At 56.9% G+C, this 110723-nt stretch carries 122 protein-coding genes and 1 riboswitch (2 of these 123 only partly in view); of the genes, 57 read left to right on the forward strand and 65 right to left on the reverse strand.

Going from position 1 to position 110723, the window contains the following annotated elements:
* The 9 genes from ACXWTF_RS03990 to ACXWTF_RS04030 all read right to left on the reverse strand — a co-directional run.
* On the reverse strand, positions 1–68 hold the start of the coding sequence (locus tag ACXWTF_RS03990; RefSeq protein WP_461713716.1) for an OprD family outer membrane porin. Its footprint begins 1483 nt before the window's first position; only the first 68 of its 1551 coding nucleotides appear in the window; the start codon lies at positions 66–68; the stop codon falls past the left edge of the window.
* 161 nt (positions 69–229) lie between these two features.
* Entirely contained in the window at positions 230–1996 is a 1767-nt protein-coding gene (gene soxB, locus ACXWTF_RS03995; RefSeq protein ID WP_461713717.1) for a thiosulfohydrolase SoxB, read from the reverse strand.
* A gap of 12 nt (positions 1997–2008) precedes the next feature.
* Positions 2009–2779, reverse strand: coding sequence for a sulfur oxidation c-type cytochrome SoxA (gene soxA, locus ACXWTF_RS04000; RefSeq protein ID WP_461713718.1), 771 nt, complete (start codon positions 2777–2779; stop codon positions 2009–2011).
* 3 nt (positions 2780–2782) lie between these two features.
* Entirely contained in the window at positions 2783–3118 is a 336-nt protein-coding gene (soxZ, locus tag ACXWTF_RS04005) for a thiosulfate oxidation carrier complex protein SoxZ (RefSeq protein ID WP_231020494.1), read from the reverse strand.
* A gap of 41 nt (positions 3119–3159) precedes the next feature.
* On the reverse strand, positions 3160–3636 hold the full coding sequence (gene soxY, locus ACXWTF_RS04010) for a thiosulfate oxidation carrier protein SoxY (RefSeq protein WP_461713719.1): 477 nt from the start codon (positions 3634–3636) through the stop codon (positions 3160–3162).
* 10 nt (positions 3637–3646) lie between these two features.
* Positions 3647–4177, reverse strand: coding sequence for a sulfur oxidation c-type cytochrome SoxX (soxX, locus tag ACXWTF_RS04015; protein ID WP_461713720.1), 531 nt, complete (start codon positions 4175–4177; stop codon positions 3647–3649).
* A gap of 134 nt (positions 4178–4311) precedes the next feature.
* On the reverse strand, positions 4312–5487 hold the full coding sequence (locus tag ACXWTF_RS04020) for a sensor histidine kinase (protein ID WP_461713721.1): 1176 nt from the start codon (positions 5485–5487) through the stop codon (positions 4312–4314).
* Positions 5477–6130, reverse strand: a complete 654-nt coding sequence (locus ACXWTF_RS04025) for a response regulator transcription factor (RefSeq protein ID WP_461713722.1) — start codon at positions 6128–6130, stop codon at positions 5477–5479. Before ACXWTF_RS04025 ends, ACXWTF_RS04020 begins: the two co-directional genes overlap by 11 nt.
* Entirely contained in the window at positions 6127–7260 is a 1134-nt protein-coding gene (locus ACXWTF_RS04030; protein ID WP_461713723.1) for a cache domain-containing protein, read from the reverse strand. The genes ACXWTF_RS04025 and ACXWTF_RS04030 overlap by 4 nt, the downstream gene beginning before the upstream one ends.
* 235 nt (positions 7261–7495) lie before the next feature.
* Between ACXWTF_RS04030 and ACXWTF_RS04035 the strand changes: the two genes are divergently transcribed.
* Entirely contained in the window at positions 7496–8335 is an 840-nt protein-coding gene (locus tag ACXWTF_RS04035; RefSeq protein ID WP_461713724.1) for a hypothetical protein, read from the forward strand.
* A gap of 30 nt (positions 8336–8365) precedes the next feature.
* On the opposite strand, the gene radA is transcribed toward ACXWTF_RS04035, so the two are convergent.
* The 3 genes from radA to ACXWTF_RS04050 form a co-directional block, all read right to left on the reverse strand.
* Positions 8366–9712, reverse strand: a complete 1347-nt coding sequence (radA, locus tag ACXWTF_RS04040) for a DNA repair protein RadA (RefSeq protein WP_461713725.1) — start codon at positions 9710–9712, stop codon at positions 8366–8368.
* A gap of 260 nt (positions 9713–9972) precedes the next feature.
* On the reverse strand, positions 9973–10848 hold the full coding sequence (ftsY, locus tag ACXWTF_RS04045) for a signal recognition particle-docking protein FtsY (RefSeq protein WP_461713726.1): 876 nt from the start codon (positions 10846–10848) through the stop codon (positions 9973–9975).
* 3 nt (positions 10849–10851) lie between these two features.
* On the reverse strand, positions 10852–11421 hold the full coding sequence (locus ACXWTF_RS04050) for a TlpA family protein disulfide reductase (RefSeq protein WP_461713727.1): 570 nt from the start codon (positions 11419–11421) through the stop codon (positions 10852–10854).
* 96 nt (positions 11422–11517) lie between these two features.
* Here ACXWTF_RS04050 and ACXWTF_RS04055 point away from each other — a divergent pair, with 96 nt between their 5' ends.
* From ACXWTF_RS04055 to ACXWTF_RS04065, 3 genes are all read left to right on the forward strand, one after another.
* A complete protein-coding gene (locus ACXWTF_RS04055; protein WP_461713728.1) occupies positions 11518–12117 on the forward strand; it encodes a 5-formyltetrahydrofolate cyclo-ligase in 600 nt (199 codons plus the stop codon).
* A complete protein-coding gene (gene rny, locus ACXWTF_RS04060; protein WP_461713729.1) occupies positions 12074–13642 on the forward strand; it encodes a ribonuclease Y in 1569 nt (522 codons plus the stop codon). The genes ACXWTF_RS04055 and rny overlap by 44 nt, the downstream gene beginning before the upstream one ends.
* A gap of 114 nt (positions 13643–13756) precedes the next feature.
* Positions 13757–14212, forward strand: coding sequence for a CZB domain-containing protein (locus ACXWTF_RS04065; protein ID WP_461713730.1), 456 nt, complete (start codon positions 13757–13759; stop codon positions 14210–14212).
* Between the two features lie 8 nt (positions 14213–14220).
* Here ACXWTF_RS04065 and ACXWTF_RS04070 read toward each other — a convergent pair whose 3' ends face one another.
* Positions 14221–14796: a Tll0287-like domain-containing protein gene (locus ACXWTF_RS04070; RefSeq protein WP_461713731.1), complete on the reverse strand. Its 576-nt coding sequence runs from the start codon at positions 14794–14796 to the stop codon at positions 14221–14223.
* A 72-nt stretch (positions 14797–14868) separates the two neighbouring features.
* Positions 14869–15774 (reverse strand): cation diffusion facilitator family transporter, encoded by a 906-nt coding sequence (locus ACXWTF_RS04075; RefSeq protein WP_461713732.1) that lies wholly within the window; start codon positions 15772–15774, stop codon positions 14869–14871.
* 67 nt (positions 15775–15841) lie between these two features.
* Between ACXWTF_RS04075 and ACXWTF_RS04080 the strand changes: the two genes are divergently transcribed.
* The 8 genes from ACXWTF_RS04080 (at position 15842) to dapE (ending at position 23517) form a co-directional block, all read left to right on the forward strand.
* Positions 15842–16588, forward strand: coding sequence for a DUF2231 domain-containing protein (locus tag ACXWTF_RS04080; protein WP_461713733.1), 747 nt, complete (start codon positions 15842–15844; stop codon positions 16586–16588).
* A gap of 50 nt (positions 16589–16638) precedes the next feature.
* Positions 16639–17502: a tRNA 5-methoxyuridine(34)/uridine 5-oxyacetic acid(34) synthase CmoB gene (cmoB, locus tag ACXWTF_RS04085; RefSeq protein ID WP_461714567.1), complete on the forward strand. Its 864-nt coding sequence runs from the start codon at positions 16639–16641 to the stop codon at positions 17500–17502.
* Positions 17499–17882: a hotdog domain-containing protein gene (locus ACXWTF_RS04090; protein ID WP_461713734.1), complete on the forward strand. Its 384-nt coding sequence runs from the start codon at positions 17499–17501 to the stop codon at positions 17880–17882. Before cmoB ends, ACXWTF_RS04090 begins: the two co-directional genes overlap by 4 nt.
* Positions 17883–17994: 112 nt before the next feature.
* Complete coding sequence (locus ACXWTF_RS04095; RefSeq protein ID WP_461713735.1) at positions 17995–18579, forward strand: DUF302 domain-containing protein; 585 nt, start codon at positions 17995–17997, stop codon at positions 18577–18579.
* 120 nt (positions 18580–18699) lie between these two features.
* Complete coding sequence (locus ACXWTF_RS04100) at positions 18700–21774, forward strand: MutS-related protein (RefSeq protein WP_461713736.1); 3075 nt, start codon at positions 18700–18702, stop codon at positions 21772–21774.
* Positions 21775–21778: 4 nt separating this feature from the next.
* The gene (locus ACXWTF_RS04105; protein ID WP_461713737.1) at positions 21779–22009 is read left to right on the forward strand and encodes a hypothetical protein; all 231 of its coding nucleotides are present in this window, start codon (positions 21779–21781) and stop codon (positions 22007–22009) included.
* Between the two features lie 69 nt (positions 22010–22078).
* Positions 22079–22420, forward strand: a complete 342-nt coding sequence (locus ACXWTF_RS04110; RefSeq protein ID WP_461713738.1) for a hypothetical protein — start codon at positions 22079–22081, stop codon at positions 22418–22420.
* Positions 22421–22422: 2 nt separating this feature from the next.
* The gene (dapE, locus tag ACXWTF_RS04115; RefSeq protein WP_461713739.1) at positions 22423–23517 is read left to right on the forward strand and encodes a succinyl-diaminopimelate desuccinylase; all 1095 of its coding nucleotides are present in this window, start codon (positions 22423–22425) and stop codon (positions 23515–23517) included.
* Here dapE and ACXWTF_RS04120 read toward each other — a convergent pair.
* Both ACXWTF_RS04120 and ACXWTF_RS04125 read right to left on the reverse strand, forming a co-directional pair.
* Positions 23511–24959, reverse strand: coding sequence for a GNAT family N-acetyltransferase (locus ACXWTF_RS04120; RefSeq protein ID WP_461713740.1), 1449 nt, complete (start codon positions 24957–24959; stop codon positions 23511–23513). The two genes, dapE and ACXWTF_RS04120, sit on opposite strands and share 7 nt — an antisense overlap.
* On the reverse strand, positions 24952–26142 hold the full coding sequence (locus ACXWTF_RS04125) for an amidohydrolase (protein WP_461713741.1): 1191 nt from the start codon (positions 26140–26142) through the stop codon (positions 24952–24954). Before ACXWTF_RS04125 ends, ACXWTF_RS04120 begins: the two co-directional genes overlap by 8 nt.
* 106 nt (positions 26143–26248) lie before the next feature.
* Between ACXWTF_RS04125 and ACXWTF_RS04130 the strand changes: the two genes are divergently transcribed.
* The 27 genes from ACXWTF_RS04130 (at position 26249) to ACXWTF_RS04260 (ending at position 46494) form a co-directional block, all read left to right on the forward strand.
* Complete coding sequence (locus ACXWTF_RS04130) at positions 26249–26641, forward strand: thioredoxin family protein (RefSeq protein WP_461713742.1); 393 nt, start codon at positions 26249–26251, stop codon at positions 26639–26641.
* Entirely contained in the window at positions 26641–27015 is a 375-nt protein-coding gene (locus ACXWTF_RS04135; protein WP_461713743.1) for a RidA family protein, read from the forward strand. The genes ACXWTF_RS04130 and ACXWTF_RS04135 overlap by 1 nt, the downstream gene beginning before the upstream one ends.
* Positions 27016–27240: 225 nt before the next feature.
* A complete protein-coding gene (rplU, locus tag ACXWTF_RS04140) occupies positions 27241–27549 on the forward strand; it encodes a 50S ribosomal protein L21 (protein WP_231020522.1) in 309 nt (102 codons plus the stop codon).
* A 17-nt stretch (positions 27550–27566) separates the two neighbouring features.
* Positions 27567–27824, forward strand: a complete 258-nt coding sequence (gene rpmA, locus ACXWTF_RS04145) for a 50S ribosomal protein L27 (RefSeq protein ID WP_461713744.1) — start codon at positions 27567–27569, stop codon at positions 27822–27824.
* A gap of 137 nt (positions 27825–27961) precedes the next feature.
* Positions 27962–29062, forward strand: coding sequence for a GTPase ObgE (gene obgE, locus ACXWTF_RS04150; protein ID WP_461713745.1), 1101 nt, complete (start codon positions 27962–27964; stop codon positions 29060–29062).
* Positions 29059–29829 carry a glutamate 5-kinase gene (gene proB / locus ACXWTF_RS04155; RefSeq protein ID WP_461713746.1) on the forward strand — a complete coding sequence of 257 codons (771 nt, stop codon included), beginning with the start codon at positions 29059–29061 and terminating at the stop codon, positions 29827–29829. Before obgE ends, proB begins: the two co-directional genes overlap by 4 nt.
* Positions 29826–30734, forward strand: coding sequence for a methionyl-tRNA formyltransferase (gene fmt, locus ACXWTF_RS04160; RefSeq protein WP_461713747.1), 909 nt, complete (start codon positions 29826–29828; stop codon positions 30732–30734). Before proB ends, fmt begins: the two co-directional genes overlap by 4 nt.
* Positions 30715–31350, forward strand: coding sequence for a biotin--[acetyl-CoA-carboxylase] ligase (locus ACXWTF_RS04165; RefSeq protein ID WP_461713748.1), 636 nt, complete (start codon positions 30715–30717; stop codon positions 31348–31350). The genes fmt and ACXWTF_RS04165 overlap by 20 nt, the downstream gene beginning before the upstream one ends.
* Positions 31347–32129: a ParA family protein gene (locus ACXWTF_RS04170; RefSeq protein WP_461713749.1), complete on the forward strand. Its 783-nt coding sequence runs from the start codon at positions 31347–31349 to the stop codon at positions 32127–32129. Before ACXWTF_RS04165 ends, ACXWTF_RS04170 begins: the two co-directional genes overlap by 4 nt.
* A 9-nt stretch (positions 32130–32138) precedes the next feature.
* Positions 32139–32990, forward strand: a complete 852-nt coding sequence (locus tag ACXWTF_RS04175) for a ParB/RepB/Spo0J family partition protein (RefSeq protein ID WP_461713750.1) — start codon at positions 32139–32141, stop codon at positions 32988–32990.
* Positions 32991–33121: 131 nt separating this feature from the next.
* The gene (locus ACXWTF_RS04180; protein ID WP_461713751.1) at positions 33122–33544 is read left to right on the forward strand and encodes a F0F1 ATP synthase subunit B family protein; all 423 of its coding nucleotides are present in this window, start codon (positions 33122–33124) and stop codon (positions 33542–33544) included.
* A gap of 9 nt (positions 33545–33553) precedes the next feature.
* Positions 33554–34069 carry a F0F1 ATP synthase subunit B gene (locus ACXWTF_RS04185; RefSeq protein ID WP_461713752.1) on the forward strand — a complete coding sequence of 172 codons (516 nt, stop codon included), beginning with the start codon at positions 33554–33556 and terminating at the stop codon, positions 34067–34069.
* On the forward strand, positions 34069–34602 hold the full coding sequence (locus ACXWTF_RS04190; protein WP_461713753.1) for a F0F1 ATP synthase subunit delta: 534 nt from the start codon (positions 34069–34071) through the stop codon (positions 34600–34602). The genes ACXWTF_RS04185 and ACXWTF_RS04190 overlap by 1 nt, the downstream gene beginning before the upstream one ends.
* Positions 34603–34623: 21 nt before the next feature.
* A complete protein-coding gene (atpA, locus tag ACXWTF_RS04195; RefSeq protein WP_461713754.1) occupies positions 34624–36141 on the forward strand; it encodes a F0F1 ATP synthase subunit alpha in 1518 nt (505 codons plus the stop codon).
* A gap of 8 nt (positions 36142–36149) precedes the next feature.
* Positions 36150–37040: an ATP synthase F1 subunit gamma gene (gene atpG / locus ACXWTF_RS04200; protein WP_461713755.1), complete on the forward strand. Its 891-nt coding sequence runs from the start codon at positions 36150–36152 to the stop codon at positions 37038–37040.
* A gap of 10 nt (positions 37041–37050) precedes the next feature.
* Positions 37051–38448: a F0F1 ATP synthase subunit beta gene (gene atpD, locus ACXWTF_RS04205; protein WP_461713756.1), complete on the forward strand. Its 1398-nt coding sequence runs from the start codon at positions 37051–37053 to the stop codon at positions 38446–38448.
* Between the two features lie 27 nt (positions 38449–38475).
* Positions 38476–38868 (forward strand): ATP synthase F1 subunit epsilon, encoded by a 393-nt coding sequence (atpC, locus tag ACXWTF_RS04210; RefSeq protein WP_461713757.1) that lies wholly within the window; start codon positions 38476–38478, stop codon positions 38866–38868.
* A 9-nt stretch (positions 38869–38877) separates the two neighbouring features.
* On the forward strand, positions 38878–39453 hold the full coding sequence (locus ACXWTF_RS04215) for a MotA/TolQ/ExbB proton channel family protein (protein WP_461713758.1): 576 nt from the start codon (positions 38878–38880) through the stop codon (positions 39451–39453).
* A 56-nt stretch (positions 39454–39509) separates the two neighbouring features.
* A complete protein-coding gene (locus ACXWTF_RS04220) occupies positions 39510–39848 on the forward strand; it encodes an ExbD/TolR family protein (protein WP_461714568.1) in 339 nt (112 codons plus the stop codon).
* The gene (locus ACXWTF_RS04225) at positions 39820–40599 is read left to right on the forward strand and encodes a TonB C-terminal domain-containing protein (RefSeq protein ID WP_461713759.1); all 780 of its coding nucleotides are present in this window, start codon (positions 39820–39822) and stop codon (positions 40597–40599) included. The genes ACXWTF_RS04220 and ACXWTF_RS04225 overlap by 29 nt, the downstream gene beginning before the upstream one ends.
* A gap of 2 nt (positions 40600–40601) precedes the next feature.
* Positions 40602–41843 carry a Tol-Pal system protein TolB gene (gene tolB, locus ACXWTF_RS04230; RefSeq protein ID WP_461713760.1) on the forward strand — a complete coding sequence of 414 codons (1242 nt, stop codon included), beginning with the start codon at positions 40602–40604 and terminating at the stop codon, positions 41841–41843.
* Positions 41844–41959: 116 nt separating this feature from the next.
* Positions 41960–42505: an OmpA family protein gene (locus tag ACXWTF_RS04235; protein WP_461713761.1), complete on the forward strand. Its 546-nt coding sequence runs from the start codon at positions 41960–41962 to the stop codon at positions 42503–42505.
* A gap of 9 nt (positions 42506–42514) precedes the next feature.
* A complete protein-coding gene (locus ACXWTF_RS04240; RefSeq protein WP_461713762.1) occupies positions 42515–43426 on the forward strand; it encodes a tetratricopeptide repeat protein in 912 nt (303 codons plus the stop codon).
* 78 nt (positions 43427–43504) lie between these two features.
* A complete protein-coding gene (locus tag ACXWTF_RS04245; protein ID WP_461713763.1) occupies positions 43505–44032 on the forward strand; it encodes an FKBP-type peptidyl-prolyl cis-trans isomerase in 528 nt (175 codons plus the stop codon).
* The gene (locus tag ACXWTF_RS04250) at positions 44019–44783 is read left to right on the forward strand and encodes a helix-turn-helix domain-containing protein (RefSeq protein ID WP_416768795.1); all 765 of its coding nucleotides are present in this window, start codon (positions 44019–44021) and stop codon (positions 44781–44783) included. Before ACXWTF_RS04245 ends, ACXWTF_RS04250 begins: the two co-directional genes overlap by 14 nt.
* 14 nt (positions 44784–44797) lie before the next feature.
* Positions 44798–45736, forward strand: a complete 939-nt coding sequence (gene fabD / locus ACXWTF_RS04255) for an ACP S-malonyltransferase (protein WP_461713764.1) — start codon at positions 44798–44800, stop codon at positions 45734–45736.
* On the forward strand, positions 45733–46494 hold the full coding sequence (locus tag ACXWTF_RS04260) for a nitrilase-related carbon-nitrogen hydrolase (protein ID WP_461713765.1): 762 nt from the start codon (positions 45733–45735) through the stop codon (positions 46492–46494). Before fabD ends, ACXWTF_RS04260 begins: the two co-directional genes overlap by 4 nt.
* Positions 46495–46569: 75 nt before the next feature.
* Here the strand turns inward: ACXWTF_RS04260 and ACXWTF_RS04265 are convergent, their stop codons facing one another.
* Both ACXWTF_RS04265 and dbpA read right to left on the reverse strand, forming a co-directional pair.
* Positions 46570–47022, reverse strand: coding sequence for a YaiI/YqxD family protein (locus ACXWTF_RS04265; protein WP_461713766.1), 453 nt, complete (start codon positions 47020–47022; stop codon positions 46570–46572).
* Positions 47019–48398 carry an ATP-dependent RNA helicase DbpA gene (dbpA, locus tag ACXWTF_RS04270; RefSeq protein WP_461713767.1) on the reverse strand — a complete coding sequence of 460 codons (1380 nt, stop codon included), beginning with the start codon at positions 48396–48398 and terminating at the stop codon, positions 47019–47021. The genes ACXWTF_RS04265 and dbpA overlap by 4 nt, the downstream gene beginning before the upstream one ends.
* A 139-nt stretch (positions 48399–48537) precedes the next feature.
* Between dbpA and ACXWTF_RS04275 the strand changes: the two genes are divergently transcribed.
* Both ACXWTF_RS04275 and ACXWTF_RS04280 read left to right on the forward strand, forming a co-directional pair.
* Positions 48538–49272, forward strand: coding sequence for a 5'-methylthioadenosine/adenosylhomocysteine nucleosidase (locus tag ACXWTF_RS04275; protein WP_461713768.1), 735 nt, complete (start codon positions 48538–48540; stop codon positions 49270–49272).
* Positions 49262–50011, forward strand: a complete 750-nt coding sequence (locus ACXWTF_RS04280; protein ID WP_461713769.1) for an ATP-binding protein — start codon at positions 49262–49264, stop codon at positions 50009–50011. Before ACXWTF_RS04275 ends, ACXWTF_RS04280 begins: the two co-directional genes overlap by 11 nt.
* Here the strand turns inward: ACXWTF_RS04280 and ACXWTF_RS04285 are convergent.
* Positions 50008–50493, reverse strand: a complete 486-nt coding sequence (locus ACXWTF_RS04285; protein WP_461713770.1) for a DUF2062 domain-containing protein — start codon at positions 50491–50493, stop codon at positions 50008–50010. The genes ACXWTF_RS04280 and ACXWTF_RS04285 overlap by 4 nt on opposite strands.
* Before the next feature lie 140 nt (positions 50494–50633).
* On the opposite strand from ACXWTF_RS04285, the gene ACXWTF_RS04290 reads away from it, so the two are divergent.
* Positions 50634–50981 (forward strand): rhodanese-like domain-containing protein, encoded by a 348-nt coding sequence (locus ACXWTF_RS04290; RefSeq protein WP_345970985.1) that lies wholly within the window; start codon positions 50634–50636, stop codon positions 50979–50981.
* Here ACXWTF_RS04290 and ACXWTF_RS04295 read toward each other — a convergent pair.
* Complete coding sequence (locus tag ACXWTF_RS04295) at positions 50969–51472, reverse strand: hypothetical protein (RefSeq protein WP_461713771.1); 504 nt, start codon at positions 51470–51472, stop codon at positions 50969–50971. The two genes, ACXWTF_RS04290 and ACXWTF_RS04295, sit on opposite strands and share 13 nt — an antisense overlap.
* On the opposite strand from ACXWTF_RS04295, the gene ACXWTF_RS04300 reads away from it, so the two are divergent.
* Both ACXWTF_RS04300 and ACXWTF_RS04305 read left to right on the forward strand, forming a co-directional pair.
* Positions 51471–52385, forward strand: a complete 915-nt coding sequence (locus ACXWTF_RS04300; RefSeq protein ID WP_461713772.1) for a ChaN family lipoprotein — start codon at positions 51471–51473, stop codon at positions 52383–52385. The genes ACXWTF_RS04295 and ACXWTF_RS04300 overlap by 2 nt on opposite strands.
* Entirely contained in the window at positions 52382–53656 is a 1275-nt protein-coding gene (locus ACXWTF_RS04305; RefSeq protein WP_461713773.1) for an MFS transporter, read from the forward strand. The genes ACXWTF_RS04300 and ACXWTF_RS04305 overlap by 4 nt, the downstream gene beginning before the upstream one ends.
* Here ACXWTF_RS04305 and mutY read toward each other — a convergent pair.
* The gene (mutY, locus tag ACXWTF_RS04310) at positions 53637–54593 is read right to left on the reverse strand and encodes an A/G-specific adenine glycosylase (RefSeq protein WP_461713774.1); all 957 of its coding nucleotides are present in this window, start codon (positions 54591–54593) and stop codon (positions 53637–53639) included. The genes ACXWTF_RS04305 and mutY overlap by 20 nt on opposite strands.
* A gap of 195 nt (positions 54594–54788) precedes the next feature.
* Positions 54789–54864: riboswitch (cyclic di-GMP riboswitch) on the forward strand.
* Between the two features lie 144 nt (positions 54865–55008).
* On the opposite strand from mutY, the gene ACXWTF_RS04315 reads away from it, so the two are divergent.
* The 3 genes from ACXWTF_RS04315 to ACXWTF_RS04325 all read left to right on the forward strand — a co-directional run bounded on the left by ACXWTF_RS04315 (position 55009) and on the right by ACXWTF_RS04325 (position 59336).
* A complete protein-coding gene (locus tag ACXWTF_RS04315; RefSeq protein ID WP_461713775.1) occupies positions 55009–58251 on the forward strand; it encodes a prealbumin-like fold domain-containing protein in 3243 nt (1080 codons plus the stop codon).
* 151 nt (positions 58252–58402) lie between these two features.
* Positions 58403–58726 carry a hypothetical protein gene (locus tag ACXWTF_RS04320; protein WP_461713776.1) on the forward strand — a complete coding sequence of 108 codons (324 nt, stop codon included), beginning with the start codon at positions 58403–58405 and terminating at the stop codon, positions 58724–58726.
* A 31-nt stretch (positions 58727–58757) separates the two neighbouring features.
* A complete protein-coding gene (locus tag ACXWTF_RS04325) occupies positions 58758–59336 on the forward strand; it encodes an IMPACT family protein (protein ID WP_461713777.1) in 579 nt (192 codons plus the stop codon).
* A 13-nt stretch (positions 59337–59349) separates the two neighbouring features.
* On the opposite strand, the gene ACXWTF_RS04330 is transcribed toward ACXWTF_RS04325, so the two are convergent.
* The 31 genes from ACXWTF_RS04330 to ACXWTF_RS04480 form a co-directional block, all read right to left on the reverse strand.
* A complete protein-coding gene (locus tag ACXWTF_RS04330) occupies positions 59350–62037 on the reverse strand; it encodes a cation-transporting P-type ATPase (RefSeq protein ID WP_461713778.1) in 2688 nt (895 codons plus the stop codon).
* Positions 62038–62139: 102 nt separating this feature from the next.
* Complete coding sequence (locus tag ACXWTF_RS04335; protein ID WP_461713779.1) at positions 62140–62841, reverse strand: P-loop NTPase family protein; 702 nt, start codon at positions 62839–62841, stop codon at positions 62140–62142.
* A 187-nt stretch (positions 62842–63028) separates the two neighbouring features.
* Positions 63029–63517, reverse strand: coding sequence for a DUF6197 family protein (locus tag ACXWTF_RS04340; protein WP_461713780.1), 489 nt, complete (start codon positions 63515–63517; stop codon positions 63029–63031).
* A gap of 89 nt (positions 63518–63606) precedes the next feature.
* On the reverse strand, positions 63607–63891 hold the full coding sequence (locus ACXWTF_RS04345; RefSeq protein WP_461713781.1) for a hypothetical protein: 285 nt from the start codon (positions 63889–63891) through the stop codon (positions 63607–63609).
* 71 nt (positions 63892–63962) lie between these two features.
* Positions 63963–65459, reverse strand: coding sequence for an ATP-binding cassette domain-containing protein (locus tag ACXWTF_RS04350; protein WP_461713782.1), 1497 nt, complete (start codon positions 65457–65459; stop codon positions 63963–63965).
* A gap of 173 nt (positions 65460–65632) precedes the next feature.
* A complete protein-coding gene (locus tag ACXWTF_RS04355; protein WP_461713783.1) occupies positions 65633–67219 on the reverse strand; it encodes a sodium:solute symporter family transporter in 1587 nt (528 codons plus the stop codon).
* 70 nt (positions 67220–67289) lie between these two features.
* The gene (locus tag ACXWTF_RS04360; RefSeq protein WP_461713784.1) at positions 67290–68009 is read right to left on the reverse strand and encodes a methyltransferase family protein; all 720 of its coding nucleotides are present in this window, start codon (positions 68007–68009) and stop codon (positions 67290–67292) included.
* A gap of 183 nt (positions 68010–68192) precedes the next feature.
* Positions 68193–68633 (reverse strand): GNAT family N-acetyltransferase, encoded by a 441-nt coding sequence (locus tag ACXWTF_RS04365; RefSeq protein ID WP_461713785.1) that lies wholly within the window; start codon positions 68631–68633, stop codon positions 68193–68195.
* Between the two features lie 11 nt (positions 68634–68644).
* Positions 68645–69262, reverse strand: coding sequence for an NAD(P)H-dependent oxidoreductase (locus ACXWTF_RS04370; RefSeq protein WP_461713786.1), 618 nt, complete (start codon positions 69260–69262; stop codon positions 68645–68647).
* A gap of 9 nt (positions 69263–69271) precedes the next feature.
* Entirely contained in the window at positions 69272–69724 is a 453-nt protein-coding gene (locus ACXWTF_RS04375; protein WP_461713787.1) for a DMT family transporter, read from the reverse strand.
* A 214-nt stretch (positions 69725–69938) separates the two neighbouring features.
* Positions 69939–70538 (reverse strand): Crp/Fnr family transcriptional regulator, encoded by a 600-nt coding sequence (locus tag ACXWTF_RS04380; RefSeq protein ID WP_461713788.1) that lies wholly within the window; start codon positions 70536–70538, stop codon positions 69939–69941.
* Between the two features lie 55 nt (positions 70539–70593).
* Positions 70594–71091 carry an AAA family ATPase gene (locus ACXWTF_RS04385; RefSeq protein WP_461713789.1) on the reverse strand — a complete coding sequence of 166 codons (498 nt, stop codon included), beginning with the start codon at positions 71089–71091 and terminating at the stop codon, positions 70594–70596.
* Positions 71092–71196: 105 nt separating this feature from the next.
* Positions 71197–71424, reverse strand: a complete 228-nt coding sequence (locus ACXWTF_RS04390) for a hypothetical protein (RefSeq protein WP_461713790.1) — start codon at positions 71422–71424, stop codon at positions 71197–71199.
* A gap of 137 nt (positions 71425–71561) precedes the next feature.
* Positions 71562–71816, reverse strand: coding sequence for a hypothetical protein (locus tag ACXWTF_RS04395; RefSeq protein ID WP_461713791.1), 255 nt, complete (start codon positions 71814–71816; stop codon positions 71562–71564).
* Positions 71817–71904: 88 nt separating this feature from the next.
* Complete coding sequence (locus ACXWTF_RS04400) at positions 71905–72711, reverse strand: sulfite exporter TauE/SafE family protein (RefSeq protein WP_461713792.1); 807 nt, start codon at positions 72709–72711, stop codon at positions 71905–71907.
* A gap of 130 nt (positions 72712–72841) precedes the next feature.
* Positions 72842–73147 (reverse strand): hypothetical protein, encoded by a 306-nt coding sequence (locus tag ACXWTF_RS04405; RefSeq protein WP_461713793.1) that lies wholly within the window; start codon positions 73145–73147, stop codon positions 72842–72844.
* A gap of 93 nt (positions 73148–73240) precedes the next feature.
* Complete coding sequence (locus ACXWTF_RS04410) at positions 73241–74227, reverse strand: NAD(P)-dependent alcohol dehydrogenase (protein WP_461713794.1); 987 nt, start codon at positions 74225–74227, stop codon at positions 73241–73243.
* A gap of 128 nt (positions 74228–74355) precedes the next feature.
* Entirely contained in the window at positions 74356–74682 is a 327-nt protein-coding gene (locus ACXWTF_RS04415) for a type II toxin-antitoxin system PemK/MazF family toxin (RefSeq protein WP_461713795.1), read from the reverse strand.
* Positions 74676–74936, reverse strand: coding sequence for an AbrB/MazE/SpoVT family DNA-binding domain-containing protein (locus tag ACXWTF_RS04420; protein WP_416768822.1), 261 nt, complete (start codon positions 74934–74936; stop codon positions 74676–74678). Before ACXWTF_RS04420 ends, ACXWTF_RS04415 begins: the two co-directional genes overlap by 7 nt.
* Before the next feature lie 315 nt (positions 74937–75251).
* The gene (locus ACXWTF_RS04425) at positions 75252–76751 is read right to left on the reverse strand and encodes an LA2681 family HEPN domain-containing protein (protein ID WP_461713796.1); all 1500 of its coding nucleotides are present in this window, start codon (positions 76749–76751) and stop codon (positions 75252–75254) included.
* A 278-nt stretch (positions 76752–77029) separates the two neighbouring features.
* Complete coding sequence (locus ACXWTF_RS04430; protein WP_461713797.1) at positions 77030–77263, reverse strand: hypothetical protein; 234 nt, start codon at positions 77261–77263, stop codon at positions 77030–77032.
* 332 nt (positions 77264–77595) lie between these two features.
* The gene (locus ACXWTF_RS04435) at positions 77596–77805 is read right to left on the reverse strand and encodes a hypothetical protein (RefSeq protein WP_461713798.1); all 210 of its coding nucleotides are present in this window, start codon (positions 77803–77805) and stop codon (positions 77596–77598) included.
* A gap of 80 nt (positions 77806–77885) precedes the next feature.
* Positions 77886–78488, reverse strand: a complete 603-nt coding sequence (locus tag ACXWTF_RS04440) for a LysE family translocator (protein WP_461713799.1) — start codon at positions 78486–78488, stop codon at positions 77886–77888.
* 17 nt (positions 78489–78505) lie between these two features.
* Positions 78506–78847 (reverse strand): cupin domain-containing protein, encoded by a 342-nt coding sequence (locus ACXWTF_RS04445; RefSeq protein ID WP_461713800.1) that lies wholly within the window; start codon positions 78845–78847, stop codon positions 78506–78508.
* Positions 78848–78892: 45 nt separating this feature from the next.
* Positions 78893–79366 carry a hypothetical protein gene (locus tag ACXWTF_RS04450; RefSeq protein WP_461713801.1) on the reverse strand — a complete coding sequence of 158 codons (474 nt, stop codon included), beginning with the start codon at positions 79364–79366 and terminating at the stop codon, positions 78893–78895.
* 274 nt (positions 79367–79640) lie between these two features.
* On the reverse strand, positions 79641–80381 hold the full coding sequence (locus ACXWTF_RS04455; protein ID WP_461713802.1) for a class I SAM-dependent methyltransferase: 741 nt from the start codon (positions 80379–80381) through the stop codon (positions 79641–79643).
* Positions 80382–80649: 268 nt separating this feature from the next.
* Entirely contained in the window at positions 80650–81033 is a 384-nt protein-coding gene (locus tag ACXWTF_RS04460) for a hypothetical protein (protein ID WP_461713803.1), read from the reverse strand.
* Between the two features lie 410 nt (positions 81034–81443).
* Positions 81444–82301: an EI24 domain-containing protein gene (locus tag ACXWTF_RS04465; RefSeq protein WP_461713804.1), complete on the reverse strand. Its 858-nt coding sequence runs from the start codon at positions 82299–82301 to the stop codon at positions 81444–81446.
* On the reverse strand, positions 82298–82807 hold the full coding sequence (locus tag ACXWTF_RS04470; protein ID WP_461713805.1) for a YtfJ family protein: 510 nt from the start codon (positions 82805–82807) through the stop codon (positions 82298–82300). Before ACXWTF_RS04470 ends, ACXWTF_RS04465 begins: the two co-directional genes overlap by 4 nt.
* Positions 82808–82870: 63 nt before the next feature.
* Positions 82871–83836 (reverse strand): DUF3137 domain-containing protein, encoded by a 966-nt coding sequence (locus ACXWTF_RS04475; RefSeq protein ID WP_461713806.1) that lies wholly within the window; start codon positions 83834–83836, stop codon positions 82871–82873.
* Positions 83837–83842: 6 nt separating this feature from the next.
* On the reverse strand, positions 83843–84397 hold the full coding sequence (locus ACXWTF_RS04480) for a LemA family protein (RefSeq protein ID WP_461713807.1): 555 nt from the start codon (positions 84395–84397) through the stop codon (positions 83843–83845).
* Positions 84398–84518: 121 nt separating this feature from the next.
* Between ACXWTF_RS04480 and ACXWTF_RS04485 the strand changes: the two genes are divergently transcribed.
* Positions 84519–84788: an acylphosphatase gene (locus ACXWTF_RS04485; RefSeq protein WP_461713808.1), complete on the forward strand. Its 270-nt coding sequence runs from the start codon at positions 84519–84521 to the stop codon at positions 84786–84788.
* 100 nt (positions 84789–84888) lie between these two features.
* Here the strand turns inward: ACXWTF_RS04485 and ACXWTF_RS04490 are convergent, their stop codons facing one another.
* The 10 genes from ACXWTF_RS04490 to mgtE all read right to left on the reverse strand — a co-directional run bounded on the left by ACXWTF_RS04490 (position 84889) and on the right by mgtE (position 96572).
* Positions 84889–86121 (reverse strand): BaiN/RdsA family NAD(P)/FAD-dependent oxidoreductase, encoded by a 1233-nt coding sequence (locus ACXWTF_RS04490; RefSeq protein ID WP_461713809.1) that lies wholly within the window; start codon positions 86119–86121, stop codon positions 84889–84891.
* Between the two features lie 103 nt (positions 86122–86224).
* Positions 86225–88615, reverse strand: a complete 2391-nt coding sequence (locus ACXWTF_RS04495) for a hypothetical protein (protein WP_461713810.1) — start codon at positions 88613–88615, stop codon at positions 86225–86227.
* A 251-nt stretch (positions 88616–88866) separates the two neighbouring features.
* Entirely contained in the window at positions 88867–89544 is a 678-nt protein-coding gene (locus tag ACXWTF_RS04500; protein ID WP_461713811.1) for a YggS family pyridoxal phosphate-dependent enzyme, read from the reverse strand.
* Complete coding sequence (gene rseP / locus ACXWTF_RS04505; RefSeq protein ID WP_461713812.1) at positions 89541–90593, reverse strand: RIP metalloprotease RseP; 1053 nt, start codon at positions 90591–90593, stop codon at positions 89541–89543. The genes ACXWTF_RS04500 and rseP overlap by 4 nt, the downstream gene beginning before the upstream one ends.
* A complete protein-coding gene (gene pgsA, locus ACXWTF_RS04510; protein WP_461713813.1) occupies positions 90590–91144 on the reverse strand; it encodes a CDP-diacylglycerol--glycerol-3-phosphate 3-phosphatidyltransferase in 555 nt (184 codons plus the stop codon). Before pgsA ends, rseP begins: the two co-directional genes overlap by 4 nt.
* The gene (locus ACXWTF_RS04515; protein WP_461713814.1) at positions 91144–91920 is read right to left on the reverse strand and encodes an enoyl-ACP reductase; all 777 of its coding nucleotides are present in this window, start codon (positions 91918–91920) and stop codon (positions 91144–91146) included. Before ACXWTF_RS04515 ends, pgsA begins: the two co-directional genes overlap by 1 nt.
* Positions 91921–92817, reverse strand: coding sequence for a 4-hydroxy-tetrahydrodipicolinate synthase (gene dapA / locus ACXWTF_RS04520; RefSeq protein WP_461713815.1), 897 nt, complete (start codon positions 92815–92817; stop codon positions 91921–91923).
* Entirely contained in the window at positions 92814–94118 is a 1305-nt protein-coding gene (locus ACXWTF_RS04525) for a M16 family metallopeptidase (protein ID WP_461713816.1), read from the reverse strand. Before ACXWTF_RS04525 ends, dapA begins: the two co-directional genes overlap by 4 nt.
* Positions 94115–95173: a quinone-dependent dihydroorotate dehydrogenase gene (locus ACXWTF_RS04530; protein ID WP_461713817.1), complete on the reverse strand. Its 1059-nt coding sequence runs from the start codon at positions 95171–95173 to the stop codon at positions 94115–94117. The genes ACXWTF_RS04525 and ACXWTF_RS04530 overlap by 4 nt, the downstream gene beginning before the upstream one ends.
* Positions 95174–95222: 49 nt before the next feature.
* Positions 95223–96572, reverse strand: coding sequence for a magnesium transporter (gene mgtE / locus ACXWTF_RS04535; protein WP_461713818.1), 1350 nt, complete (start codon positions 96570–96572; stop codon positions 95223–95225).
* 149 nt (positions 96573–96721) lie between these two features.
* Here mgtE and ACXWTF_RS04540 point away from each other — a divergent pair, with 149 nt between their 5' ends.
* Positions 96722–98284, forward strand: coding sequence for an inorganic phosphate transporter (locus ACXWTF_RS04540; protein ID WP_461713819.1), 1563 nt, complete (start codon positions 96722–96724; stop codon positions 98282–98284).
* Positions 98285–98381: 97 nt separating this feature from the next.
* On the opposite strand, the gene ACXWTF_RS04545 is transcribed toward ACXWTF_RS04540, so the two are convergent.
* Positions 98382–98939 carry a PAS domain-containing protein gene (locus ACXWTF_RS04545; RefSeq protein ID WP_461713820.1) on the reverse strand — a complete coding sequence of 186 codons (558 nt, stop codon included), beginning with the start codon at positions 98937–98939 and terminating at the stop codon, positions 98382–98384.
* Positions 98940–99132: 193 nt separating this feature from the next.
* On the opposite strand from ACXWTF_RS04545, the gene ACXWTF_RS04550 reads away from it, so the two are divergent.
* Entirely contained in the window at positions 99133–99504 is a 372-nt protein-coding gene (locus ACXWTF_RS04550) for a hypothetical protein (RefSeq protein WP_461713821.1), read from the forward strand.
* Positions 99505–99535: 31 nt separating this feature from the next.
* On the opposite strand, the gene cysS is transcribed toward ACXWTF_RS04550, so the two are convergent.
* Both cysS and murJ read right to left on the reverse strand, forming a co-directional pair.
* Complete coding sequence (gene cysS / locus ACXWTF_RS04555; RefSeq protein ID WP_461713822.1) at positions 99536–100936, reverse strand: cysteine--tRNA ligase; 1401 nt, start codon at positions 100934–100936, stop codon at positions 99536–99538.
* Positions 100923–102329 (reverse strand): murein biosynthesis integral membrane protein MurJ, encoded by a 1407-nt coding sequence (gene murJ, locus ACXWTF_RS04560; protein WP_461713823.1) that lies wholly within the window; start codon positions 102327–102329, stop codon positions 100923–100925. Before murJ ends, cysS begins: the two co-directional genes overlap by 14 nt.
* 210 nt (positions 102330–102539) lie before the next feature.
* On the opposite strand from murJ, the gene ACXWTF_RS04565 reads away from it, so the two are divergent.
* The 7 genes from ACXWTF_RS04565 to ACXWTF_RS04595 form a co-directional block, all read left to right on the forward strand.
* Entirely contained in the window at positions 102540–104405 is a 1866-nt protein-coding gene (locus ACXWTF_RS04565; RefSeq protein ID WP_461713824.1) for a hypothetical protein, read from the forward strand.
* A gap of 127 nt (positions 104406–104532) precedes the next feature.
* Positions 104533–105096 (forward strand): Holliday junction branch migration protein RuvA, encoded by a 564-nt coding sequence (gene ruvA / locus ACXWTF_RS04570; RefSeq protein ID WP_461713825.1) that lies wholly within the window; start codon positions 104533–104535, stop codon positions 105094–105096.
* An 8-nt stretch (positions 105097–105104) separates the two neighbouring features.
* Entirely contained in the window at positions 105105–106142 is a 1038-nt protein-coding gene (locus ACXWTF_RS04575) for a D-alanine--D-alanine ligase (protein WP_461713826.1), read from the forward strand.
* A complete protein-coding gene (locus tag ACXWTF_RS04580) occupies positions 106142–106876 on the forward strand; it encodes an alpha/beta fold hydrolase (RefSeq protein WP_461713827.1) in 735 nt (244 codons plus the stop codon). Before ACXWTF_RS04575 ends, ACXWTF_RS04580 begins: the two co-directional genes overlap by 1 nt.
* Positions 106873–108315 (forward strand): Mur ligase family protein, encoded by a 1443-nt coding sequence (locus ACXWTF_RS04585; RefSeq protein WP_461713828.1) that lies wholly within the window; start codon positions 106873–106875, stop codon positions 108313–108315. Before ACXWTF_RS04580 ends, ACXWTF_RS04585 begins: the two co-directional genes overlap by 4 nt.
* 83 nt (positions 108316–108398) lie before the next feature.
* Positions 108399–110630: a TIGR03545 family protein gene (locus ACXWTF_RS04590; RefSeq protein WP_461713829.1), complete on the forward strand. Its 2232-nt coding sequence runs from the start codon at positions 108399–108401 to the stop codon at positions 110628–110630.
* Positions 110631–110676: 46 nt separating this feature from the next.
* Positions 110677–110723 carry the 5' portion of a TlpA family protein disulfide reductase gene (locus tag ACXWTF_RS04595; protein WP_461713830.1) on the forward strand. Its footprint extends 466 nt past the window's final position, so only the first 47 of its 513 coding nucleotides appear in the window; its start codon is at positions 110677–110679; the stop codon falls past the right edge of the window.

Below are 110723 nucleotides of genomic sequence, written 5' to 3' on the forward strand. Positions count from 1 at the left end.
GCCAATGTACAGGCCAGCGCAGCCGCTGCAGCAGTCGAAATGAATTTCATTGATTTAATATTAGCCATTTACTCATCCTTTTTTCAACGTAAAAGAGAGATAATGTCACCGGTGATGAACGAATGTCCCCGTGACACTATCACTGGCTGGCGGCAGGTACCAGCTGCCGCCGTCTTGTCCTTAGACACCTACTCCTATGACACCGTGACGGTGCCAACCACGCAATCTCTTAACAACCGCCCCCTTTCGAAGGGCAGCCACAATCGTAATCCAACAGTCTGACATTGCCCGCGTTGCTGACATCCACCACTTTTTTGCGGCGGATATAGTCGCGGACGACGTCATAGACGGGACGGATCTTCGCCTGCTGGAGATTTTCGCCCGCATTTTGCAGGTTGCCTCCCCAGGACGAAACGGTATAGGTCCGTTTCGGGTCGATCGGTTTGCCCCCCACAAGAAGATTGCTGATACGCTTGCCGCGGGCGTTGCCGACACTGATGTCGTAGGTCACCCCGCCCAGGCGGCTCATGTCGCCGCCCTGCTGGTAGAGTGGGTTGGCGTTGAAAACGTTGTCAGCGATATCTTCAAGCAGGTTGGCGATACGTTCGCCCTTCAGCTCGAAGGTGTAGACGTTGGGATAGGTGATCCCGCACATCTCGTAGACGTTATCCATGAGGATGTCGTCTCCCGGAAGGACCGTCGTCCCCCAGCGGTAGCCCGGCGTGAAGGAGATGTCACACTTCATCTCGTCCATGATCGCATCGTTGATGAGCTGGTCGAAGGTCGAGAAGAAGGTGTCGCGCTTGTAGAGCAGCCCCTTCGTCTTCCCGAGCACTTCGTTGAGCTCTTTGTCAAACGGCGCGTAGAGCTCCGCGACGAGCTTTTCGCCCGCCGGGTCCGCCGGAATGATGTTCGACGCGACCGGGATGAGCTTGTACTCGTACCCTTTGACCTTGTGATCCGTGATATCGATGTCGAGGCGGCCGACGTATTTGCCGTGGCTGCCCGCGATGACGATGACCGTGCCGTCGATGACAATCGGTTTCGGGGAGGGGTCGTGCGTATGACCGCTGAGGATAAAGTCGATCCCGTGGACCTTGCGTGCCACCTCCTGGTCGACGCTGAAGCCGTCGTGCGACAGCACGACGACACAGTCGACCTTGTGCTCTTCACGCAGCTCGTCGACATACTCCTGCAGGGTGTCAAGCCGCAGCCCGAAGCTCCACCCCTCGGTGAACTCTTTGGGGTTCGCCGTGGAAGTGAACGGGAAAGACTGGCCGATGATGCCGATCTTCGCCCCGTTGCGCTCTTCAATCGTATAGGGCTCGAAAATGAGCTCTTCGTATTCTTCGGAGAAGGGATCGTCCCCGATGATGTTCTGGGAGACGAACTTCGCGTCGAGCATCCCGATGAGCTCTTTGACCCGCTCTTTGCCGTAGGTGAACTCCCAGTGGCCGACCATGACGTCGACGCCGAGGTAGTTTTGCGCCTTGACGATTGCTTCGCCTTCGGTCTTGAGCGCGACGCCGGTGCCCTGCCAGGTATCGCCCGAGTCGAGCAGCAGGACCTTCTCCTTGCCGCGCTGGCGTTTGACCTCGTTGATGAGCGTCTTCATGTGGGCGATGCCGCCCATCTTCCCGAACTTGCGCGCCAGGGCGGCAAAATCCATATGGGTGTCAAAGTAGGCGTCGAGGGAGCTCGGCTCCAGTCCGTAGTGCTTGGCAAAGGCTTCGCCGCAGAGGAAACCGGGCGTGCCGACGAGGTTCGGTGCCGAGATCAGCGTCGAAGGCTCGCGCCAGTAGAGCGGCTTGATGTGCGCATGCAGGTCACAGATGTGCAGCAGGGTCACATTGCCCGTTGCTTTGAAGTCATACAGATCGGCGAGCGAAATATCCGCGGGGCTTTTCCCCCCGACGGTCGTCGCGTAGCCGTTGGAAACCGTCACCAGTCCCAGCGCTGCGGCGATCTGCAGAAAGTCTCTTCTTGAAATATCCATAGCTGCTGTCCTTTAGCGTTTCAGGCCGGGGATGGCGATCGATTTGTTCTTCGCTTTGGCCAGGCTGGTGACGTAGACTTCCAGCCCCACCATCTCATCCGAACCGATCGGCAGTACCGCCAGCAGGGCGTTTTTCATACACCCCTGGAAACGGCGCTGCAGGGTGCGCAGGGAGGACTTCGTCATCCGGTAGGCCGGCCAGGTGGCGCCGGCGCCCGCTTCGCCGAGATCCGGCAGCGGCTGCGTCCGCAGCACGGAGCCGACGATATCGGCGGAGTGGCAGCTGTTGCACGAAAGCCCGCGGCCGCCGCGTGCGGTCATAAAGACCTCTTCGCCCAGTTTGTAGGCCGCCTTCATCTGCGGGTTGGCATTGATATCCAGGCTGACGGGCTCCTCGTTGGCCAGCGATTTGGCGTAGGCCAGCATCGCGAACATCTCGTTGCTTTTGAGCTTGAACGGTTTATGGCCGTTCTGGGCCATCAGCGCCTGCATCACCTGGTCGATGCCGAGGACGGCGTCAAACTGTTTGATATAGCGGGGAAAGCCGGCGATGTATGCCGGGAGTTTCGCTTCGGAAACGCCCAGGAACTTTGCCAGGCCGGCGTCGCCGCCGCAGTTCTCTTCGACGAGCTCGCCGCCCCATTCGACGTCCATCTCCGCCGGGTTGTTCTCCAGCAGTTCCGCATAGAGCGCGCGGTCCGCGTCGCTCATGGCGAACTGCTCGCCGCCCATGGCCAGCGTCCCGCAAAGCAGGGTGGCCGCAATGATTGATGTAACTTTCATGGCTCAGCCCTTCGGTTTGAGTTTTTTCGACTTCTCTTGGACTTCGCCGGTGTTGGTCTTGTAGACGACTTTCAGTGTCCCTGCTGCGGGCACTTTGAAGTTGATCGTGAAGACCGGGTTCGTCGAGACGGATTCCCAGACCTGCATCGTCGTGAACGGGGTGTCGTTGAAGAAGAACTTCACCTCGGTGATGTAATCGGCGGGCACGATCTTGCCGCTCTTCTTGTCCTTGCGCATCCCGGTTTCCATCGGGTGCATGACCATGAAGTTGACCTTGACGACGTCGCCGCTTTTAAACTTTTTCGGTTTGATTTTGATCAGTGATTTTCTTTCTGCCATTGTCTATCCTTTTTTGATGATACTCGGGTCTGAAGCGGCGATCAGCCGCAGCCGCCGATCGTAACTTTGACGCTCTGTTTCGCGCTGAGGAATTCGCCGGTGCTGGTTTCGGCGACGACGAGGACATCCTGGGAGCTGCCGAGCTTGATCCGTGTCGCGAACATCGCCGCGCCGTTGGCCGGTGTCAGCATGATGTCGGCGCAGCGGACGTTGCTGTTTTTCGTGGCGAAGACGTGGATCGCCTTGACGTAGTCGTCCGGTGTCATCGGGGAGTCGACTTCGACCGTGACGGGAACGACGGCACCGTTTTCCGCGATCTCCGGCGCTTTGAGGTGCACCTTTTTCGACGGTGTGACGGCCTTGCCGCCGGTAATGGCCTTGAGGGCCGCGTCGATATCCATCGTGTTGGGCCCTTTGGGCGCTTCCGCCGCGAGCAGGCTCTGCGGGGTGAGGGTTGCTGTTGCTGCCGTGGCCGCTGCGGCCAGTCCGATACGTTGTAAGAAACTTCTTCTTTGCATGGGTTCTCCTTTAGTGCTTGATGGAAACGATATACGATGTGATGTCGCAGATCTCACGTTCGGTAAAAAGACCGGTTGTGAGGTTGATCGTCATATGGGTGTTGGGATTGTCGACGCGTGCGTCGGCGATCTTCTGATAGACGAACTGGTTGTCCCGCGTACCCGTTTCAATGAAAAACGCGTGATAGTTGGTCAGGTCCGGTCCGATATTGCCGGCACCTTTGGCCCCTTCGATATTGTGGCAGGCCACACAGTTGCCGTACTGTTTCGGCGAGCCGTCGGCATTCTTCTTCGCCAGTCCCGCGGGCAGTTTGCCTTTGGCTTTGCTGCCGTTGAGGTTATGGAAAATAAAGGCACCGCGTGCGATTGCATCCTTATCGTCCGTGATACACCCTGCAGGCATCGTGTAGGCCTTGGCCGGCCCGAGCAGATCCTTCTGGATGATCGAGGCCGCTTCGGGCCGTTCGATGGCATCGGACAGGTTGGACGCGAACGCCACACCCAGACCGATGGTTGTACTGAGTAACAGCCATCTCTTCATCGTGTTTCTCCTTTTGGGGCGCCTCTAAGAGGTGCCCTTGACTTGGTTTCGAAAATTGTAACGGTGGAATGTAAAAACAATGTAAAAAAATATAAAGATTTTTGATGCGGGGTAAAAAAGTTCCTATTAGCGGATCAAATAGCAGGGGTTTGGCACAGATGGGGCGGGAAAACGTAGGTAAATGTGCTTCCTTGTTGCGGGACGGAAGAGACTTCCAGGGCGATGCCGGCCTCCTCCATAATCGCCTTGACGATGTTGAGCCCGATGCCGAAACCGCCCTTGCCCGTCTCTTCACGGTAGTAGCGTTCAAAGATCTTTTCGGTGTTCTCGATGCCGAGGCCGTAATCCTTGAAGGTGAGTTCGCAGCGGTGGTCGTACCGTTTCAGGGCGACCTCGACGATGCTGTTCTCATGGGAGTACTTGATGGCGTTGGAGATGTTGTTGTCGATGATGCGCTGCAGCTGGGTCTGGTTGAAGTGCAGGATCACCCCTTCATCGATCTCGGAGGCGATGGTGATCCCTTTCATCGCGGCGACCTCGTTGAAGTAGAGAATACGCTCGCGTACAAAAGCGCTGACGTCGATCTCCTCGTACTCGAACACGATCTGGCGGTTCTTGATGAGGTATTCCATATCGTTGTAGATGTTCGAGAGCGTCTTGGCCGCCGCTTTGATACGCTGCAGGTATTTGCTCTGCGGGTGCTTTCGGTTGTACAGATCGATATTGATGTTGATGATGGAGAGGGGGGTGTTGATCTCGTGGACGGTGTCTTTGATGAAGTTGTCCAGCTTCTGGTTGACCCGCTTGAAGGGGAGGGCGAAGCGCTGCAGGAAGAGCAGCGAAAGGAAAAAGACGAGCACGACGATGGCGATCAGGATCGTCGCGACGCGCTCGTAGACGGGGGCGTAGTTGAGATGGTTGGCGACGATGAGGTACTCCGCACCGAAATAGCGTTCGCGGGGGAGAGGGATGATGAGGTAGGCGCTGTGGCTTTCGTCGATGTGGTAGCCGGCGGCAAAGTGCTCTATCGGGAAGTCGATGAGGGTGAAGACCGGTTTGAAATGCAGGTCGTAAAGCCCCGAGACGATCCGTTTGAAACGGGGGTACTCGAAGTAGTTCTCGCGGTTCTCGTCATACTCCTCCATCGCGCTGATGATGCGCGATGCGTGTTGTTTGAGCATCAGTTCGTTCTGGATCCCGTGGATCTGCTTCATATAGACCGTGTAGACGTAGAGCGGTGCCAGCAGGATGACGGCGATCAGCCCCGTGTAGAGCGCGGCGTTCTTGAGGGCGTACTGGCTATCTTTCAATGATATATCCTATCCCGCGGCGGTTCTTGATGATGTCGGCGGGGAGCTTCTTGCGCAGGTTGTTGATCTGGACGCGGATGTTGGCGGGGTCGACGTATTCGCCCCACACCTCGTCCTGGAACATCGCCATGGAGACGGCCTGGTTCGTGTGGCGCAGCAGGACTTCCAGGATGTCATTCTCCGTCTTGCTCAGGGTGATGGGCTCCTCTTTGTAGCTCAGCTGCATCCGTTTCGTGTCGTAACGGAGGTCGGGGGCGAGCTCGATCGCTTCGCTGTGCTTGTAGTAGTAGCTGCGCAGGGCATGCTCGATGCGCAGCTGCAGCTCGGTGAGGTCGAAGGGTTTGCGGATGTAGTCGCAGCAGCCGCGCTTGTACCCCTCCTCGAGGTCTTTGGTCTGGGTCCGGGCGGTGATAAAGATGGCCGGGGTCTCGTTGCCTTCGGCGCGCAGGGTTTTGAGCAGTTCAAAGCCGCTGAGGCCGGGGACGTTGACATCGAAGAGGAAGAGGTCGAAGTGGGTGGCGCAGGCGGCGTCAAAAGCGTCGTCGCCGTTGGCGTAGGTCTCGACGGTGAAGTCAAGGTCTTCGAGAAACTCCTCGATACTGACGCGCAGGGCGTACTCATCTTCGAGCAGCAGAATTTTCATCGTATCTCTCCTTGGATCTTGCGGGCGAGTTTGTAGTGGAGCATCAGCGCGATCAGCTCCTCCTTGGTGTAGGTGGAGAGCACGTCGCGCGCCTCCTCCATAAAGAGTTCGCGGTCCTCTTCGGGCACCGTGTCCTTGAGCGAGAGCAGGGCCTTGTCGTAACCGCTGTGGTAGACCTTGTTGTCGTACTGCTCTTTCTTGACGATGTCGTAGAGGTTGTTGCGCGAAAACGCGAGCAGGAAAGAGAGGTTCTCCCCGCTGCGGGCGAAGTGCTCTATCCCTTTTTTGGGCATGATGAAGACAAAGGCGCCGATGGTCTCGCCGTCGCCGTTGTGCATCGGCTCGAAGAAGATGTATTTGTTCTCCCGGAGCATGACGCGCTCTTTGCGCAGCTGCTTCATGTCCAGGCGCTGCAGGACCTTGAGGTTGACGTTGTTGTAGCGGCGGTTGCCGACGAGGTACCAGGCGACGGAGGGGTTGTTCTGCATCAGGACGGCGGTGTTGTAGTAGCTGTCGTCAAGCAGGGCGTAGAGGTCGATGCCGAATTTGTGGAAGAAGTCGGTGCTGGCGTCGAAGAACTTCAGCACCTCGACGAAACCGAGCAGTTCGCCGTCCTCGTACATCGGCACGGTCGCCTTGATCCCCAGACGGCGTCCGACCTCGATGGAGGAGCGCGGCTTTTTGTGGAGGATGATCCCTTCGAGGTCGCGGCGGTAGGTGTCGAGCGGCATGCCTGAAAAGAGGTTGTCCGCATCCCAGCTGCGGGCGAAGAGCGTTGAATCCGCCGTGATGACCTGGGCGCGTACGAGCTCGGAAGTGTTTTGCTGGACTGTCTTGATCATTCGCTTGAGCAGGGCGAATCCGGCCTCGTCGTCGTCCTCTTTGAGGGCATTGCGCAGCACGTCGTTTTCGGAGAGGATGAGCGCAAAGCGCAGGGCATCCTCTTTCTCGTTACGCAGCTCCGTGCGCAGGGAGAGGCTGAGCTGGTCGCTGACCTCGTCGACGACTTGCCAGGAGACTTCTTTGTTCAGGGAGTAGACGACCCACGAGAGCAGGGCAAGCATCGCGGCAAAGGGGAAAATAAACCAGAACCGCCTCGTGGTGATGATCGTCAACGTTTTCTTTGTCATAAGGGAGTGATGATAGCCGGATAATATAAATATTGTATAAATATTTTAAATCTGATACATGGTTTTTCAGTACGCGGTTCGGCGCTATGTCAAATTGTTGATTTGCATACGCAAAAGGGGCCGGGGAATGTATTTTAAAAAACTGTCTCTTATCGTTAAAGATGGTTTGAGTACAATGGCCGCAACGGTTTCGGACGCGGGAAGCGCCGAAAATTACGAGACAAAGGATGGCGGGATGCTGAGAACGATTTTGGGAACGGTGATACTTCTGGCGGCGCTGCAGGCAGCGGCGGCACCGAGTGTGACATTGAAGGTGCAACAGCAGGAGCAGCGGCTCTACAAGACGGAGACGAAGACGGTCACATCCAACCTGTTCGATATCAAGGGGTCGAAGGAGACGATGGCGCAGATCGCGGCGGCGGGTGTGACGCTTCCGATGGAAGTCAACCAGACCCAGGCGATGGTGAAAACGCTCAAGACGGGCCGTGCGGCGAAGGGCGGTAAACTCCCCTTCAGCGGAAGTCTGGACAATGCGGCCAGTGTCGTCAGCAGCCGGGGCAACCAGGCGACGCAGAAACATTTCGAGGTGACGGGAAGCTTTGACGGTGCCAAACCTGTCATTGAAACCGTCAAGGGGGAGGGGATCACCCCGGAGCTTGAAGGCCGGGTGAAGCAGGCCCTGGCCAATGCCATGGCTTCGCCCGTCTACCCGGAAAAACCGATCAAGGTCGGAGAGCACTTTACGCAGCAGGTGCCGGTCACCCTCCCGATGCAGGGGGCCGCGCCGATCCAGATGGTTCTGACGACCACCTATACGCTCAAAAAGATCGACGGTGCCAAGGCCCACTTTGACATTGCACAGCATTACGCCCTTGCCCCCGGCGCGGACCAGAAGACGTTAACGCTCGGCGGAGAGGGGCACGGGGCGATGACCTATGACAGCACGCTGTCGCAGGTGACGGCGCTGAAGACGGAGGGGATGATGGACCTGAGCGTCACAAACGGCGACAAGGTCTCCATGATCAAAACGACGACGGTCAGTACTGTCACGACGACGGTCACGCCGGTCAAATAACTTCCCTCTTTTGGCAGCCTGAGCGGCTGCTCACATCCAGTCAATTAATTTGGTAACTTCGTCGACGGCGTAGCATTTCACGCCGTGGCTCTGCTGCGGCTTCTTGGCGACGAGGGCTTTCGCGATGCCGTGCATGGAAAGTTCGCGCAGGCGGGTGTCGAGCTGGAAGACTTCGCGCACGTCACCCACCAGGGAGACTTCGCCGATGAAGACGGTCTCCTTGGAGACGGTGCGGTCGCGGAAGCTGCTGATGATGGCGGCAAGCACGGCGAGGTCGGCAGCGGTCTCGTTGATCTTGATACCGCCGGTAATATTGATGAAGACGTCGTAGGAGTTCAGCGGCAGCTCCAGTTTCCGCTCCAGCAGGGCCAGGAGCATGCCCAGGCGGTTGGTCTCAAAGCCCGTCGCCTGGCGCTTGGGGTTGGAGGCGTGTGACTCGCTCACCAGCGCCTGGACTTCGAGGATGATCGGACGCGATCCCTCCATGATGACGGTGAGCGCCGAACCGCTCTGCGCACGGTTTTTGTCGAAGAAGCGCGACCCGATGTCCTTGGCACTGACGAGCCCCTCGTTGCGCATCTCGAAAACGCCGATCTCGCTGGTGGGGCCGAAGCGGTTTTTGAACCCGCGCAGGATCCGCAGCTCCTGGGCGCTGTCCCCTTCGAAGTAGAGCACGGTGTCGACCATGTGCTCCAGCACCCTCGGCCCGGCGATGGAGCCCTCTTTGGTGATGTGGCCGATGATAAAGATGGCGATGCGCCGCTCTTTGGCGATGCGCATCAGCTCGAAGGTGATCTGGCGCACCTGGGTGACGGAGCCGGGCGCGGAGGTGACGGCCTCGCTGTAGAGGGTCTGGATGGAGTCGACGATGAGGCATTCGTAGTCGCGGTGGGCCAGTTCGGAGAGCACCTGCTCCAGGCGGATCTCGCTGAGGAGGTAGAGGTTGTCGGCGTTGGCGTCGAGGCGGTTGGCGCGCAGTTTGACCTGCCCTTCGCTCTCTTCGCCGGTGACATAGAGGGTGTTGCGGCCGCCCTGGGCAATGTTGGCGCCGATCTTGAGCAGCAGGGTCGATTTGCCCACGCCCGGGCTGCCGCCGATCAGCGTCAGCGAACCGGGGACAACCCCGCCGCCGAGGACCATGTCGAGTTCCACGTCGTCGGAGCTGAAACGCTCCACCTCGGTGTGGGCGATCTCGTTGATGGGCTGGGCCTTGGCCTTGCCGGTGACGGCGGCAGAGGTCTGTTTTAAGACCTCCTGCTGCTGTTCGCTAAGCTCAACGAGGGAGTCCCATGCCCCGCAGTTGGGACACTTGCCCATCCATTTGGCCGAGGTGAAGCCGCAATGCTGGCATTCGAACACTGTTTTTTTCTTGGCCACGATGCCTCCGTATATCCGTATTGTGTGGGAAAGCATAGCATACCGCCCGTTGCGGCGGTCATACTATGACGCAGTGACAGCTGATCTTTTAAATCGTTCCATTGAGGAAAAATAAAGTGCGGTCGAACTGCACGCGCCCTGCAAGAAGTACCCGCGGAGTGCGGGCCCGCTGCCGAAGCGAACCTAGTGTTAACGTAGGTATCCGGGCTTGCAGGAAACATCGCTTTGCGAGCGGTACCCTTGTTTTGCTCGGATGCCGTTTACTCTGCCTCAAATATGGGGTCGAGAAAGCCGTCGATGAACTCGAACTTGTTGAACGGCACGAGGTCGTCGGGCTGCTCGCCGACGCCGACGAAGAAGATCGGCAGCCGCAGCGCGTAGGCGATGGAGAAGATCGATCCCCCCTTGGCCGTGCCGTCGAGCTTGGTGATGATGATGCCGTCGACATCGACCATGTCGTTGAACGCCTTGGCCTGGGCAATGGCGGAGTTGCCCTGGGTGCCGTCGATGATGAGGATCTTGCGGTGGGGGGCGCCGGCGTGGGCCTTGTCGCAGATGCGGACGATCTTTTTGAGCTCCTCGGAGAGGTTCGTCTGGGTGTGGAGCCGCCCGGCGGTATCGATGATGACATGTTCGAAACCGCGGGCTTTGGCCGACTCGATGGCGTCGTAGGCGACGGCGGAGGGGTCGTGCCCCTGGCGCGAGGAGACGATGGGCACGCCCAGGCGGTCGGCCCAGCGGGTCAGCTGTTCGATGGCCGCGGCGCGGAAGGTGTCGGAGGCCCCCAGAAGCACCCGCTCCCCCGCATTCATGTAGTGCTGGGTCAGCTTGGCGATCGTCGTAGTCTTGCCCGCGCCGTTGACCCCGATGATGAGATCGACGAAGGGTTTTTCGTGCTCGGGTTGCTCGTAGTTTGCCCAGGCGAGGGTCGCCATCAGTTTCGATTCGAGCTGTTCGCGCGTCACATCGTCGGTGTAAAGCTCGCGCATGATGATCTCGATGAGATCGTATTCGACATCCGCCTCAAGCAGAATATCTTCCAGTTCATCCTTGGGGATGCGTTTGCGTTTTTTCGGGGCGACGCTTTTCATCGCCTCCGCGGTCTTTTGAAGCCCTTTTTTGAAGAAACCGAGCATGGTCTATTGTGCCTCCGCCAGCGCTTTCAGGTCGGATTCGAGCATCTCCTCGGGAATGAGCCCCGAGTAGTATTTGACGAAACGGCCGTTTTTATAGACCACCATCAGCGGGATGGGGAAGTCCTGGCCTACGCCGATGGCGCCGGCGACGGCGCGGGAGAACTTCTGGTTATCAGGCGAGTTTACGAGAGTGTACTCCACGCCGATATCTTCCGCGAAACGCTTATAGTAGGCGTTGTCGTTCCCCTCTTCGATGGTGACACCGATGATGCGGACCTTGCCCGCCAGTTTTTTCTGGAGGCTGCTCAGGTGCGGCGCCTCGGCACGGCAGGGCGGGCACCAGGTGGCGAAGATGTCGTAGACGACGACCGGTTCGGGGATCCCGCTGATACGGAAGTCCGTCCCGGATTTGGTCACTTCATAAGCGGATCCGTTGATATCGTTGAGTGTATAAACGGTTTTGGCGATCAGCGCTTCGGCGTCGCCGCCCTGGGCGCCGTTTTTGCTGTCGCTGCAGCCGCCGAGCATCAGCAGCGCCGCCAGTGCGGCAATCGTGAACTGTTTTACCATCATTTTTATACCTGTTTGTTAAAATGGCCGATATTATAACCCATCTCCGGTAAAGCCCCATTACCCGGGCCGCGCAGGTGGTTTCAAGCGAGGTGCCTCATGACGAAAGCTGCATTCCGCGACATCTGCCTGGACAAGCAGCGGTCGGTCTGGGAACACAACCGGCTCGAGCGGGACAAACGGCTCTGTGACGCGCTGTATGCGGAAGTGCGTGCCGGAGGCGGGAAAGATATCCTGCTCTTCTGGCCGCTGGGCAGCGAGCCGGACCTGCGTCCGCTGCTGCACCGGCTGCGCCGGGAGGGGTGGAATGTCTATCTGCCTTTTATGGTCGGTGCAAGCTTCCGGATGGTACCATTTAGATACCCGATGTTCCGTAAAAAATTTGGGATTTACGAGCCGGGATTCAGTAATAGAAACATTAAAAAGATTGATATAGCTGTGGTGCCAGCCGTTGGGGTTGACGCACAGGCACGCCGCATCGGATTCGGCAAGGGGATGTACGACCGTTTCTTTGCCCGATTGAACAGAAAACCAAAAACGATCTTTGTTCAACTCGAAGAGTGTATGACAAACGAGAAAATTTGCGATGATTACGATGTTTCGGCTGATGTGCTGTTGACACCGTCGGCCCGCTATGAAGCAGCGGGGACGATACATGATAAACGAAATACTCTCAGGAGGCGCGATCGCCACTATTAGCGGCGTGGTGGGCTTTTTCATTTCGAAAAAGATCACGAGCGCTCACCTCGATTTTTATACGGAACAGGCGAAGGCCAAAGCCAAAACCATCGAAAAAGAGGCGGAGGCCCTGCTGGTAGGCGCCTCGGAAAGAGCGCGCAAAACCGAAGAGCGGGCGGAGCACCGCTACGAGGATGCCGTGCGCCGCGCCGAACACGACCTTGCCGAGCGCGAATCGACGATGACCCGCCGCGAAAAAGACCTGGAGCGCTTTGTCCGCCAGGAGCGCGAGGCGGTCGAACACGAACTCAAAGTGGCCGGCAGCAAGCGTCTGGCCGTCGAGCGCCGCGAGAAGGCGCTGATCCAGCTGCAAAACGATTTCGAGCGCCGAACGGACGAGGCGATCCGTGCCGTCGAACGCAGCGCCGGTATGACCAAGGAAGAGGCGCGCCAGCTGCTGCTGTCACAGGTGGAGGCGCGTTCGCGCGACGAGATCGCCCATATCGTGCGCCGCTACGAGAACGAGGCGCGGGAACAGGCCGAGCGGCATGCGAACTTCCTGCTGGCCCAGGCGACCAGCCGCTTTGCGGGCACCTTTGCTTCGGAGCGGCTGATCAGCGTGGTGCACCTGGACGACGATGAGCTCAAAGGGCGCATCATCGGCAAGGAGGGGCGCAACATCAAGGCCCTGGAGATGGTGCTCGGCGTCGATATCATCATTGACGAGACCCCCAAAGAGATCGTGGTGAGCAGCTTCAACCTCTATCGCCGCGCCATTGCGACGCGGACCCTGGAGCTGCTGATCGAGGACGGGCGCATCCAGCCCGCACGGATCGAGGAGATCCATGCGAAGGTCACGGCCGAGTACGAGGAGAAGGTCCTGCATGAAGGCGAAGAGGTCGTCTTCGAGACCGGCGTGGGGCCGATGCATCCGGAGCTGATGAAACTGATCGGACGGCTGCGCTACCGTGCCAGCTACGGGCAGAACGCCCTGGCGCACACCCTCGAAGTCGCCAACATGGCGGGGATCATCGCCGCGGAACTCGGCGGGGACCCGAAGATGGCCAAACGGGCCGGGCTGCTGCATGACATCGGCAAGGCTCTGACCCACGAGCACGAGGGGAGCCACGTCGACCTGGGGGCCGAGGTGTGTCGACGGTATGATGAGGACACCATCGTGATCAACGCGATCTTCGCCCACCACGGCCAGCAGGAGATGGACTCCATCGAGTGTGCCGCCGTCTGTGCCGCCGACGCCCTTTCCGCCGCCCGCCCGGGTGCGCGCCGCGAGGTGCTCGAGAGCTTTCTGAAACGGGTGACGGAGATCGAGGAGATCGCGTCGCGCCACCCCGGCGTCCGGCAGGCCTACGCCATCAACGCCGGCCGCGAGGTCCGCGTGATCGTCAATGCCGAAGTCGTCAGCGACGACGAAACGGCGCTGCTGGCCAAGGAGATCGCCGATGAGATCGCCCAGAGCGTCAGCTACCCGGGCGAGATCAAGGTAAACGTCATCCGCGAACTGCGCAGTGTGGAGTACGCACGCTGAAACACGATAACTGTGTCTGTTTCTTAAACAGGATACGTTAGTAAACAGTGCTAGAATGCCCGCTGCATTTTAAGATCGGTTTTAGAGAACCGAATGACGCCAAGGAACGTATCGATGGATAAAGCACAGACGCTTGAACAGCTCAGCGCGGCTAAAAAAGCGCATATCAAATGGGTCAACCGTGCGAAGGCCCTTGTCGGGGGGCTCCCGGTTGAAAAGGACGCCATCCCCGTCGACAGTACGGACTGCCAGTTCGGCCAGTGGTTTTACGGCGAGGGGCAGAAGCTGCATGCGATACCCGGCATGGACCGGCTCAGTACGATCGAAACCCTGCATTTTACGCTGCACGACACCTACCTGAAGATTTTCGAACTCTATTTCGGAGAGATGAACCGCTCGTTTTTCAGCAAGCTGTTCAATATGAAGCCCAAGGTCTCCGACAGTGACAAAGTGTTGGCAAAGGAGCATTTCCAGCAGCTCGAAGCGGTTTCGAAGGAGCTGCTCGACGAGATCGGTCGGCTGGAGCGTCGGCTCAACGCGATGAGCGCGGAGAGCTTCGAGGAGAAGTAGCTGGGGGGCTAGTGCTTGACGGTGACGACGACGGCGCCGCGCAGGTCGTTCATACGGTAGCCCGTCGCTTTGTCCTCGGGGTAGCGTTCGCGGATTGCTTTGGCAAGCTCCGGCAGTTTGTCGATATCGCCATGGCATTTGAGGCAGGCCGCTTTGTTGATCAGCAGCGGCTTGTAGTATTTGTAGACACCGTCTCCGACGACTTCGACGACTTCATCGGGCAGAACGACCCCGTTGGCCTGCAGGGTTTCGAGGGATTCGAGGATCGCTTTTTCACTTCCCTGCGGCGCATTGGCCGGGTTGCGGTACTGGAGACTGATCCGCTTGACGCCCACCTCGGAGCCCATGGACTGGTCGACGACCTCCGTCAGGGTATAGGCGTGGTCGCTGCAGAATCCGAAGGCCTCCATCGGGCCGCCGGATTTGAGATGCTTCTGAAGATTGCCGCCGAGGCTTTTAAGCAGCGCGGATGAGGCTTTCTGGCCGATCGTCTTGACCGCTTCGATCTCTTCGGGTTTGCTTTCATAGGGGTTGGCCAGCAGGGCCGCCGCCAACAAAGTCGTGGACAACAAAATCTTTTTCATCAATCAATCCTTCAAAATGTGTGTGGTGCCATTCTAACGTTTTTTCAGGAAAACGGGTACGGCTGTGTACTGTCAGGTGGCGTAGAGCTGTTCGACTTCCATCTCATTGATATCGGAATCGTCATAGGGGTCGGTGTGGATAAAGGGGTGGACCCTGTCGTTGGGGAAGAGCATCCGCATCATGCTCTCCACCTGGTCGCTCACCTTATGGGCATCGAGCAGGGAAGTAGCGTCGTCAAAGACGAGATGCACGGAGACAAAGATGTCACTGCCCGCCCGCCGGGTCTGGAGGTGGTGGTGGCCGTTGATCTTCTGCAGCCGGTTGAGCATGGTCGTGATGCGGGCGGTCTCCTCCTTGGTGAGGGAGATGTCCAGCAGCATCATCAGTCCCTCTTTGAGGATAGGGAAGGCGGAGTAGATCATGTAGATCGCGATGCCGATCCCCAGCAGCGGGTCGATCAGCTCGAAACCGCTGTAGTGGATGATGCCCAAAGAGAGCAGGATCGCCCCGTTGGTAAAGAGGTCGGTCTTGTAGTGCAGGGCGTCGGCACGGATGACGAGGTTGTTGTTCTTCTTCGCGACGTGGTTGAGAAAGAGGACCAGGGCACCGGTGAGGATGATGGAGAAGAGCATGACCCCCATGGAGGCTTCCATATACTCGATCGCCCGCGGGGTGATGATCTTGTCGATGGCGCTGTACAGGATAAAGAGCCCGGAGATGGAGATGATGGTCCCCTCGATGACCGAGGCGACCGCTTCGAGTTTGCCCAGCCCGAAGTTGAAGTTTTCATCGGGCTTGCGTTCGGACTGGTGCAGTGCGAAGAAGTTGAAGATCGAGACCGAAAGGTCCAGCAGGGAGTCGATCGCAGACGCCAGGACGGCCACGGAGCCGCTGATGATCCCGATGGCAAGTTTGAACAGTACGAGGATGCCCGCCGTCGTACTGGAAATTAAGGTCGCTTTTTTCTCGATACGCATGAGGCCGATTTTAGCGAAAGATGGCTAAAATGCGTCTCATAAGGGCCAAAGCGAGCAAGGAGTTACAATGCAGTTACCCCAGATTTCAATCCCCCTCACACTGCCGTTCGAGGTGCCGGCGATGCTGCACCCGGTCATCATCCATTTCGCGCTGGTGCTGCCGATCGTCGTTTTGCTGATCGAGCTGGCGAACCTGGGCTTTAAGCGCCGGGCCCTCAGCCTGACGTCGCTGGGGCTGCTGCTGCTCTCCCTGCTCTTCTTCGTGGCCGCCTATTACACCGGTAAAGCGGACGGGAGCGAAGCCTTTGAGCTGCTTGGTGCGGAAGCACGCGAAGCGCTGGCGGCGCATAAAATGCTCGGGACCTACCTCGTCTACGCGCTGCTGATCCCGCTGGTGTTCAAACTGACGGCGATGCTCCTGGCGCAGAAGTGGGCCCGTGGTGCGCTGATCGTGACGCTGATCATGGTGATCAGTTTTATGGTTAAACAGGGGTACGACGGCGGCGAACTTGTCTACCGTTACGGCGTCAACGTGGCGGCGGTCACCGAGGCGCACGAAGCCGCCTCCGATGCGCGCGATGCGCTGGAGGATATGAACGAGACGGTCACGGAACAGTCCGCGGAGATCGAAACCCTCAAGGCGCAGATCGCGGCGATGCAGCAGCAGGTCGGCGAGAGTTTCGGACAGAAGGTCGACAAGGCGGTGACGGACGCCGTATCCAAAGTCAAAGAGATCTTCAGCGACGACAACGCCAGCAAAGCGGCGCCGCAGGAAGAGCGCACGCCGTCAACCGAGGCGAACGGAACCATTTGAACGTGACGTCTTCCCCCCTTGATGCCGTCCGCCGCGAGCGCGAAGCGTGGATGGGATGGAAAAACATCGCCCCGCTGCGTGAAGCCCTCGCAGCCCTTCCCGAGATCGAGACCGCCTGCAGTTACGGGGATACGGTCGCTCTGACGACGGCGGCCGATGTCGATCATGCGCAGATCGAAAAGGTCGCCCGGTTGCTGATGCCGTGGCGCAAAGGGCCTTTCGAGCTGTTCGGGCTCTTCATCGATACCGAGTGGCAGAGCTTTATGAAATACAACCTGCTGCGTCCCCACTTCAATCTGCAGGGGAAACGGGTCGCGGATATCGGCTGCAATAACGGCTACTACCTCTTCCGGATGCAGGAGGATGCCCCGGCAAAGCTGGTCGGGTTCGATCCCTCGGCGCTCTACAAAACCCAGTTCGATTTCATCAACCATTTTGCAAAGACGGAGATCGTCTACGAACTGTTGGGAGTCGAACATCTGCCGCAGTACGAGGAGAAGTTCGACACGATCTTCTGCCTGGGAGTGCTTTACCACCGCAGCGACCCTGTCGCCATGCTTAAGCAGCTCTTTAAAGGGCTGGACCGCAGCGGGGAGGTCTATCTCGATACCTTTATGATCGACGGCGAGGAAGAGATCTGCCTGACCCCGGCGGGCGCCTACTCGAAGATCCCCAACATCTACTTTGTCCCGACGGTCCCGGCGCTGCGTAACTGGTGCCTCCGCGCGGGCTTCTCCGGCTTCGAGGTACTGGAGACCTCGGTGACGACACCGCAGGAGCAGCGTAAAACAGAGTGGATAGAGGGGCAGAGCCTGGAGGATTTCCTGGACCCAGACGATCCGTCAAAGACCGTTGAGGGTTACCCCGCTCCCAAGCGGGTCTATGTACGACTGACAAAGGAGCCCAAAGCATGATAGTGAACACCCATCTGAAGATAGACAACGGCCTTTGCGGTACGGTTATCACCCTGGAAAAGGGACGTGCGGCCGTGGAGCTGGAGACGACGCCGGTCATGGCGGCGGATGAAAAAGGGCTGGTGCACGGCGGATTCATTTTCGGGGCGGCGGACTACGCGGCGATGGCCTGTGTGAATGAACCGACCGTCGTGCTGGCGGGGAGCAGCTGCCGTTTTCTGGCCCCCTCAAAAGTCGGGGATACGCTCCTTTTTAAAGCCGAATCTCTTGAGGATGACGGCAAAAAATATCAGATAACGGTTAATGCATATTGCGGCGAAACCAAGGTGTTTACCGGGGAGTTTACGGCTGTCGTACTGCCGAAACACGTGCTGGGATGAGCGGTTTTTACACAGTTTTTGTATAAAAAATTCAAAAAAGTTCGATTTCCTCTAAGTTATTTAATTTTTTGATAGTACAATTTTATCACATTGACAACTAAGGAGTAGTAAGTTGAAAAACGTAATGACAGTGATCGCAGCCTTCTTCATCGCGATGATGGTAAGCGGATGTGCGACAATGCATATGGGTTGGACTGCGGTAACGCAGCAGTATAAACTGGATGACGGCGCGATGGAAGCGTACGACAAGATGTTCACCAAAGTCACCGAGTACGGCGACCCGGCAAGAGCAATGATGCAGGAGTGGAAAGTCAACGCCGACATTCCGAACGACGATGTTGCCGAGACGATCAAGTCCCTCGCGGAAGAGTACAACATGCGTGTCACGGGTGACATCAAGATGTATACAAAAGACGATGCCGCACCGGACGAAGTCAAGCACGCGCGTATCTTCTCCCTTTGTAGCCTCCCGATCGCGAAAGTATTCCTGAACTACTCCCGCTACTACGGCGGTTTCATGCCGTGCCGCATCATGCTGGTTGAATACGGTAACGGTGACCGCTGGCTCGTCAGCATGGATATGACCCTCGCGATCCACGGTGGATATGAACTCCCGGCTGATATGCTCAAAATGGCACTCAGCGTCAAAAAAGCGATGGATGAAGTTCCGGCGCGCGCAGCGATCGGCGATTTCTAAGAAGCCGTTGCTTTACCGGGACGCGCCCGTGCGCGTCTCACCCCCTCTGTAACTCCCCCTAAGCCGTTTTGGCTATAATCTTTCCTTACAAAAACAACGTTATCGCAAGGGTTTTATGTCGTGCTACACAGCGAGATTGATGCAGTTCTCAACAGCAAAGACCGCCTGCTGACCGAGGTCTATTTCGACCTGCAGCGCCGTTTCGAGGAGAAGTACGGCAGCGATACGGTCGTCTTCATGGAGATAGGCACCTTCTACGAGGTCTACGAGGTCAACAACGACGAGCTCCAGGTGGGCAAGGCCAAGGAGATGGCGGAGCTGCTCAATATCCAGCTGACCAAGAAGAACAAGAACATCCCCGAAAACAGCATCAAGAACCCTTTCCTCGCCGGCGTGCCCTCCGTCTCTTTCGAGCGTTACCTTAACCGCCTGATCCAGGAACAGCGCTATACGATCATCGTCATACGCCAAAAAGGGGTGCCGCCGAAGCTCAGCCGTTACATCGGCCAGATCATCTCCCCGGGCACGAACTTCGACCATACCGTCGACAACGACGACAACTACATCGTTTCCCTGCTGATCGACCGCCATAAAGAGATCTACACCGTCGGTTACGCGGCCATCGACGTGACGACGGGCAAGACCTGGCTCTACGAGACCTACGGCACGAGCGAAGACCCCACCTACGCCCTGGATGAGATCTTCAACCTGCTCAATATCTACCGCACAACGGAGGTGGTGCTGACCTTCCTGGAGGGGGTCGAGAACCAAAAAGAGGTGATCCGCTACCTCGAGATCAGCGAACACTACGCCTACAGCGTCAACCACGAGCGCCCGAAGATCGACTACCAGAACGAGCTGTTCCAGAACGTCTACCAGATCCAGTCACTGCTGTCGCCCATCGAGCACCTCGACCTGGAACGCCACCCCTTCGTTTCCGAAGCACTGGCGACGCTGGTCCACTTCGTCATCGAACACGATTACCACATCATCCAGAAGCTCGCCCGCCCGAAGATGATCGACAACACGCGCTACATGTACCTCGGCAACAATGCCCTGGAGCAGCTGGCGGTCCTCTCCAAAGACCGCAGCGACATGACGCTGCTCAAACTCATCGACAAGAGTGTCACCGCCATCGGCAAGCGGCTGCTGAAAGAGCGCCTGCTCAACCCCATCCAGGAGCGGACAGAGCTTGAACGCCGCTACGGACTGATCGACCGGGTGATGCCGCATGTGCGGATGCTCGGCGACGCTCTTCGGGGGGTCTACGACCTCGAGCGCCTGCACCGCAGGATCGCGCTGGCGCGCCTGCACCCCTTTGAGATGAACTACGTCCACGCCTCGCTCGTCGGTATCCGCGAACTGATGGAGTTCGTCAAACGGCACAAGCTGATCAAAACCCCCTTCAGCGAGCAGGAGGTCGACACTTTTATCCGCGACATCGAGCAGAGCATCGACCTGGAGGTATCGCGCCGTTTCACCGTCAGCACGGTCGACGACAACTTCCTGCGCCGGGGCGTCGATGTGCAGGTGGATGCACTGGTGGATGAGAACGCCCGGATGCTGCAGAACTTTGCGATCATCATGGACGCGATGGAGCGGATGCTCGGCGAGCAGGGGGCGGCGGCAGGCAGCGGCGGTTATGTCTCCCTGGGGGTCCTGGACAAAGAGGGGCACTACATCTCCATGAGCCGGACCCGCTGGGCGATGATTGAAAAGGAGTTCGCCTCGGGCAGCGTCGACCTGGGGGGCGAGACGGTCTGTTTCAGCGACTTCAGCGTCAAGCGGCTCACCAACAGCGTCAAGATCACTTCGGAGCTGACCGAACAGCTCTCCGACAAGATCATGCGCAACCAGGCGAAGATCGTCGCCCTGGTCAAGGAGCGTTTCATCGCGCTGCAGCGTACCTTCGAGCGGCGCTATACGCTCCTGTTCGAACGGATCATCGGCTACGTGGCCGACCTCGACGTCGCCGTCGCCTCCGCGCGGGCGGCGCAGCAATACAACTTCGCCTGCCCGACGATCGTCGACGTGCATGAGGATGAGAACTTTCTGCAGCTCATGGCGCTGCGCCACCCGCTCATCGAGATCCAGGAGCGGCAGGGGGTCTACGTGCCCAACGACATCGTCATGGGCAACCGCAGCTACATGGACCTTCCCTATCCGGAAACCGTGATGCTCGACCCCGCGGTACATGACGGGCATGAGGTCAACGGGGTGCTGCTCTACGGCATCAACTCCAGTGGGAAATCCTCGCTGATGAAGAGCATCGGGCTGGCCGTGCTGATGGCCCAGGCGGGATTCTACGTCCCGGCGTCGTCGATGAAGTTCTCCCTTTTCGAGTCGCTCTTTACCCGGATCGTCTCCCGCGACAACCTGCAAAAGGGGCTCTCGACCTTTGCGGTGGAGATGATGGAACTCAAGAACATCTTCAACCGCGCCGGAACACGGTCGCTCATCCTCGGCGACGAGATCTCCCACGGCACCGAAACGCTTTCCGGCGTTGCCATCGTCGCCAGCGCCATCATGAAACTGGCGAAGCTGCGCTCCATCTTCCTCTTTGCCACGCACCTGCACCAACTGGCGTCGATGGAGGAGATGCGGCGGCTGGAGAACGTCGTCGACCTGCACCTGAGCGTGGAGTACGACGAGGCGCTTGACCGGCTCATCTTCAACCGGGTGCTGCAGCCGGGCAGCGGTTCGAGCGTCTATGGCCTGGAATTCGCCCGCTCATTGCATATGGACCAGGAGTTCCTGGAGGCGGCGAACCGCATCCGCAAGCGCCTCTCCAACGACTTCGACGAACTGGAGCTGCTGGTCAAAAAACGCACGAGCAAGTACAACAAGGACCTCTTTGTTACCACCTGCGTTATCTGCGGGGCGAAGGCGGAGGATGTCCACCATATCGCCCACCAGTCCAGCGCGGACAGCCGCGGTTTCATCGGCCATATGCCCGTCAACCACCGCCACAACCTTATCCCGCTTTGCCGGGAACACCACCGGGAGATTCATGAGGGCAAGCTGGTCGTGAAGGGGTTCGTCATGACCTCCAGCGGCCTCGAGCTTGACGTCGAGGAGCAGTTGGCCAAACCGCAGGTTGTCCGCGAAGAGGTTCCCGAGATCAACGAAGCCGAGGTCGCAGAACCGCAACCCGAAGCTCCGGGGAAAGCTTCCATCGATATGGACGATTTTTAAGAGGATGATGGAGTTCAAGCCCCATTCGCAGGCACAGCTCAAAGCCCTCCGGGTGACGGCGGGAGAGGCCTACATGATCGAGTACCTGAACAAGGATTACTTCAACGGCGAGGAGACCGTCGAGCAGGGGAAAGGAACGGCCGTCGTGACGGAGCAGGGGATCTTCTTCAGCGTCGAGGACCCCTACGGCATGGAAAAAATGATTATGCAGGCACGGGTGGTGGCCCGCGGTTGAGCCTCTCTGCGGGGTTTGAAACGAAAACGTTATAATCCGGTAAGTGATTTGCCGGACAAGGAGACCCAAATGAAAAAAGTATGGATGATTTTGACCTTTATGCTGCTGATGCTCGGCGGTTGTACCCAGGAGACACAGAACAAGTTCGGCCACGGGCTGCAGAACTGGACGGGGACCAACGGGGTGCTCGACATCTACAGCGGCGGCAAGCTCGTGATGCGGTTTATCAAGATCGGCAAGATGAGTACGGGCAAAGGGACCGATGACGGTTCTCCGCGCCCCTTCCGCTACAGCTACGGCGTACTGGACAGCAACTTCAACTACAAAGTCGACAGCGGCGAGAAGAAGATCTATTTCGAGGTCAGCGACTACTCGACGGCGTATGTCTTTTATGAGAACCCGAAGGGCTGAGTTTGGACGTTATTGCACTCTTTAAACACCTGCTCGAACGCAAGAGCGAGACGCCCGACGACGGGGGGATCCTCGATTTCGTCGAGGGGTATCTTGACGGCTACACCGCCGTACGCCTCGATGTCGCGGAGGTGAAAAACCTCTTTATCTACAAACGTTTCGGCGACGGGGAGCATCTGTGTTTCGCGGGCCACGTCGATGTCGTCCCGGCGGGGGAGGGGTGGGACACCGATCCCTACACGGCCGTCGAGAAAGAGGGGAAGATCTACGGCCGCGGCGCGCAGGACATGAAAGCCGGCGTATCGGCGTTCCTGCAGGCGGTCAAAGAGGCCGAAACCTTCCGGGGCACGCTTTCTCTGCTGCTGACCTCCGACGAGGAGGGGCCGGCGAAGCACGGTACCGTGGAGGTACTCAAATGGCTGGAGGCGGAGGGGATGCTCCCCGATGCCTGCATTGTCGCCGAGCCGACATGCGAAGCGCAGTTCGGCGACGCCATCAAGGTCGGACGCCGCGGCTCCATCAACGGGGTGATCGAAAAGCGGGGCAAACAGGGGCATGCCGCCTACCCGGAAAAGGCGAAGAACCCCATCCACAAAGTCGCCCAGGTGCTGCACCATATGGCGGGGGTCAACCTGGATGAAGGGGATGAATACTTCAGCCCCAGCCAGTTCGTCGTGACCGACATCCGTGCGGGGATGGAGGTGACCAACGTCACGCCGGGCAAATTGAAGATGATGTTCAACGTCCGCAACTCCACGAAAACGGCCAAAGAGGACATCGCCGACTTCGTTCACAGTTATTTCAAGGAGATGGATTACACCCTGACCCTCGACCAGAGCGCCAAGCCCTTCGTCACCGATGCGAATACCCACATTGTCCGGACGATCGACGCGGCGATCGAGTCGGTGACGGGGCTGAGCCCCAAGCACTCTACGGCAGGTGGCACCTCCGATGCCCGTTTCATCGCCGAATACGGAATCGACGTCATCGAGTTCGGGGTGCGCAACGACACGATCCACGCGCCGAACGAATGCACGACGCCGGAGCAGGTCCGCGGGCTCTGCGACGTCTTCAAGCAGGTGATCGCCACCTACTGAGCCTCCGATCCCGCGGAGGTCACCCTCGCTTCGTCTGCCTGGATATACTCCAGCAGCCTCTTGGCGTTCTGTGAGTAGCACACCAGCTGCTCCTCATCCACAAACCGGCTGTTTTTCCGCTGCAGCCGCAGATAATCCTCATTATGGTAGAAACTGAAGAAGACGCCGCTGTAGAAGAAACGGCGGCGGTTCAGCATGGTGACGACCTCGTCGATATCCTCGATATGGTGCAGGTTCAGATCGGCGTAGACCATTTCGCAGTGGTCGGTATGCATCAGGTCGATCAGCTCATCCAGCGCTTCGGGGTCCGGCAGCCCCTCGATAATAATAAAACCGACGTTGATGTGGGGATTGAAGTGGTGGGAGAGGACCTGCCGGTTGGGGTTGGCCGGGCGGCTTTCCGAGGCTTCCACCCCGGCACAGCGGTAGACGGCTTCGATCTGATCCGCATACCGCCGGGGCAGGATGCGGTAGCGCTTGTGGTGGTCGAAGACGAGGAAGCTGATCATCGCCCCGCTGCGCAGGGAGGCCTTGATCTGCCGTTCGATCTCCGTCTGGGAAGGGACTTCGCCCAGCACGATCGCCGTTTCGCACATGCCGTGGGAGAGATTGGCCCGCTGGCTGTAGGGGTGCAGCATCAGCGCCTCGCCGTAGATGGCGTTGAGGCGCATCGCCCTGGCGGTCGCGATGATCGCATCGAACATCCGGTTCATGATCCCCATCTTCTTGAACTCCGGGTCGACGGCGGCAATGGCGATCTCGGCAATGTCGGCGTGGCGGGAGAGCACCAGGGCGAAATGCCCGACGACACGCACCCCGTAGACGGCGACGATGGAGACGACTTCGCGCGCTTCGTTGAGCTGCCGGATCTTGACGGGGTCGTAGAACTGGCTCTTGTAGTAGGTGTAGTGGTAGTTTTTATAGATCAGCTGGGCGATCCCCTCGGCGTCGGACGCCTCGAAACGGCGGACATCGAGCCGCTCCAGGATCGTCTTTTTATCCGGCAGGATCGTCGAGGTCTTCCCGGTACGGATGTCATAGTTGTGTTCGAAGGCCTGGATGACGCTGAAGCGTTTCCCCCGGTTTTCAAGCATCGTGAACCAGAAGCGGTCGACGAGATCGTAGATGCGGTAGAACCCCTTTTCATGCTGGGTCGTATGGTCGACCGCCTCGCTCATGAAGGGGGTGAAATCGAAGGGGAGCCCGCTGTCCTCCACGTCGATCTGCAGCTGCCGCGGGGTGATGGTGAAACGGACCGTAACATCCATGTTCTCCAGTTTTTCATAGGCGTGTTCGACGACGTTCTCGAGCAGCTGCTCGATCGCTTCGGAAAGCTGTTCGGGGCGGTGCAGCGGCAGCAGCTGCCGCAGATGCTTGCAGGTGTAGCGCAGGAGGCTGAAATGGGTCCGGCTGGTGAGTCTTATTTCGATGAGGTCACGCATCGTCCATCGCCTTGAGCGCCGCAAGGGCCATGATCTTCATGCCGTAGCGCAGGGCCTCGTCATCGACGTCGAAGCGGGCATTGTGCTGGGCAACGCAGGTCCCTTTGTCCGGATCGCAGCTTCCCAGCCGGAAAAAGGCGCCGGGTACGATCTCGAGGTAGCGTCCGAAATCCTCCCCGCCCATGACGGGGTCGGTAAGGTCGATGACGTTCGCTTCCCCCAGGACCGTCCCGGCCGCGGCACGGACGATATCGACCATTGCATCATGGTTCTGCACCTCCGGGGAGCCGTACGTGTAGGAGAAGTTATAAGTGGCGTGCATGGAGTCGCAGATCCCTTTGATGGAGACCTCCATCATCTCGGGGATGGCGTGGCGCACGTCGTGGTTGACGGTCCGCACCGTGCCGCACACCTTGACATGGTCGCAGATGACGTTGGGGGCCTTGCCCCCCTCGACGGTCCCCAGGGAGATGACGGCGGGGTGCAGCGGATCGATCCGCCGGGAGACGATGTGGTTGAGGGAGTTCACCGCCATCGACATGACGAGGATGGCGTCCACCCCTTCGTGGGGACGGGCGCCGTGCGCGCTCTTGCCGAAGATCTCGATCTCGAAGGTATCGGCGGAGGCGAGCATGACCCCGTATTTGTACCCGATCTGTCCCGTGTGGAGATAGGGGTAGGCGTGCAGCCCGAAGATCGCTTTGACGTTCTCAAGGGCGCCGTGGGCGATCATCTGTGAACTCCCCCCGTCGGTGATCTCCTCGGCGGGCTGGAAAATGAAACGGAGGTTTTGGCGGAGGCGGCCCTCGATGCGCTTGAGGGCCAGGGCGGCCCCCAGCAGTACGGCGGTATGGGCGTCGTGCCCGCAGGCGTGCATGATGCCCCGGGCCTGAGAGGCGTAGGCGGCTTCCGTGCGCTCCTGGATCGGCAGGGCGTCGATGTCCGCGCGCAGGGCGACGAAGGGGGCGTCCGCGTCCACGACGATCTCGGCGATCAGCCCGTAATGCTCCTTGAAAGAGCGGACCTGCAGCCCCTCCGCTTCGAGGATAGCCTTGATCATCAGGGTCGTATGCTCCTCCGCACCTGAGAGCTCGGGGTGGGCGTGCAGTTCGTGCCGCAGGGTCACGATCCGCTCCTCGATGGCATCAATCGTTTCGAACAGTGTGGCTTGCCGTGTGTCCATGCGTCACCTCCCCGTTAGATTTGATTATAGTGCACACACATTAAAAGCAATCTTTGGCGCGCCGCGCGCTTCTTGTGCTAAAATGGAACTACTAAAGAGGGGGCACATGCGCTATCTGCTGAACATGATTTTTTTGACCGCACTGCTCGGTGCCGCCCCGTCGGAGTGGGGGAAGAGCTTCGATGACGCCAAACGGATGGCCGCGGCGGAGGGGAAGCTGGTCTATGTGCTGATCACCGAACCCGGTTGCCGCTGGTGCAAGCGTTTCAAACGCACGACGCTGCGTGACGACGGGGTTCGCCGCCGGCTCGACGGGATGGCCGTCGGCGTGGAGGTTGCGCGGGGCAGCGGCAGCTACCCCGACACGCTCAAGGCGCCGATGATTCCCATGCACTATTTTTTAAGTGCCGATGAGAGGGTTTTGGTTAAAATGCCGGGCTACTGGAACATAGAGGATTTTATGTCCATACTCGACGATGTGGAAAGGAAACGAAAATAATGCAATTTGTTCAGACAGAAAACGCCCCGGCGGCTATCGGACCCTACTCGCAGGCGGTCAAGGTAAACGGAATGGTCTACACCTCCGGGCAGATCGCGCTGACCCCGGCGGGCGAAATGCTTGAAAACGATATCACGGTGCAGACGAAGCAGGTGCTTGCCAACCTGACGGCGGTGCTTGAAGCGGCGGGCAGCGGCCTGGACAAGGTGATCAAAACAACGATCTTCCTGGACAGCATGGACGATTTCGCAACGGTCAACGCGATCTACGCCGATGCCTTCGGCGATCATAAGCCGGCGCGTTCGACGGTGGCGGTCAAAACCCTGCCCAAAAATGCCCTTGTGGAGATCGACGCGATCGCCCTTGCGGATTAAAGCCTTTTTGGCTATAATTCGCCCACTAAAAGAACAGGGACCTCTCTTGAAGACTGAGAGTGTAACCAGAGGAGCGCGCTGAAGTCGCGGCATGCGTGTCGTTGAAAGCGCTCCTCCATCCAGGCGCTAAAAGGCCTGATCGAACTGATTGTCACGTTTTGATGAGTCGGATACACTCTGAGTCTTTAAGTAGAGATTCTTTTCTATACATTACAAGGAAATGCTATGTACGCAATCATCAAAAACGGTGGCAAGCAGTATAAAGTAGAAGAGGGCGATATCCTCCTGCTTGACAAAATGAGCCTTGAGCCGAAAGCAACGCTCGAGATCAAAGAAGTACTCGCGGTCAACGCCGGTGAGCTGAAAGTCGGTGCTCCTTTTGTTGACGGTGCGGTTGTGACTGCAGAAGTTATCAACGAAGGCCGCGACAAGAAAGTCACGATCTACAAGAAACGTCGTCGTAAAGACAGCAAGCTCAAGCGCGGTTTCCGCCGCAGTTTCACACGCGTTCGCATCACGAAGATCGCGGCGTAATCTAGGAGGAGTTCGATATGGCACACAAGAAAGGTCAAGGTAGTACACAGAATAACCGCGATTCCGCGGGACGTAGACTTGGTGTGAAGAAATTCGGCGGCGAAACTGTCAAAGCCGGAAACATCATCGTTCGCCAGCGTGGTACGAAAGTCCACCCGGGCCAGAACATCGGTATGGGCAAAGACCACACGCTTTACGCGCTGGTCGACGGCATCGTCCAGTTCGAGCGCAAAGATAAGACCCGCAAGCAGGTCTCTATCGTTCCGGCTTCCTAAGCCGCTTTTTAAACTACACGCCGCCCGAGCACCGCTCGGCGCCGCTGCCTTCTATAAGATTCACCTTTATTTAACAGTATACTTCTAAACGGATGTCCAAGTCTTCTGTTGAGTGAAGCCCTACAAGGATTTAATGCATGTTTGTCGATCAGATCGAATTGGAATTGTCATCAGGGAAAGGCGGCGCCGGATGTGTAGCGTTCCGTCGCGAGAAGTTCGTCGTCAACGGCGGCCCGAACGGCGGGGATGGCGGACGGGGCGGGGATGTCTGGTTCCGCGTTGATAACAATACCCACACCCTGGCCCATTATCACGGTAAGCATAAGCTGGTGGCGGAAAACGGCCGTCCCGGCCTCGGCTCCAATATGACGGGCAAGTCTGCATCGAAGCTTTTTGTTATCGTCCCCCCGGGTACCCAGGTGTTCGATGCCGAGACCGGCGAACTCCTGATGGACCTGGTTCATGAGGGCCAGGAGCAGAAACTGCTGCAGGGCGGTAAAGGCGGCCTGGGAAACACCCACTTCAAATCCTCGACGAACCAGCGGCCGACCTATGCGCAGCCGGGTGAACCCGGGGAAACGCGCCGGGTCCGGCTGGAACTGAAGCTGATCGCGGATGTCGGCCTGGTCGGATTCCCCAACGTCGGGAAATCGACGCTCATCTCGACGGTCTCCAATGCGACCCCGGAGATCGCGAACTATGAGTTTACGACCCTGACGCCGAAACTGGGGCAGGTGAAAGTCAGCGATTACGAATCCTTCGTCATGGCCGACATCCCGGGAATCATCGACGGCGCCAGCGAAGGACGCGGTCTCGGACTGCAGTTCCTTCGCCACATCGAGCGGACCAAGACCCTGCTCTTCATGATCGACCTGGCGTCGTACATGACGATGACCTACCAGTATGAGACGCTGCAGCAGGAGCTGGAACGTTTCAGCGAACTGCTCGCCACGCGCGCCTTCGCGATCGCCCTGACCCGCGTCGATGCCCTCTCCAAAGAGGAGGCCGAGGAGAAGATTGCGGAGATGATGAAGCTGGTGGGCGTATCCCCGTCACAGAAGAGCCGCTACGGATTTGATGACGCTCTGCCGTTTTACGAGCAGGATCTCTCCGATGAATCCCAGAGTTTTGACCGGGAAAAACCCTTCTTCATGGTCCCGATCTCCTCGGTCGCCCATGAGAACATCAAACCGCTCAACTTTGCGCTGCATACACTGGTGGAGATGGAGCGCGCGTGAAACGGATTGTCCTCAAGGTCGGCAGTGCCGTCCTGACCGAGAACAACCGCATTGCCCGCGACCGGATGCAAAACCTTGTCGATCTCATCGCCCGCCTCAAAGCGCGTTACGAGGTGATCCTTGTCTCCAGCGGCGCCGTGGCGGCGGGATATACGGAGCTTAAACTCGACAAGAGCGTCCTGGCGAACAAGCAGGCCCTCGCCTCCATCGGCCAGCCCCTTCTGCTCAACCGCTATAAGAAGAAGTTTGAAAAACACGGGATCCTGCCGGCACAGGTCCTGGTGACGGCGGCCAACTTCTATACGCAGAGCCAGGCGGAGAAGGCCCGCAACACGATCGATACCCTGATCGAGAACGGTGTACTGCCGATTATCAACGAAAACGACGCCACTGCCGTCGAGGAGCTTGTGCTGGGGGACAATGACCAACTCTCCGCCTATACGGCGTACCACTTTAACGCCGATCTGCTGGTGATCCTTTCCGATATCAATGCCTATTACGATAAAGACCCGCACTGTCACGAGGATGCCTGCGTCCGGCCGCTGGTGCATGCCATCAACCCCGAGGAACTCTCCAGGGAGGTGACGCCGCACAACAGTTTCGCAACCGGCGGGATCGTGACCAAACTCAAAGCGGCACACTTCCTCCTTGAACGCGGCCGGAGCATGTTCCTGGCCAGCGGGTTTGAGCTGGAAGATGTTGAGAACTTCCTGCTGCATGACACCCAGAGCGGCGGGACGCTCTTTACTCCGGAGGCAGCGGTATGAAAGTGATCTTTATGGGCACTCCCGATTACGCGTCGCGGATCCTTGAAACGCTGATTGCGCAGGATGACATCGAGGTCGTCGCTGCCTACACCCAGCCGGACAAACCTGTGGGGCGGAAAAAAGTGATGACACCGCCGCCCGTCAAAACGGTGGCACTGGAAGCGGGCATCCCGGTTTACCAACCCGATCGTCTCCGCGACGAGGCGACGGTTGAGACGCTGCGGACGATCCCCTGCGACTACATTGTCGTTGCCGCCTACGGACAGATCCTGCCCAAAGCGGTGCTGGAGCATGCCCCCTGTATCAACCTGCACGCCTCCATCCTGCCGCAGTACCGCGGTGCGAGCCCTATTCAGCAGAGCCTGCTCAACGGCGATCAAGAGACCGGTGTGACGGCAATGCTGATGGAAGAGGGGCTCGATACGGGCCCCATACTTACGATCGAGCGTATCGCCATCGGAGACGATGAAACGGTCGGGTCCCTTTTCGAACGGCTGACCGACCTTGCCGCGGAGATGACGCCGGAGGTGCTGCGTTCTTACCCGGCCCTGACGGCGGTGCCGCAGAACGACGCCGAGGCGAGCCTCTGCAAGAAGATCAGCAAGGCAGACGGCGAAGTCGTATTTGACGATGCCCGTTCCCTCTATAACAAGTACCGCGCCTTCACCCCCTGGCCGGGGGTCTATCTCTCCGGCGGCCTCAAACTGACGAAGATGCATCTGGCACAAGAAGATGGCAGTTTTGCACCGGGGCGTATCCTTGCCGTTGAGAAATCGCGGGTGAAAGTAGGTTGCAGCATAGGTGCGCTCTGGATCGAGACGGTCCAGCCGCCGTCGAAAAAAGCGATGGCCGTCATCGACTACCTCAACGGGAAACGGCTCGGTCTTGACGATACGCTGGCTTGAACGGGTCGATTCCACCCAGCGCTACCTCGTCGATCTGCTCAAAACGGGTGATGCGGCACTGCCGCAAGCGGTAGTCGCGGACGTTCAGGATGCCGGGCGGGGGAGCCGGGGCAACAGCTGGACAGGGATTGAAGGGAATCTTTTCGTCTCCTTTGCCGTGGAACGCAGCATGCTGCCTGATGATCTGAAGCTCGAATCCTCCTCCATCTATTTCGCATATCTGCTCAAATCCGTTCTGGAAGAGGCCGGTTCGAAGGTGTGGCTGAAGTGGCCGAACGATTTTTATGTCGGAGGGCAAAAAATCGGCGGAACGATCACGACACTGCGTCAAAACACCCTGGTTTGCGGCATTGGGCTCAACCTGGAAAATGCCCCGGAGGGGTTCGGCGTTCTGGATATTAAAATTTCACGAGAAAAGTTATTAAATGACTATTTTTCAAGGGTGGAAGGATTTCCAAAATGGAAGCAAATCTTCAGACTTTACGCGCTAGAATTTGACAAAAGCAGACGGTTCCAAACGCATAATAATCATCATAAATTTTCCTTAGAAAATGCGGTGTTGTGCGACGATGGATCAGTGATGTGTGACGGGCAAAGGATATACAGCCAGCGATGAGTGAAGTAATTGTAATCGCCAATCAAAAAGGCGGGGTAGGCAAGACGACGACTGCGGTAAATCTCGCGGCATCCCTTGCCGTTGAAGGGAAGAAGGTGCTGCTGATCGATGCCGATCCGCAGGCCAACGCCACGACATCGCTGGGATATACCCGTAACGACTACGAGTTCAATATCTACCACGTGCTGATCGGGGCAAAAAAGCTCGGCGACATCATTCTGACGACCGAACTGCCGATGCTGGATCTCGCACCGTCGAATATCGGTCTCGTCGGGGTGGAAAAAGAGTACTACGACTCGAGCCAGAGCAAAGGGCGCGAGCTGATCATGAAAAAGGCGATCGCGCAGGTCAAAGAGCACTACGATTACGTCATCATCGATTCCCCTCCGGCCCTGGGCCCGATGACGATCAACGCCCTGAGCGCTTCGAATTCGGTCATCATCCCGATCCAGTGCGAGTTCTTCGCCCTGGAGGGTCTGGCGCAGCTGCTCAACACCGTGCGTCTGATCCGCAAGACGATCAACCCGTCGCTTGCCATCAAGGGGTTCCTGCCGACGATGTACAGTTCGCAGAACAACCTCTCCAAGCAGGTCCTCGCGGATCTGCGCCAGCACTTCAAAGAGAAGCTCTTCACCGACGAGACGGACGACTGCATCGTCATCCCGCGTAACGTGAAACTGGCCGAGAGCCCCAGCTTCGGCAAACCGGCCGTCCTGTACGACGGGCGTTCCAGCGGTTCCATGGCCTACCAGAATCTCGCCCAGGCGATCCTGGCCTAACGGATGGGTATGGCAAAAGCGAAATCCCTCGGTCGCGGTCTGGGCGAACTGCTCGGTGAGATTGAAGAGGCCTACGACCACGAGATCCCCAAAAATGCCCAGGTCGTAGAGGTTCCCCTCTCGCAGATACGTCCGAACCCCTTCCAGCCCCGGAAACATTTTGATGAAAAAGCGCTGGGTGAACTGGCCGCATCCATCAAAGCCCACGGACTGATCCAGCCCATCGTCCTCGTCGAGGATGTCGACGGTTACATCCTCGTCGCGGGCGAACGGCGCTGGCGCGCGAGTAAGCTGGCGAAACTCAAAACGATCCGAGCCGTCATCGCCTCGCTGGATGAGGCGCAGATGCGGCAGCATGCCCTGATCGAGAATATCCAGCGCGAACAGCTCAACATCGTTGAACTGGCCCAGGCCTACGAAGAGTTGATCAACCTCCACGGCCTGACGCAGGAGGAGCTCTCATCGATCGTGCACAAGAGCCGGAGCCACATTACCAATACGCTCCGTCTGCTGCAGCTCTCCAAGAAAAGCCTTGCCGCCCTCGTCGAGGGAACGATCAGTGCTGGGCACGCCAAGGTGCTCGTCGGCCTCTCGGACAAAGAGCAGAAGGTGATGGTCGATTCCATTCACGGCCAGAAGCTCAGCGTCCGGGAGACAGAGCAGATGGTCAAACGGCTGAAGAGCCGCGGCGAGAGCGATCAGGGGGCGGAACCGAAGCCGCAGGCAGCCGGTTACGACCTCGGCGGGGTGCGCAGCGCCCTCGCGAACAGCGGTTTCGCCGTGGCCTCGGGAAGCAACAAAATCACCATCACTTTCCGCGATGAGCAGGAGATTGCCCGTTTTCTGGACATCCTCGGCTGATTGCTGCACTATTTTGTAACCAAAAAATTTCCCCTCTTTGTAATTTTTCTCCTTTTTCGCTTTTTCACCTTTCAACTTAACAGGGTTTTTAATTTATAAGTTGTATAATCACGCAACTTTTAGGAGGTGATATGTTAGATATTAGTCCACTGCTGCTCATCAGTACAGCTGTAGTCTTCCTTATCCTTATCGCCGTTCTAAACGGTATGCTCTACAAACCTCTCTTCGCTTTCATGGAAAAACGTGACCAAGACATTCAGAACGACCTGGCAGAAATCGGCTCTAACGACGCCGAAGTCAGCGCACTGAACGAAACGGCCGATTCCATTATCAGCGAAGCACGTTTGCAAGCGGCTGCGGAACGGGAAAAAGTGATTGCGGATGCAAAAAAAGCGGCGGAAGCCGCCATCGGTGCCAAGCGTGCTGAGCTGGCCAAAGCTTATGAAGCCTTTGAGGCGGAACTTGCGACAGAGCGCGATAACCTCCGCTCAGCGCTTGCTGCAGAGGTCCCGGCTTACGTCGAGGCTGTTAACGCCAAGATCAGCAAGATATAAGGAGAAATGATGAAAAAACTGTTGGTAATGACCCTGTTCGTTTCAGCATCGCTCTTTGCTTCGTCCGGTGCCGAGCACGGTGCGACAGATATTCTTCCGCGTACGGTCAACTTCCTGATCTTCGCCGGAATCCTGTGGTATTTGCTGGCGAAGCCGGTCAAGGGATTCTTTACCGGCCGTGCCGGTGAAATCGCCGACCGTCTGAACAGCATCCAGGAGAAACTGCGTGCCTCCGAAGCGGAAAAAGTCGCTGCGGAAGCACGGGTTGAAGAGGCGAAAACCTTTGCGGCCGAGTTGACGGCAACAACGGAAAAAGAGAAAGAGGTTCTCAAGAAGCAGATTGAAGTCCAGTCTGCCAACGAGATCACCGTTCTCGAAAAACAGATGAAAGACAAAGAGAGCTTCGCAGAGCGCCAGATGGTTCGCGGCGTGGTCGAAACCGTCCTTTCGGATGTCACAGCTCAGAGTACAGCTTCCCTTGATAAAGAGAAGATGGCTGACATCATTATGAAGAAGGTGGCTTAATGGAAGCGATGATCGCACAACGTTACGTCAAAGCCCTTATTTCCATGATGGATGCCGAGGCTCTGGCCAATACGAAAATCCTTTTTGATGCCCTCGCGGACGCTTATAAAGAGAAAGCGTTTGCCGATATCATCAACGATCCCCAGATCGGGGACGCTGCGAAAGAGGAGCTCCTGCTCGCGATTGTAGCGGGTGCGAACAGCAGCGCGGTGAACAACCTGATCAAACTGCTGGTCGAGAAAAAGCGCCTGACGGTTATCCCGGCGATTGCGGAGTCCCTCCGCCTCACCCTGGCCGGGATGAACAAAACCTTTGAAGGCAAGGTCTACAGCAACACGGCGGTCGAAGCTTCGACTCTCGCGGCGCTGAGCAGCGACCTGGGTAAAAAGATGGATGCGACGATTACGCTCGCTTTCGTCGCATCGGATTATGACGGTATCAAAGTCGAAGTGGAGGACCTCGGTGTCGAAGTCAGCCTCTCGAAGAGCCGCATGAACGCTCAACTCGTTGAGCACATCTTAAAAGCAATTTGATCTTGGAAAGGAGATAGCATAGTGGTAGCAAAAGTACAAGCAGATGAAATCAGTTCAATCATCAAAGAACGTATTGAAAACTTTGAACTGAACGTCGATATTAATGAAACAGGGAAGATCGTCTCTTACGGAGACGGTGTTGCTCAGGTCTATGGCCTGTCCAATGCAATGGCCGGTGAAATGGTCGAATTCGAAGACGGGACTCAGGGTCTCATCCTCAACCTCGAAGAGAGCAGCGTCGGTGTTGTTATCCTCGGTAAAAGCGGTGCACTGCGCGAAGGCATGAGCGTCAAGCGTCTGGGCAAGCTGCTGCGCGTACCGGTCGGTGACGCACTGCTGGGCCGCGTTGTCAACGCCCTCGGTGAGCCGATCGACGGCAAAGGCCCGATCGAAGCAACGGAAAACCGTTTCGTCGAAGAGAAAGCCCCGGGCATCATGGCACGTAAATCCGTCCATGAGCCGATGGCAACGGGTATCAAATCTATCGATGCACTCGTACCGATCGGCCGCGGCCAGCGCGAGCTGATCATCGGTGACCGTCAGACAGGTAAAACGACGGTCGCTCTCGACACGATCATCAACCAGAAGGGCAACGGCGTTGTCTGTATCTACGTTGCTGTCGGTCAGAAAGAGTCTACGGTCGCTCAGGTCGTCCGCCGCCTCGAAGAGCACGGTGCACTCGAGTACACGATTATCGTTTCCGCTACGGCGTCCGAAGCAGCTGCCCTGCAGTTCCTCGCACCGTACACGGGTGTTACGATGGGTGAATACTTCCGTGACAATGCACGCCACGGTCTGATCGTTTACGATGACCTTTCCAAGCATGCGGTCGCTTACCGTGAAATGTCCCTGATCCTCCGCCGCCCTCCGGGCCGCGAAGCGTTCCCGGGTGACGTCTTCTACCTCCACTCCCGCCTCCTCGAGCGTGCTGCAAAGCTCAACGATGAGAAAGGTGCAGGTTCACTGACGGCACTCCCGATCATTGAAACACAGGCGGGTGACGTTGCGGCATACATTCCGACAAACGTTATCTCCATTACCGACGGCCAGATCTTCCTCGAGACAGACCTGTTCAACTCCGGTATCCGCCCGGCGATCAACGTCGGTCTCTCCGTATCACGCGTCGGTGGTGCGGCACAGATCAAAGCAACCAAGCAGGTTGCCGGTACACTGCGCCTCGACCTGGCACAGTACCGCGAGCTCCAGGCGTTCGCCCAGTTCGCTTCCGACCTTGACGAAGTCAGCCGCAAGCAGCTCGAGCGCGGTCAGCGCATGGTCGAAGTGCTCAAGCAGCCGCCGTACTCTCCGCTGACAGCTGAGAAGCAGGCACTGGTCATCTTCGCAGGTAACGAAGGCTACCTCGACGATCTGCCGGCAAGCAGCGTTGTCAAGTTCGAAGCGGAACTCTATCCGTTCGTAGAGGCTTCTTATCCTCAGATTTTCGAGAACATCCGTTCTACGTCCAAAATCGATGATGAGACGAGTGCCCTGATGAAAAAAGCGATCGAAGAGTTCAAAGCGTCTTTCGTCGCTGAGTAAGGACCATCATGGCCAACTTAAAAGATATTCAACGGAAGATCAAGAGTGTCTCTAGCACGCAGAAGACCACGCGTGCGATGAAGCTCGTCTCCACGGCGAAACTCCGCCGTGCGGAAGAGCTCGCAAAGCGCTCACGTCTTTTTGCCGAAAAAACGAATGCCATGATCTCCGAACTGGCCAGCCAGATCGAATGTATGAAGATCGGCGGTATCGAAAACCGTGCGTTCTCCGAGATTGAAGCGCCGAAAATGGTCGATATCATTTTCGTCACGGCCGACAAAGGTCTGTGCGGCGGTTTCAATATGCAGACGATCAAAGCGGTTCGCAAGCTGATGGCCGAGTTTAAAGACGAGAAGGTGAAAGTACGCCTTCGCGGTATCGGCAAAAAAGGGATCGAGTTCTTCACCTACAACCAGGTGGAGATGCTCGACGAAGAGATCGGTCTGAGCTCAGCGCCGGACATGGATCGTGCCGCCGAGTTCATGGATGCATCCATCCAGGACTTCAAAGAGGGCAAGATCGACGGTGTCTATGTCGTCTACAACGGCTACAAGAACGTCATTACGCAGGAACTCCACGTCAACCGCATTATGCCGGTCGATACGGATGAGTTCGACTGCCAGGACGTCAGCAAAGGTTCCCTGCTGGAACTGGAAGCGGAAGACAGCGAGAAAATGCTCGATTCACTGCTGACGAAATACGCAGAGTACAACATGTACTACGCCCTGATCGATTCGGTCGCGGCGGAGCACTCTGCACGGATGCAGGCGATGGATGCGGCAACGAACAATGCCAAAGAGATGGTTAAGAAACTGACAGTCGAATTCAACAAGGCACGTCAGGAAGCAATTACGACCGAGCTGATCGAAATCATCAGCGGTGTCGAGTCGATGAAATAGGAGGAATCGAATGGTTGGAAAAATTATTCAGGTCATGGGACCGGTTGTCGACGTTGAGTTCGACGGGAATCTCCCGGCGATCAATGAAGCGATCGAAGTAAAAGCAAGCGTGGAAGGCAACGAGTTCCGTCTGGTTCTCGAAGTCGCTTCCCACCTCGGTGACGGTCGTGTCCGTACGATCGCCATGGATATGACAGAGGGCCTCGTCCGCGGTACAGAAGCGGTCGCGACCGGCGCTCCGATCAAAGTTCCGGTCGGTGAAAAAGTCCTCGGCCGTATCTTCAACGTTATCGGTGAAACGATCGACGAAGGCGACCAGGTCACTGACGCTGAGATGTGGTCTATCCACCGCGATCCTCCGCCGCTCGTCGAGCAGAGCACGAAGACAGAGATGTTCGAAACGGGCATCAAAGTCGTCGACCTCCTCGCACCGTATGCGAAGGGTGGTAAAGTCGGTCTGTTCGGTGGTGCCGGTGTCGGTAAAACCGTCATTATCATGGAGCTGATCCACAACGTTGCGCATGCGCACAGCGGTTACTCCGTCTTCGCCGGTGTCGGTGAGCGTACCCGTGAAGGTAACGACCTTTACCACGAGATGAAAGACTCGAACGTTCTGGACAAAGTTGCCCTCTGCTACGGCCAGATGAGCGAGCCTCCGGGAGCACGTAACCGTATCGCCCTGACGGGTCTGACCATGGCGGAATACTTCCGTGATGAAAAAGGCCTCGACGTTCTGATGTTCATCGACAACATCTTCCGTTTTGCGCAGTCCGGTTCCGAGATGTCTGCACTGCTCGGCCGTATCCCGTCTGCCGTCGGTTACCAGCCGACACTGGCACGTGAGATGGGTGCGCTTCAGGATCGTATTACCTCTACGACGAAGGGTTCAATCACTTCTGTCCAGGCGGTTTACGTCCCGGCAGATGACCTGACTGACCCGGCGCCGGCGTCTGTCTTTGCCCACCTCGATGCGACGACGGTTCTGAACCGTAAGATCGCCGAAAAAGGTATCTACCCGGCCGTCGACCCGCTGGACTCTACGTCCCGCCTGCTCGACCCGCAGATCATCGGTGAAGAGCACTACAGCGTTGCACGCGGTGTTCAGAAAACACTGCAGAAGTACAAAGACCTGCAAGACATCATCGCGATCCTCGGTATGGACGAGCTCTCCGAAGAGGACAAAGCGACGGTTGAACGTGCACGTAAGATCGAGAAGTTCCTTTCTCAGCCGTTCTTCGTTGCAGAGGTCTTCACGGGTGCTCCGGGTAAATATGTCTCCCTCGAAGACACGATCAAAGGCTTCAAGGGTATTCTCGAAGGTGAATACGACCATATGCCGGAAAACGCATTCTATATGGTCGGTGATATGAAAGAGGCGATCGAAAAAGCTGAAAAAGCCAAAGCGTAATCTTTTTCAGTGCAAAAGGAATAAGTAATGGATACTTTTAAACTGGAAGTGATCACGCCGAACGGTCTCATTTTTGACAATGAGGCCGTCGAAGTCACGCTGCCGGGTGAAGAGGGTGAGTTCGGTGTTCTGCCGCGCCACGCCTCTTTGACTACGCAGCTCAAAGCCGGCGTTATTGACATCGTCACTGCAGACAAGCGGACCGAGTCCATTGTCGTAAACTGGGGTGTGGTTCAGGTGACTGAATCAAAGGTCACGGTCCTGGTTGACGGTGCCGTTGCGATCCGCGGCGAAGGCGAAAGCGAAATCGCCAAAGTCCTCGAGGATGCGAAAAAACTCCTGGCAGACGTCTCCGACTCCAAAATGGCACTGGCTTCGGTCTCTGCCAAGATCGAATCGGCTGCACACAAACTGCTCTAAGCGACGATCATGTTTGATTCGCTCAGCGACTACTATCTCAAAAGCAACAGTGTCACCCTCGCGGTGCTGGCACTGCTTGCCGTCTACTTCATCGTAATAAACTGGACCTTTTTCTACCGCTATCTTTCACTCAACCGCTGGGTCGACAAAGAGACGGATTCCCTTGAATCGCTTCTGATGGGTGCACAGGGGATTGCAGCAAACTCCTACCTGAACCACTTTATCAAAAGCAGCAAACGTCTCTCCGCGGAACTTTTCGACCTGGGTCTTTTCGCCGGTACGAAAGAAGCGACCAAAGGGTTGGCTATCCTCTCCGTGGTGGCCTCCACGGCGCCGTTTATCGGCCTGTTCGGTACGGTTGTCTCGATCCTTGACACCTTCAACAATATCGGTAGCGCCAGCGGAACGATGGCCGTCATCGCCGCCGGCGTCTCTGACGCACTCGTCGCGACGGCGGCGGGTATCTTCGTCGCGATCTTCGCGTACACCTACCACCAGATCCTCAAACGTCGTGCGTACGAGCTGACGGGCCTGCTGCAGATGCAGCGCGACGCCCTGATGGCGAAAGAGACGGACGCCGCGTGAGTGTCTTCGACTGGGATGAGCGCCCGGAACTGAACATTACGCCCCTCGTGGACGTCATGCTTGTGCTTCTGGCGATCCTGATGGTCATTGCTCCGAATATCGTCTATGAAGAGCTGATCAACCTTCCCCAGGGATCGGCGCAACAGCAGATGTCGAAAAAGCCCCCCGTGCATATTGTCATAACGAAAGAGGGTATCATTCTTGTCAACAAAGAGAAGTTTGACCGTCTCGGGTTCATTGACAACTTTTACCGCTTTGCGGAGCAGAATCTCGATGCCAAATCAACGGTCACCATCAGTGCCGACCGTTCCCTTGATTACGGCATGGTGATGTCGGTACTGGCGGCAGTAAAACAGGCAGGTTTTAGTGAAGTCTCTCTCGCTACCAACGGTTGACGACCCCCGGGATTTCTACCTGGGCGGTCTGTATGCCGTTGTCCTTTTTGTCCTGATCGTACTGCTTTTTTTCCAGCTCCTGCGGGGATTGGACAAAATGCACAGTTACGCCATGACCAAGAGTGCGACGGTTTCGGTCTCGCTTGTCGACGTGCCGCTGGTGACCTCCAAGCAGAACAACACCCCCCAGCCCGTGCCCAAACAGGAAGCGGCGCCTGAGCCGACCCCGGAGCCCGAAGAGAGCCCGGCACCGGTCGAGGACATCTCCTCGCTCTTTTCGGATATCCAGACGCAGAAGATCGTGCATACAAAACGGCCTGATCCGCAGAAAAAACTCGATACGAAGCGGCTGGCCAATCTCCAGAAGCGGATCAAAACGACAAAAAAGCGCGAGACGACGGCAACGGCGGAGAAGGTCAAGAATCTGAACCTTGTCAAGCCTATGCAGGAGGCCGGCGGGCAGAGCGCATCGGGCGGCGCGGAAGTCAATGTGTATTACGCTAAAATACAGGCCACTATCTACGAGAACTTCTTCCCGCCGGTCAATTCAGAAGGTTCGGTTTCACTGATCCGCATCTGGATTTCGGCGGGCGGGAAGATGACACGCTTCAAAGTGCTGCGCCCTTCGGGCGAATCCTTCTTCGACCGGGAGGTCGCCCAGCTGGAGAAGCGCCTGCAGCGTGTCAGGTTCGAGAGAAACCCCAAAGGAAATGAGGCCGTGCTGGACGTCAGCCTGGTCTCCAAGGAGTAACGATGCGTTTTTTCATTGCACTGATGATGAGTGTGACGTTGATGTTCGCCGCCGATGCGACCATTGAAGTCGTCAAAGAAGCCGACAGCCTGCCGTCCATTGCCGTGGAGGATGCCTCGGTCGATTTCACGGGTACGCCGGCCAAACGTTTTTACAGACTGCTTTCGAGCGACCTGAACGTTCTGACGCTTTTCAATGTCGATCACCATTACGCCACGACCCATTTTGACAACGCTTCGGTGCTCAACCGCGCCATGGACTACACGCTGCGTTTCCGCCTGCGTGACGACGATGCGGCCTTCGTCGCCGACATCCGCCTGTTCCAGGATGACAAGGTCGTCCTGCAGAAAAGCTACCGTGTGGCCAATACGGGCATGAGTCCCTTCGTCGCCCATGCGATCGCCTACGATATCAACGACTTCTTCGGCCAGGCACCGCTGGAGTGGCTCAAGCGCAAGATCATCTTTGCACGCCTCAAGGGGCGTATGGAGAGCGAAATCGTCATTGCGGACTATACGCTCTCCTATCAGCATGTCATGATCAAGGGCGGGCTCAACGTCTTCCCGAAATGGGCGGACGAAGCGCATACCGCCTTTTACTACACCTCCCTCAGCGGGAACAAACCGACGCTTTTCAAGATCGACGTACGCACCGGTGCCCGCAAAGCGATGCTGAGCTCGGACGGGATGATGGTCTGTTCCGATGTCAGCCGAGACGGGCGTGAACTGCTGCTCACCATGGCGCCGAAGGGGCAGCCGGATATCTATCAGTACAACACGGTGACCAAGACGGCCAAGCGCGTGACAAGCTACGGCGGTATCGATGTCAACGGCCAGTTCATGAACGACGGCCGCGTCGTATTCATCTCGAACCGCCTCGGGTATCCGAATGTTTTTGCCAAGCGTCCGGGTGAAGCGAAGATCGAGCAGCTTGTCTTCTACGGTAAAGACAACTCCGCGTGCAGCGCGCACAACGAATATGTCGTTTACAAGGCCCGTGAAACGAACAATGCCTTCGGGCCCAATACTTTCAACCTCCACCTGATCTCGATGAAGACGGACTTTATCCGCCGCCTGACCGCCACCGGTATCAACGAGTTCCCGCGTTTCTCCAACGACGGCGACGCGATCATCTACATCAAGAACTACAAGCAGCAGAGCGCCATCGGGGTGATCCGCCTGGCGCAGAACAAGAACTTTCTGTTCCCCCTTGCAAGCGGAAAAATCCAGTCTCTGGACTGGTAATCTGCAAACTTAAAGCAGGTTGCTATATCTTGTTAAGTTTTTTTTGCTAAAATCATCTGGATTATTTCGTGGACATCCTCGTAAAAGGCTCTGTTCGGACTTCCCAAAGGATTGTGATGAAAAATGTGTTGGTATACAGCAGTGTAGTTCTGATGTTGTTGGCTGGATGTAGCTCAAAGACACCGGCGATCGATGAGACGCAGACGGGTGCAGAGAGCACTCAGATGGAGAGTGCGGCGGACGCGGATACGGTCGTTGTCGATGAGAACGCAGGTGTCAGCGACAGCACGATCGAGATCGGCGAAGAGACGATGAGCGCACTGGAGAGCCAGATGCAGTCCATCTACTTCGCATTCGACAAATTCGATATCAGCATGGAAGCATCCTCGAAGCTCCAGACAAACGCGGCCCTGATGCAGGGTAAAGCGGCAGCCTTCAACATCAAGATCGAAGGTAACTGTGACGAATGGGGTAGCGACGAGTACAACTTTGCTCTGGGCCTCAAACGTGCAAAAGCAGCCAAGGACGCTCTGGTCGCCGAAGGTGTGAACGCCGAGCGTATCAGTATGGTCAGCTACGGCGAAAGCAACCCGGTCTGTGTCGAGAAAACACAGGAGTGCTGGTCCAAAAACCGCCGCGACGATTTCAAACTCCTTCCGTAATCGGAAAAGATGAAACGTCTTTCCCTCCTTCTGGCGGGCGCCCTGCTGCTTCAGCTGCAGGCGTCTGAGCCTTCCGTTTTCGGTGCCGGCAATCTTGACAGCGACTCGCCATACGGGTTGACGGAGTCTGAAAAAAAGATTGTCGAAAACCGTCAGAACCTCAAAAACACCAAACGTAAATCCCAAGAGAACAGCGCCCAGCTGCAGAGTCTGCGTGAACGCATCGACGGCTTGCAGACGATCATCGAAGGATTGGCGGAAAAAACCCAGGAAAACAAGCTCAAAGTCAGCGAACTGACCACCGGCGAAGATGTCGGTGCGCAGCGCGATGCCAGGATCACGGCGCTTGAAGAGGCGCTCCGGGCGGACGAGGCGAATATCGCGTCGCTCAAGACGCTCCTGGAGAGCATGGCGACGCAGGTGGACAGCATCAACGCCAATTACGTCTCCAAGGATGAGTTCAATGCACTCGTCGGCGAGATCAACGCCTTCAAACGCGATCTGGGAAAAACCCTTAAAAGCGTCAGTGCCCCGGCGGCAGGGCCCTCCCTGGAATCGAAGTCGAGCAAGGAGCTTGCCGCCGAAGCGAAGGCAAGCTACAACAAGCTCTTCTTCAAAGATGCCATCCCGATGTACGAGGAGCTGATCCGTCGGAACTACAAACCGGCCTATGCGCACTTCATGATCGGGGAGATGTGGCACTACCGCAAGTCATGGTCCAAAGCACTCTCGTACTACAAAGAGAGCGCGGCCCGTGCTTCGAAAACGTCATTCATGCCCACGCTGATGCTGCACAGTGCGGAATGTATGATGCATACCGGTGATTCGGCAAACGCGAAAAAGTTTCTCCGGTCACTTATCGCTAAATACCCTGCCTCCGGTGAAGCAGCGGAAGCAGAACGGCTTCTGAATACTTTGTAGGCAGCTATAGCGCCACTTTTTCAGCCGCGCTATAGTTAGATCGGGTTAGAATCCCTAAATTTTTGTAAAGGTTATATTATGGCAATCGAAACGAATCAAGTCGTATCCATTCAGTATGAAGTCCAGGCCGACGGCAAGGTCGTTGACTCCAACATCGGCGGTCAACCGCTCGTTTTTATGTTCGGCAAAGGACAGATCATTCCGGGCCTCGAAGCAGGTATCCAGGCGATGGCAGCCGGCGATAAAGGCGACGTACTCGTCAAAGCGTCTGACGCTTACGGCGATTACAACCCTGAAGCGACTCAGGACGTTCCGAAAGAGCAGTTCGCCGGTATCGATCTGCAAGAGGGCATGACGCTCTACGGCCAGGGTGAAGACGGTGGTACTGTCCAGGTTGTCGTCAAAGAGATCAAAGACGAGAGCGTTGTCGTAGACTTCAACCACCCGATGGCGGGCAAAGATCTGATGTTCAGCGTGACGATCAATGACGTTCGCGACGCAACTGCCGACGAGATCGCCAGCGGCGTTCCGGCAGAAAACAAGGTGGACGACGGCGGTTGCTGCAGCAGTGACAGCGGCAGCGGGCACAGCTGTGGCTGCCACTGAGTTTCTGGCGGCCTCACACGCTTCGACTGAAGCGCTGCGGACGGCGACACTCCTCAAGACCCTGCAGGTCAATGCGCTTATCAGCGGACCGAAGGGCACAGGCAAACAGACGCTTGCACGGGTGATCCTGCCCGGCGCGGTCGTACTGGACGCACGGGATTTTGACAATGTGCTCAATGCGCTTGAAAGCAATGACGAAGTTGTTTTGACGCATATTGAACACTGTCCGAATATTACGCTCCTCTTCGAGCGGGTCAAGACGGAGAAGGTCCGCATGATTGCCACGGCATCGTCCGAATACCTCTCCGACGCCATCTGGGAATTCTTCAGTGTCAAGATCGCCCTGCCGCCGCTGCTGGAGCGTCCCGAAGATGTGGAACTGCTTGTCAGCCATTTCAATGCCGAGGCGGACCGGATCTTCGATCTCACCCCCGATGCCTCCCCTGCGGGCAAAAAGCCGGACCTGAGCGACAACGCCTACTCCCTGCGCAAACAGATCTATTTCGAGCGCCTGATGGGCGGGGTCAACGAAAGCGAGGTGATGCAGGTGATGGAGCGTTTCCTGCAGACGCAGATGGGGTCGCATAACGACTACCGCAAGTTCCTGCACCTCTACGAGGTCCCACTGATCCGCACAGGGCTGCGCAAGTTCAAATCGCAGCTGCAGCTGGCGGAGCGCCTGGGGCTGAACCGCAACACCCTGCGCAAAAAAATTGCGGAAAACGAGCAGTTCGGTCTGCTTGAACCATAAACACAGGAGGAGAAATGAGTCAGAAAATCGCGATGGTGTTCCCGGGACAGGGGAGCCAGAGTGTCGGTATGGGCAAGGCGTTCTACGAGGCGTCGGATTATGCAAAAGAGATGGTCGAGAAGGCCAGTGACCGCATTGGGGTCGACTTTAAAGCGTTGATGTTCGAGGAGAATGCGAAACTCGACCAGACTGCCTATACCCAGCCGGCGATCCTGCTGGTGTCGATGATGGCTTATAAGCTTTTCCAGGAGGCGCGCCCGACGGCGCCGACACTGCTGCTGGGGCACTCCCTCGGCGAAGTGTCCGCCGTCTGTGCGGCCGGGGCGATCGATTACCTCGACGCCGTGGAGCTGGTGCACAAGCGCGGCCAGCTGATGCAGGGTGCCTGCGAAGGTGTCGAGGCGGGAATGATGGTCATCGTCGGTCTTGACGATGCCGCGGTCGAGACGATCTGTACCGACGCCCGCAACAAAGAGAACAAGCAGGTCTGGCCCGCGAACTACAACCAGGATGGCCAGCTGGTCGTCGCCGGTCTGAAGCCGGACCTTCAGAGCCTCGAAGCCACTTTCAAGGAAGCCGGCGCGAAACGTGCCCTGCTGCTGAACATGTCGGTCGCGAGCCACTGCCCGCTGCTCTCCGCCGCGCAGGATCCGCTGCGGGCCGAGCTGGAGAAAGTGCTGCACGACCCCTTCGACGCGCCGATCATTTCCAACGTCACCGCCAAGCCGTACCATACGAAACAGCAGGCGGTGGAACTGCTCAGCGAACAGCTGATCTACCCGGTACGCTACAAGCAGTCCGTCGCCGCGATTGCCCCGGACGTCGATCTTGCTATCGAGTTCGGCAACGGCAAGGTCCTTGCGGGCCTTAACCGCCGTATCGCCAAAGAGATGAAGACCCTCAACGTCTTCGACATGGATTCGCTCCAGGCTACCCTCGACGCACTGCAATGACCGTCACACTTGTCCAGAACGCCCCCCGGCTGAACCGTACGAACCGCGAGACGTGCGAAGCGCTGGCGGCCGCCTATTCCGGACGCAACGACGTCATCGTCTTCCCGGAACTGGCGCTCAACGGCTACCTGCTTCAGGACAAGGTCTATGAGGACGCCTGGACGCTGAGTGAACTGGAACCCCTGGCCAAAGCGAGCCTCGCCTGCGACATTGTCGTCGGAGCGGCCCTCAAAGAGAACGGACGGACCTACAACACCGCGTGCTACTTCAGCGGCGGCGAACTGCGGCACGTGCACCGAAAGCTCCACCTGCCCAATTACGGGATGTTCGAGGAGGCACGCTACTTCTTCAAGGGGGAGCGCATTGATGCCTTCGAGACGACATTCGGCCGCTGCGTCATGCTGGTCTGCGAGGACCTCTGGCGTGCCCAGACGATGGCCGATGTCGCGGCGCTCAAACCGGAGTTCGTCTACGTGATCGCCAACTCCCCGGCACGGGGTTTCGAAGCGGATGGCCTGGCCATCGAGGGGCAGTGGGACGCGCTGCTCAAATCCCTCGCGCAGCTCTCCAACGCCTACGTCATCTTTGTCAACCGCGTCGGTTTCGAAGACGGCCTGGGCTTCTGGGGCGGCAGCCGCGTCATCACGCCGCGCGGCGAAGCGGAAGAGACGCTGCCGCTCTTTGATGAAGCCGTGGTCAGCGTGACCCCGGACCACCGTCTGCACGACGTCGAGAAGTGGCTCGCCAAGATCGACTGAATACCCTCTCCACACCGCGGCGGCAGTGCCGCCGCATTTTTTTCACAATATGTACTTTTGTTCTCTTTCGGTCCGCTATGCCATACCGTTCCCGGTCAGAAACCGGTGCAGGGCGTTGGCGAATGCATGGGCGTCTTTGGGACCGAAGGGTTTCGGTCCCCCGGTGACGACGCCGGTGTCGCGGATCGTCTCCATCAGGTTGCGCATCGCCAGGTACTGCTTGATGTTGTCGGGCGTATAGCGCTCCCCGCGGTGGTCGATGGCATGGGCGGATTTGGCGAGGACCCGGTCGGCGAGGGGGATGTCCGCCGTGATGACGAGGTCGCCGGGGGAGAGCAGCTCGACGATCCTGTCGTCCGCGGCATCGGCACCCGCTTCGACGATGACCGTTTCGATCCACTCAGACTCCCCCAGCCGGACGGGTTTGTTCGACACAAGCACCAGGGGCAGCTTCACCCGTTCGACGGCGCGTACCACGATGGGTTTGAGGAGGTTGGGGAAGGCATCCCCGTCGACGTAAACGGTCACTGCGCGATCCTGACGCGGAACTTTTTGCCCTTGATCTTGCCGCGGTTCAGCTGCTGCAGGGCAGTGTCGGCGACGCCCTGTTCGACGGCGACGTAGGCGAGGGTGTCGTGGACGGCGATGCTGCCGACCGCTTTGCCGTCGATACCGCCGGAGGCACAAAGGGCCCCGAGGAGATCGCCGGGCCGCAGCTTCTGTTTCCGGCCGCCGTCAATCCGCAGGACGGCGAAAGCGGGGAGAAAGTGGACGGGGTCTGCCGGGGAAAACCCGGAAGTGTCTTCGGGGGTGAAGGGGGTCTTGCCGGCGGCCGCAAGACGTTCGGCGGCGGGCTGCTGCCTGGGGGTAAAGAGTGTCAGCGCCATGCCGGTGCTCCCCGCCCGGGCCGTGCGGCCGATGCGGTGAAGGTAGGTCTCGGGTTTTTCGGGCAGGTCGAAATTGATGACGGCACCCAGCGCTTTAATATCGAGCCCCCTGGCAGCGACGTCCGTTGCGATGAGCAGCCGTACGCCGCCGAGGGCGAAACGCGTCAGCACCTCGCTGCGTTCCCCCTGGCGCAGGTCGCCGTGCAGCACGGCCGCGTCGTACCCCTGTCCCGCAAGGTCTTCGGCGAGGGCGTCACACCCTGCCTTCGTATTGCAGAAAACGACAGCGGATTCGGGAGCGTAGCGCCCGAGGAGACGGAGAAAAGTGTCGATCTTTTCTCCTTTGACCCTGAAAAAGTGCTGCGCGAGTGTTGCCTCCGTGCTGACGTGTTCCACCTCCACCGTCACAGGATCACGCAGCAACGCGGTGGCGATGACGGCGATCGTATCGGGGTAGGTGGCCGAAAAGAGCAGGCTTTGGCGGGGGGTGGTCAGATGCGAGGCGATCTGGATGATAGCATCATGAAAGCCCAGGTCAAGCATTTTGTCGGCTTCGTCGAGCACGAGGGTATGGACGGAAGCGAGCGACAGCGTCTGTTTCCCGAGATGATCGAGGATCCGCCCCGGGGTGCCCACGACAATGTGTGCACCGTACTGCAAAGAGTCCCTTTGCGGGGCCAGCGGCACCCCGCCGCAGAGCGTCAGGATCTTGATATTGGGCCGGTGGCGTGCGAGGCGGCGAAGTTCTCCCGCCACCTGCTCCGCCAGCTCCCTGGTCGGGCAGAGGACAAGCCCCTGGACGTTCTTCTCTTCCTCTTTGAGATTCAGGAGCATACCGATCCCGAAGGCGAGGGTTTTGCCGCTGCCGGTCTGTGCGCGGACCACGGCGTCCCGGCCTTCGAGCAACGCCGGAAGGCTCTGTTCCTGTACGGGGGTCATACGGCGGTAACCGAGGGTATCGAGGGTCTCCAGCAGTGCTGCGGGCAGAGGAAGGGTGGTAAAAGGCTTGGAGGTCACGGCGGCTCTTTGTGGCAGGATGCTTCGGGAACGTCTTCCGAAGGCGTGATGCCATTGTAACGTATTGCGGGCCCGCGGCCTTTTACCGCGCTCTGAAGCGCTTTGGCTATAATTGCATCAACTTTACGATGCAGGAAGAATGATGAAAATAGCCATTATGGGGGCCATGATCGAAGAGGTGGAGCCCTTCCTCGACGCCGGGGAGCACGAGCCGCTGCTCCAATACTTCAAGAAGCACAACGACATCGAATATGCCGGCAACATTTACCATGAAGCCCGTTTCAAAGGGCTTGATATCGTGCTGGGCTACAGCAAGATCGGCAAGGTGAACGCAGCATTGACCGCCGCGACAATGCTGGAGAAGTTCGGCTGCGAGATGCTGCTTTTCACCGGGGTGGCGGGTGCCGTGAACCCCGAACTGAAAATCGGCGATCTGATCGCCGCGACGCAGCTGTGCCAGCACGACCTTGATATCACGGCGTTCGGTCATCCGCACGGTTATGTGCCCGAAGGCAAGGTCTACGTCGAACCGTCCCGCGAACTCCTGCATATGGCCAGAAGCGTTGCCGGGGAGAAAGGGATCGAACTCAAAGGGGGGATCATTGCGACCGGCGACCAGTTCATCGCGGACGCAGAGCGTAAAGCGTGGATCGAAAAGACGTTCGAGGCGGACGCCATCGAAATGGAGGGGGCGGCCGTCGCCGTCGTCTGCGATGCGATGCAGGTTCCCTTCTTTGTGCTGCGTGCGATCAGTGATGCCGCGGATATGGACGCGACGTTTGATTTCGACGAATTTCTGAAACATTCGTCACAGGTCAGCAGCAGTTTCGTTATGGGGATGCTGGAGAAGATCGCCGCCAACCATGCTCAGTAAAAAAATCATGCGGCAGCTCGGCCGTACCAACGCCGCGTTCAACCTGGTCGAAGAGGGGGACCGCATCCTCGTCGGCCTCTCCGGCGGCAAGGACTCCCTGACGCTGGTGCATGCCATGAAGGAGCAGCAGCGCCGCGCGCCTTTCAACTTCGAGTTTGTCGCCGTCACCGTTGCTTATGGGATGGGGGAGGATTTTTCCGCACTGATCGAACACTGCCGTTCCCACGGCATCGAGCACCACATCCACGATACCAACATCTACGACACCGCCAAAGAGAAGATCCGCAAAAACTCTTCGTACTGCAGCTTCTTTTCGCGGATGCGCCGCGGGTCGCTCTACAGCGCCGCGGAGAAGTTCGGCTGCAACAAGGTGGCCCTGGGGCATCACCTCGACGATGCGGCCGAAAGCTTTTTCATGAACCTGATCTACAACGGCCATCTGCGTTCGCTCGCCCCGAAATACCGTGCGGACAACGGGCTCGTCGTCATCCGCCCGCTGATCCAGATGCGCGAACGCCAGCTTGCGGCCGCCGCGCACGACAACGACTGGCCGACCATCGGCGACGAGGCGTGCCCCTCCATGCGTTTCGACGTCAAAATGCCCTACGCCCGGGCCGAGATGAAAACGATGCTTTCCGAGATGGAGGGCAAATACCCCGATCTCTTCACGTCGATCAACGCGGCCTTCGGCCATATCTCCGACGACAGTTTCTTCGATCCGGAGCGTTTCGCGCTCTAGCGATGCTTTCGGGTGCGGTGGCGCCGCACGGAGAGGATCCAGAGGCGCTGGACCAGGTAGTAGCCTGACACCGAAAAGAGGGTGGAGTAGAAGAGGGCGCCCGTATAGAGCGGTGCGACGATCTCCTCGAAATGTGCTTCAAACCACTCCAGGCTGACGGCGACGTGGGGCAGATCGTGCATGCCCAGCAGGAAACCGCCGGTCTTATACTCGACATAGTAGATAAAGGGCATCGTCGCGGGGTTGGTGATCCAGACCAGGGCGATGGAAAGCGGCAGGTTGAAGCGGAAAAGCGGCTGCAGCAGCACGATGGCGACCATCTGGGCGGGCATCGGGATAAAGGCGATGAAGAGGCCGACGAGAACGCCTTTTGCAACTGCATGTCTGTTCACGCTGAGAAAAGCACGGGGGATCTTGTACTTCGTAATGATGTCGGCATACTTTTCATTGAAGCGGCTGCGTTTGAAAAACCGTCGGATCATGCCGTCACCCCGTACAAAAGTCGCAGTATTATAACTGCTTTAACGAAATCGGCTATTAAAACTGGAATAAAATTCGTTTAAATGATAGCCGATATAATTTTGCCTAATTTTTATAACCTAATGATTTCAAAGGGATGATAATGTCAAGTCTTAACGTATATCCGGACAAAGAGCTGCTGGAAAACTCCGATATGGTCGTCGTCGACATCCGCACCGAAATGGAGTGGATGCAGACGGGCGTCGTACCGGGATGCAAAACGGTCACTTTTTTCCAGATGGACGGAAGCTACGATGCAGAAGGTTTCATGAAGGCAATGGATGCGCTCGGCGGCAAAGAGAAAGAGATCGGTTTCATCTGCCGTACCGGTTCCCGTACGGCGCAGGTCGCCATGTTCATGAAGCAGCAGGGCTACAACGTCAAGAACCTCGCCGGCGGCGTCATGAAACTGATGAGCGAGGGGTACGAACTCGTTCCCTACAAGGGCTGATCGCCCTCCCTCCCCGTTACAAACTCGCTGCGCAGCTCCCCGAACAGTCTTAAAATACTCTGCTGATAGGCAGTCACGTCGGGATCGTCCTGGCATCCGAGCAGCGGTTCGAGCTGGGACAGATCGATCTTCAGCGCATAGCGCGGGACGGAACGGAGGTCACGGATGATGTCCTCTACCAGTGCATCGATGTCCAGTCCGTTATTCTTCAGGACCTTTTCCACCATCTCCCGTGTTGTCAGCACCAGGGTGTTTGAACGGTCTTCGTCGTTGTAGATCTTCATCCCCGCCTCTTTGACGACATCGAATTCACACTCGTTCGCTTCGTTGTCGGCCGAGATGAGCGCGGCAAAAAGTTTGGCACGGAATTCAAGTGAACTGTGATGATAGAGGAAAATCTCCCTGAACGCGTTGAACAGGAAGTGTTTGAAGCTGAAGCGGACCGCCATCGTGTCGTCACCCCTTAAGGCATTTGGGATATTATACTGCATGCAATATTTCAGGGCACTTTTCCTCGCCGTTTTTTTCGTTCTCTTTTCAGGCTGTAGCCAACCCAAAGCCGCGCTGCAGCACACACTGCCGCAACCGTGCGGTATCTACGATATGAAACAGGCCGCCTGTATCGGCGATGCGGAACTGGCGGCACGCCTCGCGCCCTACCGGGTGCTCTTTGTCGGGGACCATCACGCCAGCGAAGCGATGCACAAACGCCTGGCCGGCGTGCTGCGCCGCCTGGGGGAAAACGGCCGGCGTCTGCTGCTGGCCAACGAATGGTTCACGCCTTCGGACGATGCCCTGCTGTCACGCTATGCGCGCGGCGTATATGACGGGAACTTCACCGCAGATATCGACTGGAAAACGAAGGCAGGCTACCCCTTTTCATCGTATGAACCCATCTATAAAAGTATCCAAAATGCCAGGGGGATGCTGTACGGCATCAATATGACAAAAGCCTTTCAAAAGGCGGTCTCGGATGCCAATCTGAGTGCCATGTCCGGGGATGAACAGGCGTTCTTCAGGGATCTCGATCTGAATTTGAGTGCGCACCGGGCGATGCTCGCACCCTTCTTCGCCCACTGCCATGCCAAACAGGCGGGGGAAGACGCGCGGCAGTGCCGGGAACGGATGTACCGGGTGCAGGTCGCATGGGACAGCTACATGGGAGAGCAGAGTGCACGGCTTGCCGCGGAAGCATTGCATTCGGACAAGGAGCTGCTCGTCGTCTTTGCCGGGGCGTTCCATATGGCCTACGGCCTGGGGATCAACGCCCGCTTCGCCCGCCGCAGCCCAGAGCCTTACGTGACGATCCTTCCCGTACCTGCCGGCAGTACCGATGCCGACGTCGGCGAGGCGGATTACCTGCTCTTCTACACCCCCGATGCACCTCCCAAGGAGAGAGAATGACGCGCGAATCGAAACGAATCTACGGCTGGGCGCTGTATGACTGGGCCAATTCCGCCTATGCCACGACGGTCATGGCCGGCTTTTTCCCGCTCTTTTTCAAGGCGTTTTACAGTGCCGACACCGATGCCACGCTCTCGACGGCCCAGCTGGGGGTCGCCAACGCGGTTTCGAGCATCATCGTCGTGCTGCTGGCACCCCTGCTCGGGGCCATCGCCGATGCCGGCGGCATCCGCAAGCGTTTCTTGCTGATGTTCGCCTTCCTGGGGATCCTGATGAGCGCCGCGCTCGCCCTGGTCGGAAAGGGGCAGTGGGAGCTGGCCGCATTCGTCTATGTCCTGGGGAACATCGGTTTTATGGGCTCGAACATTTTTTACGACGCCTTTCTCCCCTCGGTCACCTCGGAGGAGCGTTTCGACAAGGTCTCCGGGCTCGGGTATGCGCTGGGGTATCTCGGCGGCGGGATCCTGTTCGCGCTGAACGTGGCGATGGTGCAGCAGCCCGGGTGGTTCGGGCTTGCCGACGCTGCGGCAGGGGTGAAGGCCTCTTTTGTCTCGGTGGCGCTGTGGTGGATGCTCTTCGCACTGCCTTTTGTGCTCTGGGTCAAGGAGAAGCGCAATACCCGCAAAATCGGTACAGTGACGCTGACGGTGCTCGGATACCGGCGCCTGATGCGTACCTTTCACAAGATCAAGCATCTTAAAGGCCTCTTTCTTTTCCTTGTCGCCTACTGGTTCTACATCGACGGGGTCGACACGATCATCCGGATGGCCGTCGATTACGGTATGGCAATAGGGTTCGAGGCCGGGGAGCTGATCAAGGCGCTGCTGCTAGTGCAGTTTGTCGGGTTCCCTGCGACGATCCTCGTCGCGAAGCTGGCGCAGATGTGGGATACGAAAAAGGCGATCTACCTGACCCTTGGGTTCTATGTCCTGATCGCCGTGCTGGCGGCCTTCATGCACGACGTCAGCTCCTTCTACCTGCTCGCGGCGATGATCGCGCTGGTGCAGGGCGGTATCCAGGCGATGAGCCGGTCATACTATTCGAAAATGATCCCGGCGGAGTATGCGGCGGAGTTTTTCGGCTTTTACAACTTCCTCGGCAAGTTCGCTACGGTCCTTGGGCCGCTGCTCATCGGTGCGGTCGCCCTGGCGACGGAGAGCTCCCGGCTGGGGATCGCCTCGGTCGCGGTCTTTTTCGTGATCGGTGCGGTACTGCTCTATATGGTCGATGAAAAAGCGGTGGCGGAGGAGGTCAGAGGGGCGATGCGCTAAGCTGGCGCAGCACCTTGTGGTCGGCCCCGCTCAGGGCCAGCGCGTCGATCTCTTCCCTCCCGAAATAGGTGAGCTCCTCGCGGTGTGCTTCGCAGAGCCAGACCTGCGCTTCGAGCCGGAAGTGCGAATAGACCTGCACGATACTTTCGAGCGTTTTCCCCTCTTCGGGAGGCGCCATCTGCTCATGAAATCCCCAAAGCCCGTGCAAGAACCGTCCTTCGCGCTGTTTTAGCCCGTAGCGGCCGTTGTGCCGGTAGACGACAATGTGCCGTTCGCGTACCGGGACGCTTTTACGCTTTTTCGGGGCGGGGTAGCGCAGCGGGTCCCCCGCGGCACCCCTGCAGACACTTTCGAAGGGGCAGGCGTCGCACCGAGCCGTTTTGGGGAGGCAGAGCGTTGCGCCGATATCCATCATCGCCTGGTTGAACTCAAAGGGGTGTGCGGGGTCAAAGAGCTTTTGGGCCAGTCGCCAGAGGGTTTTCTCGTCGGCCTCCCTGCGGCCGTAGAAACGGTAGAGGATCCGTTTGACGTTGGCATCGAGGATGGGCACAGGCGCGCCGTAGGCAAACGCGGCGATGGCGTGGGCCGTGCTTCTGCCGATCCCGGGCAGGCGGTTCAGCCCCTCGACGCTCTCAGGCAGAAAGGGTGCGGCGAGCTGGGCAGCCCTGTGGAGGTTTTTTGCCCGGGTATAGTACCCCAGCCCCTCCCACTGCTTCAGTACGTCATCCAGCGGAGCGCTCGCGAGGGAGGAAAGCGTCGGAAAGCGCTCGAGAAAGGGGAAATAGAAACGTTCGAGCACGGTTCTGACCTGGGTCTGCTGCAGCATGATTTCGCTGACCCAGATACGGTAGGGGTCATCGGTATTGCGCCACGGAAGGGTATGGCGTCCGTGGGTTTCGTACCACTGTAGCAGTCGGGTGTGCAGATCTTCTTTCATGGGGCGGATTATAGCAGACCCCTATCCCGGTTACAATCGGACGGCGTAGTAATTATGTTCACGATTAAATTGATTTTTCTTATATGAAATTAATTTCTGCCGCTCTATACTGAGAGGTAATGAATAGCTGTTTTTCTCACGGCTTTGCACCGAAGGGGAAGGGGAGGCTGTTCAACGTTGTTTGATATTTTGTACTGCAAGAAAAGCCTAACCCGGTGCGAGCCGGGGGCGGAAAGCTACGGATCTTCTCGAAGATGGCCGGGTTGCCAAAAGTGGGGTAACCAGGTCAAAACATTTACTGATTCACCCGGTTGCCCTCCTTTTTGATTTGAGTACTTCGATGCCCGAGCGTGTTAAACGGTTGGGACTTGGAACGTTCTTGGAAGAGACGTTCTATTAACAGGAGACTCTAAAAATGAAAGCTTCATTTCGAGAAAAATGGGGGCTGATCAAGCGCATGGTAGGCGCGGGAGCACTGCTCTTCGCCGTGGCGGCGTCGGCCAACATCAGCTATACGCTCGAAGGGTGCCGATCCACGTCCATTCCCGACGGGTACGATCTGGCCGCGAACGATTACGTCTGCCCCGACGGGGCCTATACGACCGGTAACCTGAAGGGGTGGGCGGAGCTCGACCTCGTCCCGCACCGGGTGACGATCCAAAACAAGGGGAGCGATCCCCAGAAATTCCTCTTTACCGTAGGCGGTGACTTCCAGCAAACCGAAACCGGTGATCTCCGCGGATGGGATTATGTCTCTGTCTTGGTACTAGATGAGGAGCTCTCCAACCAGATCTGTAAAGACTGGGCTTTCGCCAACCAGGATCAGCTGGTGGTCCAGGAGCTTTACATCACGCCTGACAACCAGGGGGCGGGGGGTGTCTTTACGACGATCTACCGCCAGATTTCCGTAGCTGAAGGTACAACAGCGGGCGGTGAATATGCGGCCAACGGTCTGCCGGGCGGTGCGGTCTGTGTCGCGAACTACTTTCAGCGTCTTGCGCTCGGTTCCCACCTCTATCCGGGCTCTTCACTGCAGTCGAATCTGTGGAATGAAGATCTCGATTCGGGCGGGATCGGCGAGAAACGTGTCCAGCTCCCCGACGTCAAAGCGATTGAGACCAGCAAGGACATGACGGCGCGCCAGGCACAGTCATATGGCTGGGCCATCTCCAAAAGCGGCCCGGCGACGGTTGCGTTCGGTGACACCTGTGCAGAGGGTGCCCCCACCAGCAAACTGGTTGATGTCAACGTGACCTGGACGAGACTCCCTTCCACACCGGTCGGAACCGTCGGTGTGCATACGAAGATCTACGTGACCAACGTCTCTTCGCGTGAGATCTACGCCAATGTCTCCGATGTTGTCTACTACAGCGGCGGTATGACCAGTGTGCAGCCCGATGCGTGTACACCTTTCCTGATGCCATCCAACTACTCCGGGGTGGTCTGCGAACACGATATTATCGTTCCCGAAGGGGAGAGCACCGGACTTTATGACATCGCGACGATCGGCTTTGGTGACCCGTACCTTCCGGATGTGCCGATCACGGTTACACTGGGTGCGACAGCGTCCGCTTCGGTCCAACCGGGCGATACCCTGAATGCGACGGCAACGGTGAGAGACCATGAGTGGATCGAAAGTACGAACGGACTGATGCGTTTCGCCAGCGGTGCCTTTGTGCCGGGTGATATCGGTGCATACGATAGTCCGTATGTCTCGGGAACAGAGACCGTCGGTGACGTTAACTGGACCTCCTATACCGTTGAAGACAGCGGTGCGCTTGTCTTCCACAAGACCGTTTATATCACCGGTCCGATGATCGCAACCGGTACACTGAGCGATACCGCAACACTCGTGGCTGACGGCGGCTTCACGCCGGACGCGGCGCATCATGAAGTTGCGCTCTCTGCCGATGCGACCGTCGCACTCACGATCAATAAAACCATGCCGGACGTCCTCGACGGCGCGGACAGTGTCGATGTACTCTTTACCGTCTCGAAAGAGGGGATGGATGACATCAACCGGACCCTGACCTTCACGGCGCTTACACCATTGACACAATCCGTGAAGATCGAAGGGCTGGAACCGGGTGCGTATACCGTGACGGAAACGGCCCCGACCGGGTTTGAACCGGAAATCAGTGCGATCAAACCCGTCACGATTACGCTGCCTTCCTGCGGCGAATCCGTCACCTTCAACAACCAGCTCGCCGGCCAGCCTGCGGTCAAGGTCATCAAGGTGACCAAACCGGCCGAGATCGAGGGCGTGCCGCAAAAAGGCGATTGGAACATGACCCTTTATAAAGAGACCGCTCCGGATGTCTGGACGGTTGTGACCTCTTTGCTCACCGATCCCAACAGCGCGACGAACGTGCTCGTACCGGAAGGTGAACTCGAAGAGGGACACTATAAAGTCGTCGAAATCATGAAAGACGGCTGGTACATGTCCAATCAATCCGGTGACTGCGACTTTACCGTCGACTACCCCGAAGATCTCTATCGTGCGGACTACGAGTGCCAGTTTGAAAATACCAAATATGCGACGGTGATCATCAACAAGCTGACGGTGCCCGCGGGTATGCCGGATTACTTCCACTTCACCCAGGATATTAACGGTTCGTATGATCTGAACCTGACCCATCTGGGATCGCACACCTTCATGGATGTGATTCCGAAAACCTATACGGTGACAGAGGATGATCCGACACCGGAGTATGACCTGATCGGTCTGGCCTGTGTCGAGCTTGACGGCGTGGAGAACAGCTCCACCTCTCTGAGCCAGCGCGAAGCGACCATTGTCGTCGATCCGGGTGAAACGGTCCAGTGTACCTACACCAACCGTAAACGCGGACAGATCGAGCTGATCAAGTATGAGAACGGTACGATGTCCTACACGATGGGATGGTCATTCACCCTCAGCGGCAACGGCGTGAACATCGTCGATACGCCGGATGCGAACGGACTGGTGGACTTCAATGATGTCTGGCTGGTGCCGGGTCTGGAATATACGGTATGTGAAACGGGTATCCCGGTTGCCTGGGAAAACCTCTGGTATGTCGAAGGCTCTCCGGTACCGTATGATAATCCGGCATCCGGGGAAGCGTCGAACGAAAACCACTGTTACGACTTCAGTGTCGAGGCGAATCAGACGATCCACTTCGAAGTACACAACAACTATACGCCTCCGGGAGGCGAACCGCGTACGATCGGCTACTGGAAGAACTGGACGACCTGTGACGGTCACGGTAATCAGCAGGAAAAAGCCGAAGCGGCGAATCTGCTCGCGGGTGAAACCCAGGTCTGGCTGGTCGATTATGTCCTGCCGATCACCCTGGGCGGCTTTGTCGTCGACAGCTGTGAGGATGCGGTATCCATCCTGGATAAACGCGATGTCTCCAGCGGCAAGAAACGCGCCGGCGATGCGGCCTACGGCCTCGCGGCGCAGTTGATGGCGGCCAAGGCCAACTATGCCGCCGGTGCGACACAGTGTAGTGCTGCGACCGATGCCATCAATGCAGGGGATGCCCTGCTGTCATCCATCGGCTTCGACGGCACCGGGGGTTACCTCAAAGGCGGCAAGAACGCCGCGGCCCAGAAAGCGGAAGCGACCTCGATTGCAGGCGCGCTTGACGCTTACAACAATGGTACGCTCTGTCCGTAACCGTTAGGCAAAGGCTTTGTGCCTTTGCCCTGTTATCTTCCCATTCATCACATTTCAATCACGTTGTACTTTATCTTCTCTTTTTTACGTTCGAAATAGAAAACTGTTTATCAACATTTATTATGATATGCCCGCTATTTAAAGGAGAAGTATGAAAAAGGTTACGATTCTCGCGGCTGCCCTGTTGGCGTCGGCCCTCTATGCGGCACCGGCTGCCGATCAGGAGGCGGAAGCCGCCAAGGCGCGCCAGGCGGCGATGCTCAAGCAGATCCAGACGGAGCTGGGGCTCAGCGACAAGCAGACGAAAGAGTGGGGGGAGATCCATGAACGCTACCTCGAGGCGCATATGAAACTGCGGGTCGATCAGAACAATGAGATCCAGGCGCTGCTGAACGATGAACAGCGCAAAAAATTCGAGGAGATGCAGCAGCGTTTCCGCGAACGTCTGAACCAGCGGATGGGTGCACAAAAGTAAGTGCCCCTCCCGCGACCGCTATAATGGCGTTATGCAAATCCTCAAGACGCCCGTTTCCACCACCGTTGAAATCAAACAGTCCAAATTCATCGCCCACCTTGTTCCCCATAAACTCTTCGAGCCGACCCTGCAGCGTCTGAAAGCGGAACACCCGAAAGGACGCCATTTCGTAACGGCCTTCCGCTTCCTGAACGCCCATGCGCAGGTGGTCGAGGGGAGCAGCGACGACGGGGAACCCAAAGGGACTTCCGGCAAACCGAGCCTCGCGGTCCTGGCGGGGCACGACTTGATCGACGTGGCCGTCATTACGGTGCGCTATTTCGGCGGCACGAAACTGGGGACGGGCGGGTTGGTCCGCGCCTATACCCAGGCGGTTTCCGATGCCGTGGCCCTGGCGGAGCTGACCGAGTATATTCCCCAGGAGGAGGCCCTTTTCAGCTGCGGTTACAGCGCGGTGTCGCAGGTGGAGTACCTGCTGGGGGAGTGCGGTGTTTCCGATGTCGAGAAGTCGTTCGGAACCACGGAGGTCCGCTGGAAGGTCAGGGCGGGCAAAGAAGCGCTGGAAAACTTTTTTACGCAGGCGGGCCGTCTCTTGCAGCCGCACCCCTGACGTCGCCTGCGCTTTATACGAAGAGCCGCAGCCGCAGCTGTTTTTCCGCTTCGATAATCACAAACAGCAGAACCCCCAGTCCAACCATCAGCAGCAGGTCCGGCAGCGCAACCGCCTCCGTCCCGAAGACCCCTTGAAGCCAGGGGATGTAGGTGATGCAGAGCTGTCCGAGCACGACAAGGCCGACAGCACTCCAGACGATGGGGGTGCCGCGGAGCGAGCTGAATGAGAGGGACGCATTGCGGAAGTTCCGGATAAAAAGGAGATGGAAGATCTCCAAGACGACAAGGGTGTTCATTGCGAGGGTACGGGCCAGGGCTTCGGAGTCCCCCCGGGTAACGGCATAGTCGTAGATGCCGAAGACGCCCGCGAGAAAGAGGGCCGCAACGAGGACAATGTGCCACAGCAGTCCGCCGCCGAGGAGGGATTCGTCCCGGGAACGGGGCGGGCGACGCATGGCGTTTGGCTCGGTCGGTTCGAACGCGAGGGCGATCCCCAGCGTGACCGCGGTGATCATGTTGACCCACAGGATCTGGACGGGGGTGATGGGCAGGGCCATTTGCAGCAGGAGCGCGGCGATAATGGTCAGTGCTTCGCCCGCATTGGTCGGCAGGGTCCAGCTGATGACCTTCTTGATATTGTCGTAGACCGTTCTCCCTTCGCGGACGGCGGCGACGATCGAGGCGAAATTGTCGTCGGCGAGGACGATCTCCGCCGCCTCTTTGGCGGCTTCGCTGCCGCTCCTCCCCATGGCGATCCCGGCCCCTGCCCGTTTGAGGGCGGGGGCATCGTTGACGCCGTCGCCCGTCATGGCCACGGTCATGCCGTTGGCCTGGAGCGCCATGACCAGCCGCAGTTTGTGTTCCGGGCTGGTGCGCGCAAAAACGCCTGTCTCGGTGACGGCCTTTGCCAGCGCGGCATCGTCGAGGGTTTCGAGCTCCGGTCCCGTCAGCACCGTATCGGCATACTCCAGGCCGAGGGCTTTGCCGATGGCCAGCGCCGTGGAGGCATGGTCGCCGGTGATCATTTTCACCCCGATCCCGGCGCGCCGGCATTCGGCCACGGCGTCGACGGCTTCGGGACGCGGAGGGTCGATAAAACCTGCCAGCCCGAGGAAGATGAGCCTCCTTTTCAGATCGGAGTGCTCCAGTACGGCGTGTTCCGCCGGCATGGGCGCGAGGGCGAAGGCCAACACCCGCTGCCCCCGGGAGGCGACGGCTTCGGCCTGTTCGTGCCAGTACTCCCGATCCAGCGGGGCGGTGGCATCCTCTCCGTCCCTTTGTGCGTCACACAGAGCGAGGAGCGCTTCGGGTGCGCCCTTGACGAAGATGGCGGCACGGTTTTCATGGTCGTGGTTGAGGGTTGCCATGAATTTGTGGGCGCTGTCAAAGGGGATGGCGTCGCTTCGCCCCCACCGATTTCGGGTCTGGGCAAGATCGCCCCCCGCCTTGCCGTAAAAAGCGAGTAGGGCTCCTTCCATCGGGTCGCCCTCGATCTCCCACACCTCCTCCTTTTTCAGCAGTTCGGCGTCGTTACACAATACGGCGGCCTCCCCCAGTTCGAGCAGTGCGGGGGCACTGCCGGGCGGCACCGCCTTCCCCTCTGTTTCGATCGTGCCGACAGGCGCGTAGCCGCTGCCCCCGACCGTAAAACGTTTGCGGGAGGTGACGACCGTGGCGACGTTCATTTCGTTGCGCGTCAGCGTACCGGTCTTGTCGGAGCAGATGACGGAAACGGCGCCCAGCGTCTCGATCGCCGGGAGGCGGCGGACAATGGCATTACGCCGGGCCATCGCCTGTACGCCGACCGCGAGTGTGATGGTCAATACGGCCGGGAGTCCTTCGGGAATCGCTGCAACGAAGATGCCGACGACGGCCATAAAGAGCTCGGCAAAAGGGTGGCCGAGGAAAAAGTGGCCGGCAACGAGAATGAGTGCGGCGATGATCAGAATAAACAGGGTCAGCATTCTGGCAAATCTGTCCATCTGCGCGACCAGGGGGGTGTGGAGGGTCTGTACCTCCGAAAGCAGCCCGCTGATGCGCCCGATCTCGGTCCCGCTGCCGGTGGCGATGACGACGCCGGTACCCTGACCGCGGGTCACGGTCGTGCCGCTGTAGGCCATGCAGACACGGTCACCCAGAGGGGTGTCGGTCCCGACGGGTGCCGTCCGCTTCTCCACGGGGACCGACTCCCCGGTGAGAATCGCCTCCTGGACCTGGAGACTGTTGGCCTTGAGCAGCCGCAGATCGGCCGGGATCTTGTCACCGGCCTCGAGCATAACGATATCGCCGGGCACCAGCATCTCTCCCAGGACGGTGCGGCGCTGACCGCCGCGCACGACGGAGGAGTGCAGCGCGAGCATATGTCGGATCGCCTCAAGCGCCTTTTCGGCCTTGCCCTCTTGCAAGAAGCCGATCAGGGCATTGATGAAGACAACCGCGAGGATGACCGCGGTATCAATGAGGTGCCCCAGCAGCGCCGTGATAAGGGCGGCGCCGAGGAGGACGTAGATGAGGATGTTGTGAAACTGTGCGAGGAAGCGCAGCAGCGGGTGCGGCTTCGGCGGTTCGGGCAGCCGGTTGGGGCCGTACACTTCAAGCCGTGCAGCTGCTTCATCCTCGGGCAGCCCGCCGGACGAACTCTTCAGAGCTTCCAGGGCCTTCTCGGCATCTTCGGCATGCCAGATCAGTACGTTTTCCATGACGTTCCTCCTGAGAGTGCGCAGGGATAAACGATTGTAGCAAAAAAACGGGGAGTGTGCGGGGAGGCGGCATGCCGCCCGTGCGGCGGCGCGGGGGCTGGGTTAGAACTTGCCCAGCACCGATTCGAACATCGCGTAGGCTTTGCGCAGCCAGACCTTGGCACGCTGGCGCTCCATCAGGTTCAGGTGGGGGGTGCCGTTCTCTTTGAGGTTGGCGGCGGCCCAGAAGCTCAAGGTGTGTTTATCGATCTTCTGCATCGTCGGGGCGTGCAGGGCAGGCAGCGTGACCTCGTTGAGCGTCCCGTTCGCCGAGCTGGAAACGGAGGCGATGACGTCATCGACTTCGGAGAAATCGCTGCCGCGCCCCTCGTTTTTGACGACGGCACAGGTCATGACGACGCTGTATTTGGGCAGGAACTTCTTGAGCAGCTGCACGGAATCTTTGCCGCCGTCGACGAGGTACCAGTAGACGATCTCGATCCCTGTCTCTTCGCACATGCCGAGGACGTCATTTTCCTCGATCCAGCGGTCGAGAAAGCGCTCGGACTGCGCCGGCAGGTCGACCAGGATGTTGGTGTCCTTCTCCAGCGCCAGTTCCATGATCTTGTCGGTGCTTTCGAAAAAGTCGAGGTTGATCGCGTCGGTGAACTGCTCGTAGTAGCGGGTGAGCGACGCGTGGGAACGGTCCGCGTCCAGGCCGATGAAAGGGACATCGTTGTCGATAAAATACTGTGAGAGCAGGCGCGCGAAAACGGACTTGCCGACGCCGCCTTTCTCGCCACCGATAAAATGAATCATGCTCATGGTTTTCTCCGGCTCAATTAAGATATATGCTTGGCATTATATGCGCGTATAGTAGCGCTGCGGATATAAAGGCGGGCTGTGGAACCGGGGGCAGATCGGAAAATTTCTAAAGAATTACATCTGGGCTGACGTCCGCAATGCGTTCCCGAAATGAAAACCGTGCCTGTTTGAAGATGGCGGGCGTGATTTACTTCCGGTTTTTATAGCCGGCAAGCTTTGTTCTGACCGACGCCGACGCCTGGGCAAGGACAAATTTTATGTCTGCGAAATCTGTCGCTTGGTCGGCATTGAAATCGGTCAGCCGGTGCTTTGTCCAGCGCGTCCGATAACGGTCATCGATCGCGAACCTGACTTCCTGCAGGGCGGGCTGTCTGTGGACATACTGCCCCAGGACCTCCACGGAAGCTTTTTCCAGCGCGCAGTAGAGGTCTAGTTTTTCGGATTGCGAGCAGTCCGACACATGCGTTTTGCGCCATACGTTTTCGTCGGCCAGCAGCGCGTCCGCCCTGGTCAGAATTTCCAAGTCGGTCCGGGTGACGCGGATATCCCTCTTTTCATACTCCGGGAGCCCCAGAACGATCCCGTTTTCAGTTTTGTAGACACCGATGACGCCGAAAACAATATAGGCACCAAGAAGGAGGAGGGCCGAAAACGTGTAGAGTAGATACTTTTTCATCATCCGAACCGGCTCCTTCGTGCACGCTCCTAAAGCAGATGAGCGTATGCCCATTGTACTTCATCTCCCGGAAACGGGGAGGGTGCCTTCTATTTTGTGTACTTTTTTGTCAACCGGCAGAAGTCGTAAAAATCGCTCAGCATCAGGTAGCGGATCTCGACGTCTTCAAACTTTTTCTTCAGGATGGCATGGCCCTGCAGGTAGAGCTTGACATCGTTTTGGAACTCTTTGGGATAGTCGAGTTTTTCGGCTCCCAAGGAGGAAAAGCAGTCCAAAAATTCAAAAAACAGTGCCGTGACGGTCTTCTCTTTTTCCGGTGTCCTGTTGGAGAGAAAGTCCGTTGTCTCCTCAAATGTTTCGCATATTTTGGTCAAACACGCATTCATCTATCCCCTTTTTACTTTGGTCTGTCAGGGGGAAGTACAAAAAACATACCTGCCGTTTTTCAGGGCCGTGTTTCGACAATGGATATGCCGCCGTCCTGGGCTGAAAAGTGCCACCGCTTTGTCACGGTCCTTTCCAAGAAAATGCGGTCGTGGCTGACCAGAAGCAGCGCCCCCTCATAGGCCTTCAGGGCTGTTTCGAGGAGTTCGACCGCTTCGAGGTCCAGGTGGTTGGTCGGTTCGTCCATGATGATCAGCCCCGGCTTTTTTTCCATTCCCAGGGCCAGCAGCAGTTTGCGTGTTTCGCCGGGGCTGGGCACGCGGCTCTGCAGGAGCTGTTTCGGGTCGCTTCCCAGACGGGTGATCAGGCTCATCACCTCTCCTTTGCGCAGCGCATCCAGCTCTGAAACCTCCCGCATCACTGCTCTGGATTCGGATTCGGAGATCTCCTGGGGAAGGTAGAGTACCCCGCCTGGCCATCGCTGCATCGCCAGCAGGTAGCGCAGAAAAGTGCTCTTGCCCGTTCCGTTCTCCCCGGTGATACCGATCTTCTCCCCCGCATCGATCCGCAGCCTCGGGATCGCGAGTTCCCGCTCACCGTCGAGGTCGAGTGAGGCGGGGCCGATCGTGATAGGGAAGAGCTTGCGGTAGTGCCCCTGTTGCAAAGCGATCCCTTTTTCAAAATCGCGGCTGATCTTCTCCCGCTTCGCCTCGGCCTGGGCCAGGCGGCTTTTGAAACGCTCCAGGATCTTCCCGTCGGTCGCATCCTTGCCCGTAAAGACCGCCAGTTCCAGCTTTTTCTTGGTATCGATATCTTTGGGATCCACATGCCGTTTGGAGACCCTGGCGTCGGAGCGGTCCGCTCTCTGCCGCTGCGCCTGTACCTGGCGTTTGAGTTTTTTGACGGTTCTGCTTTGACGTTCGTGCCGCTCCCGCCGGAAGGCCGCCTCCTTTTCCCGCTCTGTTTTGGCGGCGGTATAGGGCATGTGCCGCATATCGGGCCTGCCGCGGTCGAGAAAAAGGGTGTGACGGCAGAGGCCGTCGAGCAGCCCCCGGTCGTGGCTGATCAGTATCCCGACGCCCCGGTAGCGTTGAAGGGCCCCGGCCAGCAGCGCTGCAGATGCCCCGTCCAGGTGATTGGTCGGTTCGTCCAGAACCAGGACGGGAGGGTTTTTGTAGAGCGCCGCGGCGATCTGGGCGCGTTTGCGTTCTCCGTGGCTGAGCAGCTCCCAGCTCCACTGCCAGCTGCTTTCAACCTTCAAAGCGTCCCGCAGGCGTACCGCCTCGCCGTCGAACGTATCCATAAAAACGGAAAAGTCCTCGGGCATGCTGTCGGTACGCTGTTCGCAGTAGTAGGCGTCCCGGTGATGCCGCAGCGTCCCGCCGTCGGGGTGCAGCCGGCCGCAGATGAGCAGCGCCAGCGTGCTCTTGCCGCTGCCGTTGGGGCCGACGACGCCGCTCCAGCCTTCGTCAAACTGCAATGTGAGGTCTTCAAACAGGGTGCCGTAACTGTCGGGGTATTTAAAAGAGAGGTGCTCGATCTGTAAATGGTAGGGCATAAAAATCCTTGTAACCGTTTTGGGTATCGATTATCAAGGACGGAAAGGGGTGTGAGAAATTATCCTGATAACCGTTTAGTTCAGAATAATGTTCATCAGCGCTCTCCTTGTAAGAATGACGGCATTATATACTACAATGCAGGTCTTGTCCATACGCAACGATCGTTGGTCCCCTATGACGATAGGGGAAATAACCATTCATCAAGCAGCCAAAGTGCGATCAGCATTATCAGGAAATAGCCCGCCAGCAGCGTATCCATCCCCGTCCACTTCAGCGCAACGGTGTGTCTCGCGGTGTAGTCGGAAGCCTTCAGGGATGTTTTGAAACAGGTCAGGGAAAGCAACCAGGCGCTTGCATAGGCCACGACGACCCCCGTGACGTTCCACCACATCCACATCACCTCCGGATGGGCCAGCCATAAGAAGAGGTTGGTGCCGACACCGAGAACAAGGCCTATGAGTATGGCGTTGCCGACGATGCGCCTGTGGAGCGCTCCGGCGAGGAAGACGGCCAGGACGGGCCCGTAAAAGGCCGAACCGATCTTGTTGATTGCTTCGATGACGGTATCGGCGATGGCCCCGACGACAAAGGCGAAGAGGATGATGGCCATACCCCAGAAGAGGGTCGTGATCTGGCTCAGGCGGATCTCTCTCGCCCCCTGGGTGTGCTTCTCCTTCAGGACAAAGTCGTGCAGTGTGACGGCGGAGAGGGAGTTGAGCGCCGAGTCGATGCTGGACATGGCCGCGGCAAGGATGGCGGCGATCAGCAGCCCTTTCACTCCAGAGGGAAGGTAGGCCAGGATAAACTGGGGGATGAGGTGATCGGCGGACGAGGCGGCGACAGTGGCCTGGAGCGCACTGTCCTGCAGGTAGAGCGTACCGACGGCAATGCCCATCATCACGTACAGCAGCGTCAGCGGAAAGCGCGCAAAACCGTTGAAGTAGAGGGAGCGTTTGGCGTCCCCGATGCTCCTGGCGGAGAGTTCACGCTGTACCTGGCTCTGGTCCGTGCCGTAATAGGCCGTGTAGAGGAAGAAGCCGCCGAAGAGGAATGCCCAAAACGGCATGCCGCCGTCACTGCCGAGTCCCCAGCTAAAATCGAGGGTCTGCAGCCGCTCCTTGGGGAAGCTCTCGAAAACGGTCCCGAACCCGCCAAGGAGATCGACGGCGATGGCGATGGAGACGATGACGCCCAGCAGAAGCAGCCCCATCTGGAAGATGTCCGAATAGACGACGGCCCGCATACCGCCGAGGGTGTCGTAGATCAGAATGATCAGGCCCATCGTCAGGATGGAGATCCATAGATCAAACCCGGTGATACTCTGCATGACGATGGCCGTCGCATACAGGGCGATACCCGTGCCCAGGGCGCGGCTGAGCAGAAAGATGAGGGCGACCGTATTGCGGACGCCGGTGCCGTAGCGCAGCTGCAGGTACTCGTAGACACTGACAAGCTTCAGCTGCCGAAAGAGCGGTATGAGAAAAATGGAGGTCACGATCATAGCCAGGGGCAGGGCCAGTTCGTACTGCAGCCATGTCAGGCCGCCGCCCTCCTTGACGGCGACAAAGGCCGGGATGGAGATAAAACTGATGGCCGAGCTCTGTGTCGCCATCGTTGAGATGCCCACGGCCCACCAGGAGAGCTTTCGGTCGGCGACATAATAGTCATCCTGGTCATGGTTCTCCCGGCCGATCCAATAGCCAAAAAGCAGCAGCAGCATCAAATAGGCACCGATAACGCACCAGTCTAGTAAACCCATACGGCTCCTTTGGCTTCAGTAGGTAGAGATAATGCCCTGTTTTCGTTCATATGCGAAACGCAGGCGCCTCTTAGTAGATCCCCGGAAAGAGGCGATAGCGCACACGCTTTGCATAATCAGCGTACCCCGGCAGCTCTTCGCGGAGGGTTTTGTCTTCGAGCGCGGTTCGGATCACGGCGATGATCAATGCCGCAATGGAAGGAATGAGGCTCCACAGGGAGTCCAGGGCGATAATGATGCCGATAAGAGCCAGAAGGTTTCCCGCATAGCCCGGGTGGCGCACGACCCGGTACGGGCCGCTGTCGCAGACCGTATGCCCCCGCTCTGTCTGGATACGCACCGTCGTGGAGAAAAAGCGGTTCTCGACGATGGCCCAGGCGGCGAAGGCGTAACCGAGCGCAATGATAACGAGCCCCAGCATGTTGAGCCACACCGGCATTGGCGGCGTCCACCCGTAGCGGTGGTCAAGCCCCGCGACGATGACAAGGGGAAAGGAGAGACTCAGGGCCATCAGCGGGGCAAGAATCTTGTCCCACTTTTTTGCACTCTGAGCTTTTTCCATACTGGCCCGCTCAGCGAGGAGCCCCGGATGCCTTTTCTCGGCAAAGTAACGTCCGCCTATTCCGGCGGCAAATATAAGCACGGAAAAGAGCCACCCCTGCCACCAGCCAATATCGCCTCCGCAGAGGAGCAGTACCAGCGGGATGATGAGGTAGAGGAGAACCAGGTTAAGCCATAGGCGGTGGCCTGCCGGCTGCGTCATGGTCGGATGGGCGGGTTTCAGTGGCATTTTTTTCTCCATTACAAACCGGATTTTCAGTGGACGGCTTGTGATAAACAGGGTCAGGCCAAGGTTTGATTGGCTCCTCCAATTTGCCGGACATCAGGCAGTTCATGTAATGATTCCATATTTTCGCCCTCACTTCAAACTATGGGTAAGGGCGAGGCACTGCATTCGCTTCATCCAACAGACCTAAAGACCACCGCTCCGTTGGACCAATCCGCTCGTTGCTGCGGCTTCCTGGTCTTTAAAAATCGCCATGGCCGTGTTCATCCGCGCGAATCCCAGCTTTTCGTAGAAGGGTTCGGCGCCGGGGTTGGCGTAGAGGATGATCTTGTTGTGGTCTTTGGAGCGTTCGACGAGCCTGCTGACGATTTGACGGCCGAGCCCCTTGCCCTGGTGGTAGGGGTGGACGGCGACATCGCAGATATAGGAGCAGTCGACGCCGTCGGCCAGCGCGCGGCCCACACCGACGAGGCGGCCCGAGGCATAGACGAAATACTTGTAGAGGCTGTTCGAAAAGGCGGTTTTGAGCTTTTCCGGTGGTTTGTCGCCCAGGGGCGCGGCCCTGTAGAGGTCGCTGAGCTCCTGCCAGTCGATATTTTTGTCCGTATCAAGCCAGGTGTATTGCATTGTGCTGCCTTTCAATCAAGCATGGCGACGACATCATCGAATGCACGACGCTGTTTCGGCGCAGGCGGGTTGACCCGGTAACCGAGCGGAACGAGCAGTGAGACGGCGTAGCGGTCCGGGTCGATTGCGAACCGCCGGAGAACCTTGTCGGCTTCGAAGCCGCCGACCGGACAGCTGTCGATGCCCAGAACGCTTGCGGCGTTCATGAGGTTCATCGAGGCCATGTAGCACTGCTTGTCGGCGTAATCGACCAGCTGCTCCGTGCTCAGCGCCGAGGTGTAGCCGTCATAGAAGGCTTTGGCGAAGTTCTCGAAATACTCGTCGCCGTCGCGGCGCAGCAGCGGTTCGACGTAGCCTTCGTCGATCCCGAGATCTTTCCGGGCGAGTACGATGACGACGGCCGATGCCGAGGCGATCTGTTCCTGGCCGAAGGCCGCTTCCTGGAGCAGGCGTTTTGAATGCTCCGAACGGATGACCAGGAACTGCCACGGCTCGATGCCGAATGCCGAAGGGCTCAAACGCGCGGCTTCGAGGATGTAGACGAGGTCCGTGTTGTCGATGGCGCGTGCCTCGTCGAAACGGCGTGTCGCGTGGCGGGAGTGCAACATTTCCATGTAGCGTGTTTTCATATTCATAGTTTAGCCTTTATAGGTAATGCAAGCGACACCGGAGAGCATCAGCACGATTCCGGCGAGCTTGGTGGTCGTCATGGGTTCGCTGGGCATATTAAACCATCCCAGGAAGCCCGCGAGCATCACGAAGAGCATCTGGCCGCTGAGGCCAAGGGTGAACATCTTGGCGATGCCGATCCTGGGAATGAGGTAGTAGTACAGTGTAATGCCGATGACGCTGAAGAGCCCGCCCGCGATCCACAGGTGCAGGGGAACCGAGGCGGTCTGCAGTTTCGATGGCCACTGTACGGGGCTGCCCATCACCCAGAGCATGGCGAAGGCGGTGCTGACGCCGTAGGCGATCAGCGATGCGAGCACCGGGCTGCGGAGCGAGACCCCCAGTTGGGCGTTGAAGCCGCCCTGCACGGCCAGCGAAACACCCGCGAGAAATGCCGCCAGGTAGAGAAGCGCTGCGCTCATTGGGATCGTACCGAGACCGCGGCGGTCAAAGCGGGCAGGCCGATGCAGCGGGCAACAAGGCGCAGGTGCGGGGAGCTGCCGGCGAGACGGTGTACACCGTTTTTCAAAACGTTTCCTTTTCGCACGCCCCCGTTCGGGGGCGGCATGATTTGTATAGAGACAACGGCTGTGCTCTATACGGGCAATCTTAATAAAAAGGGAGGGCGGCTGTCATTTACATAGGTTGATGCGTTTTGAGATTTCGACGGATTCGGCTGAGCTGTGTCGGCGTGATGCCAAGGTGCGCCGCGATATGGTGCTGGCTGACCCGTTTTTCAATATCGGGATATTTTTCCAGGAAGGCGAGGTAACGCGTCGTTGCGTCGTCGAGCACCAGCGCGATCTCGAGGCGTTCGCGCTCGATCACCCATTTCTGCTCCAGGTAGGCGATGTAGAAATCCTTCAGATCGTTACGGGTGTCGATCAGCGCACGGTAGTGCCGGTACTCGAGTACGACGACCTCGGTCTCCTCGAGCGCTTCGATGGCGAATTCCGAGGGGGTGCCCTGCAGCATCGAGGCTTTCGAACCGGCGAAGGTGTGCTCGGGAAAGAGGTTCTTGTTGTAGAGGTTCCCCTCTTCATCGATAAAATAGGTCCGAAGCAGTCCCGATCCGATGAAATAGAGCGCGGTGGCGCAGTCTCCAAGCCGCAGCAGCGTATCGCCTTTGCCGTAGCGTGCGAAGGAACAGCCCTTCTTAAGCGCTGCCCATGTGGCATCGGAGATCGGCGAATAGGAGTCTATCGCCGCTCTGAGCGATAACAGGTGCCTCTTCATGGTCGCCTCCTTTGATGCGGTATGCCAATCAATGTGTGACCCTACGAATGATAGATTACGCGTTTCCTGCCACACGTATAATATTGAGCCCCTCGCTTGCCGAAGGCACCTCAAAATATTGGGTGACATGGTTGAACACGGCCTCGTTATCGAACTGTGCCCGTTCCGGCTGCTCGGTTCGGCGCTTGGCAATCCGGGAGAGACACTGCGCATTGCTCACGTCGAGAAAGATCAGCTCATGTTCGCACGCGACTTCAGCGCAGAGTTGTCTGAACCACTCCCTTTGGCGTACCGTATTCGCCGGAAAGTCCATCACCACGTTCGTGCCTGCAGTGATGATCTGCTGCACGTGTGATTTCACAAACGGCTTGATAAGCATGGAATACCTCAGGTAGTCGTCAAATGTATTGATCTGACCGGGGTAATGCGATGAGAGCCAATCGTCTTCGGACAAAAGGACCGCATTTTTTTCGACTGACACGGCTCTTGACTTCGTCGATTTCCCTGCGCCCATCTTTCCGCAGAAAAAAGTGAGCGTTCCTTTTGGTTTCATAATTCCTTCTTTATGGAGAACGTTTAAAGTAAGCAATCAAAAAGTCGTTTGAGAGATTTTGACTGCTTTTCACTGCCTAATGATGAAATAGACCGGTTTTGTACTCTACTTCCCTCTGTTTTCAAATCTCGTGATGGTGTCGCTGAGATATTTTCGTATCTCCTTTAACGACTCATGCGCCTGGACATATTTTTCTCTTAGTTCCGGTTCATCAAAATAAAAATCGTCGCGATCGTAGGTCCCGATCTGTTTGAGGTTTTCAAAAGCCATATCGATGTGCTGAATGCGCTGTTCAATGCTTCTGATCAGTATTTTTTGATGATGTTGTGACATTCGTTTTCCTTGTTTGGGTTGACGCTTTGAGACTGATCGACTGCCTATTCAGCAAGGGGGTACTTCAGCTCTATAAAGTCTATATGCATGATCCGCTCTTTTGATCTTCTCTGATTTGTCATGCGTCTTCAGGGCTTTCATCTTCTGAATACTGCAATATACATCAGAACCAGGAGTGCCAAGAATAGCACACCAATCTTATTGCTGAGAATATCCATTCGAGACACATCATACCAATTCTCTTTAGGTTGGGGAGATTGATCGTCGTTTTGAGTGATACCTGCTTGTTTATTTTTTTTGTCCCAAAAAACAAAAAATACAATGGACAGGACAACGACTGCTAATACGGCTTCTATATTCTCATACAGTAAATCAAGTCCATTTAATTTCATATTTTATCCGCGTACCTTCTTTGTCACATAACGTATCAAATGAGCCAATGAATTGCCCGCAGGGTAATTTATGGGCTCCACTGGTTTGTTAGCTCACTGCTTCTTTCTTTTGGTGGCTAAATATTTTGTATGCCGAAATCATCAGCACAAACGCCAACAGCATTACAAGCACATCGCTGGAAACGACTCCCAGCATTGCCGAACCTGCGGCGGCACCGATAATCGACCCGATGCCTAAAGCGATGAACAAGCTCCGTTCTTCACGCAATACGATAAATGCCTGGCTTTTTGTGTATCTGGCAAACCCGACCAGCATTGTCGGCAGGCTGATCGCCAGTGACAGGCTACCCGCCAGTTTTACATCAACGCCGTAAAGAAGGACGATGACGGGAATCAGCAGCTCGCCACCTGCAACCCCGAGCATCGAAGCCACGACACCGATACCAAACCCCGCTATGATACCCGCAATAACTTCTATGAGCCACGAATCAAAAAGAGCTCCATTTTGCTCCTGTAAAAACCAGTGCTCCAGTATTAGAACTACGGCAAGAAACAGCAACAGCACAAGCACAATGCGGTCGAGTGTCTGTTCTTTAATCTTCATGGCAAAACCCGCAGCGATCCACGCACCCGCCAGTGATCCCAAAAGCAGGTTGAAAAGAATGCTTTTGTATTCCAAAATCTGTTCAAAAGGGATTTCGTAGGAGCGAAAAATTAATGCAAAGAAGACAACAATCAGCGAGGTGGCTTTATTGAGTATAACCGCTTTGAGGGTATTGAGTCTAAAAAGTCCCTTCAGTATCGGCAAGCGAAATTCCGCTCCGCCCAGACCGATAAGCCCAGCTAGTGTTGCAACAGAAGCCCCGGCACCGAACCCTTGAATAAAACGCTTCATATTGTGATGAAACCTCTGATTTTTTTTATAGACATCAATAAACCTCTTTATCTTTAGCTAACGTTTAAAATGAGCAATCAAAAAGCTGCCCGCGGGGTTTTGATCGGTCTCCTCTGATTTGTTAGGAGATTTAGTCTCCACCACCGCCATCAAATCCATGGCCTCCCGATGATGAGCCGTCACTTGAGAAATAATTCCAAAATGCATACCATTTGACTTCATCGTCAGGGTAGTACCCATCCCCTCTAAATTTTGCATATCTACTCAATAAATAGAGTTCGACCATTGCGCCAATGAAAGGGACAAATAGAACGAAAAGTACTTTGTAGAATTTTTGCTGAGCTGTATATAGTAAATCTTCCTCAATCACTGCATAAAGTGCAGCTAAATCAAGAAGTATAAACAAGGCTACAGGCAGAATCCACAAGTACTCCATTTGTTCTCCTAACGTTTAAAATGAGCAATCAAAAAGCCGCCTCGGGTTTTTGATTGGTCTCCTTTGGTTTGTTACACATTTTCCGGATAGTTTTCATGTTTGCTTCTTATGGGGTATTGTGATGACGACGTTGCCGACTTTATGTCCCTGCTCAACAAACCGGTACGCTTCGATGATCTCTTCAAAAGCGTAGCGGCGGTCGATCAGGGCGCGGAATTTCCCCGTTTCGCGCAGACGGCGCAGCAGTGTCAGTGTAGCAGGTACGTCGTAGGGCGTGGGAAAGATGCAGCGCCGCTGTTTTAGAAACGGTGCCAAAAGCGGGGTTATCAGAGGCAGGTAGAGGTTCTGCCACAAAAAGCCGAGGTCCGAGGAGATGTAGGCCCCGCCGGGGTTGAGCAGACCGTAGCAGCGGAAAAATGAGCTTTTGCCGACGGTGTCGAAGACGTAGTCGTAACGCTGGGCATCCCGCGTGAAATCGTCGCGGGTGTAGTCGATGACACGTTCGGCACCCAGGGATTTTACGGTGTCGGTGTGCGCAGCGGCGCAGGTCGCCGTCACCTTGACGCCCATGGCCGAAAGCAACTGCACCGAAGCAGAGCCGATGGCACCCGTGGCACCGTTGACAAGGACATGGTCACCGGCTTTAAGCGGAACCTTGTTGATGAAGTTCTGCGCATAGTGCGCCCCTTCGCTCCCCGCGGCGGCTTCGGCAAACTCCAGCCCGTTCGGGATCGTCGCAGCCAGTGATGCATCGATGCAGAGGTACTGCGCATGGGCACGCGCCCCCGTATCGTCAAAACCGAATACCCTGTCGCCGGGTGTGAGTCCTTCCACCTCCGCACCGGCGGCAACCACGACACCGGCAAATTCGGTGCCGGGAGTCTGTTTCGCCGGAACGAACAGACCTGTGATGATACGGGCAAAAAAAGGCTTGGCGCGGATCGTGGCGCAATCGGTCCGGTTGACGGTGGTCGCATGGACTTTGACGACGATGTCGGTGCTCTTGGGAACGGGTATTTCGATATCTTTGAAAAAGAGACGTTCGGGCGGGCCGTAACGGGTATAGCAGAGCGCCAGCATCGCAATCTTCTCCTTTAAGCTGTCTGTCTGTGCTTATCATAACGTATAAAGTTCCCGACCGACGGTAAATGCAAGGCTATACAAAGCGCCCGCGGGTTTTTGATTGGTCTGCTCTGATTTGTTATCACTTAGTATTCAAACATTTGTACCAAAATATTTGATATGTTTTTTGACACTTTTTCGTCGACGTCACCGATTTTTTTTATCAATCTTGTTTTGTCGACGGTTCTGATCTGATCCAGAAGCACCAGCCCGTTTTTGTTTTCAAATTTTATCTTCGGCCTGAAGATGAAATCGAATCCTTTGCTGGTCATGGGAGCGACGATAACGGTTTTGAGGACATTCAGTTCGTTGGGAGAGATGACGATGCAGGGGCGTGTTTTTTGGATTTCAGATCCGACCGTGGGATTCAATTTGACCAGGTATATCTCGAATCTTTTAATGTCGGCTACCATTCGTAGTCATCCAGATCGCTGTCGTCGAGAAGATCTTCCAGGAGCGCTTCGTCTGTTTTGCCCTTACTGGCCGCCAGAACGGTTTTGATGTTTTCGCCCCATGTCTCTCTCCCGGTATTGTTCACCGGTTTGATCAATAAGCCGCTGTCCAGAACTTCAAACTCCAGATTTACGTTTTCCAGATGCGCTTGCTTGATGATCGCTTTTGGAAGTCTGATACCTTGCGAATTTCCGATTTTAATTAAAGATGCCATATCGAACTCCTTCTATTTTAGTAATTATATTGTAATTACATAATGGTGTCAATTGGAGATGAGTGATAACGGTCGCGCTGAGCACCGCTGAGTCAGACTTCATAAATCAGCTTGCTGATTTCTGGAGGCTGGCTTAGCGTGTGACTCCTGCCATTTGTTGGTCGTAGCGAAGCGGAGACCGGCAGATGGCAAGGTGGCACGTTCAGTGCACAGCGCGACCGTTGCTCGTTCTCGCAAAGCGGGAACGAGCAACGTTTGAGTTCACCAATAAATGCCCGCAAGGCATTTATTGGTGTGCGACGATTTGTTAGATTTTTATTCATCGTACCCTCGTATGTATTCATGCGATGGAACTGTCATTGGCATTACTAAGCCTTCTCTTTCATGCTCTAATCTCTCTTCACGTAATTGAATCATCTGAACAAAGTAAATAATGGCACATCGGGCAAGTTTTAATGTCAACAAAGAATCTTTTGCGAAATCATCATATTCATAATGTTCGAGGCATCTTGATTTGCTTTCTGGCAATGAGCCAAAGTCATGTAAAATAGTAAACCTGTGGGTAGACGAATTTCGTGCATTTTGCTTTTGATGGAGATAGCCTTCATGCTCGATTAAGTCTCTAGCGATCTCAGTTAACGCTAATAATGCAGTATTCCCGACACTAATTTCTGCTTCTACCTTTTTGGCAAAATCTTCTGATTTTTCTTTGAACCATGCTTGTTTGAAAGAGGTGCCTCTCGCACCACCAATATTTAGATAAGATAGGGCCGCAACTGCAATCTTGTCGAGGATATCCAAAGCTGCTCGTTGCGCTAGTGCCAATGCAGATTCATTGACTCCATAGCACGCATAATCTAAAGTATCACTATATGTGCCCGTATCCTCAAAATGACTACTAATAGCGTTGAATAATAGTTGTCTTGCAAGAATAAAATCAGATTTTATTACATTGAACATAGCAAAAATTTCAGGAATAGAATTATCTAAATCAATATCTGATGTAACAGATGCAATGCCCAATATATCCCATCTCTTAGACATATGCTTGTGCGAATGGATAGTCGGTGATAAAGTTAAATTATTGGATATTACAAATTCAATAAACTCATTCTCATTTTTATAATCAAAAGCTTTTGCTTTTGCATGAATTGAATCAATTTCAGCCAGAATTCCTTCGACAGCAACTTTTCCCGCATACACTTGTATGGAATCTTGATTTGAGATGACATGAGCAGCCAAATGCTCAATTTCTTGATTCAGTAAATCCACATCACCAATATTTTGATTTATAGCATAGCGAAGTATTTTTAGTGCTCCAGAGCTTGCAACCGCATTGTGACGATCCTCGTTTAATGCCAGAATATAGCAATCATATGCTTCTACCCAACGATATGATGACCAAAGCAAATTTCCTAAATTTGTAAAGGCTTGAGATCTAATTTCTGACGTTGCATTGCGGGCATTGGCAGAAACATAAAAAAGGCTTTTGGCTTTTTTTCTATTGTCGTGTGTTTCCTGATACCAAGTCAATCCATCATATGGTGTTGATGTAGCCAAAGCATGAAAACCATTGGCTAAGTTATATTGAAGCTCTGAACTTTTGGGATGTTCTTTGAGTGCAGCTTGATAAATTTCAACACCACGGGAGACGATATCTTTTTCCTTTACTGCTGCGCCCGCATCCACAAAAATAGCAGCCTTTAGAAGTCTAAAATTAGTAGACTCATCCAGTTTTTCAGCTTCTACTATTGCTTGTCTTGGATTTTTATCTAATAGATTCTGCAGATGTTCGGCAATTGCTTCAAATTCCAATGGTGCTCCTAGAATCTAACGGTCGCGCTGAGCACCGCTGAGTCAGACTTCATAAATCAGCAAGCTGATTTCTGGAGGCTGGCTTAGCGAGTGACTCCTGCCATTTGTTGGTCGTAGCGAAGCGGAGACCGGCAGATGGCAAGGTGGCACGTTCCGTGCACAGCGCGACCGTTGCTCGTTCTCGCAAAGTGGGAACGAGCAACGTCTAAAATGATCAATCAAAAAGCCGCCCGCGGGTTTTTGATTGGTCTCCTTTGGTTTGTTAACCTTTTTAATATTCATTCTTGCGTATCCCGAACGGACTTTCTGGCTTTCTCAAGTAGTTCCTTCCAGTTCCCGTGTAATGGTTCAGAAAGGGACTCTTCAAGAAAACTACACAAGTCCCAGAGAACACGTTCTTCAGCTTGGTCTTTAATTTCAAGTTTCTCTGAATTGCTAAAGCGAGAAAGGAACTCAAATAGCACGACTGCCTCTTCTTGTTTCAATGAAAGGCTAATGTCATTATGCTCCATAATCAATCCTATAGGTTAACGTTTAAAATGAGCAATCAAAAAGCCGCCCGCGGGTTTTTGATTGGTCTTCTTTGGTTTGTTATGCATACGCATATTTGTCACCAATGAATGACTCCGTATCAGACCAAGCCATATATTCTTTTTCAAGCTTTCCAAATTCACGGAACAACTTTCCCAGCCTGTTAATGGCGGCGGCCTCCGTTTGGATACAGAACTCTACGATTTCTTTATCGGGCAGCTCATGATTATTGCAAAATCTGATTTGAATTGCAGTCTTGCCAAACGAATTTGTTGTAAAGGCTCTAAATCTAAAATAATAGGCAAAACGATCTTCAGGTTTTTTCAGAGCCTATCTCATACAGAAATACATCACTGTTATGTCTAGGGAAATGCTCCAAATGTTCTGCGATTTTGATCAAAGACTCTGTATTATCGTAATACTCAAAACATGAAGAAATATTTCCATTTGATGCGTTCCATACCGACTGAATATGATACGGTTCTTCGTAAGGAATTCTTTCAATTTTGATGTAATTACTCATATCGTTCTCTTTCTGCATAACATAGAACGCACCAATAAGAAATCCGCCCGCGGATTTCTTATTGGTCGTGCCGTGATTTGTTAGGTTCTATAAAGCAATAGAGACCCTGTGCCGATCATTACACTCCCTGCAACTTCATTCATGTGTTTCTGCGTCCGTTCGTTTTTGAAGAGCTGTCTCGCACGCGATGACGAATAGGCATAAAACGACATGACCGCACCCAGAATGGAAGAGACGATAAAGGCTATGGAAAAAACATCCAAACCGCTCAATGCATTTAAGTCTACAAATGTAGGTAGAAATCCCAGATAGAACAAGATGACTTTTGGATTGCCGAGCGTTATGGAGAGGCCGCCTAAAAAGCGGTGCTTTTTTGAAGCGGCAATTTCCATTTTCTCCGGATGCGACCGCCACAATTTAATCCCCAGCCAAATCAGGTACCCCGCACCCAGATACTTGATGATGAGAAACATTGTTTCAAATGTTTCTGCGATGGCCGCAAGACCGAAAATCGCGAACAGAAGAAATATCAAATCACCCGTAACAATCCCTGCGATAACAGGTAACGTATTTTTGAATCCCGAAGCCAATGCTTTGGATACGGTAATAAACACCCCGGGCCCCGGTGTCACGGCTAAAACAAACATGGCGGCAGATAAACCTGCAATACTGTAAAAAGTCATAGCTCTCCTTTGATTTGTTAGATATTCTCTCGATCACCATGGCTCGGTGGTGTGGATACCACTAAAAACTCCAAATCTTTTTCATGTTCATTGCTCAAGGTGTGTGCAATACCGGCAGGAATATGAAAGCCTTCATTGGGATGGAGGATGTGTATCTCGCCAGCCACTTCAAGCGTTGCAATGCCGGAAAGAATGTAGAAGAATTGCTCCGCCTTCTTATGAAAGTGGCGAGTCTCACAGGAGCCTTTGGGCACGCGTTCCTGAATCACGCTTAGATTTTTAGAAGCGGCAAGGTGCCAACCTTCGCAGTTGGTGGCCCATAAATAATGATCAGCATTTTTTACAGAAACGATTGGCATTTGATACTCCTATGTATGACGTTTAAAATGGTCTCCTTTGGTTTGTTAGAGTTTCTTGCATATATTTTCATTTTCCGAACAACCGTAACAAAAGTTCCCTTCATCATATCTACCGAAGCAGATTGATATGTTCAAAGCTCGCTGCATTCCGTCCAAAATACATTGTGCATCCAGATCTTTTTCAGTGCAATAACTCTCCATACTTTTTCTTACTTCCAGTTCTTCTATTGCCTTTTCTCGGAATGCCTTATTATCACCATCTGATTTATTGAGATATGTATATGTTGACTTGTGAAATAAGTACAAGTAGACGAAGCTAGACAAGTTAGGTGTTTTGCTCTTTGCTTTGAAAATTTCGCAGGTATTGTCAGGGCAATACCAGATCTCATGGTCTCCGTGTAGCTCTATCGAATCCCCCAAGTCTCTTTGTAGAAGCGATAGACTATCAACTTCACCAGCGCTGGCGAAAGAAAGGAATATCGACATCAGGCTGATTACTAAAATAGATTTCTTTTTCATGCCTCGCCTCTAACGGGCGCGCTGAGCACCGCTGAGTCAGACTTCATAAATCAGCTTGCTGATTTCTGGAGGCTGGCTTAGCGAGTGACTCCTGCCATTTGTTGGTCGTAGCGAAGCGGAGACCGGCAGATGGCAAGGTGGCACGTTCAGTGCACAGCGCGACCGTTGCTCGTTTTCGCAACGCGGAAACGAGCAACGTTTAAAATGAGCAATCAAAAAGCCGCCCGCGGGTTTTTGATTGGCTTCCTTTGATTTGTTGGGTCAATCCTGTTCTTTACTTGTGGGCGACAACTATCAGTCGTCGACTTGTATTTTTGTCGTACGGTGTGAAGTCGAGGTCTCCAAAATATTGGATATCCGAAAATCCCACATCGGAAAGAATCTTGTCCCAGTCATCCTTTAGGCGAATCGCAACATTCACAGTAGTATGGTTAAATTCACATTCGTCCTCAGTGTGAACAAAATCGAAAATTTTGACCTGCATTACGTTGTCTGTGTATTCTAATACGAATAAACGAGAGAAATCCCGATTATTGATGACAGGATCGTATCTCGGTGGATTCTTCATTGTCGCGTCGGACTGTCCTTGATCAAACACAAGAATACCACCTGGACGCAGTATTGCTTTCATGCTTTTGAGTGCTCGACGAACCTCTGACACATCAAGAACTTCGTTAATGGAATTAGTGAGACATACGACAGCGTCAAACTGAATTTCGAAGTGTTTCTCAAGTTCTCGAAAGTCACTGTTGATGAGGGGCAAATCCAGATTGGCCTCTTTTAAATTCTCACGAGCTTTTCTAAGCATCGCACCGGATAAATCTGAACCAACAACGCTATAGCCAAGCAAATGAAACATGATTAAGTCTTTGCCCGTTCCACATGCACAGTCTAGCACATCGGAGACGTTGTTCTTTTCAAAGAGTGTTTTAAAGAACACTTCTCGGGCCGGATCATGAATATTCATCCAATCATAGCGGTCGGCAAAGTCTTCGTACATGTCGTTTTCAGTCATTTGTGCCTTTCTGCCCAACGGTCGCGCTGAGCACCGCTGAGTCAGACTTCATAAATCAGCAAGCTGATTTCTGGAGGCTGGCTTAGCGAGTGACTCCTGCCATTTGTGGGTCGTAGCGAAGCGGAGACCGGCAGAGGGCAAGGTGGCACGTTCAGTGCACAGCGCGACCGTTGCTCGTTCCCGCAAAGCGGGAACGAGCAACGTTTAAAATGAGCAATCAAAAAGCCGCCCGCGGGTTTTTGATTGGTCTCCTCTGATTTGTTATGTGTCATTCGTCCACCAACTTCACTTTGAAGTATTGTTCAGCTTCCATCGCAACATCCATATCTGTCTTTATTCCTTTGGATACCTTGTATTGACCTGATGGCTTGACATATATAATGCCTACATCACTTTTTACGTCGCTCGCTCCAAGTTCAATAGTGTAGTCAGGCTTCACTAATTTAATAGGAAACTTCTCAGACAGGAGTACTTCAAACCCTTTCTTACTCAGAAAGTCATTTAGTTTGTCATAGTAAAAGTAGAAATCCGCATTAGTTTCTTCATCTGATGTTTCAGTACTCGTAATGTTGAAGAAAACTATACTTCCCACTGATTCGGCTTGAGCTTGCAGTATAAACACAATGCCAATGAGCATAAGTAACTTTTTCATGTCATCTCCCATGGCACATAACTATTTATTCATTTCCAAACTGTGTCATATTGCTGGAATATCCATAGATACCCGGAACCCATCAGTGTCCTGGTATTGGATATTTAATCGCAATATTAAACAAATTGAAATATATCTGTTAATACTACGCTTTTTTTCTTAAAATTATTTCTGTTTGAACGTCCTCGGTATTTTGATATTCGGACGAAGTGTCCGCATATCATTGAAATATGTGCTTATTGGACACTATGTCCTGCGTATTGAAGGATGGCCATTATGTCGAAAAAGAAACTTCTTGATCTTGTTCGGGCACAAAAGCGTCGAAACGACAATGATCTATACCCACGTCGTGAAGGAGCTGAACAAGGAGAGCATCAAAAGCCCGCTGGACTTTTGAAATGGGAGGGAAGTTACGACGGCAGCACGTCCTGCGAACCGTTCGGGATTTTCTCTGTAGTGTTTTTTACGGCAGTTGCGCTTTCGTGGTGTGCCTCGACCTCGACACTCTTGCGGAACATAGAGTGCGTAAGGACGATGACGTTGAACACCGGGGTGATGTAGGCGGCGAAGGGAACGAGAGAGAGCAGGTAGAGCCCCAAAGTGGTCATCCTTACTTTCCCGCCGTGGAAGGCCATGATCAGCTTGAAGCGCTCCTGCGTCGTCGTTTCCGAAGCGACGTCGAGCAGGTAGAGCTTGTGGAACAGGTAGTAAAAGGGGAGGTTGAAGGCCACGAGGTTCAGCAGCGGGACAAAATAGAAGGGCGTCAGCACCAAAAAGAGCAGGAGCATGATGAGCACATGCTTCAGCGAGGCGAGGAGGATGCCCAGGATGGAACCGTGGTGCTCCAGCGGCAGGTGGCTGTAGTGGCGCCGGTGTATCTCTTTGACGATGTAGGGGGTGAGGAAGCCGATGATGATCAGGGCAATGAACATGGCAAAGATGAACGTGATAAACCCGCCGACGGTAAAGACGATGAAGCTGACCAGCCACGAGGTGACAGTGTGTTCCATCAAGAAGCGCAGGATGGCCGAGCCCCCTTCGACCGTCGTCGTTTCGCTCTGCGTCTCCACCACGCCGTTCTGCTGCGTCTGCTGGTGCTGCTCTATCTGAAGCGTACTCTCCCGCAGCGAGTCGATGCCGGCGTCGGCAATACCGAAAAAGAGGGTGTACATGATCAGAATGGTGCCCAGGAAGGGTACCAGGGCAAACTGGAGCATCCGTTTGGAGAAGAAGTCGCGGATGCTTATGGAGAGGAGTGTTTCGTTCACATATGTTCCTTGATCAGGGAGATGATCTCGGCGAAGCTGCTTTCGGGCACCTCTCCCTCATAGAGATAGAGGACGTTGCCGCTTTTATCCGTAATGATGATATCGGAGTTGTCGTCGGCGACCTTCCAGGCGGAGACCCCTTTTTTATGCATATCCTTGACGTAGATCGTATCGGGGAACTTCTCCTGTTTTGCCTTGAGCGATTTGGCAATGGCAAAGTTGGGCAGCCAGGTCGCCTCCATGTTGATGATGGCGACGGAGGCGAAACGGCTGCGGTCGAAATCTTCGGCCTTCAGCGCGTCGGAGAAGGGGTTGTTGAGGTCTTTCTCATCCGGGTCGACGTAGAAGATGACGTGGACCTTCTCTTTGAGCTCGTCGCTGCTCCAGGCAGTGCCGTCGACCTTGCCGCCGTCGTCGCCCTGAAGATGGAGCGCTGGGAGGGGCTGGCCGGTCTGCAGGGCCATCAGGCTGAGACTGAGTGCGAAGAGGGAGAGAAGCAGTTTCATAGGGATCCTTTACGGAATTTATAGGATTCTAGCATGGAAAGGCTTGGGATCAAATGCCCTTACTCAGACCTTGCTCCAGAGCTTTTCGTTGAGTTTCAGCTCCTCGACGATCCCGATAGAGGAGCGCAGGGTGCGGATGTAGCCCATCGCCTGGTCGATGGAGAGCAGTGAGGAAAAGACCGTCGGTTCAAAGAGGTCTTTGTCGTAGTCGATGGCGATCATGATCTTCTCGCCGTTAAAGGAGACGTAGACCTTGCTGCCCGTATCTTTTTTCAGTTTGAGCAGCCGCTGCATCATCGTGTGCGTCAGGATGTAGCGCGCTTCGATCTGGTCGGAGCCGTAGACGACGAAGGCTTTCTCAAACGCGGGGTCGTCCATCTTGACGAGCTGGTCCTTGGTGAAGTTGCGTGACTGCAGCATCCCCCCGATAAAGGAGCCGAAAAGGTTCTCTGCCAGGTCGGGGAGGATGAGGGTACGCCCCTTGAAGTGTTTGTTGAAGTCCGCGACGATAAAAAGCCCCTGGAAGATCGTGGACCAGTGGGTCCTTCCCTTGGAGTCACGGCTGCGGTGTTCGGCATGGATGTCGGAGAACTGCAGCGAGACGCCGTCGAGGGTCCCGCGCACAAGGTCGTTGCCGCGGAACCGGTCGACCCGCTGCTCGAAGAGGTGGGAGAACTGGAAAAGCGACTGGGGAATGGAGGCGTTCGGGGCGTAATGCAGCTCTTTTTCGATCGCTTCGATCAGCGGCCGGATGATCTTCTCCTTGAAACCGCTGCGGTAGCCGCTGATGAGCCAGCGGAAGCCGAAACCGCCAATGGCGGCCGCCCCGACGCCGACCCAGATGTAAGCTTCGTTAAAGCAGTGGCAGCTGTTGTAGATAAATCCGATAATGAGCAGACAGAGGGCTCCCAGGATGCCGAAGAGGGTCAGGACCTTCTTGCGTACCGCGTCGCGTTCCTTTTCCAGCTCCTGCAGGGAGTCGTAGAGCTCGGTATAGTAGAAATCGGTGAGTTCCGATGCGCTTTTCATAAAGGATTACTGTTTAAAGAGGGCTCCGACGTCGACATTCTTGCGTTCATCCGCGGTGATCTCAAAGACCTGTTTGCGGCGGTAGTTCATCATGTTCGCGAGGATATTTGTCGGGATCATCTCGATGGCGTTGTTATAGTCCGTCACGGCCTGGTTGTAGGCGCGGCGGGCGGCGGAGATCTGGGCTTCGACCTCGGAGAGGGTGCGCTGCAGGTGCATGACGTTCTCATTGGCTTTGAGGTCCGGGTAGTTCTCCACCGCGACCATGATGCTGCCCAGCGCGGAGGTGATCTGCTTGTCCAGGGCGATCTTCTGCTCGTCGGAAATGCCCGGCTGCATCGCCTGGGAGCGCAGCTCGGTCACCTTTTCCAAAATCCCTCTTTCATGCTGCATATACTGCTGGACGGAGCTGACGAGGTTCGGGATGAGGTTGTAGCGTTTCTTGAGTACCGCGTCGATCCCGGCAAAGATGTTGTCGACCTGGTTCTTTTTGGCGACAAGGCTGTTGTACATCAATACGATGATGACGATGACGACGGCGAGGATGATCAGGGCGGTCATAGCGATACTCCGGGAACAAAAATATTGTTTATTGTACTGAAAAAGCGGTGGAATCGGTAACAGAGGCGGGATAAGTGAAACACAACGCGTCTGCCGCTACAATAAACAAAAAGAGGGTGCTATGCAGAGCAGACTTTACGCGATCCGGGGCAGGGTGCAGGGGGTGTGGTACCGCGCGACCATTACGCAGCATGCGCAAGAGGCGGGACTGAGCGGTTATATCCGCAATTGCAGCGACGGCAGCGTCGAAGCCGCCGTCAGCTGCCCGAACGACGACTGTTTCGACCAGTTCGAACGGCTGCTCTGGGAGGGGTCGCCGCTCAGCGTGGTCGACAACGTCTCTTATGACATTATCGAAGAGGTGTTCGAAGGGGGTTTCGAGCAGCGATAATCGCTGCGTTACGCACAGCGCCAAGAAAGCCACAGGGATGACCTGCCATCCTCACGTAACACGTAACACGTAACACGAATCACGAATCACGAATCACGAATCACGAATCACGAACTCTCGCCGCGTGCAGCCCCGCCAGGTAGCCGCTGCCCCAGGCAAAGTGGAAGTTGAACCCCCCGCGGTGCCCGGTGATGTCCAGGACCTCCCCGGCAAAATAGAGCCCCTCCGTCTTCCGTGATGCCATCGTTTTGGGGTCGATCTCCTCCGTATCAATGCCGCCGCCGGCGACTTCGGCATGCTGGTAGCCGTGGGTCCCGTTGACCGTGAACGGCCACTGCTTGATGATATAGGCGATCTTCTTGGCCGCTTTGGCGTTGAGTTCGCTGCAGCGCTGCTCGGCAGAGAGTTTCTGGGCCTGGAGCAGGGGGCGGATCAGTTTGCGCGGTAGCAGTCCGCCCAGCAGATCGGCGAGGGTGTCGTCGGGGATCGACTTCGCCATCTGTTCAAGCTGCGTGGCCAGGGCCTGCGCCGTGAAGCGGGGGAGTAGATCCACTCTCAACGTGACGTATGCAAAATCGCGCAGGGCCATGGAAGCGGTGTGGGAGAGGTCGAGGACGGTAAAGCCCGAGACGCCGTAGCGGGTGAACAGCAGGTCACCTTCCTCCTCTTTTAGCGGTTGGTTGTCAACCAGCAGCGTCACCCTTGCCGTCGTCTTGGTCCCGGCCATCTTCTCCAGCCCCTCCGCATCCAGATGGAGCCCCACCAGGGAGGGGAAGGGCGGCACGATGCGGTGGCCGAAATGCCCGGCCATAGTCATGCCGCTCTCATTGCCGCCCAGTTGCGGGGCGGCGGGGGAGCCGGTGGCGATGATCAGGCGTTCATAACGCCGTGTCACCTCCCGGACCGATACAGCAAACAGCTTCCCCTCTTTTTCAATGCCGGTGACGGGGGCATTGCTCTCAAACCGTACCCCCCGGTGCTGTGCCGCCCGGATCAGTGCGGACTGCACCGTACGTGCCTCCTGGCTCATGGGGTAGCATTTGCCGTCCTCTTTGACTTCCAGCAGCAGTCCGATACGTTTGCAGAAGCGTTCAAAGGCGCTGAAGTTCATCGCCTCCAGCGCCGTTGCCGCGAAGGCGGGGTGCTCCCCTTCAAAATCGTCGATGCCGGTCGCGCGGTTGATGATGTTGCAGCGTCCGTTTCCCGAGGCGAGGATCTTCTTTCCCGGTTCGCTGTTCTGTTCGTAAACCGTGACCTCTGCACCCTGTTCCGCCGCCGTGATGGCCGCCATAAGTCCCGCGGCGCCGCCGCCGATAATTGCGATCGTACTCATAAAGGGATTGTAGTGGCTGTCGGGTTAGTTTCGGGTTAGTTTTAAAAAAGAAAAAGGGGAGAAAAAAAGAAAAGGCACCCGAGGGTGCCTGAAGGCGGCGGAATTAATTCCAGCCGTCTTTGACGATCTGAGTCGATTTGTTGTACGGATACTTCTCGACCAGTTCTTTGACAGAGAGTTTCTGATCGCCGCTTCTCATGAAGTGCGCCAGGGTGACAGATGCCCAGTAGTCGTCAGCATATTTTGTGCCTTCGAGCTGAACCGGAACACCTTTCTTGTTGACCGTGTGACATGCGGAACATGTAACCGGGCCTGCATATTCGCCGTCCGGGCTGTACTGCAGCGCCTGCTCATGCGTCGTGATGTCAACCGTGCGGTTCGGTCCGTCGTAGCGTGTAGAGTACAGGCCGTGAGTGGACTCGTGACATGTCTGACAAGCCAGGTCGCCGTGCGCTTTGGAGTAGCGGAACAGGGACAGTTTGTTGTTCTGGTCGATCGGGAAGTACTGACCGCCTTCACTTTCAACGAACGGAGCGATGTGACAGTCTGCACAATGCGGTTCTGCCGCTGCCAGCCACCAGTCGTTACCGCCGGATGCCGCTGCGTACGGTACCGCGCCGCCAGTCGGGTGGTTCCACGGTTTCAGGTCAAGGCCGTCTTTCGCGACGTTTTTGACGAGGACAGCAGATTCGTGCTCAGAGTAGTACTTCAGTACTTCGTTCTCGCCGGTCGTTTTCGGGTCGGCAATCGCTACGAATTTCTTCATGTCTCCGCCGGCAACCGCACTGACGATCTCTTTGAGAGACTTGTTACGGATGGATTTACCTTCAAGGGTCTGAACCGTTTTGAGGTCATCCAGTGCCTGCATTTTCTGCGCGACTTTCGTGTGACAGTTCGTACAGTACAGACCGCGCATTTTGGAAACACGCTCACCGTTTTCGTCTTTGTGCGCGACTTCGTTGAGCTGGAACTTACCGTATTCGTTCAGGAAGAACGGCGGTTTCGCATCCGGGTTGGAGTGTGCGTCACGGCGGACATAACAACCACCACCGCTGGTACGGACATCGCCTTCGCTGAAGCGGCCTTCACCGTAACGGTCAGCAACACGGTACGGGTTCGTATCGTCGTTCATGCTCGGGTTCTGGAAGTGTGTCGGGTGACAGGACTGACATGCCTGAGAGCGGCCAGCAGCATCCGGCATCGGAACCATAGAGAGGTGGAAGCTGTGGATCGCTTCGGTCAGCGTTTTAGCCTTGACAGTCTTGTAGCCTGTCGCACCCGGACGCGGTTCCTCGAGGTTACCGGAGACGTTGTCACCGTGACAGTCGGCACAGTTGACCTCACCGGTCTGACCCAGACGGTTGGAAGACGCTTTGTCGTTATAGTGCTTCAGGAACGTCGTACCGTGGTGGGCGTCGTGCAGCGAGAGAATGTTGATGGATGCTTCACTGAGGCGGGCCATGTATTCACTCTCATCCGGGTAGGTTTTCCAGTAGGCGTACTCTTTGTCAGACTGCGTCAGACCTTCGTCGCGTGCCATCTGGGCAGCTTTACCCTGGCGGGAGTGACATGCATAACAGTTCGGGATATCGACCGGGTTCGTACCGAAGTACTCAACGATCTGACCGTTTTCATCCATGAGCGGGCGACCGTTCTGGTCGTGGACCTGGACTGCGGATTTCTGGAACGGCTGGAAATCTTTCTCCGTGACGGAACGGATCGTCCCTCTGCGTGTAGAGTCATTGAACGCCGTCAGCGGCAGACCCAGTGCATCCCAGAGGTGTGATGCCGTCAGAACGAGCGGGATGTTCTGGACCGGCGGAACGAGGGTGTTGGTGAAGACGACGTTACTACCGTCTTTACCGGAATACTCGAGGTAACCGCCGGCGATGTGCTTGCCGGTCGGGCCGGAATCGATAGGTACTTTAATGTCTTTACCGACAAAGAGGCGGTCTTTCGCCGTCGCACCTTTAGGAATCGTACCCTCAAGATCTTTATAGATAAAGAGGTGCTTCCAAACATAGTTGGCCACGTTATCGCCCGGGTCGTCCATACGGCCGTTGCCGTCGACGTCTTTGGCGACAGACCAGTACTTCATCTTGTTGCCTTCACTATAAGAGTTGTCTTTCGTATAGTAATAGAGCTTGACTTTGTCGTCCGGCGTCAGCAGTTTCGGCAGTGCGCCGTTGGTACCGGATTTTACAGCCTGGGACTGGATTGAGTTATACGGCGGAATGACACAGCAGTAGCTCATCTCAAAACCGACACAGTGCATCCCCAACTCATAGTTGACGAACGCGTTGATGTCGTTTTTGGGATTGTAAGCTTTTACTTTCTTTCCACCGATTTTCATTTCAGTCGGCTTGAGCAGAGTCATACTAAACGGCGGGTTCTTGTCATACTCTTTGACAGAAGCCGATGCAGTACTGGACAGTGCAGCCAGGGTGAGCGCCGCTGCCGTCATAACAGAAACGCCACGAAGTTTTCGATTCATCATGTACTCCTCAGTGATAGAAATCCCGTTAGTTTTGCATTTGTTTTTTTAATCTATCTTTAAAGGCAAAAAACTTAAAAGGCACTGTGATGAACGTGTGATAAAAATAAGAAAATACTATACTTACAGCTTATGGTTCCGTTATGAAAAAATAATACGTGATGATAGTGTGATAATTTTTGTCTATTTTTAAGGGTGCATTTCCAAAAGATATTGAGGAGTTTTGTTAAAAAAAAGTAAAGGTTGGGGCGTCAGCCCCGGGGAAAGAGGAGGGAACCGAGGCGGACCATCGTCGATCCGCAGGCGATCGCCAGTTCGAAATCGCCGCTCATTCCCATGGAACAGATCTCGGCCCCTTTGAGGCCGTCAAAGATCTTGCGGGTCGTCTCGAAGCTCTGCTTGATATGGTCGCTGTTCTCGGTATGGGCCCCGATGCTCATGACGCCGCGCAGGTCGATGCGCGGGCAGGTCTCCGCGATCTGCGCGTAGATGTCGGATGCCGCTTCGGGCATGACGCCGGACTTCGTCTCCTCTTTGGCGCTGTTGATCTGCAGGAGGCACTCCATCGTCTTGCCCTTGGCCTCCAGGCGTTTGTCGAGGGCCTGGGCCAGTTCGAGGGAGTGGAGCGACTGCATCAGGAACGGGTCGAGGTCGATCAGCTGGTTGATCTTATTCTTCTGGAGGCTCCCGATAAAGTGCCACTCCAGGGGGAGGTCGTCGAGCGTCTCCATCTTCAACTTCAGGTCCTGGACCTTGTTCTCGCCGAACGCGCGCTGGCCGATCTCGTAGAGGGACTGCACGGCATCGGTATCAACGTACTTGCTGACGGCGACCACTTTGACGATATGGTGTTCGCTTACCAGTATACGTGCACGTTCGATCCGTTCGACGATCTTGTCAATATAGATTTTATACTCTGTCTGTGTCATTGCATCAACCTGTTGATATCGTTATAGAGTCCGAGGCTCATCAGCCCGAGCAGGATCCCCCAGCCCGCGATGGTGAGCTTGATCAGGATCGCTTCGCTCGGGGCGCGCCGCATGACCATCTCGTAGAGATTGAACATGATGTGGCCTCCGTCGAGGGCCGGGATCGGCAGCAGGTTCAGCACACCGAGGTTGACCGAGATCAGCGCCGCGAAGAAGAGCACGGCCATCCAGCCGCTCTCGCTGGCATCGGCGGTGATCTTAACGATGGTGACGACGCCGCCGAGTTCCGAGGTCGGCACGGCCCCGGTCAGAAGCTTCTCGAGGCTGATGAAGATCAGTTTGGAGGCCTGCCAGGTCTCTGCCGCGGCATAGCCGAGCGCCCCGCCAAAGCCCAGATCCAGCGCATGGGTCTCGCCGGCGGAACCGATACCGACCATGGGGCGGTAGACGGTCTCGCGGAACATGTTCTGGGTTTCGGTCATCTTCGGGGTGACGGCGACCTCTTCGACCATGCCGTCGCGCTCGATCCGCAGGTAGAGTGTGCGTTCGGCCTGTTTGACGGTGTCGGACATCTCATCCCAGGTCGTGACGGCCTTGCCGTCGATGGCGAGGATGCGGTCTCCTTCTTTGAGGCCCGCAACGGCAGCCGGGGAGGACTCCACGACACTGCCGATGACGGGGGAGAGGACCTGCGGACCGCCGAGCGCGATCAGGAAATAGAGCACATAGGCCAGCACGAAGTTGGCCGCCGGGCCGGCGAGCAGGATCGCGATACGCTGCAGCGGCGATTTGCTGTTGTAGCTGTCGGGGTCGGGGCTTGTTTTGGTCGGGTCGCTGTCGTCCTGCCCCTTCATGCGGACATAACCGCCCAGGGGGATCGCCGCAACGCGCCATTCGGTGTTGAAGGCGCGGAAGCTGGCGAGTTTCTTGCCGAAACCGATGCTGAAGACCTCGACATAGACCCCCATGAGACGGGCAATGGCAAAGTGGCCGAGCTCATGGAAGAAGATCAGCGCCGAGAGGACGAGGAGGGAGACGAGCCAGCTCATGCCGCGTGGTGCCTTGCGTAGGTGCGGGCAAAGCCGACAACGTATTCCGTCCCGGAGTAGACGGTGAGCACGACGGCGATCCAGAGCAGGATGTCCCCGCCGGGCCAGTGCATCAACAAAAAGCCGACGGCGAACATCTGCGCGACCGTTTTGACCTTGCCCGCCCAGGAGGCAGCGATGTCGATACCCTCAGAGATGGAAACGGTGCGCAGCCCGGTGATGAAGAGCTCTCGCACGATAATAATATAGATGGCCCACGGTGAAGCAGCGTCGGTCATCATCAGCCCCAGGAAGGCGGCGAGGATGAGCATCTTGTCCGCCAGGGGGTCGAGGATCTTACCCGTCATGGTGATCTGGTCGAGTTCGCGTGCGATGTAACCGTCAAAGAAGTCGGTGGCGCTGGCGAGCACGAAGAGCAGGGCAGCGATGTAGTAGTTCCAGCTGATGTCGATCCCCTGCGCCGTAAAGATCTCGGGGTTGAGGATGATCCAGAACATCAGCGGCGCAATGATGATGCGCGACAGTGCCAGCGTATTGGGCAGGTTGAACATTACTTAAAGGTCGTCCCGCCGTCGACGACGATGGTCTGGCCGGTGATCCAGCTTGCCTCTTTCGTACAGAGGAAGTAGACGGCACCGGCGATATCTTCGGGCTGTCCCATGCGGCCGATCGCGGAGCGTCTGACCGTCTCGGCCTTGACCTCTTCGTAGTTGGTGAAGGCTTTGAGGGCGTCAGTATCGATCGGGCCGCCGGAGACGGCGTTGACGCGGATGTTCATTTCACCCAGCTCCACGGCGGCATAGCGGCTCATCGCTTCGACGGCCGCTTTGTTCGTACCGTGGCCGGCATAGTTCTCGATGTAGACGAGGTTCCCGGTACTGGACATCGTGACGACGGCACCGCCGCCGACCTTTTCCATCCGCTTGGCCGCTTCCTGGGTCCCCATGACGAAAGCGTTGACCGTTGCGGTATAGATGTTGTTGAGCCCGCGGGGCTTGAGGCGCATGAACTTGCCGTAGCCGCCGACGACGGGGCGGCCGTAGATCATGGCGTTGGAGACGAAGAAGTCAATACGGTCGAAATCCTCGTCGATCTTGGCGAAGAGGGGTTTGAACTCGTCGGGCTCAAGGATGTTCAGGGCGTAGGCACGTGCTTTGATACCGTACTCGGCTTCCCAGGAGGCCGCGAGTTCGTTCGCGACGGCCTCGTTGCTGTTATAGGTAAAAGCGATATCGACACCGTTGGCGGCGAACTTTTCGGCGATCGCTTTGCCGATCCCCTTGGTCGCTCCGGTGATGACCAGTGTTTTGCCTTGCATTTCTGACATTTAGTTGACTCCTACGATGGTATAGTTTTTCATGACGGCTTCGATGCGCTTCATATTCTCCGCGGACGGCGGGACGAGCGGCAGGCGGTACTCGAGGGTATCGATAAGCCCCGCAATATACATGGCCGCCTTGATCGGGATAGGGTTGGCCTCGCAGAAGAGGACCTGGTTGATCGGCAGCAGCTGCTCGTTGAGCGCGCGCGCCGTCGCGAAGTCGCCTTCCAGTGCGCTTTTGACCAGGGCGCTTTTCAGATCGGGCAGCAGGTTCGCCGTGACCGACGTGATCCCCGCGCCGCCGGCGGCAAGAATGGGGTAGTCGATGGCGTCGTCGCCGCTGAAGACTTTGAGCTCCGGGCGGCGGGAGAGCAGCTCGACGGTGCGCTCCAGGCTGCCGGTCGCTTCTTTGATGCCGAAGATGTTGGGCAGGTCGTCGAAGAGACGCACGACCGTATCGGCGGAGATGTCGGACATGGTGCGGCCCGGGACATTGTAGAGCATGAACGGCAGTTCCGGCACGGCTTCGGCGATCGCCTTGTAGTGCTGGTAGAGTCCCTCCTGGGAGGGTTTGTTGTAGTACGGCGCGACGGAGAAGATCGCGTCGACGCCACAGTCGCGGGCGCGGATGGCCGTCGTGATCGCTTCGGCCGTGGCGTTGCTGCCGGCACCGGCGAGGACTTTGGTCTGTGTGCCCTTGCACACGTCGACGGCGATCTCCATACAGCGGATGTCCTCATCCGGGGTCAGGGTTGCGCTCTCGCCGGTCGTACCGACCGGACAGACCGCATCGATCCCGTTGTCGATCTGGCGCTGGATCAGCGCCGCGTAGGTCGGTTCGTCGAGTTTGCCGTTTTTGAACGGGGTGATCAGCGCGGTAGTGGAACCGGTGATAATGTTCATTGCTCTGCCTTTCTCAAAATGATGGTCGTGGAGTGTTTGTCGTCAAAATAGGTCTGCGCCGTCTTCTGGATCTGCTCGGCCGTGAGCGCAGCGATGTTCTCCTCGTAGGTCTCCAGCGGTTTCAGGTCGCCGCGGGCGAGGTAGCCGCCGAAGAGGTCGGCGACGGAGCTGGCACTCTCAAGGGAGAAGATAAAGTCGGCTCTTGTGTTGATCTTGACCTTCTCGAGCTCCGCCTTGGAGACGGGGTGTGCTTTGATCTGGTCGATCTGCTCGTGCAGCGCCGCTTCAACGTCCTCGGCCTTAATGCCCGGGTTGCAGGCGGCCAGGAAGATGAAGACGCCCGGGTCGATGTTCTCCATGTTGTAGGCGTAGATCTGGTTGACCAGGCGCTTCTTGTCGACGAGCTCGCTGTAGAGGCGGCTGCTTTTGCCGGAGCTGAGCATCTCGGAGATGGCGGAGAGGGCCGGCTGGTCCGGGTGGCGGAAGTCGGGGATGTGGTAGACGATCGCGATCATCTCCACTTCGCTCTCTTTTTCGATGAAGACGCGCTTGGCGCCGTCCTGTACCGGTTCTTTCGCCAGGACTTTGGGAATGTCGCGGCTGTTCTTGACGGGGCCGAAGTGCTTTTTCGCCAGGTCAAAAACGGTCTTGGGTTCGATATCGCCCGTGACGATGAGGATCGCATTCTGCGGCTGGTAATAGGTCGCATGGAAGTTGCGGATATCGTCGATGGTCCAGGTCTGGATGTCGTTCATGAAGCCGATCGGCGTCCAGTGGTAGGGGTGGTAGAGGTAGGCGTTGTTGAACAGACGGAAATAGAGGTAGCCCAGGGGGTTATTGTCGGTGCGCCAGCGGCGCTCTTCGGCGACGACGTCGCGTTCGGGCTGGAACTCCTCGTCCTTGAGGCTGAGGTTGGCCATCAGCTCCGCGAAGAGGGAGATGGACTTTTCCGCATTCCCCGCGGAGCTCTTGATGAAGTAGTGGGTGTAGTCGAAACCGGTGGAAGCGTTGTTGACGCCGCCGACGCTCTTGACCTCTTCGTCGAACTGCCCCGCTTTGAGGTGTTCGGAGGATTTGAAGTTCATGTGTTCGAGCATGTGCGCGATGCCGCTCTTGCCCATCACTTCGTTGCGGCTTCCCACTTTGTAGAAGACATCGGTGGAGATGACGCCGGTGCCGTTGTGCATCGGGATGACAACGACCTGCATCCCGTTTTCCAGTGTCTGCGTTTCATAAGGCGGCAGCGAATTTGCCATAAGCGTTCCTAAGGTGAAAAATAGTGCGATAACCGTTCTGATCATCGTCTGTCGGCTCCAATGGCCTCGGTGATGCTGCTGTAGCCGTCGCGCTTCAGCAGTTCGACGAGCCCGCGGTTGATGTCACCGATGAGCTCCGGCCCCTTGAAGATCAGCGCCGAATAGATCTGTACCAGGGAGGCCCCCGCCTTGATGCGGCGGTAGGCCTCCTCGGCGCTGTCGATCCCTCCGACGGAAACGAGCACCGTTTTACCGAAGAGTTCCTTCGCCACCGCTTCGAAAATGGCGAAACTCTTCTCTTTTAAGACTTTGCCCGAGAGGCCGCCGATGCTTTTGGGCTGGGCCACGAGGGAGTAGTCGATGGTCGTATTGGTCGCAATGATGCCGTCGGCACCCTTCTCAACCGCCAGGGTTGCCAGCGCCACGGCCTGTTCCGGGGTCATGTCCGGGGCGATCTTGAGCAGGATCGGTTTGTCGGTGATCGCCTTCGCCTGGGCGAAGAGCTCGGCGATGAATGCCTCGTTCTGCAGGTCGCGCAGGCCCGGGGTGTTCGGGGACGAGATGTTGATGACGAGGTAATCGCCCAGGTCGTGCAGGCCGCGGATGAGCTGGGTGTAGTCGCTGATGGCGTCCTGCTCCGGCGTGACTTTGTTCTTGCCGATGTTGACGCCGATGGGGGTCGTGAAGGGGTAGCGCGCTCCCAGGCGCTGCTGCACCTTGTACATCCCTTCGTTGTTGAAGCCCATGGCGTTCTGGATCGTCTCTTCCTCGATATGGCGGAACATCCGCGGTTTCGGGTTGCCCGGCTGGGGTTTGGGGGTGACGGTGCCGATCTCGGTATAGCCGAAGCCCAGCGCCTGGATGCCGCGGATCATCGTCGCGTTCTTGTCAAAGCCCGCGCCCAGGCCGACAGGGTTGGGGAAGGTACGCCCGAAGAGCTCCTGGTTCAGGATCGGGTCGGCGACGAAGTGCTTTTCCAGCCAGCGGTTGAAGAGCGAAGGGCAGACGTTTGCCGTGCGCAGCAGGGTTGCCACAACGTGGTGGGCCGTCTCCGGCTGGAGTTTGAAAAGCCACGGTTTGAGGGATTCGTATGCGATCATCACGTACCTGTTTTTGGCAGGATTATACTTAATAATGATTTACGGTCAGTTAAAGCAGGAAGGTTTGTGCCAGGAACAGGAAGATAAAAAAGCCGAAAACATCCGTGGTCGTCGTGAGGAAAATGGAGGAGGCGACGGCGGGGTCGATCCCCAGCCGGTGCAGTCCCAGGGGGATGAGGGTGCCGGCCGTCCCGGCGACGAGCAGGTTCAGCAGCAGCGCCCCGGCGACGATGGCCCCCAGGCGGATATCGCCGAACCAGAGCGAGACGATGAGGGCCGCGACGACGGCGATGGAGAGGCCGTTGGCCAGGACAATGAGCGCTTCCCGCCTTACCGCGGCGGAGACGCCGTCGTATTCGATCTCCCCCAGGGCGATCTTGCGGATCGTGACGGTAAGCGCCTGCATCCCGGCATTGCCGCCGAGGGCGGCGATAACGGGCAGCAGGGCCGCGAGGGCGATATAGGAGGCGATCGTCGCATCGTAAAGGTTAATGACGGCGGAGGCCGCCAGGATGGCGACGAGGTTGAACAGCAGCCAGATGAGGCGCTGGTGCGCCGCGCGGGAGACCGAGCTCTCTTCGGCTTCGTCGTCGACCCCGGCCAGACCGTAAGCCTGCTCCGTTTCGATCTGGCGGATCATATCGTAGATGTCGTCGTAGACGATCCGGCCGATCAGTTTGCCTTCGCTGTTGACGACGGCGATGATATTGAGGTCGTACTCCTCGAAGAGGCGGACGACATCCGCAATAGGCGAGGCGGGACGGATCGAGAGGGGAGCTTTGCGGTCGCCGCGCTGCAGGATCTCCCCGATCGCTGTCGTATCGTCGAAGAGGATCAGGTCGGTGAAGTGCAGGGTGCCGAGCAGCAGCCCCTCGTCATCGGTGACAAAGAGTTTGATGATCGGCGCGGCGGGTTCGTTCTGGCGGAAAAGCCGGATGAGGGTCTTGACGTCGGCGACCGTGTCCTCGGGGTGGGCGGCGAGGAACTCGCGCTCCATGTAGGCCCCGGCCTGGTCCTCTTCGAACTTGGAGAGTTCCAGGACCTCCCGGCGCTCCTCGTGGGCCATCAGCGAGAGGATCTTCTCCGCCAGGGTGGCATCGACCTGGCGGATATCCTGGATAAGGTCGGTCGCCTCGTCACTTTCGATCGCCTCGGCGGCCCGGGCCAGCCGGTGCGGGGGGAGGCGTTCCGCGGCGGCGGCGAAAGCGTCGGCCGGGAGCTCGAGCAGCACCTCGCCCAGGTGCTGGTGGCTGAGCCTGCTCAGGTTTGAGAAGAAAAGCCCGACATCATAGCCGCGCAGTTTGACAAGGCTTTTGGCGGTGTCGGTGGGGTTGAACCGTTCGTGCCCCCCGGCAACGGCGTGGATGCGGTCGACATGCTTTTTGATCTTCGGCTTCATAACCATATCGTAGCATCCGCGCCTGAAAACAACGTCGGTATTTCCCGGCGTGAAGAGGGATCCCGGCAAATGGAACCGAAATGTTGCAGCTGTAATGCGGCTGTAATGGGGCTGCAGGATAATCGGCCGTTCATGACGGAGTATTGACCATGCCGCACGTATCGAAAGAAAACCTCTTTTTTGCCACCCTCCTGGGGGCTGCCACCATGTGGTTTGTCCTCTGGGGACTGGGCTATACCTACCATCACCATACGCTGCTTTTCCTGCTCGCCACCCTCTTTATGATCTTCATGGCCTTCAATATCGGCGGGAATGATGTGGCGAACTCCTTCGGGACCAGTGTCGGTGCCGGCACGCTCTCGATGAAGCAGGCGCTGATCGTCGCGGGGATCTTCGAAGTGAGCGGGGCGATGATTGCCGGCGGCCAGGTGACCGACACGATCCGCAAAGGGATCGTCGACCTGGGCGGGGTCGACGTGGCCCCGATGGAGTTCGTCTACATCATGATGTCGGCGCTGCTGGCCGCGGCGGGCTGGCTGCTGATCGCGACGCGCAGGGGATGGCCGGTGTCGACGACGCACTCCATCGTCGGCGGGATCGTCGGCAGCTCCATCGCGCTGGGCATCGTGATCGACGGGGCGGAGACGGCCTTCGCGGTGGTGCAATGGCACAAGATCGGGATCATCGCCTCTTCGTGGGTGATCTCCCCGCTGCTCGGTGCGCTGCTGGCCTACCTGCTTTACGGTGCGATCAAACGGTTCATCCTGGGCTACAACGAACGGGCGGCCCGGCAGCTCAAGGCGCTCAAGCAGGAGAAGAAAGCACTGCGCCGGGAGTATGAGCAGCAGTACATGGCGATGTCGCCGGAAGCGCGGATGTCGGAGGACCTGAAGGTCGTCGAGGATTCCGAGGCGGAGCATGAAGACGACTTCTCCCCGACAGACGTCGAATCCATCTACTACAAGAAGATGTATGCGCACCGCCGGCGCAAAGAGGAGATCAAAGCGTATCATGCGCTGCAAAACTGGGTCCCCCTCATCGCGGCGTTCGGTTCGATGGTCATCAGCGGTATGGTAATCTTCAAAGGGCTCAAGCATATCGACCTGGATTTTTCCACCCTCAACAAGTACCTGGTCATGTTTATGATCGCAGCACTTGTCTGGATGGCGGTCTTTATCTATGCGAAAACGATCCGGGGCAAAAATCTGGAAAAATCCACCTTCCTGCTCTTTAGCTGGCTGCAGGTCTTTACCGCGTCGGGCTTTGCCTTCAGCCACGGTTCCAACGACATCGCCAATGCCATCGGACCGTTCGCGGCGGTACTGGACGTTCTGCGCACGGGCTCCGTCGCCGGGCAGGCGGCCGTCCCGCCCCTGGCAATGCTGACGGCGGGGATCGCCATGGTGGGCGGGCTCTGGTTCGTGGGCCGCTTTGTCATCCAGACCGTCGGACATGACCTGACCGAAATGCACCCGGCGTCCGGCTTTGCCGCCGAACTCTCCGCCAGTGCCGTGATTCTGCTGGCAACGACCTTCGGGATCCCGGTGTCGAGTACGCATATCCTGATCGGTGCGGTTTTGGGCATCGGGATGGTCAATCAGCAGACGAACTGGGCGCTGATGAAACCTATCGGCCTGGCGTGGGTCATTACGCTTCCCGTGGCGGCACTGCTCTCTGCCCTGGTGTATGTTGTACTGCGGAATGTGTTGTAGACGTGGAAACGGCGTATTGAAAAGCGTGGGGAGGGAGAATTGGCGTGAAGCTCGCGCCGGGCGTCGTTGAGGGCGCCTGCGTGTGCGGACAGTCCGGTTACCCGAAAAGTTTTTTCATTGTTGCAAAGAAGATTTTGAAGAGGCCTTTGTTTCCGACCAGATCATTGATAAATTCGTCGTAGCTTTTCCCTTTCTCTTCGAGGAAGCCGCGCAGATATTTTTCCGAGCCTTCGATACCGCTCTCGTTCTCGATCTCGACCAGTTTTTTGTAGATCGGTTCGATGGCATTGATGACGTTGTCAGGTGCCGCTTTTCGGTAGGCGGTGTAATTGACGATCTCATTGGTGATCTTGTCCGTTTTCGGCTCGAAATCGGTGATGACCCAGTAGTGGCGGCCGTCTTTGGCACGGTTTTTAACAACGGCCAGAATGTTGTGCTTGTTCTTGATGCGTTCCCACATCATTTTGAAGATGACTTTCGGCATATCCGGATGACGGATCATATTGTGCGGATGGCCGATGAGCTCGCTCTCTTTGTACCCGGAGATTTCGACAAAATAGTCGTTCCCGTACTCGATGATCCCTTTCGGATCTGTTTTACTCACAATATATTTTTTCGGGTCGAGATCAATACGATCTTTAACAGAACCTGACATCAAATAACCTTTTTGTTAATTTGTACCGTTAATTACGGTTACTGAATTAGTTTAACAATCGTTAAATAAATTCAACGTTAAGGTAGTATAATTGTTTCTAATTTGAAACATGCGCTTAAAGTGAGATACAGATATGAAAAAAAATGATGCACTACAGGTTGTTGCCCAGGCAAAAAAACTCCAAAACGGCGAAATGCAGAAAGTAATGTTGATGGTCAAAAAAATCCCGCTGGACGGGGATGCGGTAGCGACGAGCTACCTGGAGTGCGGGGTGGACAAAACCCTGCGCGAAGATGAAGAGGGACTCAAAAAGCTTGTCGGCGCCTCGCTGATCGAGGAGATCGAGGCGCTGCACAAAGCGTGGCACGATGAGTACTACAAGATCTACGAACTCTACCAGAAAGAGAAGGGGCTGGTCTCAAAGCTTTTCGGCGGTCAGCCGAAGCTCAGCGAACTGGACCAGGAGAAGGCGAACAGTTACAGCAGTGATCTCAAAGAGCTGACGCGGAAGATCATTAACAGACTTGAAGCCGCGGAGGGGCGTCTCAAACTGCTCCGCGGCTGATCGCAGCGGTGCCGATGGGCGGAGGGGGCGGTTATTCCGCTTTTTCCCAGAAGGTCCCCTGCGGCGTGTCCATCAGCTGGACGCCCAGGGCGCTGATCTCGTCGCGGATCGCGTCGGAACGTGCGAAATCCTTCGCCTGCTTTGCCGCATTGCGCGCCGCGATCAGATCCTCGATTTTCACTTTCGTCGCCTCGTCGATGCCGTGCTGGAAATATTCGTAGGGGTTCATCGTCCCGAACCCGAGGAGTGATTCGACGTAGGCCAGGTCGGCGAGGATACGGCGTTTGAGCCCCTTGTCTTTCGGGCTGGCGTCGAGTCCCTCGTTGGCCGCGGCCATCATCTCATCGAGCAGCGCCAGCGCCTTGGAGATATTGAGGTCGTCCCCCAGCGCTTCGAGCAGCGCCGTCTGGAACGGGCTCTTCTCCTCCACGACTTTCATGCCGAAGAGGCGCTTTTTCAGGCGGTAGAGGCGGTCGAGCCGTTTTTTGGCGGCCAGCAGGTCCTCTTCGTTGAAGTTGAAGTCGCTGCGGTAGTGGGTGCCGAGCAGGAAGAAGCGCAGTACTTCGCCGCTATAGGCTTTCAGCGCATCTTTGATAAAGAAGCTGTTCCCGAGGCTCTTGCTCATCTTCTCCCCGCCCACGGTGACGAACCCGTTGTGCATCCAGTAGCGCGCCAGTTCATGTCCGGTGGCGCAGCGGGTCTGTGCGGCCTCGTTCTCGTGGTGGGGGAAGAGCAGGTCGGCCCCGCCGCCGTGGATGTCGATGGCGTATTCCATGTGGGTGCTGAGGTGTTTTTCGATCATGGCAGAGCACTCGGTGTGCCACCCCGGGCGCCCCCTGCCGAAGGGCGAGTCAAAGGCGACGGCGTCATCCTGTACCCCTTTCCACAGCGCAAAGTCCGCGGCGTGGCGCTTCTCTCCGAAGCTCTCGACGCGCTGCTGGGTATCGGCTTCGTCCTGGCGGCGGTTGGAGATGCTCAGATACCCGCTGTCGCTCCCCGTATCGAAATAGACGTCGCCGTTGCTCGTCTGGTAGGCGTGGCCGGTGTCGAGCAGTTTCCCGATGAGGTCGAACATCGCCTCAAGGGATTCGGTCGCTTTGGGCTCCAGGGTGGGGCGCTGTACCCCCAGCGCGCTCATATCACGGTGGTAGGCCTCGGTGTAGGTGTCGGTCAGCTCGGTAATGGCGATGCCGGCTTCGCGGGATTTGTTGATGATCTTGTCGTCGATATCGGTGATGTTACGGGCATAGGTGACATCGTAGCCTTCAGCCTCAAGGACGCGGCGGAGCAGGTCGAAGACGAGGGCGCTCTTGGCATGGCCCAGGTGGGCGTCGTCGTAGACGGTCGGGCCGCAGACGTAGAGCGACACCTTGCCCGGGATCAGCGGCTCGAAGGGGCGTTTGGTCTTGGTGACACTGTCAAATATATGCATGGATGAGCTCCTTGAATGCGAGGACGGCAACGGTGAAAAGCGCTACGGCAAGCGCCCACCAGAGCCCGTTTTTTGGGCGAATTATAGCAGATAGGTGCGCCCGGCCCACGGCCCGCAGCGTCGCGGCGAGGGCGACCGTACCGCCGAGCGACGACGCCAGGGCCAGGCCCGCGCCGCCAAGGGGGAGGATGAGGGCCAGGGAGAGCAGCACATTCGTCCCCAGGCTCCAGGTCGCGATCTTCGCCGCTTCGCCCTGACGGCGCTGGGCATAGAGCCAGAGCGAAAAGAGCTTGCCCAGCCCGAAGGGGATGAGGCCGACGAGGTACATCTGCAAAATCAGCGCCGTCGCGCCCGTGTCCCCGGCCGTAAAGGCCCCGCGTTCGAAAAGCAGCTGCGTGATCTCGGCAGCCAGGACGATGCCGCCGACGGCCGCGAAGCTCAGCAGGTAGAGCAGGAACCAGAACGCCTTGGAAAGCATGGCGTGGGCCTGTGCCTCGTTGCCATGTTTGAGGTGGCGGGAGATCCTGGGGAAGAGGGCAATAGAGGTGGCGATGGCAAAGAGCGCCAGCGGCAGCTGGAAGACGCGGTTGGCGTAATAGAGATAGCTGATGACCCCGGCGCTGAGGAAACTGGCGAGCCAGGTGTCGAGGAACGCGGCGACCTGCGCCGTGGAGTTCCCCCACACGGCGGGGAAGAACTCCCGGGTAAAGCGGCGCGTCTCCTCCCTTATTTTTGCGGCTTTGCGGCCGTAGTAGCGGACGCCGCCGGCAATGAGGCGGTGCAGGTTCAGGCCCCGGATGGCGAGCAGGTGGACGAAGAGCTGGGCGAAACCGCCGAGAACGACCCCGTAGCTGAGGTAGAGCACAACGGTCTCGTCGCTGCCGCCGCGGGCGAGGATCAGGGCGAGGATCAGGGCGATATTGAGCAGGCCCGTCGCGAAGGCCGTCGTCGCAAAGTGGTTTTTATACTGCAAGAAGGTGCTCAGGAAGGTGACGGCGAAGATCAGCGGCAGGTAGAAGAAGTTGATGGCGACGTAGGGGGCGGCCATCTGTACCGTCTGCGCGTCAAATCCCAGCGCGATCACTTTGGCCGCGAGGGCGGGAAAGAGGTTGACCGCGAGGGTCATGAGCAAAATGATGCCCAGGAAGACAAGGAAGATGTGGACCGAAAAGACCGCCTTGTGCTTCGAGCGGGTGAAGGCGGGGAGGAAGGACTGGGTGAAGGCCCCCTCCGCAAAGATGCGCCGGAAGAGGTTGGGGAGCTTGAAGGCGATAAAGAAGATGTCGCTGTAGATGTTCGCCCCCAGCACCGATGCGGTGAGCAGGTCGCGGGCAAACCCGAGGATGCGCGAAAAGAGGATGCCGAAACTGTTGGTAAAGATGGATTTAAACATCTGCCTTCCCGTGGCCGGCCGAAGCGCAGCTTTTTGCGTGGATCATCGATAAAACTCCCTTATAAGCAGGGATTCTAGCACAGGGGAACTCAAATTCATCTCCCGGGACGGCTGGGGCAGGGGTCACGAATTTATCACATTTAATAAATTAACACAGAAGTAACACTATTTTCTTAACATGCGCTTCTACTTTGATATTAGGAGATGTTAGTGAATGTTATTTTAAGAAAGAGTCTGCTTTTGCTGGGGCTGCTGGTCACCCTTGCAGAGGCGGAGGACAGTTATTTTACGTCCTATCACTTTATGGGGTCGGGGAACTGTGTACGCTGCCACAACGGGATGACGGACAGTTACGGCAACGATGTCTCGATCGAGACGGCGTGGTCCTCCACGATGATGGCCAACGCCTCCAAAGACCCCATGTGGCGGGCGAAAGTGCGCACCGAGATCAACCGCAACCCGCACCTGGAAGGGGTGATCAACGACAAGTGTACGCGCTGCCACGCCCCGATGGCGAATGTCGAGGCGCACAGCTCCGGCGACGAAATCGCGATCTTCGGCAACGGCTTCCTGGACCCTGGTAATGCACATCACGATGAGGCCCTGAACGGGGTGAGCTGTACGCTTTGCCACCAGGTCAAGGATAGCAGCAATCTTGGAACGCTCTCAGGTATGTCCGGCGGTTACGAGGTCGACGACAGCCGGAGCATCTACGGCCAGTACGGCGACGTTTTTGCCGGCCCGATGATCAACAACCTCAACTATACGATCCGCCAGAGCGACCACATCAGTGCCTCGAAGATGTGCGCGAGCTGCCACAATCTGAAAACGCCCTATGTCGATGAAAACGGGAACGTGCTGAGCACGACCCCCGAGAGCGGGTTCCCGGAACAGATGCCCTACAGCGAGTGGGAACACAGCAGCTACGCCCAGAGCAAAAGCTGCCAGGAGTGCCACATGAAGCGGGTTGACGGCGTACGTATCTCGATGCGCCCGAACTGGGCAAATACGCCGCGTGAGGGCTTTGCAGAGCATATGTTCGTCGGCGGCAACGTCCTGCTGCTGGATATCCTGAAGAACAACAAAAGCGCGCTGGAAGTGACGGCGAACAACTTTGATACGACGATCGCCAAGACGGGGGAGATGCTCAAAAGCGCCGCCTCCGTCGAGGTCGTACAGTCATCGCTCCGGGAGGGGACGCTGGAGGTCGTGCTCAAAATCAGCAGTACGACGGGCCACAAGCTCCCGACCAGCTTCCCCTCCCGCCGGGCGTTCGTGCATTTCAAAGTGACCGATGCCGGCGGCAGCGTCGTCTTCGAATCGGGCCGCGCCAATGCCGACGGCAGTATCGAGGGGGCGGACGCGGACGGCGATGCTGCGGCGTACGAGCCGCATTATGACGTCATCACCTCGGCCGACCAGGTCCAGATCTACGAGACGATCATGGCGAACAATCTGGGCGACGTGACCTATACCCTGCTGCGCGGCATGGGGTATAAAAAAGACAACCGTATCCTGCCTGCGGGCTTTGACAAAGCGACGGCTTCTGCGGATATCCGCGTACACGGCAATGCCGAAAACGATGCCGATTTTATCGGCGGAAGCGACACGCTCTCCTACCGCGTCAGCGGGCTGCCGGAGGGACGCTACCGCGTGGAGGCGGCACTGCTTTACCAGCCGGTCTCCTACGCCTTTGCCCAGGATATGTTCCGCGATACGTCATCGGAAGCGGCGGCCTTCCGGACGATGTTTGACGCATCGTCCATGAAAACGGCGCAGATCGCGTCGGCGGCGTTCGAGGTCGAGGGCGGCGGCGGTGCACCGCTTCCGGCCTGCAGTGACGGTGCCGACAATGACGGTGACGGCCTGGCGGACCTGGCGGATCCGGGGTGTGCCGACAGCGCCGATGATGATGAGACGGATCCGACGACCACGGCGACGCCTGAACCGCTCCCGGAGTGCAGCGACGGCATCGACAACGACGGTGACGGCAGGATCGATATGCAAGACGCCAGCTGCTCGGATCCCTCCGACAACGACGAAACCTACCCGCGCAAACGCCGCGGCGGGAAATAACCGTACCGCACCGCCGCCGTGCCGCACCTTCGGGCGGCTGCAGGGGCCGTTCGCGGCCCTCTCCCTTTTACACAACTTTAACCCCCTTTGCATTACAATAACAATCAAATTGGCTGCAGGAGCGGGGATGATCGTCGGGATAGAAGGCGCGGTAGAACATAAAGAACCAACAGTGGTGCACCTGAACGTTTCGGGACTCATCTACGAGGTTTTCATCTCGCTGCAGACCTACGGCGCCATCCGCGAACCCCGGGTCAAACTCCACACCTCCCACATCATCCGCGAAGACGCCCAGCTGCTGTTCGGTTTTTTTGAGAAGAGCGAAAAGGTGCTTTTTGAACGGCTCATCAAGATCAACGGCGTCGGCCCCAAGGTCGCGCAGGCGATCTGTTCGACCTTCACGCCTGCGCAGTTCGGGCAGGTGATCGCGGCCAGCGACATCGCCCAGCTCAAGCGCGTCCCCGGTATCGGTCCCAAGAGTGCGGGGCGGATCCTCGTGGAGCTGGCCGGTTTCGACATCGAACTGACTGCCGGACATGCGGCCGCCCCGGCCGCCTCCGGCGAAGCGGCACAGGCCCTGGAGTCCCTGGGCTTCAAGAAAGAGGAAGTGGCCAAAGCCCTGGCCAAATGCGAAAGCACCGAGACCTCCGCCCTTGTCAAAGAGGCGCTTAAACTACTTCAGAAACTGTAAGGATCACCTTGAAATTAGCGATTGTATTCGGCGGCGCGAGTTACGAGCACGAGATCAGCATCGTCAGCGCCATCACCGTGATGGAGAAACTTTCCGGCTATGAGCTGACATTCGTGTTCTGCGACCAGGACCACACCCTCTACCTGATCGACCGCGCCAACATGAAGGCGAAGTATTTTGCCTCCGGCCACTATAAAAAAGCCCCGGTGCTGACACTGAGCAAAGGGGCGTTCGTACAGAAACGCCGCCTGGGTTCCACGGAGTATGCAGTGCCGGTGCTGAACCTGATCCACGGCGCCGACGGCGAGGACGGCACGGTCGCGGCGCTGCTGTCGTTCTTCGATATCCCCTTCATCGGTCCGCGTACCGATGCGTCGGTACTGAGCTTCGACAAGCGTATGACCAAGTGGTTCGCCGCGGGCCGCGGCGTCAAGACGGTGGCCTATGAAGAGCTGCACGCGACGGCGGCACGCACGGTGAAGACACCGATGCCCTGCATCGTCAAGCCCTCGCGCCTGGGCAGCTCCATCGGGGTCAGCGTCGTCAAGAACGAAGCGGAACTCGATTATGCCCTCGACGTCGCTTTCGAGTTCGACGACAGCGTCATCGTCGAACCTTTCATCGCCGGGGTCAAAGAGTATAACCTGGCCGGCTACCGCGGGGCGGAGGGGATCGTCTACTCCATTATCGAAGAGCCGCAGAAGAACGAGTTCCTCGATTTCGACAAGAAGTACCTCGACTTCGCCCGCAGCGGGGAGGTCGGCGGCGCCGCGATCGAGGACGTGCTGGCGATGAAACTCAAAAGCGCTTTCACTTCCATCTATGAGGGGCTCTTTGAAGGGGCGCTGATCCGCTGTGACTTTTTCGTCATCGACGGCGAGGTCTATCTCAACGAGATCAACCCCATCCCGGGATCGATGGCGAACTATCTTTTCGCGGATTTCCCCGCCGCCATCAATGACCTGCTCTCCAACCTGCCTAGCGCGCGCCGCCCGCAGGTGGATTACAAATACATCCACTCCATCAACGCAGCCAAAGGAAAATAGTGGCCATCAAGACCCTCCAATACGCCCAGCAGACGTTCACGGTCAGCTACGAGATCGTCAACCCCGGGGCGCAGCACACCATCGTCTTCCTGCACGGGTGGGGATCGAACAAAGCACTGATGAAACAGGCGTTCGGCCAAACGCTCGATACCTTCCGCCACGTCTATATCGACCTGCCGGGCTTCGGCAACTCGACGGCGCCGATCGCACTGGACAGTGAAGGCTACGCCGATATCATGGAGCTGTTCCTGGCGCAGATCAATGCCAACGACAAGGAGATCATCGTCGGCCATTCCTTCGGCGGCAAGGTCGCGACCCTGCTGCGTCCCCGGCTGCTGGTGCTGCTCTCCTCGGCGGGGATCGTCTGGCCGAAACCGCTGAAGGTGCGGGCGAAGATCGCCGCGTTCAAACTGCTCAAGAACCTGGGCCTGGCCCAGCTGCGCGCGCGTTTCGTCGCCGAGGATGCCAAAAGCCTCAACAAAGTGATGTACGAGACCTTCAAGCGTGTCGTCAACGAAGATTTTTCGGGCACCTTCCGCCATTTCGGCGGGCGGGCGCTGCTGTGCTGGGGGCGCGAGGATACGGCAACCCCGATGAAGAGCGCGGAAAAGATCGTCACGCTCATTGAGAACAGCCGCCTGGTCGCGATGGAGGGGGACCACTACTTCTTCCTCAAACAGCCCGAGGCGGTCGCGGCGGAGATTGCCGCCGAATTCACCCGGAGCGTCAAGTGACCCCGGCGATGGCGCAGGCCGTGGCATTTGCGACCAACGTCGCACTGGTCCTGACGCTGGGATGGTATCTCATCCTCAACCTGCAGTGGTACAGCTACAAGCTCGAACGCGTCGTGCTCAACCATCACAAACGCAGCTGGCACCTTCTCTACTTCGTTGTGCCTTTTCTCGCCTATTTCATCCTCGGTGACCTCTTTCCGCTCTTTTTCCTGCTCTACTTCGGCGCCTTTGTCTGGTGGTACCGGCGCCTGGACAAGAAGCTGGTGCTGACGAGGCGGGTCAGGCGATTCTTTATCCTGCTCGGCGCATTGACGCTGTTCGGGGATTTCCTCTGCCTCATCAAGAGCTGCGGCACTCTGCCGCTTTTCCTGCCGCTGCTGCTGGCGTGGCTGCTCTCCACGGGCATCGAGAAGTTCCTCTTCCTCGCCTATAAAAAAGAGGCGAAGCGCAAACTTGCCCGTCTGGAGGGGCTGACCGTCGTTGCCGTGACGGGAAGCTACGGCAAAACGAGCATGAAAAATTTCATCGCCCAGCTGCTCGGGACGCAGTTCGAGGTCTACATGACGCCGCGCAGCGTCAATACCCTCGGCGGCATCATCAAAGATATCAACGAATCCCTTCCCGAAACGGCCCGGGTCTACGTCTGTGAAGCGGGGGCCCGCCGTCCCGGTGACATCCTGGAGATCGCCCAGCTCGTAGAACCGCACTACGCCGTCGTCGGGAAGGTCGGTCCGCAGCACCTGGAGTATTTCGGCGACCTGGAGACGATCGTGCGCACCAAGCTGGAACTGATCCAGTCGCCGCGCCTGGAACAGGCCTTCGTGCACTTTGAGGCGACGGAAGAACCCCATGAAAAGGTGCGCTTCTTCGGGACGGAGATCGAAAACATCGCCGCCGATCTGGAGGGGACGTCGTTCGACCTCGCCCTTGATGAGGCACCGCTGCATCTGCATGCCCCGCTCCTCGGCGGCTTCAACGCCGTGAACATCGAGGCCGCCGTGCTGATCGCCCGGGCGATGGGGATGACAGACGATGCGATCATAAAAGGGGTCGATGCGCTGCAGCCCGTCGAACACCGCCTGCAGCGCATCGATGCCGGGGGCAAGATCATCCTCGATGACGGCTACAACGGCAATATCGACGGGATGCAAGAGGGGATCCGCCTCTGTTCCGTGCACTCGGGGCGCAAAGTGATCGTCACGCCGGGGCTCGTGGAGAGCACGGAAGCCCTCAACCGCGAACTAATCGAGGCGATCAACGGGGTGTTTGACCTCGTCATTGTCACCGGAAAACTCAACGCCGCGCAGTTCAAAGCGCAGCTGAATGTTCCCGACGCCCTCTACCTCGAAGAGAAGAGCACACTGACCTCTGTGCTGGCCGAGAAGACCCGTCCCGGCGACATCATCTATTTTGCCAACGACGCCCCGAACTTTATCTAGGGGTGCGCACGCGTAACCGACGGCAAATTATTTTGTAATATAATACGGGCACTATCAACCGCCCCAGAGCCAAAGGAGCCCCCATGCAATTTCTTCTCAAGCTTTTCAAAGCCCTGAACTCCGCCCAAAGCCCCTGGCAGGTGACGCTGGCGATCACCCTCGGGATGATCGCCGGGCTGACGCCCATCAGCGGGTTGCAGAATGCGGTGATCCTTCTGCTCGCCTTTTTGCTCAATATCCACCTGGGACTCTTCTTTGTTTCGGCGGCGCTATTTGCGGGAATGGGTTACCTCTTTGACCCCTGGTTTGAACAGCTCGGTTACGTCCTCCTCAGCAGCGAGGGGCTGCAGGGACTCTGGACGGGCTTTTATAACAACGGCTTCGTCCGCCTGACGCACTTCAACAATACCCTTGTCATGGGGGCGACGGTCGTCTCATTGCTGCTGGCCGTACCGCTCTATCTGCTGCTGGGATGGCTGATCGGACGTTACCGCACGGTGCTGGCGGCTTTCCTGGAACGGCGCCCGGTGCTGGGAACCTTCGGTTTCCTCAAAGCGACGACGCACCTCGACCCGACGCTGCGCTGGTGGGGCGCGGGCCTCTATGTCGCCGGGGGCGGGGTCATTACGGCCGTGGCGCTGCTGGTCATCGACCCGCTGCTCAAATGGACCGTGGAGACGGGCGGCAGCCTCGCGCTGCAGCGTGATGTCCGTGTCGGTGCCGTCGATACCGATTTCAGCAAGGGTGCGGTGAGCATCCACCGCCTGGAAGTCGCGGGCAAAAAAGAGGGGGTCGACGCCGTTTCGGCGGAGCTGATCAGTTTCGACGCCGATCTCTCGGCACTGCTGATGGATAGGGTGCATATCGAGAAGATGATCGTCAGCGGCGTCGGGTTCGACACCCCGGCAACGCTGAAAAAATCTCCCGCAACTGCCGAGAAAGCAGCGGCAGAAAAAGCGGATGGGGAGGGGTTCGCACTTCCGACGTTCGAATTTCCCGACCCCAAGACCCTCATTGTCCAGGCGGACCTGCAGTCGGTCAAGGTCTATAAGGACGCGCAAAAAGAGATCGGTGAGATCAAGGCACGCTGGGAGAAGACCTCCAAGGAGGAGCTCAGTGGCGACAGCCTCAACGAACTGAAGGGTGACCTCGACAACCTCAAGACGATGAGCAAGTCAAAAGATCCGCAGTCGATGCTCAAGCTGGCCCAGGAGGTCAAGGCGTTCAAAGAGAAGATCGATGCGCGCAAAAAGGCGCTCGAGAAGATCAGGGCGGATTTCGACCGCGACCGCAAACGCATCGCCGTCCTGATGCAGCAGGTCAAAGACGCCCCGATGGCGGACTACAACCGCCTCAAATCGACCTATACCCTCGACGGTAACGGTGCACTGAACGTCATCGGCGGCCTCTTTGGGGAGAAGATCAAAGGGTACCTTGCCATGGCGCGTAAATACTACGGGATGGTCTCTCCCTACCTCGGCAGCGCCGGGGATGAGAATCCGCCGGAGGAGGCGGTGCCGCCGCGGGGCGAGGGGCGCTGGATGCGCTACCCGCAGACGATCCCGGCACCGGATATGCTGATCGCGCTGACCCAGATCGACGGTCTCTTCAAGACCCAGGCTTTCTCGGGCACAGTCCGCGACATCTCCGACAACCAGAAGGCACTGGGGCGTCCGCTGACCTTCAAGGCGACGAGCGACGGCCCGACGGTCAAAGGGCTAGTGCTTGACGGCGAGGACAACCGCCTGGGCGACACGGTGAAGGACAGCGTGAACTTTAAAGCGCAGCAGATTCCGCTTGACGCGCTCGATATGAAGCCGGTGCTTCTGGACAAGAGCAACCTCGCCATGACGGGGACGCTCAGCCTCAGCGACGCCACGGCGCTCGCCGGGACGGGGAGTTTCGCCTTCAGCGACGCGGCCATCACGGCCGAGGGGCTCAGCGGCAAAACGGGCGAGATCGTCTCAAGTATCCTCAGCGGAATTTCCGCCTTCAAACTGGACACGACCCTGGGCGGGACATTGACGGCCCCGACCGTCGGTGTCACATCCGACCTGGACCGCCAGATCTCCCGGGGGCTCGGCAAAGCGATGGGCAAGGAGCTTGAGAAGTACCAGGGTGAGCTCAAATCGTTGCTAGGGGGTGACACCGCCGCACAGCTGGCTGATCTGAAAGCATCACAGGCGGGGATCGCCGATGTCGACAAACTTGCCGGCGATCAGAATACGATGCTCGGCAAACTGGCCGAGGAGGCGACGAAACTCGCCGGCGGCGGTTCGGTCGGTGATAAGCTTAAAGGCGCGCTCCCGTTCTAAACGGTGCGCGGACGTCAGAGAAAACCATAGGAAAAACGGGGGTGAAATGAAAAAAGTAATGATGATAATGGCGGCACTGCTGCTGATGATGGG

Source organism: Thiomicrolovo sp. ZZH C-3 (genome assembly GCF_054862725.1).

Excerpts from the sequence above, each read along its gene's own strand:
- soxB (WP_461713717.1), bottom strand. The coding sequence starts at position 1,996 with ATGGATATTTCAAGAAGAGACTTTCTGCAGATCGCCGCAGCGCTGGGA.
- soxA (WP_461713718.1), bottom strand. The coding sequence starts at position 2,779 with ATGAAAGTTACATCAATCATTGCGGCCACCCTGCTTTGCGGGACGCTG.
- soxZ (WP_231020494.1), bottom strand. The coding sequence starts at position 3,118 with ATGGCAGAAAGAAAATCACTGATCAAAATCAAACCGAAAAAGTTTAAA.
- soxY (WP_461713719.1), bottom strand. The coding sequence starts at position 3,636 with ATGCAAAGAAGAAGTTTCTTACAACGTATCGGACTGGCCGCAGCGGCC.
- soxX (WP_461713720.1), bottom strand. The coding sequence starts at position 4,177 with ATGAAGAGATGGCTGTTACTCAGTACAACCATCGGTCTGGGTGTGGCG.
- ACXWTF_RS04025 (WP_461713722.1), bottom strand. The coding sequence starts at position 6,130 with ATGAAAATTCTGCTGCTCGAAGATGAGTACGCCCTGCGCGTCAGTATC.
- ACXWTF_RS04030 (WP_461713723.1), bottom strand. The coding sequence starts at position 7,260 with ATGACAAAGAAAACGTTGACGATCATCACCACGAGGCGGTTCTGGTTT.
- ACXWTF_RS04035 (WP_461713724.1), top strand. The coding sequence starts at position 7,496 with ATGCTGAGAACGATTTTGGGAACGGTGATACTTCTGGCGGCGCTGCAG.
- ftsY (WP_461713726.1), bottom strand. The coding sequence starts at position 10,848 with ATGCTCGGTTTCTTCAAAAAAGGGCTTCAAAAGACCGCGGAGGCGATG.
- ACXWTF_RS04050 (WP_461713727.1), bottom strand. The coding sequence starts at position 11,421 with ATGATGGTAAAACAGTTCACGATTGCCGCACTGGCGGCGCTGCTGATG.
- ACXWTF_RS04055 (WP_461713728.1), top strand. The coding sequence starts at position 11,518 with ATGACGAAAGCTGCATTCCGCGACATCTGCCTGGACAAGCAGCGGTCG.
- rny (WP_461713729.1), top strand. The coding sequence starts at position 12,074 with ATGATAAACGAAATACTCTCAGGAGGCGCGATCGCCACTATTAGCGGC.
- ACXWTF_RS04065 (WP_461713730.1), top strand. The coding sequence starts at position 13,757 with ATGGATAAAGCACAGACGCTTGAACAGCTCAGCGCGGCTAAAAAAGCG.
- ACXWTF_RS04070 (WP_461713731.1), bottom strand. The coding sequence starts at position 14,796 with ATGAAAAAGATTTTGTTGTCCACGACTTTGTTGGCGGCGGCCCTGCTG.
- ACXWTF_RS04075 (WP_461713732.1), bottom strand. The coding sequence starts at position 15,774 with ATGCGTATCGAGAAAAAAGCGACCTTAATTTCCAGTACGACGGCGGGC.
- ACXWTF_RS04080 (WP_461713733.1), top strand. The coding sequence starts at position 15,842 with ATGCAGTTACCCCAGATTTCAATCCCCCTCACACTGCCGTTCGAGGTG.
- cmoB (WP_461714567.1), top strand. The coding sequence starts at position 16,639 with ATGGGATGGAAAAACATCGCCCCGCTGCGTGAAGCCCTCGCAGCCCTT.
- ACXWTF_RS04090 (WP_461713734.1), top strand. The coding sequence starts at position 17,499 with ATGATAGTGAACACCCATCTGAAGATAGACAACGGCCTTTGCGGTACG.
- ACXWTF_RS04105 (WP_461713737.1), top strand. The coding sequence starts at position 21,779 with ATGATGGAGTTCAAGCCCCATTCGCAGGCACAGCTCAAAGCCCTCCGG.
- ACXWTF_RS04110 (WP_461713738.1), top strand. The coding sequence starts at position 22,079 with ATGAAAAAAGTATGGATGATTTTGACCTTTATGCTGCTGATGCTCGGC.
- ACXWTF_RS04120 (WP_461713740.1), bottom strand. The coding sequence starts at position 24,959 with ATGCGTGACCTCATCGAAATAAGACTCACCAGCCGGACCCATTTCAGC.
- ACXWTF_RS04125 (WP_461713741.1), bottom strand. The coding sequence starts at position 26,142 with ATGGACACACGGCAAGCCACACTGTTCGAAACGATTGATGCCATCGAG.
- ACXWTF_RS04130 (WP_461713742.1), top strand. The coding sequence starts at position 26,249 with ATGCGCTATCTGCTGAACATGATTTTTTTGACCGCACTGCTCGGTGCC.
- ACXWTF_RS04135 (WP_461713743.1), top strand. The coding sequence starts at position 26,641 with ATGCAATTTGTTCAGACAGAAAACGCCCCGGCGGCTATCGGACCCTAC.
- rplU (WP_231020522.1), top strand. The coding sequence starts at position 27,241 with ATGTACGCAATCATCAAAAACGGTGGCAAGCAGTATAAAGTAGAAGAG.
- rpmA (WP_461713744.1), top strand. The coding sequence starts at position 27,567 with ATGGCACACAAGAAAGGTCAAGGTAGTACACAGAATAACCGCGATTCC.
- obgE (WP_461713745.1), top strand. The coding sequence starts at position 27,962 with ATGTTTGTCGATCAGATCGAATTGGAATTGTCATCAGGGAAAGGCGGC.
- fmt (WP_461713747.1), top strand. The coding sequence starts at position 29,826 with ATGAAAGTGATCTTTATGGGCACTCCCGATTACGCGTCGCGGATCCTT.
- ACXWTF_RS04170 (WP_461713749.1), top strand. The coding sequence starts at position 31,347 with ATGAGTGAAGTAATTGTAATCGCCAATCAAAAAGGCGGGGTAGGCAAG.
- ACXWTF_RS04175 (WP_461713750.1), top strand. The coding sequence starts at position 32,139 with ATGGCAAAAGCGAAATCCCTCGGTCGCGGTCTGGGCGAACTGCTCGGT.
- ACXWTF_RS04180 (WP_461713751.1), top strand. The coding sequence starts at position 33,122 with ATGTTAGATATTAGTCCACTGCTGCTCATCAGTACAGCTGTAGTCTTC.
- ACXWTF_RS04185 (WP_461713752.1), top strand. The coding sequence starts at position 33,554 with ATGAAAAAACTGTTGGTAATGACCCTGTTCGTTTCAGCATCGCTCTTT.
- ACXWTF_RS04190 (WP_461713753.1), top strand. The coding sequence starts at position 34,069 with ATGGAAGCGATGATCGCACAACGTTACGTCAAAGCCCTTATTTCCATG.
- atpG (WP_461713755.1), top strand. The coding sequence starts at position 36,150 with ATGGCCAACTTAAAAGATATTCAACGGAAGATCAAGAGTGTCTCTAGC.
- atpD (WP_461713756.1), top strand. The coding sequence starts at position 37,051 with ATGGTTGGAAAAATTATTCAGGTCATGGGACCGGTTGTCGACGTTGAG.
- atpC (WP_461713757.1), top strand. The coding sequence starts at position 38,476 with ATGGATACTTTTAAACTGGAAGTGATCACGCCGAACGGTCTCATTTTT.
- ACXWTF_RS04215 (WP_461713758.1), top strand. The coding sequence starts at position 38,878 with ATGTTTGATTCGCTCAGCGACTACTATCTCAAAAGCAACAGTGTCACC.
- ACXWTF_RS04220 (WP_461714568.1), top strand. The coding sequence starts at position 39,510 with ATGCTTGTGCTTCTGGCGATCCTGATGGTCATTGCTCCGAATATCGTC.
- tolB (WP_461713760.1), top strand. The coding sequence starts at position 40,602 with ATGCGTTTTTTCATTGCACTGATGATGAGTGTGACGTTGATGTTCGCC.
- ACXWTF_RS04235 (WP_461713761.1), top strand. The coding sequence starts at position 41,960 with ATGAAAAATGTGTTGGTATACAGCAGTGTAGTTCTGATGTTGTTGGCT.
- ACXWTF_RS04240 (WP_461713762.1), top strand. The coding sequence starts at position 42,515 with ATGAAACGTCTTTCCCTCCTTCTGGCGGGCGCCCTGCTGCTTCAGCTG.
- ACXWTF_RS04245 (WP_461713763.1), top strand. The coding sequence starts at position 43,505 with ATGGCAATCGAAACGAATCAAGTCGTATCCATTCAGTATGAAGTCCAG.
- fabD (WP_461713764.1), top strand. The coding sequence starts at position 44,798 with ATGAGTCAGAAAATCGCGATGGTGTTCCCGGGACAGGGGAGCCAGAGT.
- ACXWTF_RS04260 (WP_461713765.1), top strand. The coding sequence starts at position 45,733 with ATGACCGTCACACTTGTCCAGAACGCCCCCCGGCTGAACCGTACGAAC.
- ACXWTF_RS04275 (WP_461713768.1), top strand. The coding sequence starts at position 48,538 with ATGATGAAAATAGCCATTATGGGGGCCATGATCGAAGAGGTGGAGCCC.
- ACXWTF_RS04280 (WP_461713769.1), top strand. The coding sequence starts at position 49,262 with ATGCTCAGTAAAAAAATCATGCGGCAGCTCGGCCGTACCAACGCCGCG.
- ACXWTF_RS04285 (WP_461713770.1), bottom strand. The coding sequence starts at position 50,493 with ATGATCCGACGGTTTTTCAAACGCAGCCGCTTCAATGAAAAGTATGCC.
- ACXWTF_RS04290 (WP_345970985.1), top strand. The coding sequence starts at position 50,634 with ATGTCAAGTCTTAACGTATATCCGGACAAAGAGCTGCTGGAAAACTCC.
- ACXWTF_RS04300 (WP_461713772.1), top strand. The coding sequence starts at position 51,471 with ATGCAATATTTCAGGGCACTTTTCCTCGCCGTTTTTTTCGTTCTCTTT.
- ACXWTF_RS04295 (WP_461713771.1), bottom strand. The coding sequence starts at position 51,472 with ATGCAGTATAATATCCCAAATGCCTTAAGGGGTGACGACACGATGGCG.
- ACXWTF_RS04305 (WP_461713773.1), top strand. The coding sequence starts at position 52,382 with ATGACGCGCGAATCGAAACGAATCTACGGCTGGGCGCTGTATGACTGG.
- mutY (WP_461713774.1), bottom strand. The coding sequence starts at position 54,593 with ATGAAAGAAGATCTGCACACCCGACTGCTACAGTGGTACGAAACCCAC.
- ACXWTF_RS04315 (WP_461713775.1), top strand. The coding sequence starts at position 55,009 with ATGAAAGCTTCATTTCGAGAAAAATGGGGGCTGATCAAGCGCATGGTA.
- ACXWTF_RS04320 (WP_461713776.1), top strand. The coding sequence starts at position 58,403 with ATGAAAAAGGTTACGATTCTCGCGGCTGCCCTGTTGGCGTCGGCCCTC.
- ACXWTF_RS04325 (WP_461713777.1), top strand. The coding sequence starts at position 58,758 with ATGCAAATCCTCAAGACGCCCGTTTCCACCACCGTTGAAATCAAACAG.
- ACXWTF_RS04330 (WP_461713778.1), bottom strand. The coding sequence starts at position 62,037 with ATGGAAAACGTACTGATCTGGCATGCCGAAGATGCCGAGAAGGCCCTG.
- ACXWTF_RS04335 (WP_461713779.1), bottom strand. The coding sequence starts at position 62,841 with ATGAGCATGATTCATTTTATCGGTGGCGAGAAAGGCGGCGTCGGCAAG.
- ACXWTF_RS04340 (WP_461713780.1), bottom strand. The coding sequence starts at position 63,517 with ATGAAAAAGTATCTACTCTACACGTTTTCGGCCCTCCTCCTTCTTGGT.
- ACXWTF_RS04350 (WP_461713782.1), bottom strand. The coding sequence starts at position 65,459 with ATGCCCTACCATTTACAGATCGAGCACCTCTCTTTTAAATACCCCGAC.
- ACXWTF_RS04355 (WP_461713783.1), bottom strand. The coding sequence starts at position 67,219 with ATGGGTTTACTAGACTGGTGCGTTATCGGTGCCTATTTGATGCTGCTG.
- ACXWTF_RS04360 (WP_461713784.1), bottom strand. The coding sequence starts at position 68,009 with ATGCCACTGAAACCCGCCCATCCGACCATGACGCAGCCGGCAGGCCAC.
- ACXWTF_RS04365 (WP_461713785.1), bottom strand. The coding sequence starts at position 68,633 with ATGCAATACACCTGGCTTGATACGGACAAAAATATCGACTGGCAGGAG.
- ACXWTF_RS04370 (WP_461713786.1), bottom strand. The coding sequence starts at position 69,262 with ATGAAAACACGCTACATGGAAATGTTGCACTCCCGCCACGCGACACGC.
- ACXWTF_RS04375 (WP_461713787.1), bottom strand. The coding sequence starts at position 69,724 with ATGAGCGCAGCGCTTCTCTACCTGGCGGCATTTCTCGCGGGTGTTTCG.
- ACXWTF_RS04380 (WP_461713788.1), bottom strand. The coding sequence starts at position 70,538 with ATGAAGAGGCACCTGTTATCGCTCAGAGCGGCGATAGACTCCTATTCG.
- ACXWTF_RS04385 (WP_461713789.1), bottom strand. The coding sequence starts at position 71,091 with ATGAAACCAAAAGGAACGCTCACTTTTTTCTGCGGAAAGATGGGCGCA.
- ACXWTF_RS04390 (WP_461713790.1), bottom strand. The coding sequence starts at position 71,424 with ATGTCACAACATCATCAAAAAATACTGATCAGAAGCATTGAACAGCGC.
- ACXWTF_RS04395 (WP_461713791.1), bottom strand. The coding sequence starts at position 71,816 with ATGAAATTAAATGGACTTGATTTACTGTATGAGAATATAGAAGCCGTA.
- ACXWTF_RS04400 (WP_461713792.1), bottom strand. The coding sequence starts at position 72,711 with ATGAAGCGTTTTATTCAAGGGTTCGGTGCCGGGGCTTCTGTTGCAACA.
- ACXWTF_RS04405 (WP_461713793.1), bottom strand. The coding sequence starts at position 73,147 with ATGGAGTACTTGTGGATTCTGCCTGTAGCCTTGTTTATACTTCTTGAT.
- ACXWTF_RS04410 (WP_461713794.1), bottom strand. The coding sequence starts at position 74,227 with ATGCTGGCGCTCTGCTATACCCGTTACGGCCCGCCCGAACGTCTCTTT.
- ACXWTF_RS04415 (WP_461713795.1), bottom strand. The coding sequence starts at position 74,682 with ATGGTAGCCGACATTAAAAGATTCGAGATATACCTGGTCAAATTGAAT.
- ACXWTF_RS04420 (WP_416768822.1), bottom strand. The coding sequence starts at position 74,936 with ATGGCATCTTTAATTAAAATCGGAAATTCGCAAGGTATCAGACTTCCA.
- ACXWTF_RS04430 (WP_461713797.1), bottom strand. The coding sequence starts at position 77,263 with ATGGAGCATAATGACATTAGCCTTTCATTGAAACAAGAAGAGGCAGTC.
- ACXWTF_RS04435 (WP_461713798.1), bottom strand. The coding sequence starts at position 77,805 with ATGAGTAATTACATCAAAATTGAAAGAATTCCTTACGAAGAACCGTAT.
- ACXWTF_RS04440 (WP_461713799.1), bottom strand. The coding sequence starts at position 78,488 with ATGACTTTTTACAGTATTGCAGGTTTATCTGCCGCCATGTTTGTTTTA.
- ACXWTF_RS04445 (WP_461713800.1), bottom strand. The coding sequence starts at position 78,847 with ATGCCAATCGTTTCTGTAAAAAATGCTGATCATTATTTATGGGCCACC.
- ACXWTF_RS04450 (WP_461713801.1), bottom strand. The coding sequence starts at position 79,366 with ATGAAAAAGAAATCTATTTTAGTAATCAGCCTGATGTCGATATTCCTT.
- ACXWTF_RS04455 (WP_461713802.1), bottom strand. The coding sequence starts at position 80,381 with ATGACTGAAAACGACATGTACGAAGACTTTGCCGACCGCTATGATTGG.
- ACXWTF_RS04460 (WP_461713803.1), bottom strand. The coding sequence starts at position 81,033 with ATGAAAAAGTTACTTATGCTCATTGGCATTGTGTTTATACTGCAAGCT.
- ACXWTF_RS04470 (WP_461713805.1), bottom strand. The coding sequence starts at position 82,807 with ATGAAACTGCTTCTCTCCCTCTTCGCACTCAGTCTCAGCCTGATGGCC.
- ACXWTF_RS04475 (WP_461713806.1), bottom strand. The coding sequence starts at position 83,836 with ATGAAAAGCGCATCGGAACTCACCGATTTCTACTATACCGAGCTCTAC.
- ACXWTF_RS04480 (WP_461713807.1), bottom strand. The coding sequence starts at position 84,397 with ATGACCGCCCTGATCATCCTCGCCGTCGTCATCGTCATCATCGTATTG.
- ACXWTF_RS04485 (WP_461713808.1), top strand. The coding sequence starts at position 84,519 with ATGCAGAGCAGACTTTACGCGATCCGGGGCAGGGTGCAGGGGGTGTGG.
- ACXWTF_RS04490 (WP_461713809.1), bottom strand. The coding sequence starts at position 86,121 with ATGAGTACGATCGCAATTATCGGCGGCGGCGCCGCGGGACTTATGGCG.
- ACXWTF_RS04495 (WP_461713810.1), bottom strand. The coding sequence starts at position 88,615 with ATGAATCGAAAACTTCGTGGCGTTTCTGTTATGACGGCAGCGGCGCTC.
- ACXWTF_RS04500 (WP_461713811.1), bottom strand. The coding sequence starts at position 89,544 with ATGACACAGACAGAGTATAAAATCTATATTGACAAGATCGTCGAACGG.
- rseP (WP_461713812.1), bottom strand. The coding sequence starts at position 90,593 with ATGAGCTGGCTCGTCTCCCTCCTCGTCCTCTCGGCGCTGATCTTCTTC.
- pgsA (WP_461713813.1), bottom strand. The coding sequence starts at position 91,144 with ATGTTCAACCTGCCCAATACGCTGGCACTGTCGCGCATCATCATTGCG.
- ACXWTF_RS04515 (WP_461713814.1), bottom strand. The coding sequence starts at position 91,920 with ATGTCAGAAATGCAAGGCAAAACACTGGTCATCACCGGAGCGACCAAG.
- dapA (WP_461713815.1), bottom strand. The coding sequence starts at position 92,817 with ATGAACATTATCACCGGTTCCACTACCGCGCTGATCACCCCGTTCAAA.
- ACXWTF_RS04525 (WP_461713816.1), bottom strand. The coding sequence starts at position 94,118 with ATGATCAGAACGGTTATCGCACTATTTTTCACCTTAGGAACGCTTATG.
- ACXWTF_RS04530 (WP_461713817.1), bottom strand. The coding sequence starts at position 95,173 with ATGATCGCATACGAATCCCTCAAACCGTGGCTTTTCAAACTCCAGCCG.
- mgtE (WP_461713818.1), bottom strand. The coding sequence starts at position 96,572 with ATGAAGCCGAAGATCAAAAAGCATGTCGACCGCATCCACGCCGTTGCC.
- ACXWTF_RS04540 (WP_461713819.1), top strand. The coding sequence starts at position 96,722 with ATGCCGCACGTATCGAAAGAAAACCTCTTTTTTGCCACCCTCCTGGGG.
- ACXWTF_RS04545 (WP_461713820.1), bottom strand. The coding sequence starts at position 98,939 with ATGTCAGGTTCTGTTAAAGATCGTATTGATCTCGACCCGAAAAAATAT.
- ACXWTF_RS04550 (WP_461713821.1), top strand. The coding sequence starts at position 99,133 with ATGCAGAAAGTAATGTTGATGGTCAAAAAAATCCCGCTGGACGGGGAT.
- cysS (WP_461713822.1), bottom strand. The coding sequence starts at position 100,936 with ATGCATATATTTGACAGTGTCACCAAGACCAAACGCCCCTTCGAGCCG.
- murJ (WP_461713823.1), bottom strand. The coding sequence starts at position 102,329 with ATGTTTAAATCCATCTTTACCAACAGTTTCGGCATCCTCTTTTCGCGC.
- ruvA (WP_461713825.1), top strand. The coding sequence starts at position 104,533 with ATGATCGTCGGGATAGAAGGCGCGGTAGAACATAAAGAACCAACAGTG.
- ACXWTF_RS04590 (WP_461713829.1), top strand. The coding sequence starts at position 108,399 with ATGCAATTTCTTCTCAAGCTTTTCAAAGCCCTGAACTCCGCCCAAAGC.